The 113,035-nt window shown below is 71.6% G+C and carries 95 protein-coding genes, 4 tRNA genes and 1 pseudogene (1 of these 100 running past the window's edge); 39 read left to right on the top strand and 61 right to left on the bottom strand.

What is annotated here, in order from left to right; translation table 11 throughout:
- From HMPREF0063_RS14185 to HMPREF0063_RS14175, 3 genes are all read left to right on the top strand, one after another.
- Positions 1-1,124: S1C family serine protease (locus tag HMPREF0063_RS14185; RefSeq protein ID WP_007079390.1), on the top strand; the 1,124-nt coding region annotated here is incomplete at its 5' end.
- A gap of 32 nt (positions 1,125-1,156) precedes the next feature.
- A complete protein-coding gene (locus HMPREF0063_RS14180; protein WP_007079389.1) occupies positions 1,157-1,936 on the top strand; it encodes a DsbA family protein in 780 nt (259 codons plus the stop codon).
- Positions 1,937-1,956: 20 nt separating this feature from the next.
- Positions 1,957-2,580 (top strand): hypothetical protein, encoded by a 624-nt coding sequence (locus tag HMPREF0063_RS14175; protein WP_040320313.1) that lies wholly within the window; start codon positions 1,957-1,959, stop codon positions 2,578-2,580.
- A 6-nt stretch (positions 2,581-2,586) separates the two neighbouring features.
- Here the strand turns inward: HMPREF0063_RS14175 and HMPREF0063_RS14170 are convergent, their stop codons facing one another.
- The 3 genes from HMPREF0063_RS14170 to HMPREF0063_RS15980 all read right to left on the bottom strand — a co-directional run bounded on the left by HMPREF0063_RS14170 (position 2,587) and on the right by HMPREF0063_RS15980 (position 7,792).
- Complete coding sequence (locus HMPREF0063_RS14170) at positions 2,587-4,086, bottom strand: dynamin family protein (protein ID WP_007079388.1); 1,500 nt, start codon at positions 4,084-4,086, stop codon at positions 2,587-2,589.
- Positions 4,083-5,930 (bottom strand): dynamin family protein, encoded by a 1,848-nt coding sequence (locus HMPREF0063_RS14165; protein ID WP_007079387.1) that lies wholly within the window; start codon positions 5,928-5,930, stop codon positions 4,083-4,085. The genes HMPREF0063_RS14170 and HMPREF0063_RS14165 overlap by 4 nt, the downstream gene beginning before the upstream one ends.
- A 131-nt stretch (positions 5,931-6,061) precedes the next feature.
- On the bottom strand, positions 6,062-7,792 hold the full coding sequence (locus HMPREF0063_RS15980; protein ID WP_050760972.1) for an IniB N-terminal domain-containing protein: 1,731 nt from the start codon (positions 7,790-7,792) through the stop codon (positions 6,062-6,064).
- A gap of 280 nt (positions 7,793-8,072) precedes the next feature.
- On the opposite strand from HMPREF0063_RS15980, the gene HMPREF0063_RS14155 reads away from it, so the two are divergent.
- Positions 8,073-12,395 (top strand): Hsp70 family protein, encoded by a 4,323-nt coding sequence (locus HMPREF0063_RS14155; RefSeq protein WP_007079383.1) that lies wholly within the window; start codon positions 8,073-8,075, stop codon positions 12,393-12,395.
- A gap of 1 nt (position 12,396) precedes the next feature.
- On the top strand, positions 12,397-14,334 hold the full coding sequence (locus HMPREF0063_RS14150; protein ID WP_007079382.1) for a LuxR C-terminal-related transcriptional regulator: 1,938 nt from the start codon (positions 12,397-12,399) through the stop codon (positions 14,332-14,334).
- 7 nt (positions 14,335-14,341) lie between these two features.
- On the opposite strand, the gene HMPREF0063_RS14145 is transcribed toward HMPREF0063_RS14150, so the two are convergent.
- Entirely contained in the window at positions 14,342-16,231 is a 1,890-nt protein-coding gene (locus tag HMPREF0063_RS14145; RefSeq protein WP_007079381.1) for a phenazine-specific anthranilate synthase component I, read from the bottom strand.
- A gap of 208 nt (positions 16,232-16,439) precedes the next feature.
- Here HMPREF0063_RS14145 and HMPREF0063_RS14140 point away from each other — a divergent pair, with 208 nt between their 5' ends.
- Positions 16,440-17,648 (top strand): ArgE/DapE family deacylase, encoded by a 1,209-nt coding sequence (locus HMPREF0063_RS14140; protein WP_245527722.1) that lies wholly within the window; start codon positions 16,440-16,442, stop codon positions 17,646-17,648.
- 1 nt (position 17,649) lies between these two features.
- Here HMPREF0063_RS14140 and HMPREF0063_RS14135 read toward each other — a convergent pair whose 3' ends face one another.
- The 6 genes from HMPREF0063_RS14135 to HMPREF0063_RS14110 form a co-directional block, all read right to left on the bottom strand.
- Positions 17,650-19,257, bottom strand: coding sequence for a metallophosphoesterase family protein (locus HMPREF0063_RS14135; RefSeq protein ID WP_169309996.1), 1,608 nt, complete (start codon positions 19,255-19,257; stop codon positions 17,650-17,652).
- The gene (locus HMPREF0063_RS14130; RefSeq protein ID WP_007079378.1) at positions 19,254-21,377 is read right to left on the bottom strand and encodes a HelD family protein; all 2,124 of its coding nucleotides are present in this window, start codon (positions 21,375-21,377) and stop codon (positions 19,254-19,256) included. The genes HMPREF0063_RS14135 and HMPREF0063_RS14130 overlap by 4 nt, the downstream gene beginning before the upstream one ends.
- Before the next feature lie 112 nt (positions 21,378-21,489).
- Positions 21,490-21,909, bottom strand: a complete 420-nt coding sequence (locus tag HMPREF0063_RS16380; protein WP_169309995.1) for a hypothetical protein — start codon at positions 21,907-21,909, stop codon at positions 21,490-21,492.
- 16 nt (positions 21,910-21,925) lie between these two features.
- Positions 21,926-22,015: transfer RNA gene (locus tag HMPREF0063_RS14120), tRNA-Ser, on the bottom strand.
- A 48-nt stretch (positions 22,016-22,063) separates the two neighbouring features.
- A complete protein-coding gene (locus HMPREF0063_RS14115; protein ID WP_007079376.1) occupies positions 22,064-23,119 on the bottom strand; it encodes a hypothetical protein in 1,056 nt (351 codons plus the stop codon).
- On the bottom strand, positions 23,116-23,901 hold the full coding sequence (locus HMPREF0063_RS14110; RefSeq protein WP_007079375.1) for a carbon-nitrogen hydrolase family protein: 786 nt from the start codon (positions 23,899-23,901) through the stop codon (positions 23,116-23,118). The genes HMPREF0063_RS14115 and HMPREF0063_RS14110 overlap by 4 nt, the downstream gene beginning before the upstream one ends.
- A 79-nt stretch (positions 23,902-23,980) precedes the next feature.
- On the opposite strand from HMPREF0063_RS14110, the gene HMPREF0063_RS14105 reads away from it, so the two are divergent.
- From HMPREF0063_RS14105 to HMPREF0063_RS14095, 3 genes are read left to right on the top strand one after another with little or no spacing between them, the layout of a single operon-like run.
- Positions 23,981-24,964 (top strand): NAD(P)H-quinone oxidoreductase, encoded by a 984-nt coding sequence (locus tag HMPREF0063_RS14105; RefSeq protein WP_007079374.1) that lies wholly within the window; start codon positions 23,981-23,983, stop codon positions 24,962-24,964.
- A gap of 20 nt (positions 24,965-24,984) precedes the next feature.
- Entirely contained in the window at positions 24,985-25,485 is a 501-nt protein-coding gene (locus tag HMPREF0063_RS14100; protein WP_007079373.1) for a bacterial proteasome activator family protein, read from the top strand.
- A gap of 58 nt (positions 25,486-25,543) precedes the next feature.
- A complete protein-coding gene (locus HMPREF0063_RS14095; protein WP_050760971.1) occupies positions 25,544-26,104 on the top strand; it encodes a WhiB family transcriptional regulator in 561 nt (186 codons plus the stop codon).
- A gap of 12 nt (positions 26,105-26,116) precedes the next feature.
- Here the strand turns inward: HMPREF0063_RS14095 and HMPREF0063_RS14090 are convergent, their stop codons facing one another.
- Both HMPREF0063_RS14090 and serS read right to left on the bottom strand, forming a co-directional pair.
- Entirely contained in the window at positions 26,117-26,914 is a 798-nt protein-coding gene (locus tag HMPREF0063_RS14090; protein WP_007079371.1) for an HAD family hydrolase, read from the bottom strand.
- Positions 26,911-28,191: a serine--tRNA ligase gene (gene serS, locus HMPREF0063_RS14085; RefSeq protein ID WP_007079370.1), complete on the bottom strand. Its 1,281-nt coding sequence runs from the start codon at positions 28,189-28,191 to the stop codon at positions 26,911-26,913. The genes HMPREF0063_RS14090 and serS overlap by 4 nt, the downstream gene beginning before the upstream one ends.
- Before the next feature lie 85 nt (positions 28,192-28,276).
- Between serS and HMPREF0063_RS14080 the strand changes: the two genes are divergently transcribed.
- Positions 28,277-29,884 (top strand): bifunctional phosphatase PAP2/diacylglycerol kinase family protein, encoded by a 1,608-nt coding sequence (locus tag HMPREF0063_RS14080; RefSeq protein ID WP_007079369.1) that lies wholly within the window; start codon positions 28,277-28,279, stop codon positions 29,882-29,884.
- Positions 29,885-30,071: 187 nt separating this feature from the next.
- Here the strand turns inward: HMPREF0063_RS14080 and HMPREF0063_RS14075 are convergent, their stop codons facing one another.
- Genes HMPREF0063_RS14075 through HMPREF0063_RS14065 form a run of 3 tightly spaced genes read right to left on the bottom strand, consistent with a single transcriptional unit; the run spans position 30,072 to position 34,304 of the window.
- Positions 30,072-31,082 (bottom strand): adenosine deaminase, encoded by a 1,011-nt coding sequence (locus HMPREF0063_RS14075; RefSeq protein ID WP_007079368.1) that lies wholly within the window; start codon positions 31,080-31,082, stop codon positions 30,072-30,074.
- A 16-nt stretch (positions 31,083-31,098) separates the two neighbouring features.
- Positions 31,099-33,594, bottom strand: a complete 2,496-nt coding sequence (locus HMPREF0063_RS14070; RefSeq protein WP_007079367.1) for a glycoside hydrolase family 65 protein — start codon at positions 33,592-33,594, stop codon at positions 31,099-31,101.
- Positions 33,591-34,304 carry a beta-phosphoglucomutase family hydrolase gene (locus tag HMPREF0063_RS14065; RefSeq protein ID WP_007079366.1) on the bottom strand — a complete coding sequence of 238 codons (714 nt, stop codon included), beginning with the start codon at positions 34,302-34,304 and terminating at the stop codon, positions 33,591-33,593. Before HMPREF0063_RS14065 ends, HMPREF0063_RS14070 begins: the two co-directional genes overlap by 4 nt.
- Positions 34,305-34,422: 118 nt before the next feature.
- Between HMPREF0063_RS14065 and HMPREF0063_RS15975 the strand changes: the two genes are divergently transcribed.
- Positions 34,423-36,120, top strand: coding sequence for an S-layer homology domain-containing protein (locus HMPREF0063_RS15975; protein WP_007079365.1), 1,698 nt, complete (start codon positions 34,423-34,425; stop codon positions 36,118-36,120).
- Positions 36,121-36,187: 67 nt separating this feature from the next.
- Here the strand turns inward: HMPREF0063_RS15975 and HMPREF0063_RS17140 are convergent.
- From HMPREF0063_RS17140 to HMPREF0063_RS14025, 8 genes and pseudogenes are all read right to left on the bottom strand, one after another.
- Positions 36,188-36,301: pseudogene (locus HMPREF0063_RS17140) on the bottom strand (haloacid dehalogenase); the annotation flags it as partial.
- Between the two features lie 39 nt (positions 36,302-36,340).
- The gene (locus HMPREF0063_RS15970; protein ID WP_007079364.1) at positions 36,341-37,399 is read right to left on the bottom strand and encodes an S-layer homology domain-containing protein; all 1,059 of its coding nucleotides are present in this window, start codon (positions 37,397-37,399) and stop codon (positions 36,341-36,343) included.
- Positions 37,400-37,517: 118 nt separating this feature from the next.
- The gene (locus HMPREF0063_RS15965; RefSeq protein ID WP_050760970.1) at positions 37,518-38,588 is read right to left on the bottom strand and encodes an S-layer homology domain-containing protein; all 1,071 of its coding nucleotides are present in this window, start codon (positions 38,586-38,588) and stop codon (positions 37,518-37,520) included.
- 119 nt (positions 38,589-38,707) lie between these two features.
- Entirely contained in the window at positions 38,708-39,793 is a 1,086-nt protein-coding gene (locus HMPREF0063_RS15960; RefSeq protein WP_007079362.1) for an S-layer homology domain-containing protein, read from the bottom strand.
- Between the two features lie 71 nt (positions 39,794-39,864).
- Entirely contained in the window at positions 39,865-40,956 is a 1,092-nt protein-coding gene (locus tag HMPREF0063_RS15955; RefSeq protein WP_007079361.1) for an S-layer homology domain-containing protein, read from the bottom strand.
- A 110-nt stretch (positions 40,957-41,066) separates the two neighbouring features.
- Positions 41,067-42,893 carry a glycosyltransferase gene (locus HMPREF0063_RS14035; protein ID WP_007079360.1) on the bottom strand — a complete coding sequence of 609 codons (1,827 nt, stop codon included), beginning with the start codon at positions 42,891-42,893 and terminating at the stop codon, positions 41,067-41,069.
- A gap of 69 nt (positions 42,894-42,962) precedes the next feature.
- The gene (locus HMPREF0063_RS14030; RefSeq protein WP_007079359.1) at positions 42,963-44,105 is read right to left on the bottom strand and encodes a polysaccharide pyruvyl transferase family protein; all 1,143 of its coding nucleotides are present in this window, start codon (positions 44,103-44,105) and stop codon (positions 42,963-42,965) included.
- Positions 44,106-44,157: 52 nt separating this feature from the next.
- A complete protein-coding gene (locus HMPREF0063_RS14025; protein WP_050760969.1) occupies positions 44,158-46,077 on the bottom strand; it encodes an S-layer homology domain-containing protein in 1,920 nt (639 codons plus the stop codon).
- 207 nt (positions 46,078-46,284) lie between these two features.
- Here HMPREF0063_RS14025 and HMPREF0063_RS14020 point away from each other — a divergent pair, with 207 nt between their 5' ends.
- Positions 46,285-47,985: a tetratricopeptide repeat protein gene (locus tag HMPREF0063_RS14020; protein WP_007079357.1), complete on the top strand. Its 1,701-nt coding sequence runs from the start codon at positions 46,285-46,287 to the stop codon at positions 47,983-47,985.
- A 25-nt stretch (positions 47,986-48,010) separates the two neighbouring features.
- Here the strand turns inward: HMPREF0063_RS14020 and HMPREF0063_RS15950 are convergent, their stop codons facing one another.
- From HMPREF0063_RS15950 to HMPREF0063_RS15945, 3 genes are all read right to left on the bottom strand, one after another.
- Entirely contained in the window at positions 48,011-49,672 is a 1,662-nt protein-coding gene (locus HMPREF0063_RS15950) for a carboxypeptidase regulatory-like domain-containing protein (RefSeq protein WP_007079356.1), read from the bottom strand.
- A gap of 161 nt (positions 49,673-49,833) precedes the next feature.
- Positions 49,834-51,303: an S-layer homology domain-containing protein gene (locus tag HMPREF0063_RS17135; RefSeq protein WP_007079355.1), complete on the bottom strand. Its 1,470-nt coding sequence runs from the start codon at positions 51,301-51,303 to the stop codon at positions 49,834-49,836.
- A 152-nt stretch (positions 51,304-51,455) separates the two neighbouring features.
- Entirely contained in the window at positions 51,456-53,027 is a 1,572-nt protein-coding gene (locus HMPREF0063_RS15945) for an S-layer homology domain-containing protein (RefSeq protein WP_169309994.1), read from the bottom strand.
- 214 nt (positions 53,028-53,241) lie between these two features.
- On the opposite strand from HMPREF0063_RS15945, the gene HMPREF0063_RS14000 reads away from it, so the two are divergent.
- Complete coding sequence (locus HMPREF0063_RS14000) at positions 53,242-54,426, top strand: arginine deiminase (protein ID WP_007079352.1); 1,185 nt, start codon at positions 53,242-53,244, stop codon at positions 54,424-54,426.
- 118 nt (positions 54,427-54,544) lie between these two features.
- Here the strand turns inward: HMPREF0063_RS14000 and HMPREF0063_RS13995 are convergent, their stop codons facing one another.
- Both HMPREF0063_RS13995 and HMPREF0063_RS15940 read right to left on the bottom strand, forming a co-directional pair.
- On the bottom strand, positions 54,545-55,387 hold the full coding sequence (locus HMPREF0063_RS13995; protein WP_007079351.1) for a DUF5926 family protein: 843 nt from the start codon (positions 55,385-55,387) through the stop codon (positions 54,545-54,547).
- 36 nt (positions 55,388-55,423) lie between these two features.
- On the bottom strand, positions 55,424-55,819 hold the full coding sequence (locus HMPREF0063_RS15940; protein WP_007079350.1) for an ATP-binding protein: 396 nt from the start codon (positions 55,817-55,819) through the stop codon (positions 55,424-55,426).
- Between the two features lie 172 nt (positions 55,820-55,991).
- Here HMPREF0063_RS15940 and HMPREF0063_RS13985 point away from each other — a divergent pair, with 172 nt between their 5' ends.
- The gene (locus HMPREF0063_RS13985; protein ID WP_156794141.1) at positions 55,992-56,306 is read left to right on the top strand and encodes a rhodanese-like domain-containing protein; all 315 of its coding nucleotides are present in this window, start codon (positions 55,992-55,994) and stop codon (positions 56,304-56,306) included.
- 24 nt (positions 56,307-56,330) lie between these two features.
- On the opposite strand, the gene HMPREF0063_RS13980 is transcribed toward HMPREF0063_RS13985, so the two are convergent.
- From HMPREF0063_RS13980 to HMPREF0063_RS13965, 4 genes are all read right to left on the bottom strand, one after another.
- Positions 56,331-57,440: a CPBP family intramembrane glutamic endopeptidase gene (locus HMPREF0063_RS13980; RefSeq protein WP_007079348.1), complete on the bottom strand. Its 1,110-nt coding sequence runs from the start codon at positions 57,438-57,440 to the stop codon at positions 56,331-56,333.
- A gap of 100 nt (positions 57,441-57,540) precedes the next feature.
- Positions 57,541-57,819 (bottom strand): HU family DNA-binding protein, encoded by a 279-nt coding sequence (locus tag HMPREF0063_RS13975; protein ID WP_007079347.1) that lies wholly within the window; start codon positions 57,817-57,819, stop codon positions 57,541-57,543.
- A 105-nt stretch (positions 57,820-57,924) separates the two neighbouring features.
- Complete coding sequence (gene aat, locus HMPREF0063_RS13970) at positions 57,925-58,551, bottom strand: leucyl/phenylalanyl-tRNA--protein transferase (RefSeq protein WP_245527721.1); 627 nt, start codon at positions 58,549-58,551, stop codon at positions 57,925-57,927.
- Positions 58,552-58,567: 16 nt separating this feature from the next.
- Positions 58,568-59,560: a phosphotransferase gene (locus HMPREF0063_RS13965; RefSeq protein WP_007079345.1), complete on the bottom strand. Its 993-nt coding sequence runs from the start codon at positions 59,558-59,560 to the stop codon at positions 58,568-58,570.
- A gap of 82 nt (positions 59,561-59,642) precedes the next feature.
- Here HMPREF0063_RS13965 and HMPREF0063_RS13960 point away from each other — a divergent pair, with 82 nt between their 5' ends.
- Positions 59,643-60,314, top strand: coding sequence for an EcsC family protein (locus HMPREF0063_RS13960; protein WP_007079344.1), 672 nt, complete (start codon positions 59,643-59,645; stop codon positions 60,312-60,314).
- Between the two features lie 22 nt (positions 60,315-60,336).
- On the opposite strand, the gene HMPREF0063_RS13955 is transcribed toward HMPREF0063_RS13960, so the two are convergent.
- The 3 genes from HMPREF0063_RS13955 to HMPREF0063_RS13945 are packed head-to-tail and all read right to left on the bottom strand — an operon-like array spanning position 60,337 to position 64,723.
- Positions 60,337-61,278 (bottom strand): hydroxymethylglutaryl-CoA lyase, encoded by a 942-nt coding sequence (locus tag HMPREF0063_RS13955; RefSeq protein ID WP_007079343.1) that lies wholly within the window; start codon positions 61,276-61,278, stop codon positions 60,337-60,339.
- Positions 61,271-63,109 carry an acetyl/propionyl/methylcrotonyl-CoA carboxylase subunit alpha gene (locus HMPREF0063_RS13950; RefSeq protein WP_007079342.1) on the bottom strand — a complete coding sequence of 613 codons (1,839 nt, stop codon included), beginning with the start codon at positions 63,107-63,109 and terminating at the stop codon, positions 61,271-61,273. Before HMPREF0063_RS13950 ends, HMPREF0063_RS13955 begins: the two co-directional genes overlap by 8 nt.
- Before the next feature lie 30 nt (positions 63,110-63,139).
- Entirely contained in the window at positions 63,140-64,723 is a 1,584-nt protein-coding gene (locus HMPREF0063_RS13945; protein WP_007079341.1) for a carboxyl transferase domain-containing protein, read from the bottom strand.
- Positions 64,724-64,769: 46 nt separating this feature from the next.
- Here HMPREF0063_RS13945 and HMPREF0063_RS13940 point away from each other — a divergent pair, with 46 nt between their 5' ends.
- On the top strand, positions 64,770-65,297 hold the full coding sequence (locus tag HMPREF0063_RS13940; protein WP_007079340.1) for a TetR/AcrR family transcriptional regulator: 528 nt from the start codon (positions 64,770-64,772) through the stop codon (positions 65,295-65,297).
- Positions 65,298-65,337: 40 nt separating this feature from the next.
- Here HMPREF0063_RS13940 and HMPREF0063_RS13935 read toward each other — a convergent pair whose 3' ends face one another.
- On the bottom strand, positions 65,338-66,849 hold the full coding sequence (locus HMPREF0063_RS13935) for an MFS transporter (RefSeq protein ID WP_007079339.1): 1,512 nt from the start codon (positions 66,847-66,849) through the stop codon (positions 65,338-65,340).
- Between the two features lie 128 nt (positions 66,850-66,977).
- On the opposite strand from HMPREF0063_RS13935, the gene HMPREF0063_RS13930 reads away from it, so the two are divergent.
- Positions 66,978-67,502 carry a TetR/AcrR family transcriptional regulator gene (locus tag HMPREF0063_RS13930; RefSeq protein WP_007079338.1) on the top strand — a complete coding sequence of 175 codons (525 nt, stop codon included), beginning with the start codon at positions 66,978-66,980 and terminating at the stop codon, positions 67,500-67,502.
- Positions 67,503-67,588: 86 nt separating this feature from the next.
- Entirely contained in the window at positions 67,589-68,668 is a 1,080-nt protein-coding gene (locus HMPREF0063_RS13925; protein ID WP_007079337.1) for a glycerophosphodiester phosphodiesterase, read from the top strand.
- Positions 68,669-68,680: 12 nt separating this feature from the next.
- Here the strand turns inward: HMPREF0063_RS13925 and HMPREF0063_RS13920 are convergent, their stop codons facing one another.
- Together HMPREF0063_RS13920 and HMPREF0063_RS13915 are read right to left on the bottom strand one after the other, a co-directional pair.
- Positions 68,681-69,445 (bottom strand): class I SAM-dependent methyltransferase, encoded by a 765-nt coding sequence (locus HMPREF0063_RS13920; RefSeq protein WP_040320311.1) that lies wholly within the window; start codon positions 69,443-69,445, stop codon positions 68,681-68,683.
- A 21-nt stretch (positions 69,446-69,466) separates the two neighbouring features.
- The gene (locus HMPREF0063_RS13915; RefSeq protein ID WP_007079335.1) at positions 69,467-70,270 is read right to left on the bottom strand and encodes a crotonase/enoyl-CoA hydratase family protein; all 804 of its coding nucleotides are present in this window, start codon (positions 70,268-70,270) and stop codon (positions 69,467-69,469) included.
- A gap of 52 nt (positions 70,271-70,322) precedes the next feature.
- On the opposite strand from HMPREF0063_RS13915, the gene HMPREF0063_RS13910 reads away from it, so the two are divergent.
- Positions 70,323-70,985 carry a M15 family metallopeptidase gene (locus HMPREF0063_RS13910; RefSeq protein WP_007079334.1) on the top strand — a complete coding sequence of 221 codons (663 nt, stop codon included), beginning with the start codon at positions 70,323-70,325 and terminating at the stop codon, positions 70,983-70,985.
- A gap of 3 nt (positions 70,986-70,988) precedes the next feature.
- On the opposite strand, the gene HMPREF0063_RS13905 is transcribed toward HMPREF0063_RS13910, so the two are convergent.
- Positions 70,989-71,867: a MerR family transcriptional regulator gene (locus tag HMPREF0063_RS13905; protein ID WP_169309993.1), complete on the bottom strand. Its 879-nt coding sequence runs from the start codon at positions 71,865-71,867 to the stop codon at positions 70,989-70,991.
- A 202-nt stretch (positions 71,868-72,069) separates the two neighbouring features.
- Here HMPREF0063_RS13905 and HMPREF0063_RS13900 point away from each other — a divergent pair, with 202 nt between their 5' ends.
- The 3 genes from HMPREF0063_RS13900 to HMPREF0063_RS13890 are packed head-to-tail and all read left to right on the top strand — an operon-like array spanning position 72,070 to position 75,445.
- Entirely contained in the window at positions 72,070-72,798 is a 729-nt protein-coding gene (locus HMPREF0063_RS13900; protein ID WP_007079332.1) for a hypothetical protein, read from the top strand.
- Positions 72,795-74,432 carry an acyl-CoA dehydrogenase family protein gene (locus tag HMPREF0063_RS13895; RefSeq protein WP_007079331.1) on the top strand — a complete coding sequence of 546 codons (1,638 nt, stop codon included), beginning with the start codon at positions 72,795-72,797 and terminating at the stop codon, positions 74,430-74,432. The genes HMPREF0063_RS13900 and HMPREF0063_RS13895 overlap by 4 nt, the downstream gene beginning before the upstream one ends.
- Entirely contained in the window at positions 74,429-75,445 is a 1,017-nt protein-coding gene (locus tag HMPREF0063_RS13890) for a crotonase/enoyl-CoA hydratase family protein (protein ID WP_007079330.1), read from the top strand. The genes HMPREF0063_RS13895 and HMPREF0063_RS13890 overlap by 4 nt, the downstream gene beginning before the upstream one ends.
- Positions 75,446-75,499: 54 nt before the next feature.
- Here the strand turns inward: HMPREF0063_RS13890 and HMPREF0063_RS13885 are convergent.
- Positions 75,500-75,582 (bottom strand) — tRNA-Leu (locus HMPREF0063_RS13885).
- Between the two features lie 120 nt (positions 75,583-75,702).
- Between HMPREF0063_RS13885 and HMPREF0063_RS16860 the strand changes: the two genes are divergently transcribed.
- From HMPREF0063_RS16860 to pknB, 6 genes are all read left to right on the top strand, one after another.
- The gene (locus HMPREF0063_RS16860; protein WP_007079329.1) at positions 75,703-76,425 is read left to right on the top strand and encodes an FHA domain-containing protein; all 723 of its coding nucleotides are present in this window, start codon (positions 75,703-75,705) and stop codon (positions 76,423-76,425) included.
- Complete coding sequence (locus HMPREF0063_RS13875; protein WP_007079328.1) at positions 76,426-76,908, top strand: FHA domain-containing protein FhaB/FipA; 483 nt, start codon at positions 76,426-76,428, stop codon at positions 76,906-76,908.
- A gap of 3 nt (positions 76,909-76,911) precedes the next feature.
- Positions 76,912-78,183 (top strand): PP2C family protein-serine/threonine phosphatase, encoded by a 1,272-nt coding sequence (locus HMPREF0063_RS13870; RefSeq protein ID WP_007079327.1) that lies wholly within the window; start codon positions 76,912-76,914, stop codon positions 78,181-78,183.
- Positions 78,180-79,553: an FtsW/RodA/SpoVE family cell cycle protein gene (locus HMPREF0063_RS13865; RefSeq protein WP_007079326.1), complete on the top strand. Its 1,374-nt coding sequence runs from the start codon at positions 78,180-78,182 to the stop codon at positions 79,551-79,553. Before HMPREF0063_RS13870 ends, HMPREF0063_RS13865 begins: the two co-directional genes overlap by 4 nt.
- On the top strand, positions 79,550-81,019 hold the full coding sequence (locus tag HMPREF0063_RS13860; protein ID WP_007079325.1) for a penicillin-binding transpeptidase domain-containing protein: 1,470 nt from the start codon (positions 79,550-79,552) through the stop codon (positions 81,017-81,019). The genes HMPREF0063_RS13865 and HMPREF0063_RS13860 overlap by 4 nt, the downstream gene beginning before the upstream one ends.
- Positions 81,020-81,089: 70 nt before the next feature.
- Complete coding sequence (pknB, locus tag HMPREF0063_RS13855; protein ID WP_007079324.1) at positions 81,090-82,805, top strand: Stk1 family PASTA domain-containing Ser/Thr kinase; 1,716 nt, start codon at positions 81,090-81,092, stop codon at positions 82,803-82,805.
- Between the two features lie 3 nt (positions 82,806-82,808).
- Here the strand turns inward: pknB and HMPREF0063_RS13850 are convergent, their stop codons facing one another.
- Complete coding sequence (locus HMPREF0063_RS13850; protein ID WP_040320310.1) at positions 82,809-83,558, bottom strand: DUF881 domain-containing protein; 750 nt, start codon at positions 83,556-83,558, stop codon at positions 82,809-82,811.
- Between the two features lie 92 nt (positions 83,559-83,650).
- Between HMPREF0063_RS13850 and HMPREF0063_RS15935 the strand changes: the two genes are divergently transcribed.
- A complete protein-coding gene (locus tag HMPREF0063_RS15935) occupies positions 83,651-84,097 on the top strand; it encodes a cell division protein CrgA (protein ID WP_007079322.1) in 447 nt (148 codons plus the stop codon).
- Positions 84,098-84,155: 58 nt separating this feature from the next.
- Here the strand turns inward: HMPREF0063_RS15935 and HMPREF0063_RS13840 are convergent, their stop codons facing one another.
- Together HMPREF0063_RS13840 and HMPREF0063_RS13835 are read right to left on the bottom strand one after the other, a co-directional pair.
- Positions 84,156-85,007, bottom strand: a complete 852-nt coding sequence (locus HMPREF0063_RS13840; protein ID WP_007079321.1) for a rhomboid family intramembrane serine protease — start codon at positions 85,005-85,007, stop codon at positions 84,156-84,158.
- A gap of 13 nt (positions 85,008-85,020) precedes the next feature.
- Entirely contained in the window at positions 85,021-85,545 is a 525-nt protein-coding gene (locus HMPREF0063_RS13835) for a peptidylprolyl isomerase (RefSeq protein ID WP_040320309.1), read from the bottom strand.
- A gap of 119 nt (positions 85,546-85,664) precedes the next feature.
- Between HMPREF0063_RS13835 and HMPREF0063_RS17240 the strand changes: the two genes are divergently transcribed.
- Both HMPREF0063_RS17240 and HMPREF0063_RS13830 read left to right on the top strand, forming a co-directional pair.
- A complete protein-coding gene (locus HMPREF0063_RS17240; protein WP_007079319.1) occupies positions 85,665-85,793 on the top strand; it encodes a hypothetical protein in 129 nt (42 codons plus the stop codon).
- On the top strand, positions 85,790-86,581 hold the full coding sequence (locus HMPREF0063_RS13830; protein WP_007079318.1) for an enoyl-CoA hydratase/isomerase family protein: 792 nt from the start codon (positions 85,790-85,792) through the stop codon (positions 86,579-86,581). The genes HMPREF0063_RS17240 and HMPREF0063_RS13830 overlap by 4 nt, the downstream gene beginning before the upstream one ends.
- 71 nt (positions 86,582-86,652) lie before the next feature.
- Here the strand turns inward: HMPREF0063_RS13830 and HMPREF0063_RS13825 are convergent, their stop codons facing one another.
- The 4 genes from HMPREF0063_RS13825 to HMPREF0063_RS13810 all read right to left on the bottom strand — a co-directional run bounded on the left by HMPREF0063_RS13825 (position 86,653) and on the right by HMPREF0063_RS13810 (position 89,756).
- The gene (locus HMPREF0063_RS13825) at positions 86,653-87,015 is read right to left on the bottom strand and encodes a DUF3817 domain-containing protein (RefSeq protein WP_007079317.1); all 363 of its coding nucleotides are present in this window, start codon (positions 87,013-87,015) and stop codon (positions 86,653-86,655) included.
- Positions 87,012-87,776: an SURF1 family protein gene (locus HMPREF0063_RS13820; RefSeq protein ID WP_040320308.1), complete on the bottom strand. Its 765-nt coding sequence runs from the start codon at positions 87,774-87,776 to the stop codon at positions 87,012-87,014. The genes HMPREF0063_RS13825 and HMPREF0063_RS13820 overlap by 4 nt, the downstream gene beginning before the upstream one ends.
- Positions 87,773-89,047: a serine hydroxymethyltransferase gene (glyA, locus tag HMPREF0063_RS13815; protein WP_007079316.1), complete on the bottom strand. Its 1,275-nt coding sequence runs from the start codon at positions 89,045-89,047 to the stop codon at positions 87,773-87,775. Before glyA ends, HMPREF0063_RS13820 begins: the two co-directional genes overlap by 4 nt.
- A gap of 70 nt (positions 89,048-89,117) precedes the next feature.
- Entirely contained in the window at positions 89,118-89,756 is a 639-nt protein-coding gene (locus tag HMPREF0063_RS13810; protein ID WP_040320307.1) for a response regulator, read from the bottom strand.
- 290 nt (positions 89,757-90,046) lie between these two features.
- On the opposite strand from HMPREF0063_RS13810, the gene rfbA reads away from it, so the two are divergent.
- Genes rfbA through HMPREF0063_RS13795 form a run of 3 tightly spaced genes read left to right on the top strand, consistent with a single transcriptional unit; the run spans position 90,047 to position 93,325 of the window.
- Positions 90,047-90,916 (top strand): glucose-1-phosphate thymidylyltransferase RfbA, encoded by an 870-nt coding sequence (rfbA, locus tag HMPREF0063_RS13805; RefSeq protein WP_007079314.1) that lies wholly within the window; start codon positions 90,047-90,049, stop codon positions 90,914-90,916.
- A 2-nt stretch (positions 90,917-90,918) separates the two neighbouring features.
- Positions 90,919-91,917 carry a dTDP-glucose 4,6-dehydratase gene (gene rfbB / locus HMPREF0063_RS13800; protein ID WP_040320938.1) on the top strand — a complete coding sequence of 333 codons (999 nt, stop codon included), beginning with the start codon at positions 90,919-90,921 and terminating at the stop codon, positions 91,915-91,917.
- Position 91,918: 1 nt separating this feature from the next.
- Positions 91,919-93,325 carry a sugar nucleotide-binding protein gene (locus tag HMPREF0063_RS13795; RefSeq protein WP_007079312.1) on the top strand — a complete coding sequence of 469 codons (1,407 nt, stop codon included), beginning with the start codon at positions 91,919-91,921 and terminating at the stop codon, positions 93,323-93,325.
- A 15-nt stretch (positions 93,326-93,340) separates the two neighbouring features.
- On the opposite strand, the gene HMPREF0063_RS13790 is transcribed toward HMPREF0063_RS13795, so the two are convergent.
- The gene (locus tag HMPREF0063_RS13790; RefSeq protein ID WP_007079311.1) at positions 93,341-96,040 is read right to left on the bottom strand and encodes an ATP-binding protein; all 2,700 of its coding nucleotides are present in this window, start codon (positions 96,038-96,040) and stop codon (positions 93,341-93,343) included.
- Positions 96,041-96,141: 101 nt separating this feature from the next.
- On the opposite strand from HMPREF0063_RS13790, the gene HMPREF0063_RS13785 reads away from it, so the two are divergent.
- The 3 genes from HMPREF0063_RS13785 to HMPREF0063_RS13775 are packed head-to-tail and all read left to right on the top strand — an operon-like array spanning position 96,142 to position 99,058.
- On the top strand, positions 96,142-96,750 hold the full coding sequence (locus HMPREF0063_RS13785; RefSeq protein WP_040320306.1) for a hypothetical protein: 609 nt from the start codon (positions 96,142-96,144) through the stop codon (positions 96,748-96,750).
- Positions 96,747-97,271, top strand: a complete 525-nt coding sequence (locus tag HMPREF0063_RS13780) for a hypothetical protein (protein WP_007079309.1) — start codon at positions 96,747-96,749, stop codon at positions 97,269-97,271. Before HMPREF0063_RS13785 ends, HMPREF0063_RS13780 begins: the two co-directional genes overlap by 4 nt.
- Complete coding sequence (locus tag HMPREF0063_RS13775) at positions 97,271-99,058, top strand: hypothetical protein (protein ID WP_007079308.1); 1,788 nt, start codon at positions 97,271-97,273, stop codon at positions 99,056-99,058. The genes HMPREF0063_RS13780 and HMPREF0063_RS13775 overlap by 1 nt, the downstream gene beginning before the upstream one ends.
- Before the next feature lie 52 nt (positions 99,059-99,110).
- Here the strand turns inward: HMPREF0063_RS13775 and HMPREF0063_RS16680 are convergent, their stop codons facing one another.
- Both HMPREF0063_RS16680 and HMPREF0063_RS13770 read right to left on the bottom strand, forming a co-directional pair.
- The gene (locus HMPREF0063_RS16680; RefSeq protein ID WP_007079307.1) at positions 99,111-99,278 is read right to left on the bottom strand and encodes a hypothetical protein; all 168 of its coding nucleotides are present in this window, start codon (positions 99,276-99,278) and stop codon (positions 99,111-99,113) included.
- A gap of 951 nt (positions 99,279-100,229) precedes the next feature.
- A complete protein-coding gene (locus HMPREF0063_RS13770) occupies positions 100,230-100,541 on the bottom strand; it encodes a putative quinol monooxygenase (RefSeq protein WP_006247389.1) in 312 nt (103 codons plus the stop codon).
- Between the two features lie 107 nt (positions 100,542-100,648).
- On the opposite strand from HMPREF0063_RS13770, the gene HMPREF0063_RS13765 reads away from it, so the two are divergent.
- A complete protein-coding gene (locus HMPREF0063_RS13765; RefSeq protein ID WP_007079305.1) occupies positions 100,649-101,590 on the top strand; it encodes a GlxA family transcriptional regulator in 942 nt (313 codons plus the stop codon).
- Positions 101,591-101,791: 201 nt separating this feature from the next.
- Here HMPREF0063_RS13765 and HMPREF0063_RS16675 read toward each other — a convergent pair whose 3' ends face one another.
- The 6 genes from HMPREF0063_RS16675 to gyrB form a co-directional block, all read right to left on the bottom strand.
- Positions 101,792-102,031 (bottom strand): hypothetical protein, encoded by a 240-nt coding sequence (locus tag HMPREF0063_RS16675; protein ID WP_156794139.1) that lies wholly within the window; start codon positions 102,029-102,031, stop codon positions 101,792-101,794.
- 259 nt (positions 102,032-102,290) lie between these two features.
- Positions 102,291-102,366: transfer RNA gene (locus HMPREF0063_RS13755), tRNA-Ala, on the bottom strand.
- 170 nt (positions 102,367-102,536) lie between these two features.
- Positions 102,537-102,611, bottom strand: a tRNA-Ile gene (locus HMPREF0063_RS13750).
- 63 nt (positions 102,612-102,674) lie between these two features.
- Positions 102,675-103,169 (bottom strand): DUF3566 domain-containing protein, encoded by a 495-nt coding sequence (locus HMPREF0063_RS13745; protein ID WP_007079303.1) that lies wholly within the window; start codon positions 103,167-103,169, stop codon positions 102,675-102,677.
- A complete protein-coding gene (gene gyrA / locus HMPREF0063_RS13740; protein WP_007079302.1) occupies positions 103,166-105,733 on the bottom strand; it encodes a DNA gyrase subunit A in 2,568 nt (855 codons plus the stop codon). The genes HMPREF0063_RS13745 and gyrA overlap by 4 nt, the downstream gene beginning before the upstream one ends.
- Before the next feature lie 32 nt (positions 105,734-105,765).
- Entirely contained in the window at positions 105,766-107,766 is a 2,001-nt protein-coding gene (gene gyrB / locus HMPREF0063_RS13735) for a DNA topoisomerase (ATP-hydrolyzing) subunit B (RefSeq protein ID WP_007079301.1), read from the bottom strand.
- 192 nt (positions 107,767-107,958) lie between these two features.
- Between gyrB and HMPREF0063_RS13730 the strand changes: the two genes are divergently transcribed.
- Positions 107,959-108,771: a phosphatase PAP2 family protein gene (locus HMPREF0063_RS13730; protein ID WP_007079300.1), complete on the top strand. Its 813-nt coding sequence runs from the start codon at positions 107,959-107,961 to the stop codon at positions 108,769-108,771.
- On the opposite strand, the gene HMPREF0063_RS13725 is transcribed toward HMPREF0063_RS13730, so the two are convergent.
- From HMPREF0063_RS13725 to dnaA, 5 genes are all read right to left on the bottom strand, one after another.
- On the bottom strand, positions 108,772-109,299 hold the full coding sequence (locus HMPREF0063_RS13725) for a DciA family protein (RefSeq protein WP_007079299.1): 528 nt from the start codon (positions 109,297-109,299) through the stop codon (positions 108,772-108,774).
- Positions 109,292-110,413 carry a DNA replication/repair protein RecF gene (gene recF / locus HMPREF0063_RS13720; RefSeq protein WP_007079298.1) on the bottom strand — a complete coding sequence of 374 codons (1,122 nt, stop codon included), beginning with the start codon at positions 110,411-110,413 and terminating at the stop codon, positions 109,292-109,294. Before recF ends, HMPREF0063_RS13725 begins: the two co-directional genes overlap by 8 nt.
- Before the next feature lie 2 nt (positions 110,414-110,415).
- The gene (gnd, locus tag HMPREF0063_RS13715; protein WP_007079297.1) at positions 110,416-111,324 is read right to left on the bottom strand and encodes a phosphogluconate dehydrogenase (NAD(+)-dependent, decarboxylating); all 909 of its coding nucleotides are present in this window, start codon (positions 111,322-111,324) and stop codon (positions 110,416-110,418) included.
- Between the two features lie 55 nt (positions 111,325-111,379).
- A complete protein-coding gene (gene dnaN / locus HMPREF0063_RS13710) occupies positions 111,380-112,522 on the bottom strand; it encodes a DNA polymerase III subunit beta (protein ID WP_007079296.1) in 1,143 nt (380 codons plus the stop codon).
- A 445-nt stretch (positions 112,523-112,967) separates the two neighbouring features.
- Positions 112,968-113,035: the end of a chromosomal replication initiator protein DnaA gene (gene dnaA / locus HMPREF0063_RS13705; protein ID WP_007079295.1), read on the bottom strand. It continues 1,408 nt past the right edge of the window; only the last 68 of its 1,476 coding nucleotides appear in the window; the start codon falls outside the window, past its right edge — the gene reads right to left on this strand; the stop codon is at positions 112,968-112,970.

Here is a 113,035-nt window from a genome sequence, read left to right as displayed (position 1 = left end):
CGGGTCCGCCGCCGCGCGACTCCCGCCGCGGTCGCCGGGCCGTCGCGATCGTGGCCGTGGCCGCCCTGGCCGGTGGCGCCGGATTCGGTGGCGCCTGGTTGTACGACGAGACCTCCGGCGGTCCGGGTTCGTCGGACACCAGCTTCAGCTCGCTGGACGTCCCCGCCTCCACCGACGTGGCTCCGACCGGGGCCGTCGAGGCGGTCGCGCAGAAGCTGCTGCCGTCCGTCGTGCAGATCAACGTCCGCGGCGCCTCCGAGGGCGGATCCGGCACCGGCATCATCATCAGTGACGACGGCGAGATCCTGACCAACAACCACGTGATCGAGTCGGCCGCCGACGGCGGACAGATCACGGTCGCCTTCAGCGACGGCACCAACGTGTCGGCCGAGATCGTCGGCCGCGACCCCCTCACCGACCTCGCGGTCGTGAAGGCCGAGGGCCTCACCGGGCTGACGCCCGCCGAGCTCGGCTCCTCCGGCGACCTGCAGGTCGGTCAGCAGGTCGTGGCCATCGGGTCGCCGTTCGGCCTCGAGAGCACCGTGACGCAGGGCATCATCAGCGCCCTCAACCGGCCCGTGGAGTCCTCCGACGGGCAGGGCGGCGACGCGACGGTGTTCCCCGCCGTGCAGACCGACGCGGCCATCAACCCCGGCAACTCCGGCGGGCCGCTCGTCGACCTGCAGGGCCGCGTGATCGGCATCAACTCCGCGATCCGTTCCGGCGTCTCGCCGGCCGGCACCGCTGGCTCGATCGGCCTGGGCTTCGCGATCCCGGTCGACCTCGCCAAGAACGTGGCCCGGCAGATCCTCGCGGGCGACCCGGTCGAGCACGCCCGGATCGGCGTGACGGTGGCCCCCGCGACCTCCTCGGACCAGATCACCGGCATCGGTGCGGAGGTCCGCGAGGTGACCAGCGGCGGCGCCGGCGACAACGCCGGCATCGAGGTGGGCGACGTCATCACCGGCCTCAACGGCAACGCGATCTCCAGCTCCAGCGCCCTGGTGGCCTCGATCCGGGGGTACCAGCCGGGCGAGACCGTCGAGATCACGCTGCAGCGCGACGGGTCCAGCCAGACCGTCGACGTGGTGCTGGACTCGGACGGCGGGCAGCTGACCGAGTAGGGTTTCTGACCGAGGGAGCCTGAAGGGACGGTATGACCGACGACAACCGCGCAGCCGATCGCGCCGCGCGCCTCCTGCAGGGGCAGCAGGCGACCACCCACCAGCGGCGGCTCAAGGTCTCCCTCATCACCATCGTGCTGGTGATCGCGGCCGTCGCCGTCGCGGGCTACGTGCTCAGCGGCCGCGAGGACGCAGCAGAAGCCGACGCGGCCACTCCGGCCAACTCCACCGAGTCGTTCGGGTTCCGGCTCACGCCGGCGCTGGCGACCGGCACGGAGGTCCCTGACCCTCCCGTGACCGTGGCCCTGTACGAGGACTTCCTGTGCCCGTCGTGCCGCATCTTCGAGGAGCGCAGCGGCGCCTACCTGCGGGACGCCGTCACCCAGGGCCGGATCGTGCTGGAGTACCGGCCGTTCACCTTCCTGATCGGTGCCAGCACCAACCGGTACACCGAGCGCGCCGCCAACGCGGCGGCCTGTGTCGCCGACAGTGCCGGCGTCGTGCCGTACGCGAACTTCCACGACCTGCTGTACGCCAACCAGCCGGCCGAGGGCGTGGCCGGTCACGAGGACCCGGTGCTCGTGGACTTCGCCGCTCAGGCGGGCGCCCCTGACATCGCCGCCTGCGTCGAGGAGGAGCGCTTCGCCGACTGGGTCAAGGCCGCGCTTGCCGAGGGTCGTGAGATCGGTGTCAGCCAGACCCCGACGGTGGTGGTCAACGACGTCAAGGTCGAGGTCATCGGTCAGTCCGGCGGTGTCGTGATGCCCGGTACCGACGAGCTGGAGCAGGCGATCAGTCAGGCCGGCGGCTGACGCAGTCGTATCATCGGAGCATGACAGGCGACCGCGAGGACCGGGCCGACGGTGAGGAGCCCGACGCGGCACCGCCCCCGCCGCGGCGTCCGGGCTTCTCGTCGGGCCTTCCCGAGCGCGAGGAGGTGCCGGCCCCCCGGTCCGTCGCGATGACGGCCTGGCTCGTGCGGCTCAGCCTCGTGGCCTTCGCCGTCCCCACGGCGCTGGCGGCGCAGCGCTACCCCGAGATCCGTCGCAGCCTGCGGGACCGGCTCATGGAGGAGGCGCCCGACTACTCGTCCTCCGACATCGGCCAGGCGGTCACCGTCGGCCTGGCGGTCGTGGCGGTCCTCGGTCTGCTGATGGTGCTGGCCGAGCTGCGGGCGGTCGCCGCCCTGCGCCGGCGACAGGCCGGGGGTCGCACCGCGCTGCTCGTGCTGACGCTGGTGCACGTGCCGGTCCTGCTGGTCGTCTCGGCCTTCCGGGGTGGCGGCCAGCTCGACCTCGTGCTGAGCGCCGTCCAGCTGCTCCTGCTGCTGCTCGCGTGCCTGCTCGCGACCCGGAGCGCGGTCAAGGAGTGGCTGGTCGCCAAGCCTCCGCTCGTCGCGCCGCCGCTGCTGATGGGCACGGCCAAGGAGTACCGGCGCCCCGATCCCGAGGACTGAGCGCGCTCAGGCGTGCTGGGGCACGGCGAGATCGGCGATGACGCCCTCGCAGCTGCGCACCACGACCCGGCACGCAGCGGCCGTGTCACGATCGGTGAGCGGGTTGTCGGCCAGGTCGGCCCACTTCCACAGCGCCTCGTGCGCCAGGGCATCGAGCTGCTCGAGACCCGAGTCGGGGTCGGCACCGAGTCGCTGGTGGGCCGCGGTGCCGTCTCCACCGATCAACCGGGTCAGCTCCTCGAGGTCGTCGGCGGCCATCGCGAACTTGACCGAGCGCACCCGGCTGATGAGCCGCATCTCGCGGAACGCGTGCGAGTTGGCCAGGTACTCCTCGGCCGTCTCGAGCAGCGGCCGGGCGTCCTCGCGCGGGTGTGCCGACAGCAGCCGGTAGACCGCCAGGATCGCCGAGTGCGCCTTGAGCTCGGGGTTGCGTTGCCGGAAGTGGATGTCGATCACGCGGCGCAGCTCGTCGAGCCCGCTGCGACGCACCAGCTCGGCCGACAACGTCGGGGCGTCGACGATGCCGGTGCGCAGCGTCGCGATCGCCAGGCGGATGCCGTAGAGCCCGAAGCGCTCGACCAGCTGGGCGCGGATCTTCGCGCTCGGCAGGTCGTCCTCCTCCGCGGCGATGAACCGGTCGGCCGACACCAGCAGCTGCTGCAGCCGCTCGCGGGTCAGCTTCTCCAAGGTCACGAACGCCGAGAACTCCGACTGCCGCAACGTCGAGCTGGCCACCGCCAGCAGGCCGGCCACCGGCACGACCGACTCCACGAGCCCGTCGAGCGACGGGTCGGCGCGCAGCCGCTGCACGGCCCGGTTGACCGAGACCATCGCGTCGAGACGCCCGCCGCCGAGCTCGTCGGCCCGGGACAGCACCGCGATCGACCCCAGCGCCGAGGCACCGTGACCGGTGCGGTCGTGCAGCTCGTGCAGGAACTCCACGTCGGAGGTGTGCAGCGACCGCAGCATGTACACCACGGCGTCGACGCCCGAGACGCCGTCACGAGGGGCCAGGAACTCCTGGGTGCGACCGGACACGTCGGTCGAGATCGAGGCCGTACCGGGGGTGTCGATGAGGATGAGGTCGCTCAGCTGCTCGGCCGGCCAGGTGACCTCGAGCCGTTCGAGGTCCTCGGCCCGCAGGTCCCCGAGCTCCAGCTCGAGGCGGTCGGCCTGACGCAGCAGCGGCAGCTTGGTCACCCCGCCGTCGAGCGGGTAGGCCCTCACCTTCGGGGTGTTGCCGTGCCGGTACCAGGTGACGACACGGGTGCACTCCCGCGCGTCCGTGGGCGCCAGGTGCTCGCCCAGGAGGGCGTTGAGCAGGGTCGACTTGCCGGCCTTGACCGAGCCGACGAGCGCGATGCGCAGCGGCTCGTCGAGACGGCGGCTGTAGGTCTGCAGCTCCGCGGTGATCGCGGGGTCGCGGCGGTACAGCCGCATCGTCGAGGCCAGGAGGGCTCGGGCGGTGTCCATCGGCACACTGCTGCGGTTGGCGTCGATCGTCATGAGCTCACCTTCTCGGTGCGGGAGTCCACGGCACCGAGCGCCGTCGCCCGGGCCACGAGGTCGCGCAAACGCGCCTCACGTTCCTCCAGCTGCTGGATCCGCTGGGACCGCTCGTCGGTGGCGCCGGCGCCGGACTTGGCCGCCTCGATCGCCTCGTTGAGCGAACGCTTCATGTTGGCGGCGACATCGGTGAAGTGGTCGCGCAGGGTGCGGCGGGCCACGTTCAGCCGGTCGCGGGCCTCCTTGCTGACCTGGAAGATCGCCTCCTCGATCAGCCGTCGGACGGCGACCTTGGCCAGGCTGCGACGGCGGTCGAGCCTCTGCTCGGCCTCCTGCTTGTAGGCGTAGCTGCCGATGATGACGCCGGCCGCGATCGAGATGGGGTTGATCAGGGCCATGCCGGCCAGGCTGGTCATCACACCGAACATCAGGATGCCGCCGTAGGAGCTGCGCATGCCGATGAGCACCTTCTGCGGGATCGACAGCTCGCCGGTCTCGATCCGCTCCAGACCCGCGATCGGGTTGAGCACGCCCTCGGTGTCGGACAGACGGAACTGGGGCAGGTCGACCGCACCCTCGACCGCGAAGTGGTCGGCCACGACCGCGGCGAGGTGCTCGGACCGTTGGTGCGCCCACACGAAGTTGTCGCCCACCGCCTGCGCGATCGAGTCGGCCAGCCAGGCGCCGATCTCGTCCCACGACTCACCCGGGTCGCAGTCCTCGATCAGCACCTCGGCCTCCCGGCCGACGCTGCGGAGGCGGTCGCGCAGGTCGTAGTCGATGTCGTTGTTGAAGTCGGCGACCCCGTCGGTGAGGGTCTGCTGCCACTTCGCCGACCGCTGGCCCAGGGCGTTGGCCGCGGCCTGCGCCTCCTGCAGCGACTTGACGACCTTGGCGCCCTGGCGCGGATCGCGCAGGATCTGCAGCTCGGACTCCAACGACAACGACAGGTGGTCGACGACCGACAGCACCTGGTGTCCGACCGCCTCGGCGGTCTGGTCGAGCACCCGCTCGACCACGTCGGTCTGCAGCCGTTGCACCAGCTCGGGGATGCCGGACTCCACGTCGAGCTCAGCGTCACCCATCGAGGTCGCCTGCTGGTGCAAGGACGCCGACACCGGCACGAGCGGCACGTCGAGCCCGGCATTGGTGAGGTGACGGCGGTCGGCCTCGGCGATGTCGCGCCAGTGCGGGTGGGGGTCGATCTTGCTGAGCACGCAGGTGACCGTGGGGCACAGCGACATGGCCTGCTTCAGGAAGCTCAGCTCGGGGTCGGTGTACTCCTGGCTGGCGTCCGACAGCATCAGGACCGCGTCGGCGCTGGGCAGCATGGTGAGGGTGCTCGCGGCGTGCGAGCTGGTGGTGCCGCCGACGCCGGGGGTGTCGACCAGCACCAGGCCCCCTGCGAGCACCGTGCTCGGCAGGGTCACGTCGACGCGCACGGGCCGCACCCCATCGGACCGTTTGGCGGCCTCGGTGACGTGGTCGCGCAGCCGGTCGGGACGGATGGCCTTGGCCTGCAGCTCGGTGACCCCGTCGAGCTCGGTGTAGAGGGTGGCCGTGATGGTCTCGCCGTGGCTGACCACGGTCGGCACCGCCGTGCCCACGACGTCGTCGACCGGGCACACCGGCGCGTCGACGAGCGCGTTGACCAGCGCGCTCTTGCCCTGTTTGAACTGACCGACCACGACCACCCGCATCGTGGGGTCCTTCACCCGCTCGGCCAGGGTCGTGAGGCGCCCGACGAGGTCGTCCCGCTCGGTCTCGGCAGCCAGCGCCGCGGCGTCGGACAGCAACGACGCCATCTGTGCGGCGCGAGGCGGTACGGCGGTGACGGGACTCATGGGCGTGGCTCAACTCCTTCGCGGCCATGGTGCCACACGGGGGGAACGACGAACCCCCGGAACCAGATGCTGGTTCCGGGGGTTCGTCCACCTCATGGTGACGACGTCACCGTGGGGCGGGGTTCAGCTCATCACGGGAAGACGATGCCGCCTGCGCCAGCCTCGCTGACGTCGTCGACGATCGTGCCCTGGTCGGAGACGTAGTCGCCCTCGACCACGTTGCCGGTGTCCTGCGCGTTGTTCTGCTGGTTGCTGTCACCGGAGAACACGTCGCCGCCGCCCGACTCGAAGTTGTCGCCGCCGACGTTGTCACCCGTGAAGGTGTCGCCCGCCGTGGTGCTCGAGTCAGTCGTGTTGCCCTGGTTCGAGTTGTTCGAGTTGTCGGTGGTCGTGGTGGCGTCGCCCGACGTGTTGCCGACCGTGCCACCGTTCTCCAGGTCCGTGCCGTCGTTGTCCTCGATCGAGTTGTCGACATCGCCCGACGTGGTCGAGTTGTCGGTCGTGTTGTTCGAGTCCAGCGTCAGCGTGCCCAGCGAGATCGAGTCGTCGTCGACGACCGAGGTGCTCAGGGCACCGCCGGCGGCGTTGGCGTTGTTCGTCTCGATGTCCAGACCGTCGTTGTCCTCGGTCGAGTTGTCGACGTCACCCGACGTGGTCGAGTTGTCCTGGCCGGCGTTGTTCGGGCCGTTCTCCAGGTCGACACCGTCGTTGTCCTCGATCGAGTTGTCGACGTCACCCGAGGTGGTCGAGTTGTCGACGTCGCCCGAGGTGGTCGAGTCGTCCGAATCGCCGACCTGGCCACCGTTCTCGAAGTCGTTGCCGTCGTTGTCCTCGGTGTACGCACCCTCGGTGTCGACACCGTCGTTGTCCTCGGTGGAGTTGTCCGAGTTGTCCGAGTTGTCGGAGTTGTCGGAGTTGTCCTGACCGGCGTTGTTGTCGCCCGCCTCGAGGTCGACGCCGTCGTTGTCCTCGGTCACCGAGCTGTCCGAGTTGTCCTGGCCGGCGTTGTTGTCACCGTTCTCCAGGTCGACACCGTCGTTGTCCTCGGTCACCGAGTTGTCGGAGTTGTCCGAGTTGTCCGAGTTGTCGGAGTTGTCGGAGTTGTCCTGACCGGCGTTGTTGTCGCCCGCCTCGAGGTCGACACCATCGTTGTCCTCGGTGGAGTTGTCCTGACCGGCGTTGTTGTCGCCCGCCTCGAGGTCGACACCGTCGTTGTCCTCGGTGGAGTTGTCCGAGTTGTCCGAGTTGTCGGAGTTGTCGGAGTTGTCGGTGTCGCCGATCTGGGCGCCGTCCTCGGCAGCGTCGCCACCGGAAGCGATGGCGTCGTCCTCGGCAGCGTTGCCACCGGCGATCTGGGCGTCGTCCTCAGCGGCGTTGCCACCGGCGACGATCGCGTCGTCCTCGGCAGCGTTGCCACCGGCGACGATCGCGTCGTCGTGGGCCACGGTCGCGTCGCCGCCGGCGATGACGCCGTCGTCCTGCGCGTTGTAGGCGTCGCGACCGGCGGTCACGTTGTCCTCGCCCGCGACGGTCACGCCGGAGCCGAAGCCGAAGGCCTGGGTGACGTCACCGTCGGCCCAGATGTTCTGCGCGATGTTGGTGACGGTTCCGGGGGGGTAGACGCTGACGAGGGCCTTGAGCTGCGAGGCGACGTCGGAGTGGCCGTGCAGCGAGCCGTAGCCGCCGGCGGCGATGGGCAGGTAGTCGGCGACGACGGGCAGGACCGCGTCGACGTCGGCGCAGCTGATGCCGCCGAGGCCTGCTGCGGCGAGAGCGCCGTCCGGATCCTCGGCGAAGGCCTCGGCCTGCGCGCTGCTACCCAGTAGCCCGAGAATGAAGTTCAAAAGGGTGGTGGTGTCCATGGGATTCTCCTGAAGGTGTCGTCTGCCCCAGATCGGGGCACGAACCTGCTCGACACTACGCAGGCGTGCCGTACCACGAATCGGGGTCAATCCCCCCACTTCCCTGACGGGTGCGACGGGACTCCGGGCTAGGGGAACCGACGGGGACTAGGGGATGTCGATTAGGGGTTCGTCTGCGCGATCGCCCCACTTCGGTCTAGGCTGAGCCGTTGATCCGGTCCGTCGCCGTGCGTGCTGACCGGACTGCACCCATCTCGGAGACAGAACAGGACGACCACGCGTGGCGATCGGGATTGACGTCGGTGCCGGAGGCACCACGGTCGTGTTCGACGACGGCCGATGGATCCGCTTGCCGGTCGACGCGTCACGCCGACGGGTCATGAGCGACCTGACCGCCCGGGTCGGCGATCCCGTCCCGCTGGTGCACCGCGACGACGACGGCCGGATCCGTCACGAGCACGCGCACGACCTGTACGCCGCCGAGGTCGTGCGGGCGATGGTCGAGTGCGGCGTCACCCCCCGACCCACCGCGGGCCGAGGGGTCGTCGTGGCGATCCCCGCCTGGTGGACCACCCGGGCCACCGAGGTCGCCCGCGAGGCGATCCACGCACGGGCCGGCCGGCGCGTCACCGTCATCACCGACGCCGAGGCTGCCGTCCGCGGACACCTGGCAGGCGGGGGTCGCCTCGACGACTCCGTCGCGGTGCTCGACCTCGGCGCCCAGACGTCGGGCGCCTCCGTGGTCCAGGGCTGCCGGACGCCGCGGCCCACCGTGGCCGGCCATCCGGCGATGCAGGCCCACGCCGCCGGTGACGAGCTCGACGCCCGGATCCTGCACCACCTGGTGGAGAGTCTCGGTGAACGCGGCGACGTCATCGACCCGACCGATCCCGACACCGTCGCGGCTGCCCGCGAGTTCCTCCTGCAGTGCCGGGAGGCGAAGGAGTCGCTGTCGATCCGGTCGGCCGTCACCCTGACCACGCAGATCGGCGGGCCGGACGCGAAGCTCCGCCTCGTGCGGGCCGAGCTCGAGGAGATCGCCCGGCCCTGGGCGCTGTCCGTCGTCACGCTGCTGCGCACCGCCATCGACTCCAGCGGCCAGCGGGTCACCACGGTGCTGACGGTGGGCGGCGCAGCCCGCATCCCGCTGCTGGCGCAGGCGGTGTCCGGCGAGCTCGACCTGGACATCGTCTCGGACGCCGACCCGGCGCGGACCGTCGCGGCCGGCGCGATGATCGCGGCGGGCGGCCTGGACCATCGCACCACCGGCGGACGCGCCGAGCGGTGGCGGTCCGTGGCGATCCCGGCATGGACCTCCGTGGCGGCCGGCGCCGCCGACCCGCGAACGACTGAGGCGGCGGACCACACCGACGCACCGGCCCCCCTCTCACCCCCACCCCCGCCCCCGCCGCCCGTGGACGCCACCGACGAGCCGCCGGCCCCGCCCGCACCGCCGGTCGAGGACGAGACGCAGGTCGAGGACGAGCCGTCGGTGCTCGCAGCACCGGAGCCAGCCGAGGTCATCGTCGACGCCGCTGACGAGGCGGCAGCCGAAGATGCCGATGTGGCCGTCGAGGCGGCAGCGGAGGACCAGGCGGTCGGGGCCGGCGCGGTCCAGGAGCCGCCGGTCGACGTCACGCCCCACGACGACCCGGCCGATGACGCCGCGGCGCCGGTGCCCCACCCGGACGAGGTCGCCGCCGCGCCCGCGCCGGAGCAGGAGCCCGCGCCCGCCGAGGACCTCACCCTCGACGCGGTCGAGGACGTGGCCGTCGGGCCCGAGGACACCGCCGAGGTGGTGGACGACGAGGCCGAGCCCGTCGCGGACCCGCCGCCCGCCGTGGTCCAAGAGACTGAGCCCGTCGACGAGCATCTTCCGGCCGTCCGGCTCGACGCCTCGCTCAGCGCACCGGACGAGACCGAGGTCGTCGTCCACGAACCGCAGGACCGGGCTGGGGCCGAGGACGATGCCGCTGCCGAGGAGCCCGTCGCGACGCCCGCCGACCCGCTCTCCGCACCCGAGTCCCTGCCGCGGCCGGTCTACTACACCGTCCCGGTCGCCTTCCCCGAGGAACCGGTCGACCAGGCTCCGGTGCCCGTGGAGGACCAGGGCGATCACGCCGAGGTCACGGCTGACGACGAGGAGGAGCCGGAGGACGTCTGGCCCTTCGACACTGCGCCGGCCGAGCCTGCTCCGGCGGATGACGTGGACCGCGACGCCGACGCACCCGGCACGGCTCCGCGTCGCCGCTGGTGGCGTCGCCGGGACGCGATGACCGGAGAGACGGTCGAGAACACCGAGCACGAGTCGACCGGTGCGTGGCCGGCCGAGCACGACGTGGCCGAGGGGAACGCGCCCGAGGATGCTGCGTCCGAAGATGCCGGACCTGACCCGATCGAGGCGCTCGACCTGGGTGACGAGCTGCTCGGACGTCGCCGCCAGACACGGCGCGGAGTGTTCCGGCCGGCACCGGTGGACGACTCCGCCGAGGAGCTGGCGGACGACACCGCGTCGCCCGTCGTCGACGAGCTCGGCGACGACGCGGGGGACGACGCGGCCGAGGTGACGTCGCCCGGGCGTCGACGCCGCCTCCTGCCGCCCGACGACACCGATGTCGAGGGTCTGGACGCCACCGTCCTCGACGCCACCGTGCTCGACGAGGCAGCCTCGGCGGGACTCCCGTCGGACGACCTCGACATGCCGTGGCCGGCCCGCTCGCGCCGTGCCACCGGGCGACGCCGTGCCGCCGACGTCCCGGACTCGACCGACGACATCGGGCCAGAGACACCCGCGGTGGCTGACCACCACGTTCAGGACGACGACGCTCCCGTCCCGGGGCGCCGGCGTCGCACCACTCCGACCGACCCCCTGGACGAGGCACGCGAGTCGTTGGAGGAGGAGCCACCGCCGACCGCGCGCGCCCGCCGGCTCGGCCGTCGCCGACGCGTCGAGGACGGCCGGGACGCGACCGACGAGGCACCCCTCGACGCCACACCGGCACCGGAGGCACTGGCCGATAACACTGCGGTCGAGAGCACTGTGACCGAGGACAGCGCGGTCGAGGACGGTGCGGCCGACCCGGACACCGTCGACCCGGACTCCTTCGACACCGCCGCCGACCGGTTCGACACCGGACGAGCGGCCGGACGCCGCGCGCGCTCCCGTCGCTCTCGCCGACCCACGACACCGGTCGACGACCTCGCGGGCGCTGCGACCGACACCGAGGGCACTGAGGACGCGGAGCAGACCCCGGACCTGGTCCCGGACACCGTCGTCGATCCCGTCGAGGCGACCGCCGAGGAGCCGACCGGCCGACGGGGCCGCTCGGCCCGTCGGCGTCGCCGGCACGACCCGGCGCCGACCACGATCCACGAGGACAGCGCGACCGAGGACGCGCAGCACCCCGCCGACGACGTGGTGGAGACGGTGGTCGACACCACCGACCCGGCCGCCGACCCGGACCCGGAGCCCACCGACGACACGGCTGACGCCGGGACCGTGGCCGGCCGTCGAGCCCGCCCGGCCCGTCGGCGACGTCGGCACGACCCGGCGCCGGCCGCGACCCCCGAGGACGCCGGGACCGAGGACGCGCAGCCCCCCGTCGACGAGGTCGGCGACGCCGTGGTCGAGCCGGACCCGACGGTCGAGGGCCACGAGGCCCTGGCGCCGCCACCGCCCCCTCCGCCCCCGCCTCCGCACGGCGCGTCACTGACACCCCCGCCCGGTGTCCCCCTCCCGGTGCCGGTGGCGCCGGCTCCCGTCGTCGCCGATCCGTCCATGGCGTGGATGAGCTCGAGCGCCCCCGACCGCCGGTCCCGGCGCCGCCGCCGCGGGCGCCGGTCCAGGACCGCCCCGCCCGCGGAGATCACGGCGACGCCGTGGCAGCAGCGGCTGGTGCACGACCCGTTCGCCCCCGCCCCCGTGGCCGAGTCCGCGGACCCCGAGGACGTCGTGCTCGAGGACGCGCTCGAGGACGTCGGTGCGAACGACGAGACCACCCCGATCAACGACGACGTCGTGGACGCGGAGATCGTCGACGAGGACGTCGACGACGACTCCCCCGGCGGTGACGCCGCAGCAGGTGCGGACGACGCGGGCCCCACAGACGTCGATCCGACCGAGGAGCCCGGAGACGGGCGCGGCGACGAGCCCGGGCGACGTCGGCGGCGGGGCCGGTACTCCCGTGCCGGCGGCGCGCTGCTCCTCCTGCTGGTCATCGGTGGTGCGCAAATGGCCTGGGCCGAACGGTCCGACTCCGATGCGGCTCCGCCGGAGACGACACCCCGGTCCGCCACCGCCACGGAGCCGCCGGCCGACGCGCCGGACGACACCCCTGCACCGACGTCGGCGCCGACGGCGGAGGTCACGCCACCGGGCTCGGACACGGCCACACCCGGCACGAACCCGCGCCGGTCGGTGCCGGTCGCCCCGCGACGGACCACTCCGGCGCCGACCACCGCGCCAGTGCCGGTGCCGGTGGAGCCGTCCCCCACCGCGACGAGCACCCCGCCGCCGTCCGAGCCGCCGCCCACCGAACCCACCCCCTCGCCGACCCCGAGCGACCCGCCGGAGGAGCCCGCCGACCCGGAGACCGGCGACTGACATGAGCAGCTCGCAGCCGGTGCTGAACCACCCCGACGGATCGGCCGTCGAGGCCACGCACCTCCGCCAGGTGCTGACGGTCGTGGCCGTGACCGACCTGGTGGACGCGGCGCTGATCGCCACCGTCACCGATCTGTCGCCCCACGACGTGCGCCGGTGCCTGGACGCGGCGATGGCAGCCGGGCAGCTGGCAGGAGCGTCGCCGCACCTCACGGTCACGGCACGCGGCACCCTGCTGGGCTCCACCACGGGATCGGCCCTCGGCGCGCTCCACTCGGCCGTCCTCGACGCGCTGAGCACCCGCGGTCCCCTGCCGGTCCAGACCGCCGGCGCCCTCGTGACGTCCGGGTGTCGTGACCCCCGGCTCGCCGAGCACCTGGTCTCGTCGGCGTCCCACGCCGATGCGGCGGACGCCGACCTGATCACCGCCTGGGCCGAGACCGCGGGGGCCGACCCCCTGCGGCTCGCCGCGCAGGCCGCGGAGCGTGCGGTCAGGTCCGGCGACTTCGACGCGGCCCTGCGGGCCGGCGAGCGGGTGCTCGCCGATCCCGACCACGCGTCCGTCCCGGTCGCGGTGCGCGCCGTAGCGATCGCTCACGCGCACCGCGGCATGGTGCACCACAGCGCCGCCCTGTTCGGCTTCCTGGGCGAGGCGCGCATCGGCAACGACGCCGCCCTGGCCGTCTGGGCGATGCTCGGTGACGGTGACGCCGAGCAGGCCCGACGCATGGCGGCGCTCGCGCGCAACGCCCCGCCCACGAGCGTCGGTCGAGGCCTGGCGCTGATGTCACGCGGGCTGGAGCTCTCCCTCGACGGCGGCGGCGAGGCGGCGCTGCCCGTGCTCGTGCAGTCCGCGGCTGCCCTGCGCCCGCTGGGCGACGAGCTGGTCGTCCCGGAGTCGCCCGCCGCCCTGGCAGCCCTGGTGGCGATCAGCACCGGCGAGGTCGACACGGCCGCCAGGGTGCTGACCGCGGCGATCGACGCCGGCTTCGGAGGCAGCCTCCAGCAGTCGCGCCACCACCTGCTGCTGGCGTGGTCACGCATGCTCCAGGGCGACCTGCCGGGCGCCACCACGATCGCCGACCGGGTGGCCGACTCCGGTCCACTCGCCCTGCGGGACCAGATGTTCCTGCACGGGTTGCGGCTGGGCATCGCCCGGCGCGCCGGCGACCTGGTCGCGCTCGACAGGGCGTGGAACGAGGTCCGGGTGAGCCTCGCGGAGTTCTCCGTCGACCTCTACTCGCTGCTGCCGCTCGGCGAGCTGGCGGTCGCGGCCGCCCGCCTGCGCGAGTCGCACCGCCTGCAGACCCACCTGCTCGACGCCGGCGAGCTGCTCGACAGCCTCGGGCGGCCGCCGCTCTGGGCGGCGATGTTCCACTGGTACGGCGTGCACGCGGCGATCCTCGCCGAGGAACCGTCCCAGCTGTTGCCGCACGCGGACGCCCTCGTCCACGGGGCGCAGGACAGCCGGGTGGCGGCGATCCTCGCCCGGGCCGGCCAGACGTGGCTGCGGGTGCTCCAGGGGGACGTCGACGCTGCCGCCGTCACGTGTGCGACCGGTGACCTCGAGCTGATCGGCCTGAGCTGGGACGCCACCCGGCTGGCCGCGCAGGCAGCGGGCCGCACCACCGACCGTCAGGTCATGCTCGAGCTGATGCAGCTGGCGAGGGCCGCCCACCGCACCCCGGTGGCCGACGTCCGCGAGGACGGCGAGACGGCGCCCCTGCGGGCCCAGCTGACGGACCGTGAGTGGGAGGTGGCGATGCTGGTGCTGACCGGCGTCGGCTACCGCGAGATCGGCGAGCGGCTGTTCATCTCGCCCAAGACCGTCGAGCACCACGTGGCGCGGATCCGCCGCCGCCTCGGCGCCGACACCCGCCGCGAGATGCTCACGATGCTGCGCGGACTCGCGGTCTCCGAGCAGCCCGCCGCGGACTGAGTCGCGGCTAGATCCCGAGCGCGAGCACCAGGTCGCGCAGGATGCCGAAGCCGTTCTGGGTCAGCACCGACTCGGCGTGGAACTGCACCCCCCGGTAGTGCGGACCCGCGACCAGGTGGACGTCACCGGTGGCGTCGTCGACCTCGACCGTGACCCCGTCGGGCAGACCGCCGGCGGGCACCCGGCCGACGAAGGTGTTGTAGAAGCCCACCGTCTCCGGCCGCCCCAGCACCTCGACCCGGCTCTGGGTGCCCTGGAACACGATGTCCTTGAACTCCAGGTCGAGCCCGAGCCGGTGGCACAGGGCCTGGTGCCCCAGACAGACCGCGAGGAACGGCCGACCGGTCGCCAGCAGCGCGTCGACGACACCGTGGATCGTGGCGATCTTCGGATCGGCGGTGTCGCGGGGGTCGCCCGGCCCCGGCCCGACCACCACCAGGTCGTAGCCGTCCAGGACGGCCGGCCCCTGCTCGACCAGCTCGGGTGCGTCGTGCCGGATGACGTCGGTGGTCATGCCGAGCACTCCGAAGACGTGCCCCAGCATGTTGACGAAGTCGTCCTCGCCGTCCACGACCACGACCCGCTTGCCCACCAGGGTCGGCTCGGGCACCGCACCGGACTGGTCGGTCAACCAGAACTGGCTCAGCCGCTGGTTGCGGGCTCCGAGCGCCACGAGCACGTCGTCCTCGCGGGTGAACGCGTCGAACCCCTCGGTGGCCTCCGGTGCGGCGTCGACGAGGCCGAAGGCGCTGAGGATGCCCGAGGCCTTGGCCCAGGTCTCGCTCGTCTCGTGGTCGGCGTCGGAGTCCCGCACCAGCGTCGCGCCCGCGGTCACGGTGAGCCGCCCCTCGGTGTCGACGTCGGCGGTGCGGATGAGGATCGGCGCGTCGCAGACCGCCCCGCCGGCGGCATCGCGGCCGACCAGCGCGGCGACGGACGCGTAGTAGCCCCGACCGTGCTCCTCGTAGCGGCGGATCAACCGGCAGGCATTCTCGACCGGGCTGCCGGTCACGGTGGCCGCGAACATCGAGTCGCGCAGCACCTCCCGGACGTCACGGTCGGTGCGGCCCGACAACAGGTACTCGGTGTGCACCAGGTGGGTCATCGGCTTGAGGAACGGCCCCAGGACGAGGCCGCCCTCGTGGCAGATGTCGCACATCTGCTTGAGCTCCTCGTCGACCACCATGAAGAGCTCGTAGATCTCCTTCTCGTCCCGCAGGAACTCCAGCAGCGCCGCCTTGCGGTCCGCATGGGTCTCCAGGCCCCGCATGCGGAAGGTGCCGCTGATGGGGTTCATCCGCACCTCGCCGTGCTCGACGCTGACGTGCCGCTCGGGGCTCGCGCCGATCAGGTGCCGGTCGCCGGTGAAGATGCAGAAGGTCCAGAACGCGCCGCGTTCCCGCTCCAGCAGCCGGCGGAAGACCGTGAGCGCACGCTCGTGGCCCCAGTCGGCGACCTGCGCCCGGTAGTGCCGGCCGATCACCAGGTTCGCACCCTCGCCCTGACCGATCTCCTCGCTGATGATGTCGCGGACGATGCCGGCGTAGTCGTCGTCGGAGGTCTCGAAGCCGCCGCGGTCGACGAAGTCGAGCGGCACGTCGGGCAGGAGGGTGAGCAGCTCGTCGAGCGGCACCTCGTGGACCACGTCGGCCCGGATGACGCTGAGCGGGGTGCCGTCCTGGTGCGCCTCGAAGCCCCGCTCGCGGACCTGGGCGAACGGCACCAGCACGAGGTGGTCCCACACCCGGTCGCCGCCGACCGGACCGGTCGCCTCGGGGATGTCGGCCAACCGCTCGATGTCGGTGCGCGGGCCGGCCACCAGCGTCACGGTGTCGGACTCGCGCACGCGGATCAGCGCGAACGCCGGCTGGGCCAGCAGGTCGTCGAGGAGGGTCATGGGCACTTTCCGTGGTCTCGGCGGCTCAGCCTAGACGGTCCGACGACACCGTGATTCAGCCAGGGGCCCCGACCGACGACGGGGGTGACCGGCGGTCACCGTGGTCCTCCGCCCGGGCGGACGCGACGTCCGTGCGGCCCCGGGTGAGGCGTACGATTTCGTGACGGCTGTCGCCACCGGCGACATGCCCCCTTGCCGAGAAAGCCTCGTGGATCGGACGGTGGCCATGATCGACGTCGACCTGGTCCGCCGGGACCTCGCCCAGCTGGTCAGCATCCCCAGCACGGGCGGTTCGGAGGGCGAGTCCCTCGTCCAACGCTGGTGCGCGGCCACCCTCACCGGCATCGGTCTCGACGTCGACCTGTGGCCGCTCGACCTCGACGCCCTGCGGGCCGACCCCGACCACCCGGGCGAGGAGGTCGAGCGCACCGAGGCGTGGGGATGCGTCGGCACCTCCGGCGAGGGCCGCCCGGCACTGATCCTCAACGGGCACGTCGACGTCGTGCCGCCGGGCGACACCGAGGCCTGGACCGGCGGCGACCCCTGGCACCTGAGGGAGACCGACGGTCGCTGGTACGGCCGCGGCGTGGCCGACATGAAGGGCGGGGTGGTGGCCATCATCGCCGCGGCCCGAGCCGTCTCCGGCCTGCACCTGCGCCGGCCCTTCGCCGTCCACACCGTCATCGGTGAGGAGGACGGCGGTCTCGGCACCTTCGCCACGTTGCGTCGCGGGCACACCGGTGACGCCTGCGTCATCGCCGAGCCCACCGACCACGCGATCGTGGCGGCCAACGGCGGGTCGCTGACGTTCCGGCTGGAGATCCCGGGTGTCTCGACCCACGGGTCGATGCGGTCGTCCGGCGTCAGCGCCGTCGAGGTGTTCATCGCCGTCCATGCCGCCCTGCGCGAGCTGGAGGCCCGGCGCAACGACTCACCGCCGGCACCGTTCGGCCCGCTGCCGTGGCCCATCAGTGTGGGCATCGTCCACGGCGGGGACTGGGCGAGCACGGTGCCCGACCGGCTCGTGGTCGAGGGTCGTCACGGCGTCATGCCCGGTGAGTCGTTCGCCGAGGCCGAGGCCGCCTTCGAGGCCGCCGTGGCCGGCGCCGACCATCCGTTCCTGCGCGAGCAGCCGGCCGTCGTGACCTGGCCCGGCGGGCGGTTCGCCGCCGGCGCCCTGAGCCCCGACCACCCGTTCGTCGCGGAGGTGGCCGATGCCGTCGGCACCAGCGCCCCCATGGTCGGCGCACCCTACGGCTCGGACCTGCGGCTGTACGCGGGCGCCGGGGTGCCCACGGTGCAGTACGGTCCGGGCGACGTGCGGGGCGCCCACGCGCTCGACGAGAACGTGGCCGTCGACGACGTCGTGGAGTGCGCCGAGGTCTACACCCGCCTGATCCTCGCGCGCTGCACCTGAGTCAGCCGGTCGGCTCCGGTTCGGGCTCCGGCTCCGGCGGCAGGGGCACGTCGGGGTCGAGCTCGGGGTCCCCGGCCACCGCGGCCTCGATCAGGTCGGCCAGCGTGACGTACTCCTGCACCGAGATCGTCCCGCCCGGTTGCACGTCGATGATCTGCAGCCCGACCGGCCGGCCGTCCTCGAACGTCACGAGGGTCATCTGCGCCTCGCGCCGCAGGCCCGTGCCCAGGGCGAAGGCGTACACGGCACCACCGGTGGTGCCCGTGGTGAGGCTCACCGTGGCCTCGCCGTCGTCGGTGATGGTGACGTCGGGGCCGACCTGTCGGTGCAGGTGCCCCGACAGCACCAGGTCGACGCAACCGGACTCGCGGAGCTGGCGGGCCTGGGCCGAGCTGTGCACCGCGACGACGGCGACGTCGCCGTCGTCGCAGGCGGTCCGCGTCAGCTCGGCGTCCTGGTCGCGGATCGCCGCGATGTTGTCGCTCTCGTCGCCGGTGTAGCCCTGGGTCAGGCCCGAGCTGCGGGGGTCGCTGGCCCCGAGGAACCGGATGCCGGCGACGTCCTTCGGCTCTCCCGCCAGCAGCTCGAAGCCACGTCGCTGCATCAGGTCGGGGATGATCGGTCCCTGGTCATGGTTGCCGGCCACCGCGACCACGTCGAACCCCTCGAACTCCCGCGCCAGCGAGTTGATGCTGAACTGCTCCCACGAGGCACCGTTGGAGGTGTCGTCACCGAGGTCGATCAGCAACTCGGCCTCGGCGTTCTCGGCGAGCTGTCGCGCCACCGGGTCCATGGCGACGTTGGAGTGGCGGTCGGTGACGACCAGCGCCGTCGTCTGGCCCTCCTCGGGCGTGCGGACCTCGACGTCCTCGGCGGTCTCGACCAGCCGGTCGTAGAAGGCGTTGGACTCACGGTAGGTCCGCAGGGCGCCCTCGATGAGGCTGCGCCCGCTGCGAGTCGCGGCTCCGTCGGAGAGCTCGAGACGGTCGAGGATCGGGTCGTCGGGCAGCGTGGTGAAGACGTCGGTGACCGGGATCCACGACACGTCCTGGTCGGGGATCGCCGGTGACGACACCGCCACGAGCACCCCACCGGCGAGCACCGTGGCCAGGACACCCGCCCCGGCCGCGCCCTGGCCGCGGCTCGGCCGGCGCCACGAGCGCGCCAGCGCCGCCCGACGGTCGGCACCCACGGCTCGCCAGGCGACGACCAGGGCGGCGGACACCAGCAGGGCCACCCCGACGCCACGGAGGACGGCCTGCCGGGCCATCTGCCCGATGGCCTCGGTGACCGCGGCAATCTCGCCCTCGGGCTGGCTGGCGATGACCGCGTCGTTGGTGATGACCTCGTCGAGCGACCTCGCCTCGGACCCGCCGAGCTCGATCCGGGCGCCGATGCCCAGTGGTGTGTCGTCCAACGGCAGCCGCAGCTGCGGCAGCAGCGGGCCGGCCTCCAGCACGGCGGCGGAGGTGAAGTTCGGCCGCACCGTCGCGTCGTGGGCACCGATCGAGACCGACTGCTCGGAGGCCAGGAAGGATGCCCGCGCGACGCCGAGCCCGGTGGGGACGGCCACCGCCAGCAGCACGGCGGCGGCGACCAGCCGCCTCACGGTCGCGGCCCGCCCCTCGACACCTCGCGCCAACGCTCGGTCGGGCCCACCGTGCTGAGCAGCTGGGTGGCCCGGGTGAGGACCACGTAGAAGGTCCGCCATCCGGCCTCGGACTCCGCGACGATCGCGTCGGGGTCGACCACCACGACGGCGTCGAACTCCAGCCCCTTGGTGTCGAGACCGTCCAGCACCCTCAGTCGCTCGTGGTGACGCAGCGTCTCGGACAGCTCGGCGGTGAGCTCGGCCACCCGAGCCCGGGGGGCGACCACGGCGACCGTGCCGTCGACCCGGCCGAGCAGCTTCTCGGCGCGCTCGCGGGCCACGCCCACCAGCTGCCCCGGAGCCACCACGAGGTGCTCGGGCTCCTCACCGGTGCGGCGCACCGCGGCAGCGAGGTCGGCGCCGGGGATGGCGTGGCGGGCCACCTGGGCCGCGACGTCGTAGATCTCCGCGGAGTTGCGGTAGTTGGTCGACAACCGGAAGACGTGCTCGGGCTTGCCGTCGAGGGCGGCGGCCCGGGCGGCGGCCGCCTCCTCGGGCCACGGCCAGGACGACTGGGCCGGGTCGCCCACGATCGTCCAGCTGGCGTGGCGGCCCCGGCGGCCGAGCATCCGCCACTGCATCGGCGACAGGTCCTGCGCCTCGTCGACCAGCACGTGGGCGAAGCCGTCGTCGTCGATGCTGCGGGTCGACCGGAGCCGGTCGCCGGCATCCTCCCGCTCGCGCCGCTCGAAGCTCATGAGCTGCTTGGGGGTGTCGTCGTCCTCGTCGTGCTCGGGCGGCACCTCGCCGATCAGGTAGCGGAGCTCGTCGATGAGGGGGACGTCCTCGATGCTGGGGACGCCGCCGGCCCACGAGGCACGCAGCGCGTCCATCTGCTCGCGGGGGAACTCGCCCTGCGCGAACTCGGCGAGCCGGTCGGGCAGGCTGCGCCAGATCTCGACGGCGTCGACGGCCGGCCACCACGCCTCGACGAAGTCCACGAACCGCGGGTCGTCGACGATCGCGTCGGTGAAGCCCTCCCGGCCCTTCTCGAGCGCCCGCTCACCGGCCACCTGCTGCCACAGGGCGTCGACGAGCACGGCCGGCACCCGCGGATGGGCCCGGTTGCGGGAGCTCTGGTGCAGCAGGTGACGTCGCAGTCCGTCGAGCCTGGCGGCGTCGAGCCGCAGCACGTCGTCCTTGTAGAAGTAGCGGAACTCCGTCGGGGCCCCGGCCAAGGGCGCTGCGGCCGCCCGGGCCAGCACCCTGACCATCCGTGCCGAACCCTTCGCGGCCGCCGCCACCGGCTCGTCGTGGTGGGCGCTGGTGATGCCGTCGACCACCTGACCGAGAGACCGCAGCGTCACGCTGGTCTCCCCGAGGCTGGGCAGCACCCGCTCGATGTAGTTCATGAACACCGACGACGGACCGACCACCAGCACTCCGCCGGACTCGAAACGGCGGCGGTCGGTGTACAGCAGGAAGGCGGCGCGGTGCAGCGCCACGACGGTCTTGCCGGTGCCCGGTCCGCCGCCGATGATCGTGGCGCCCCGGCTCGGGGCGCGGATCGCCTCGTCCTGCTCCTTCTGGATCGTGGCCACGACCGAGTGCATCGTGCTGTCGCGGGCCCGCGACAGGCTGGCCAGCAGCGCACCCTCACCGACGACGACCATGTCGTCGGGCGCGCTGTCGGCGTCGAGCAGGTCGTCCTCGATGCCCACCACCTGGGCGCCGGAACAGCGCAGGACGCGGCGGCGGACGACACCGGACGGGTCCTGCGCGGTCGCCTGGTAGAACACCGCGGCCGCCGGCGCCCGCCAGTCGATCAGCAGGATCTCGCGCTCGGCGTCACGGACGCCGATGCGGCCGATGTAGCGGGACTCGCCGGTGGTCAGGTTGAGCCGGCCGAACACCAGGCCGTCGTGCGCGGCGTTCAGGGCGGTGAGCCGGCGGGTCGCCTGGAACACCATCGCGTCGCGCTCGACCAGACCGCCCTCGTGGCCGATGTGCCCGCGGGCGAACCCCTCGGCGACCAGCGAGCGGGCGACGTCGGCCGACGCGTCGAGCCGTTCGTAGACGGTGTCGACGTACGCCTGCTCCGTCTCGATCTCGCGCCGCTCGGCGGGGGTGGACGTCACCGGACTCCTTCGGGGCAGGGCAGTCAGCAGGGGGCGGTCCAGTCTAGGCCGTCGGGAGCCCGGCCGCGCCACCTGCTCCCTCGGGGCCGGGACGCCGGGGTCCCGCACCGGGTCAGCGGAAGCGCGTGTAGCCGTTCGCGGTGTTGAGCCGGTCGTAGACCTCCCGGACCAGCGGCTGCACCTGGTCGGGTTCGATCAGGCGCAGGTCGAGACCGGCGGCCACGTTCTCGCCCGTGAGGCCGAGCCGGCCGGCCTCGAGGACCACGTCCTCGACGTCCTCCCACCGACCGCGGCACCGCGGACGTCCGATGACGAAGCCCTGGTCGGTCAAGGTCATGACCACCGGCGACCTCAGGGCGAAGCGCGCCGACTGGGCCAGGGCGAGCACCGCCAGGACACCTGCGACCACGCCCATCCACCCGGCGGCACCGTCACGCGGCACCAGCACGAACGCCAGGAACACCGCCACCGCACTGGCGATCAGGAACGAGCCCGCGCCGAGCAGCGCCGGGCCGCGGGACAAGCGGTACACCGAGGGCTTCATCACGCAGAGGGGGCGGGATTCGAACCCGCGGCTGACCTGTAGAGCCAGCGACCGCTTTCAAGGCGGTTCCGATCGGCCACTCCGGCACCCCTCCTGGGACGACCCGGGCGGACCCACGACGTCACCGCTGTCGATTCTGTCATCACTTGAGGCCGGACAGGCGCGGAGGCTCCACCCGGTGGGGTTCCTGCACGGCGCGGGCCGAACGGATCGCGCTCTGGGAGCCCAGCACCCGGCGCGCCGCCAGGCCCAGCCCCAGCCCGAGGACGGCGGAGTACAGCGTCGACAGGGTGATGTAGGTGGGATAGGCGCCGGGCGACACCAGCGAGGTCGTGACGACCGCGGTGCCGATCACGGCGAACACCAGCACCCACCAGCCCTCGCGGCGCACCGACCGCATCGAGACCCCCACGACGAGAGCCGGGAACCCGATGAACACCTCGACGGGTCGAGGGACGCCGCCGATCGTGGTCCGCATCGTGTAGACGACGTCGTCGATGAGGGCCAGCAGGCCCGGCGATCCGTAGGCCCGCACGATGCTGCCGTAGGCGATCACCGCCACCACGGCCACCGCGACGCCCACCAGCACCGCCAGGTGCAGTCGGCCGAGCCCGTGCAGGCCGGCCCCGAGGGCCCACACCATCGAGATCGCCAGGGTGATGGCCGCCGCGACCACGACGAAGCTGAAGGTCTCGACGTCGACGGGTGCGTTCCAGGCGGCGACCCCCACCGCGCCGGATGCCGCCACCGTCAGCGCCACGACGAACTCCCGCAGGATCTCGACGAGACCGTCCGCGGGCCGGGTGACCATGACGGCCCAGACCGCTCCCACCACGCCGGTCAGTGCCGCGGCGGCGACGAGCAGTCCGTTGGTCTGCAACGCCACGGCCAGCAGGCAGAGGACCCCCGCGAGGGCCGGCCAGATCCGCAGGTGGCCGCCCGCACGATGGGTCAGACCCACCGTCAGCGCCACCGTCAGCAGGGCCGCGGCCGGGCGGAAGATCCACCCCGGCAGATCGACGTCGACGATCACCAGCGCCGAGACGAGGGTGCCGAGCGCCCACGCGGCCGCGACGACGTTGCGCACGAGGACGGCCGTGGCCGGCGAGTCGAGGCGCGGCTGGCGGACCGGCAGCTCGTACTCCGCCGGCACCGACGCATCGAGGCGCCGGCGGCCCTGCGCGCGGGTGGTGGTCATGACGACGATCGGATCCTTCGGTTGTCCAACGACGGATTCACGCGGCGGGCGGCACCCACGGCTGCGGGGTCGAGATCGGCGACGAGGGTCGCATCGGCCGTGTGGGCCGCCTCCTCCACGATAGAACCCCACGGATCGACCACCAAGGAGTGCCCCGAGTAGCGCGGCCCGCCCTGGGCCGCCGCCACCACGTGCACGGTGTTCTCGATCGCCCGGGCCGCGAGCAGGGTGCGCCAGTGGTGCACCTTGCCGTCGCCGGCGACCCAGGCGGCAGGCACGAGCAGCAGCTCGGCCCCGCGGTCGACCAGCGCCCGGGCCAGCTCGGGGAACCGCAGGTCGTAGCAGGTCATGAGGCCCACGGTGACGCCGCCGACGTCCACCACGACGGGCTCGACCGGTCCGGGGCTGAGCCGGTCGGACTCGCGGTAGCCGAAGGAGTCGTAGAGGTGAATCTTGCGGTACGTCGCACGCAGCCCGCCGTCGGGTCCCACCACGACGAGGGTGTTGTAGGGCAGGTCGGCCTCGCGCCGCTCGAAGGTGCCGGCGACGATCGTGGCGCCGGACCGGCGGGCCTCCTGCGCCAGCAGGTCGTGGAACGGGCCGTCGAGCGGCTCCGCCACGGCGGCCAGGTCGGTGTCGGTCGGGCCGAAGTCCACCATGGTCGCCTCGGGCAGCACCACGAGGTCGACGTCGGTGCCGACGGCTCGCAACCGGGCCCGGACCTCCGCCCGGTTGACGGCCGCGTCGGAACCGGCCGACAGCTGGATCACGGCGGTACGCATGGCTCCACGCTAGCGACCCCGCACCACCGGCACGGCGGTTCCGACGTGCTGCCGCCCGCCCACCCGTAGCGTGGGTCGGGTGAGAGCCGTCATCGTGAACCAGCCCGGCGGGCCCGAGACCCTCGAGATCACCCAGCTGCCCGAGCCCGAGCCTGCCGCCGGAGAGGTGCTCGTGCGGGTCGCCGCCGCGGGCGTCAACCGGGCCGACCTGCTGCAGCGGCGGGGGTTCTACGACCCGCCGGCCGGAGCCACGCCCGTCCTGGGGCTGGAGTGCAGCGGCGAGGTGGTCGGCGTCGGCGCGGACGTCGACCCGTCGGTCGTCGGCCAGCGCGTCGCCGCGCTGCTGACCGGCGGCGGCTACGCCGAGTACGTGGCGGTCCCCCTCGGCCAGGTCGCGCCCGTGCCCGGCGACCTCGACGACGTCGCGGCGGGCGGACTGATGGAGACCGCGGCCACCGTGTGGTCCAACGTGTTCGAGACCGCCGGCCTGACCGCCGGGGAGGTCCTGCTGGTCCACGGTGGCGCCAGCGGGATCGGCACGACCGCGATCCAGATGGCGGTCGCGGCCGGTGCCCGCGTGGTCGTGACCGTCGGGAGTCCGGAGAAGGCGCAGGTGTGCCGCGATCTCGGGGCCGAACGGGCGATCGAGTACCGCACCACCGACTTCCTCGACGAGCTGAAGGGCGCGGACCTGCGCCCCGACGTCATCCTCGACATCATGGGCGCGGCCTACCTCGAGCGGAACGTCCGCGCGCTCGCCACCGGCGGCCGTCTGGTGGTCATCGGGCTGCAGGGCGGGATCAAGGGCGAGCTCGACCTCAACCGGCTGCTGATGAAGCGGGCCTCGGTCACCGCCACGTCGCTGCGGGCCAGGCCGGCGCACGAGAAGGCGTCGATCGTCGCCGGGCTCGTCACGGCGGTGTGGCCGTGGGTCGCCGAGGGTCTCGTCCGGCCCGTCGTGCACTCCACGTTCCCGCTGGAGCGGGTGCAGGAGGCCCACCAGGTCCTCGAGGACTCCAGTCACACCGGCAAGGTGGTGCTCACCCTCGGCACCGCCGACTGACCGCGTCTAGGCTGGAACGCATGACGGACGAGCACCAGACGATCGGACCGGACGGGACGCCCGTCGAGGTCGAGGCCCGGCAGACCGCCCTGTCCGACCTCGTGGAACAACCGGCCAAGGTCATGCGCATCGGCGGCATGATCCGCCAGCTGCTGGAGGAGGTCAAGGCCGCCCCGCTCGACGAGGCCAGTCGGATCCGCCTGCGCCAGATCCACGAGCAGTCGATCGACGAGCTGCGCGACGGTCTGGCCCCGGAGCTGGTCGAGGAGCTGTCGCGGCTCAGCAGCCCGTTCGACGCCGACGCGCCCACCGAGGGTGAGCTCCGGATCGCCCAGGCACAGCTCGTGGGCTGGCTGGAAGGGCTGTTCCACGGCATCCAGGCGGCGCTGTACGCCCAGCAGGTCCAGGCCCAGTCGCAGCTGCAGAACATGAGACTGGCCCTCCCGTCGTCCAACGACACCACGGGTGACGATTCGACTACGTCTGGTCAAAACGGGGCACAAGGGGGCATGTACCTGTAGCGTCGTCCCACAGGCCGATTGAGGGATCGGCCTGCGAACGATGAGGGAGAGGGAGCCCATGACCATCGTGATCGATACGGTGCTGCCACCGTGCGCTGACGACCCGACGACGTTTCTGGACGAGTACCTGCAGGCGCCTCCGCCCCGCAGTGCCCTGACGGCCGCCGACCGGCGCCTCGTGGAGGCCAAGCGCGCCACCGCCCACCGGCAGTGTGCGGGGTGCCCCGTGTTCGTCGACTGCCTGTACCGCGCGGTCGTCGAGGTCGACGTGGCCGGCTACGTCGCCTGCACGACCGAGGCCGAGCGACGCTCGATCCGGCGCGACCTCGGCATCCGGGTGCACGACGCCGACGACACGGCCTACGGCGCGCGCCGCGTCGGCGGTGGTCCCGTCAGCCACGAGGTGGTGCTGACGGTGCGGCACGCCTACCCCAAGGACACCTGCCAGCAGCTCGCCGAGCGGCTCGGCTGCTCGACCTCCACCGTCAAGCGGCACCTGCGCAAGGCACGCGAGGACGTGCTCGTCGGCGGGTCGGAGCCCGACGAGCACAGCGACCGGCCCACCATCGACGCCGTGCTGGACGCGTTCGACGAGCTCTCCAGCTCACGCGTCGCCTGACGGCGCCGAGGGTCAGAGGTAGCGCTGCAGGATCGCCGCGAGGCCGTCCTCGTCGATGCTGCCGGTGACCTCGTCGGCCACCTCGAGCAGGGCGGGAGGCGCCTGACCCATCGCCACACCGTGACCGGCCCAGGCGAGCATCTCGACGTCGTTGTTGCCGTCGCCGACCGCCAGCACGTCGTCGCTCGTCAGACCGAGGTGGCCGCACAGGTAGGCCAGGCCGGAGGCCTTCGAGACGCCCTTCGGAGCGATGTCGAGCCACGACGTGTAGCCGATGTAGTAGTTGGTGTCGGCCAGACCCAGCTTCGCGACGATCGCGTGGAACTCCTCGGTGCTGTGGTCGGGCGCCCGGATCACGACCCGGGTGACGGGTTCGGCGATGAGCTCGTCGATCGACTGCAGCGTCATCGAGCCGTTGATCTCCGACTCCGGGAAGGGCCGGTTGAGGCGGAACCCGCGCCCGAGGTCCTCGACCGCGACCAGCGCGTCGGGCACGTGCTCGAGGACCTCCCGCACGGCCGTGCTGGCGTCGAAGGTGACCGCCTGCATGACCTCGACCGGCGCGTACGAGAACACCACCGACCCGTTGCTGGCGACGGCGTAGCCGTGCTCGAGGCCCAGCTGGTCCGTCGTGTCGATGACCCCGGGAATGGCGCGGCCGGTCGAGATGACGGTCTCGATGCCCGCGTCACGGACGGCCCGGACGGCCTCACGGACCGCAGGGGCCAACGTGTTGGTGCCGTCGACGATCGTGCCGTCGACGTCGAGCGCCACCAGGCGGGGCCGCCAGACGTCCACGGGCCCGCTCATCGGACGGGACCGTCGATCGGCACCAGGACCTCACCCAGCCACGGGTGCAGCGCCGCGGGCAGACGCACGGTGCCGTCGGCCTGCTGGCCGTTCTCCAGCAGCGCCACGATGGTGCGGGTCATCGCGCAGAGCGTGCCGTTGAGGGTCGCAGCCGGGACCGTGCCGGACTCCGTGCGGATGCGGGTGTCGAGCCGGCGGGCCTGGAACTCCGTGCAGTTGGAGGTGGAGCTGACCTCGCGGTACTTGCCCTGGGTGGGCACCCACGCCTCGCAGTCGAACTTGCGCACCGCGGACGCGCCGAGGTCGCCCGTGGCCACGTCGATGACGCGGTACGGCAGCTCGAGCAGGTCGAGCCACTCCCGCTCCCAGCCGAGCAGTCGCTGGTGCTCGTCCCAGGAGTCCTCGAGGGTCGTGTAGGTGAACATCTCCACCTTGTCGAACCAGTGCACCCGGAAGATCCCGCGGGTGTCACGACCGTGCGAGCCGGCCTCGCGGCGGAAGCAGGGGCTGAAGGCGGCGTAGCGGCGCGGGAGGATCGTGGGGTCGAGGATCTCGTCGGAGTGGTACGCCGCCAGCGGCACCTCGGAGGTTCCGACGAGGTACAGGTCGTCCTTCTCCAGGTGGTAGACGTCGTCGGCGGCCTGGCCGAGGAAGCCGGTGCCCTCCATGGCGCGCGGCTTCACCAGCGCGGGCGGGATCATCGGGATGAATCCCCATCGCATCGCCGCATCCATGGCCAGCTGGACGAGCGCGATCTCGAGTCGCGCACCGACGCCGGTGAGGTAGTAGAAGCGGGAGCCCGACACCTTGGCGCCGCGCTCGACGTCGATGGCGCCGAGCAGCTCGCCCAGCTCGAGGTGGTCGCGGGGGGTGAACCCCTCCGCCTCGAAGTCGCGCGGGGTGCCGACCACGTCGAGCACCACGAAGTCGTCCTCGCCGCCCTCGGGGGCCTCGGGGGCGACCAGGTTGGGCAGGCTCCGCAGCAGGTCGTCGAAGCGGGTGACGGCGGCACCCTGCTCGGCGTCGGCCTCCTTGACCCGCGCGCTGAGCTCCTTGGTGCGGGCCAGCAGGGCGGTCTTCTCGTCGCCGGTGGCGCGGGCGACCTGCTTGCCGATCTGCTTCTGCTCGGAGCGGACGGCCTCGAAGGCTGCGATGGAGCCACGCCGGTCGGCGTCTGCGGCGATGAGGGCGTCGACCACGTCGCTCGACTCCCCGCGTCGTCGCAGCGCCTCCCGGACGGCATCGGGGTCGTCACGGACGAGGCGGGGGTCGATCACCCGGCCAGCGTATCGGCCGGACGAACGGCCTCCACTACGCTGGTGCCCCGCGGCTGCCGTCCTCCGGCGGCCGGGGAGGGAATCTGTGTCCATCGACCTGCGTCGTGCCGTGCCGAGCCGCACCGGCGTGCTGACCGCCGTGCTCGCGGCCCAGGCCGTCGTGTTCGTGGCCATCGCGCTGACCGTCGCGCTCGGCGACGGGTTCGGCGAGGTCGACGACGACCTCGGCGCCCGGGCCTTCGACCTGGCCTCGTCGTCGTCGGTCGTGCGCGCTGCCGCGGACCTGGCGGCCGCGGTGTTCGGCTACCCGGGCCTCATGGTGGTCGTCGTGGTGATGGCGGGCATCGCCTGGCTCAGCTCGGAGCGGCGCATCGCCGGGTGGCTGGTGGCCGGGGTGGCCGTCGTCGTCCCCGGCAACCACCTGCTCAAGGAGGCGTTCGACCGGCCCCGCCCCGAGTGGGACGAGCCCCTGACCACGATCGGTGGCCTCGCCTTCCCGTCCGGCCACGCGGCCGGCGCCGGCCTGCTGTTCACGTCCCTGATCCTGCTGACCATCATCCTCACGGGCCGCGGGCTGCGTCGTCGCCTGCTGATCACCCTGTGGGTGGTCGTCGGTCTGTTCGTCGCGGCCAGCCGGGTGCTGCTCGGCGTGCACCACGTGTCCGACGTCGTGGCGGGCCTCGCGTTCGGGTCCTTCGTGGCGCTCGGGCTGTGGCTGCTGATCGCGATCGACGAGAGCCGGGTGCCGTCGGCGCTGGCCACGCTGACCGGTACCGGACAGCGCCGGGCCGCGGTGGTGCTCAACCCGGCCAAGGTCGGTGACGTCGACGAGTTCAAGGCGCGCGTGCGGGTGGCTGCCACGCTGCACGGGTGGCCGGAGCCCGCGTGGTTCGAGACCACGGTCGAGGACCCGGGACACGGTCAGGCGCGCGCGGCCCTGGAGGCCGGGGCTGACCTGATCGTCGCCGCCGGAGGTGACGGCACCGTGCGAGCGGTGTGCGAGGAGGCCGCGCGCACCGGGGTCGCGATCGGCATCATCCCCCACGGCACCGGCAACCTGCTGGCCCGCAACCTCGGCATCCCGCTCAACGCGCGCGACGCGCTGGACGTGGCGTTCGGCGGCCAGGACAAGGCGATCGACCTGGCCCGGTTCACCACCGACTCCGGCGTGCAGACGTCGTTCCTGGTGATGGCGGGGCTCGGCATGGACGCGATGATCATGACGGGGGTCGACGACAACCTGAAGAGCCGGGTCGGGTGGCTGGCGTACTTCGTGTCGGGGGTCAAGGCGCTGCGCTACCCCGGCATGAAGGTCGAGATCAGTGTCGACGACGGCGAGGTGCGCAAGTTCCGTGCCCGCACCGTGGTGATCGGCAACGTCGGGTTCCTGCAGGGCGGCATCCCGCTGCTGCCGGCCGCCCGCATCGACGACGGGATGCTCGACGTCGTGGTGCTCGCCCCGCGCCGGTTCCTCGGGTGGATCCCGATCGTCTGGCGGGTCGTCACCCGCCAGAAGCGCACCAACGACCGGCTCGACCGGCTCACCGGCTCCAAGGTGCACATCAAGGCCGGGTCGGACACCCCCATGCAGCTCGACGGTGATCCCGTGGGCGACGGGCTGGAGATCACCGCCGAGGTGCGCCCCGGTGTGCTGCTCGTGCGGGTGCCGGCCGTCCCCATCAGCGGGAACTGACCACGCCGGTCCCCTTCCCCGCCCGCGGCGGTAGGTGAGCAACCCTTCCCCGACGTCGGCGGTGGGTGAGCAACCCTTCCCCGACGTCGGCGGTGGGTGAGCAACCCTTCCCCGACGTCGGCGGTGGGTGAGCAACCCTTCAGCTGGCCTGATCGGTTGCCCACCTACCGCCGAGACGGGCGACCGGTCAGCCCGCGTGGGTGTCGATCTCGGCGAGGATCCGCGCCTTCGTGTCGTCCGGCGCGAAGGACTCGCGGACCGCGGTGCGGGCGAGCTCGGCGACGCCCGCGGCGTCGAGGCCCAGCAGGTCGGCCGCCACGGCGTACTCCTCGTTCAGCGTGGTGGCGAACATGGGCGGGTCGTCGGAGTTGATCGTCACGGTCACCCCGGCCTCGACCAGCGCGGGCAGCGGGTGGTCGGCCATGGACTCGACCGAGCGGGTGCAGACGTTCGAGGTCGGGCAGACCTCGAGGCTGATGCCGTGCTCGACGAGGTGGGCCATCAGGGCCGGGTCGTCGGCCGCGGCGATCCCGTGGCCGATCCGCTCGGCGCCGAGGTGCCGGACGGCGTCCCACACCGTCTCGGCGCCGGTGGACTCGCCCGCGTGCGGGACGCTGCGCAGGCCGGCCGCACGGGCGGCGTCGAAGTGCGGGGCGAACTGCGGCCGGGGCACCCCGATCTCGGGGCCGCCGAGCCCGAAGCTGACGAGGCCGGCCGGCTGGAGCCGCAGCGCGGTGTCGAGCGTGACGTCGGCGGCGGGGACCCCCGACTCGCCGGGGATGTCGAAGCACCACCGCAGCTCGATGCCGAAGTCGGCCTCGGCGCGCAGCCGGGCGTCCTCGACGGCCTCGCAGTACGCCTCGGCGGCGATGCCGCGCACGATCGACGTGTACGGGGTGAGGGTCAGCTCGGCGTACCGGACCTGCTGGGCGGAGAGCTCACGGGCGACCTCGTGGGTCAGCGTCCAGAGGTCCTCGGGCGTGCGCAGCAGGTCGACGACCGACAGGTACACCTCGATGAAGTGTCCGAAGTCGGTGAACCGGTAGTACTCGGCCAGCCGGGCCGGATCGGCCGGCACGGGGGTCTCGCCGGCGTGGCGTTCGGCCAGCTCGGACACGATGCGCGGCGACGCGGAGCCCACGTGGTGCACGTGCAGCTCGGCCTTGGGCAGGGCGGCGATGAAGGCGGGATCGACCATCGCGCCAGTCTGCCAGTCAGGTTCCGGGGACGATGGCGGTGATGACCGTGCCGTCGGAGCGGCGGCGACCCGCCACCGGCTCCGGCACACCCTCGAGGCGCGGACCCTGCCCGTCCAGCGCCACGTCGACCGGCTCGCCGGCGGACACCAGGACGGGTTCACCCCGCACGACCAGCTCGGCGCGCTCACCGACCTCGACCTGCAGCTGCACCGCGTCGGGGGTCACCGTCACGCGCACCCGCGTGCCGGCCAGGGTGATCCGGTAGGTGAGCGACGTCCACGACTCCGGCAGGCGGGGGTCGATGGAGAACTCGCCCCCGTGGTCGCGGAACCCGCCGAACCCGTTGACCAGCGCGCTCCACACGCCACCGGTCGAGGCCACGTGCACCCCGTCGGTGGTGTTGTGGTGCCGGTCGGCGAGGTCGACGAACAGCGCCGACGAGAAGTACCGGTACGCCAGGTCGGCGTACCCGACCTCGGCGGCGATGATCGACTGCACGACGGCCGAGAGCGTCGAGTCGCCCGTGGTGATCGGGTCGTAGTACTCGAAGTCGGCCCGCTTCTGCTCGGGCGTGAACATGTCGCCCTGCAGGAACAGCGCCAGCACGACGTCGGCCTGCTTGAGCACCTGGAACCGGTAGATCACCAACGGGTGGTAGTGCAGCAGCAGGGGCCGCTTGTCCAGCGGTGTGTTCTGCAGGTCCCAGACCTCCCGCTCGAGGAAGTGCAGGTCCTGCGGGTGCACCCCGAGGTGCTCGTCGAACGGGATCGCCATGCCGTCGGCGGCCCGTTCCCACTCGGCCACCTCGTCGGCGCCGAGGCGCAACCGCCGGACCACCCGGTCGTACTCGACCCCGTCGCGCTCGGCGAGCTGGCGGACCGACTCGGCCGCCCGGCGGAGGTTGGCCCGCGCCATGACGTTGGTGAACAGGTTGTCGTTGACGACCGTCGTGTACTCGTCCGGTCCGGTGACGCCGTGGATGTGGAAGGTGCCGCCCTCGTCGGTGCGCCAGAAGCCCAGGTCGGCCCACATGCGGGCGGTCTCGACCAGGACGTCGATGCCCTCGCGGGAGAGGAAGTCGACGTCGCCGGTGGCCCGCACGTACTGGCTCAGCGCGTACGAGATGTCGGCGTCGATGTGGTACTGCGCCGTCCCGGCGGCGTAGTAGGCCGACGCCTCCTCGCCGTTGATGGTGCGCCACGCGAACAGCGCGCCGCTCTGCGCCAGCTCCGTGGCCCGGCGGCGGGCCGACTCCAGCAGCGTGTAGCGGAACCGCAGGGCGGAGCGGGCCACGGCAGGAGCGGTGTAGGTGAGGAAGGGCAGCACGTAGATCTCGCTGTCCCAGAAGTAGTGGCCGCTGTAGCCCGAGCCGGTGACCCCCTTGGCGGGGAACCCGTTGCCCTCCGCCCGTGCCGTGGCCTGGGCGATCTGGAAGAGGTTCCACCGAGTCGCCTGCTGGACCTCCGGGTGGCCCTCGATCTCGACGTCGGACCGGGCCCAGAAGTCGTCCAACCACGCGCGCTGGTCCTCGTACTGCTGCTCCAGGCCCTCGGCGTGCACCCGGTCGAGGGTGCGACGGCACCGGTCGACGAGCTCGCGGACCGGCACCCCGCGGGAGGTGTGGTACGCCACCGTCTTGGTGAGCGTGATGGGTTGGCCGGGCTCGGCGTCGACCCGGTAGGTCAGCTTGGCGAGGTCGTCCTCGACCTGGACCCGCTCGGTGAAGGAGTTCGCCGTCTCGAGCACGTGGTCGGCGGTGACCGCCAAGGTCATGCCGCTGTCGGCCGCCTGGTACCCGAGGGCGACGCGACCGCTGGCGGCGTCCCCCATGCTGTGGCGGGGGACCAGCACCCGCCGGTTGAGCTGCTCGGCCCGGCGAGGGTCGAAACCGTCCCCCATCGCCTTGTCGCGCACGTGGTACTCGTCCTCGCCGTCCTGGCGGTTGAGGATCTGCGAGCTGATCGCCACCGGTGCATGGTCGTCGAGCATCGTGACCTCGAAGGTCAGCACGACGAGGTGTCGCTGGTGGAACGACACCATCCGGCTGGAGCGGATCCGCACCCGCTTGCCGGCCGGCGTGCGCCACAGCACCTCGCGCCGCAGGACCCCCTCGCGGAAGTCGATCGACCGGCGGTAGTCGATCAGGTCGGCGATCGGCAGCAGCAATGGCTCGTCGTCGACGTACAGCCGGATGACCTTCGCGTCGGGCGCGTTGACCATGGTCTGCCCCACGCGGGCGAACCCGTAGGCCTCCTCGGCGTGGTGGATGGGCCAGGTCTCGTGGAAGCCGTTGACGAAGGTGCCGTGGGTGTGGGAGTCGCGGCCCTCCTCGACGTTGCCGCGCAGACCCAGGTAGCCGTTGCCGACGGCGAACAGCGTCTCGGTGACTCCCAGGTCGTCGGAGCTGGGGCGCAGCTCGACCAGGGCCCACTCGTCGACGGGGAACCGGGTGCGGTCCAGCGGGTCGGTGGAGTCGGTGGCGGTCGTGTCGCGCTGCTCGGTGGCGGTCACGGCAGGAGCTCCGCCAGGTCGGTGACCACGACGTCGGCCCCGGCGTCCGTCAGTGCCTCGGCGCCGACCCCCCGGTCGACACCGATGACCAACCCGAACGATCCGGCGGCCCCGGCCTGCACGCCCGAGACGGCGTCCTCGAGCACCGCCGCGCGATCGGCCGCCACCCCCAGCTCGGCGGCCGCGGCCAGGAAGGTGTCGGGAGCGGGCTTGCCCGGCAGGCCGCGCTCCTCGGCCAGACCGCCGTGCATGACGAAGGGGAACCGGTCGGCCAGCCCGGCCGCCGCCAGCACGGCGGGGGCGTTGCGCGAGCTCGACACCACGGCCAACTGCGTGCCGCGGGCGACCAGGGCGTCGATCAACGCGACCGAGCCGGGATACGCGACCACACCGTCGGTCTCCAGCACCTGGGCGAACACGTCGTTCTTGCGGTTGCCGAGGCCGGCGACCGTCTCGGCCGACGGGTCGTCGTCGGGCGAACCGTCGGGCAGGGTGATCCCTCGCGAGGCGAGGAACGACCGGACCCCGTCGTACCGCGGCTTGCCGTCGACGTAGGTGAAGTAGTCGGCGTCGGTGTAGGGCTCGACGATCCCGCGCCCGGTCAGGAACGCCGAGAACATCGCGGCCCACGCGTGCATGTGCACCTCCGCCGTGGGCGTGACGACACCGTCGAGGTCGAACAGAGCTGCGTCGTACCGGTTCCAGTCCACCCCACGAGGGTAGTTCGCCGGTGTATCGGCCGGGTGAACGAGGGCACGAGGCTTCGAATCCGCTGCGGTGAGAACCCCCTGAGTAGTACCGTCATCCAGCCTGACTCGAAGGGGATCCATGAAGCGCCGCCTCACCGCTGTCGCGAGCATCGCCCTCGCCACCGGCGTCCTCGTGGTCCCGGCCGCCGAGGCCGACACCGGCTTCACGGACGTCCCCGACTCCCACGTCTTCGCCGAGGAGATCGCGTGGTTGGGCGGCACCGGCATCAGTACCGGCTACGACAATGGTGACGACACCTGGCGGTTCGATCCGTCCGCGCCGGTGCTGCGCGAACAGATGGCGGCCTTCCTCTACCGCTACGCCGACGAGGACTTCGTCGGCGATGGTGAGCAAGTGTTTCGCGACGTCCCCTCGGCCCACGTGTTCGCCGACGAGATCGCGTGGCTGGCAAGCACCTCCATCACCACGGGGTACGCGGTCGCGGGCGGGGTCGAGTTCCGCGGTTCCCAGCCCGTCCTGCGTGAGCAGATGGCGGCCTTCCTCTACCGCTACGCCGGCGAGCCCGACGATGTCCAAGACTGCTCCTTCATCGATCTTCCGGCCAATCACCCGTTCCGCACCGAGATCTGTTGGTTGGCCTCGACGGGCATCACCACCGGGTATCGCGAGGCAGGCGGACGCGTCTCGTTCCGCCCGTCGGCGCCGGTGCTCCGTGAACAGATGGCGGCCTTCCTCTACCGTCTCGACGAGATCGACCTCGGCCCACTCGGTTGGGTGGCCGCCGAGATGGTAGCTGGCTCTGGAGCCACCTCCGGAGATGGTCGGTTCATTGTGTTCGAGTCCTACCTGCGCTTCACCGACGATGCGCTCGACGGCCGCAACATCTACCTTCTCGACCGTCAGGAGGGAACCCTCGACCTGCTCAACCCGGGGGTGAACGGGGTGGGTCCGGACCACAACTTCGGCACCACACCAGTCATCTCCGACGATGGCGGCATCGTGGCGTGGACATCCGCTGCATCGAACCTCGTCGTCGGCGACACGAACAGTCGGGTCGATGCCTTTGTGTGGGAGCGGAGCACACGCACCGTCCGGATCATCGGTCGCGGGCCGGGGCAGGCCGAACCACGGAGCCGAGCGGAGAATGTCTACCTGTCCGGAGACGGGACCACCGTCCTCATCCGGTCACAAGCGGAGCGACCGTCCGGGAACTCCTTCGACGAGACCCTCTCCGTCGACGTGACCACCGGGGAGACCTTCCGGCTTCCGATCGTCCCGAGCGCGTTCTACGGAGTCCGACCCACCGCTGTATCGCACGACGCCGGTGTGGTCGTCCTCGACGGACGGCACCTCTGGATCCGAGGATCGGAGGGCCTCTCGGTCGTCCCCGGTGAACACCGGTGCTCCTTCGCCGTCTCCTCCGACGCCACAGCCTGCTCGACGGGACCAGCCATCCTCGACCTGACCACCGGCGAGGTCGACGACGTGGCCACCTGGGACGGGGCCGAGGCGGTGACCGACCTGTACGTCACCGACTTCTCGGCGGACGGCACGCGTGCGGCCGGATCGGGACGCGTCGCGGACGAGGCGGGAATCGACGGATACGTGCCCCTCGACATCGACCTCGTCGCCCGGACGGTCAGCATCGTGGCGACCGGGATGGGTGGCGCTCCCCCTGACGTCGACTGGAGCATCCAGGTCGACATGTCAGCCGACGGCTCGACCGTCGTGTTCAGCAGCGCGGCCCGCAACCTGCTGCCGATGTTCCTGCCCCGGGGGAGCGGCTACACGCTGTTCGTCTGGGACCGACCCTGAGACCACGGTCAGGCCTCACCGGTCGTTCTGTCCGGTGCACCACCGGCCGCGAAGGCCGGGTGCCGTCGGGCGATCCCTTGGGCAGCGTGATGCCGCGCGAGGCGAGGAACGACCGGACTCCGTCGTACCGCGGCTTGCCGTCGACGTAGGTGAAGTAGTCGGCATCGGTGTAGGGCTCGTCGATCCCCCGCCCGGTCAGGAAGGCCGAGAACATCGCGGCCTACCGGATGTTCGGGCTGGCGTATCGCGTCAGGAAGGCCGCCATCTGCTCGCGCAGCACCGGCTGGGAAGGCCTGAAGGTGCGGGTGCCGTTGCCCTCGTCGTAGCCGGTGGTGATGGCCTCGTCCTCCATCCACTCGATCTCGTCGAAGAAGACGTTGTTCTGGTCGGTGACGTCGGTGAACTCCGGCCCGTCCTCGTCGACGAACTCGCTGCCGTCGAACCGGTAGATGAACGCCGCCATCTGCTCGCGCAGCACCGGCTGCGACGGCCGGAAGGTGCCGTCGAAGTAGCCCCGGGTGATGCCGCGCTGCTCCAGCCACAGGATCTCGCGGTAGAACACGTGGGTCGGCGCGACGTCGCTGAACGGCGACACCTCCGGCACGTCGACCTCCGGTTCGTCGCCCTCGATGAACGTCTCGAGCCGGTACAGGAACGCGGCCATCTGCTCGCGCAGCACGGGCTGGGACGGCCGGAAGGTCTTGCTGCCGTCGGCCTCGTCGTAGCCGGTGGTGACCCCGTAGAGGGCCAGGTTGGTGATCTCGAGCCAGAACGGGTGCCCGCCGACCAGGTCCTTGCCGTCACGGCCGGTGGGGAGCGCCACGTCGGTGAACCCGGGAGGCAGCAGCACGTCGACGTCAGTCGTGGTCTCGCCCTCGAGGACCTCGACCGCCTCGGCGTCCACGATGAACAGCGCCTCCTCGTGGCACAGCGCCACGTGGACCAGTCCGACGAGCTGTCCGGGTGTGCCGATGCACACCGTGTAGACGCCGGGCTCGAGGCCGTCGATCGTGTACTGGCCGTCGGAGTCGGTGATGTCGGTGGCGCCCGGGACGGCCACGGGCTCCTCCATGTCCTTGCTGAACCGGTAGGCCGTCGCCGTCACGCCGGAGATCGTGTCTCCACCGTCGAGGAACGACAGCTCGGTCACCCGGCCGGACACGGCCCCCGTCTCCTCGACGGCGGCGTGCGCCGCGGGGCCCGCGGCGAGCAGGCCGCCGGTCAGGGCGACGGCGAGGGCCGCCGCACTGGTGCGACGACGGACGACGGATCGGATCACGGGGACTCCTCGGTGTGGGGCACGGACGCGGACCACGCTAGGTCCGCGTCCGTGCCTGCGAGGGCCGGTCGGTCGAAGATGGGTAGAACTACGTAGACCGGCCGGCGCGCGGGGCGACCTACATCTCGTCGCCCTCGAGGTTCTGGAAGCGGAAGATGAAGGCGGCCATCTGCTCGCGCAGCACCGGCTGCGAGGGCCGGTAGGTGCGGGTGCCGTTGCCCTCGTCGTAGCCGGTGGTGATCTCCTCGAGCTCCATCCACTCGATCTCGTCGAAGAAGACGTTGTTCTGCGCGGTCACGTCGATGAACTCCGGCCCGTCCTCGTCGACGAAGTCGGTGCCGTCGTACCGGTACAGGAACGCGGCCATCTGCTCGCGCAGCACCGGCTGCGCCGGCCGGAAGGTGCGCGTGCCGCCGGGCTCGTCGTAGCCCGTGGTGATGCCGCTCTGCTCCAGCCACAGGATCTCGCGGTAGAACACGTGGGTGGGTGCGACGTCGGTGAACGGCGACTCCGCCGGGATGTCGACCTCGGGCTCGAGTCCCTCGTTGTCGATCCTCGCCATCCGGTACAGGAACGCGGCCATCTGCTCACGAAGCACCGGCTGCGAGGGCCGGAAGGTCAGGGAGCCGTCGGCCTCGTCGTACCCGGTGGTGATGCCGAAGACGGCCAGCGTGGTGATCTCGAGCCAGAACGGGTGCCCGCCGACCGGCTCCAACTCGCTGGCAGCCTCGGGGAGCGCCACGTCGGTGAAGGCCGGGACCAGGGCGGCGTCGATGTCCGACGTCACCCCGCCGTGCACCTCGACGTCGTCGCCGAGCTCGACGCCGTAACCGTTCCGGAAGCACTGGGACACGTACTTCAGCGCGACGATCTGGCCGGTCACGCCGAAGCAGACCCGGTAGGTGCCCGCGCCCAGGCCCGTGATCTCGTACGCACCGTTCTCGTCGGTCACGTCGACGGCTCCGGACACCTGGACGAAGCTCTCGCCGACCGGCGCGAACACCGACACCGGGACGCCGGCGACCGGCCCGCCCGGGGCGACGAACGACAGCTCAGTCACCTCGCCGGAGATGCCGCTGGACGGGTCGTCGGCCTGCGCCGGGGTGCCGGCGACGAGCACGCCTCCCGCCAGCGCGACGGCGAGGGTGGAGGCCGCGAGGCGGCGGCGGAAGACGGTGGATCGGGTCACGGGGACTCCTCGGATCGCAGGGCTGACGAGCATCAAGGTAGGGCCGAACGGCCCGGCCCCGCCCGGGTTTCGCCGAAGATGGGTCGAACTGCGTAGACCGGCCCGGTCGCCCCGTCGCCTCAGCCCTGGTCGCCCCCGCCCTGGTCGAGCTCGGTGTAGCGGATGATGAACGCGGCCATCTGCTCCCGGAGCACCGGCTCGGCCGGCCGATAGGTCCGAGTCCCGTTGCCCTCGTCGTAGCCGGTGGTGATCTCCTCGAACTCCATCCACTCGATCTCGTCGAAGAACACGTTGTTCTGCGCGGTCACGTCGGTGAACTCCGGTCCGTCGTCGTCGACGAACTCGCTGCGGTCGAACCGGTACAGGAACGCCGCCATCTGCTCGCGCAGCACCGGCTGCGACGGCCGGAACGTGCGCGTGCCGCCGGGCTCGTCGTAGCCGGTGGTGATGCCGCTCTGCTCCAGCCACAGGATCTCGCGGTAGAACACGTCGGTGGGCGCGACGTCGGTGAACGGCGACGAGGCCGGGATGTCGACCTCCGGCTCCGACCCGTCGCCGTACAGCTTCTCCAGCCGGTACAGGAACGCTGCCATCTGCTCGCGCAGCACCGGCTGACCCGGACGGAAGGTCTTGCTGCCGTCGACCTCGTCGTACCCGGTGGTGATGCCGTAGAGCCCCATGAAGGTGATCTCGAGCCAGAACGGGTGCCCGCCGACCGGCTCCCCCTCGACCACCCCGTCGGGCAGAGCCACGTCGGTGAACGCCGGGAGCAGCGAGTCGTCGATCCCCTCGGTGACCTCACCGGCCTCGACCACGACGTTCTGCGCGTCCTCGACCAGGTAGTCCTGCTGGTAGCACTGCGACACGTACTTGAGGGCGGTGATCTGGCGGGGGGCGCCGAAGCAGATCCGGTAGGTACCGGGGTCGAGCTCCTCGATCAGGTACTCGCCGTTTGCCACCGTCACGGTGGCCGAGCCCGGCACCGGCTCGAAGGTGTCGGTCGAGTCGTCGAACTGGTACGCGACGACCGGGACACCCACGATCGGGTCGCCCTCGCCCGTGAGGTTCGTGTCGGTGACCCGGCCGCTGATCCACCCGGTGGAGTCGTCGACGGCCTGGGCAGGAGAACCGGCGACCACCAGTCCTGCGGAGACGATGAGCGCTGCGAAGGTGACGGATGCCCGTCGGTGGAGCGTGGTCAGCACGGTGTTCTCCTGGTTCGGGGGGCTGGCGCCGACGTGGACGGCACCGTTCGGTGGACCGGGTGGTTCGTGGGTCAGTTGATCAGCGGCTCGGCGAAGCGGATGAGGAACGCGGCCATCTGCTCGCGCAGCACCGGCTGGGCCGGTCGGAAGGTCCGCGTGCCGTTGCCCTCGTCGTAGCCGGTGGTGATGCCCTCCAGGGCCATCCACTCGATCTCGTCGAAGAACACGTTGTTCGCGCTGTTCACGTCGGTGAACTCCGGGCCCACGTCGTCGGCGCCGTCGCCGTCCTCGAACTCCGAGCCGTCGAACCGGTAGAGGAAGGCAGCCATCTGCTCGCGCAGCACCGGCTGACCCGGGCGGAACGTGCCGTCGAAGTACCCCGTGGTGATGCGGCGGTCGGCGAGCCACACGATCTCGCGGTAGAACACGTGCGTCGTCGGCACGTCGGTGAACGGCGACACCTCGGGCAGGTCGACCTCGGGCTCCATGCCGGTCTCGAGCTTCTCGGTGCGGTACAGGAAGGCCGCCATCTGCTCACGCAGCACCGGCTGACCCGGGCGGAACGTCCTGCTGCCATCGGCCTCGTCGTAGCCCGTGGTGACACCGAACAGCGCCAGGTCGGTGATCTCGGACCAGAACGGGTGCCCGCCGACGGCCGCCCTCCCGTCCAGCGACTCCTGCTCGACCGACAGCGGCAGGGCCACGTCGGTGAACGCGGGCAGCAGGGACTCACTCAGTTGGAGGCTGTTGACCTCACCGGGCCCGACCTCGATGTCCCTGGCCTGGTCGACGCTGTAGGCGTTGCGGTAGCAGGACGAGATCCACCGGGATGCGACGATCTGCCCCGGGGAACCGAAGCACAGGCGGTAGTCCCCCTCCGGCAGCCCGTCGATCAGGTAGTCGCCGTCGCCGTCGGTCACGTCCGTGGCGCCCGGCACCGGCTCGAAGGTGCCGGAGTCCTCGTCGAGCTGCAGCACGGTGACCGGGACACCGGGGACGGTCTCGGCGGTCGAACCGATGGCTCGCCCGAAGACCGTGCCGCTGACCGCGCCGGTGTCGTTCACCTCGGCCTGGACCGGCGCGGCGACCCAGCCGGTGACGACGAGCGCCGCCGCGACCGCTGCGACGGAGAGGCGGCGGGTACGGGTGCGGTTGCGCTTCACGGGACTCCTCGACGGCAGGACGGTGGAGCACCGAAAGTAGGGCACGTCGCTTCCCGTTGTCCCGACTTCTGCCGAAGATGGGTCGAATGACGTAGCCGGCCCGCTACGACTCAGTCGAGGTCGAGCAGCCGGTCCCAGGTCTCGCGGCTGGTGAGCTGGGGTGCGGCGGCGCGCCACTGCTCCGCCGCCTCGGCACCGTGACGGCGCAACCGGCGGAGCGCGCGGCGCGACTCGCGGGCCAGCTGCACCGTGGTGCGGCGCGAGAGTCGGCGGACCCGGAACGACGTCTGCGCCCGGTCGGTGGTGACCACCGTGTAGTACGGGCTGGCGTGCCACCACGGGGCGGTCGCCGGCAGCGTGACCTCGGGCATCACGCGCCCTCGCAGCTGGTCGCGGAAGCGCCGGATGCCGGCCCGGCGCGCGTCCTCGGGCTCGTCACCCTCGAACCGCAGCACCGAGCGGGCCAGACCGGCCTCGGCGACCTCCGCGGCCGTGAGCAGGCGGGTGTCGTCGTGCCGGGCGCGGATCTCCCGCACCCGGGCGAGCGCATCCACGCCTCCGTCGTCGAGGATCGACGGTCCGGCGAGGAACTGGTCGATCGCCTCGATGATCGTGGCCGTCAGCCCGTAGCGGTACTCGACCAGCCAGTTGCGGAAGTGTCGCTCCAGCTCGGGCACGACCGCACCGGGCACGGCGCCGGAGTGCAGGGCCGCGGTGATCAGCGCGTTGCGACGCCGGAAGAAGAACGGCCAGTCGTCCCACTCCTTCAGGTCGAAGTCGGCGTGCCACACCGCCGCGCCCGGCAGGGTGACCGTCGGGATGCCCTGCTCACGGGCGCGGATGCCGAACTCGATGTCGTCGAACTGGAAGAACAGCGGCAGCGGCAGCCCCACCCGGTCGAAGACCTCGGCCGGGACCAGGCAGGCCCACCAGGCCGTGTACTCGGCGTCGGCCCGCCGGTACGGCAGCTGCTCGAGCACGTCGACGTGATGGGCGAGGGGATCCGCCGGGAAACCGGCCTCCAGGACCGACAGGTCCGACCGTTCGGCATGGCTGTGCAGCCGGGACGGGTGGTGCAGGTTGAGCATCTGCCCACCCACGATCAGCGGAGCAGCGCGATGCCGCCCGAACGCGGCCAGCCGCAGCACCGTCTCGGTCTCGAGCCGGATGTCGTCGTCCATGAGGATCACCTGGGCGTCCGGCCACGCTCCGGTGGCCTCGACGATCCCGCGGGTGAATCCTCCCGACCCACCCAGGTTGCGCTGCTCGACGACGCGCAGCCGGTCGCCGAGCCGTTGGGCCGTCGCGGCGAACCCCGGGTGGTCCGCGACCCGGCGGTCACCCTGGTCGACCACCACGACCTGCTCGAGGAGTCGGACGACCTCGCCGTCGGCCGCCAGGGTGTCGAGGGTGCGGATGCAGTCGTCGGGCCGGTTGTGGGTGCAGATGGCCACGACGGTCGGCACGGGCGGGGCGGCCTCGATGCCGCTGACCCGCACGTCGTCGACGTGCAGCACCCCCGTGGTGGTCTCGGCCTCCAGCCACAGGTGGCCGGCGTCGAGGAACGCGTCCAGCGCCACCCGCATCACCACCCGGATGGGCGTGTGCACGTCGACGGTCTCCGAGGCGACCACCCGGCTGCCCGGCAGGAAGTCGTCGGCGTGCACGCGGACCTCGCCGGCACCCGTGACGCTCAGGCTCACGTCGACGTGGGTGACGCTCGTCCAGCGCTGCAGGTAGGCCGCCTGGACCCGACCGAAGTACGTGCGGGTGGTGACGCGGGTCCAGGGTTGCAGAGCGGCGGAGGTCCGGGTGAACGCGGCGTGGCCGGTGGCGGCCGTCGCGTACAGGCCCTGCGGAACGGCGTGGACCGGGCCGAGCAGGACGCGCTGGACGAGGGTGCCGGCGTCGTCTCGCGGGGGGTGGACCGGGCTCACGCCTGCCTCTCGTCGGGACGGGGACGTCGTCCGTGCGGGGCAGAATCTACCGCAGGTGGGGGCCGTGGGTCAGCGGTACAGCCGCTGCGCCAAGGCCTCGAGGGCACGGGTGTGGGTGACGGCGCGGGTCACCAGCTCGCCCGCCGGGCCGGGCTGCACCGCCTGCCCCCCGGGTGCTGCGACGGTCCAGCCGGACCCTGCCGCCACGACGGCCTCGTGCTTCACCCCGTAGTAGTCCTCGCTCACGCTGATCGCCGCGCCGGCGGCGCCGGCGGACGCCGCGATGAGGTGCGGGTGGTACCGCGTGGTGATCCACGTCTGGTGGGCCGCAGCCGGCAGGCCCTCACGCAGCACCTCGGGAAAGGCGTAGAACGGGGCGTCCGGGTACTGCCCGCGCAGGGCCTCGACGATGCCGAAGTCGACCGGCGGGTTGCACTCGGCGAACCCGACGTCCGCCGGGTCCACCTGCCAGCCGTCGAGGGTCGCCCGCACGGTGGCGACGACGTCGTCGAACCGGTCGTGGGTGTCGCGCTGGGCCAGCACCATCACCCGCGGGAGCCGGTCGCCGTCACGCCGGGTGTGCTGGCCGACGCCGCCGAGGAAGATGTCGTCGGGCGACTGCTCGGCCACGCCTCCCGTGACGGCCACGGATGCGTGGTCACGGACCGCGAGCACGTCGAACGAGGGTGCAGCCGCCGCCCACACCTCCCGCAGCGCGGCATCGGCGGGGAGGAGGCCGAGGCCGGTGCCCCCCGTCCGGGCGCCTCGTGGGGCCGCCCACGCCGCGGCCGCGACCAGTCCGGCGGACCACCGAGCACCGGAGTTGACGTACCCGCCGCCGAGCAGGTGGACGACGTCGGCGGACCGGAACGCCTCGACCCCGGCGGTCCAGCGCGGCGAGACCCACGGGCGGTCGAGCACCTCGGTGACGTGGGCGCCGACCCCACGCGGGTCGTCACCCGGCGCTTCCCACGCCAGGCGGTGCAGGGTGTCGACGCACCGCAGGCCGGGGTGCAGCCCGTGGTGGAGGGCCGTCGCGTTGCCGGGGTTCGGGACGTCGAGCCAGACCTCGGCGTCGGGCTCGCGCTTCGCCAGCCACCGCAACCACCCGCGGGTGATCGCCTCGTCACCGAAGTTCGGGTGGCCGGCGACACCGATCAGGTAGAGGCGTCGGGGCGGTCGACGTCGCCTCGAACGGCCGGCTCCACGCATACGGTCATCCTAGGGTCGGGGTCCCGGGCGGACGACCGCGCGGCGGACGGGGTCAGGAGTTTGCCCCCCGCTGGGCCTCCCGGTCCCACACGAACACGTCGCGGCGCATGTTGGTGTCGCCCGACACCAGGTTCGAGGCAGCCGACGTGTACGCGATGATGCGGCCGTCCGCGGAGATGGCCGGACCGGTCGAGGCACCGTTGCCCCGGAGCCCGGAGACGCTGGTCGACACGACGGTGATCGTCCCTTCCTGCAGGTCCCGCAGGAAGACGTCGCCCTGCACGCCGCCGGTCGATGCGACGAGATTCGACGTGAGAGAGTCGAAGGCGACGTAGCGGCCGTCGGCGGAGACCGACGGTGCGGAGGAGTCGGCGTCGCCCTGCAGGCCGCCGGCGCCCACCGACACCAGCGCGGTGGTGCCCGTCTGCCGGTCCCACACGAACACGTCCTTGGAGTCGTTGGCGTCGCCGGCCACCAGGTTCGTCGCGTGCGACTCGTACGCCACGTACCGGCCGTCAGCCGAGATCGCCGGGAGACCTGACTCGCCGTCACCGTCGGCCCCACCGGAACCCTCGGAGATTCGCGTGGTGGTGTCGGTCTGGCGGTCACGCTCGAACACGTCGAGGGCCGCGTTCGTGTCACCCTCCACGAGGTTGGTCGCGCGCGCCTCGAACGTGACGTGGCGTCCGTCGGCCGAGATCGCGGGGTGTTCGGAGCTCAGGTCGGACTGCGCTCCCTCGGTGCTGACCGAGACCAGCTCGGTCAGGCCCGACTCGGCGTCCCACACGAAGATGTCGGCCTGGCCGTTCGTGTCGTCCGGCACCAGGTTCGACGCGTCGGAGCCGAAGGCGACGAATCGGCCGTCGGCGGAGATCGCCGGCTGGTAGGCGTCGTTGTCGAGCTGGCTGCCGTCGAAGGTGTCGGACACCCGCATGGTCTCGCGGGTCGATCGGTCCCAGAGGAAGACGTCGCCGCGATCGTTGGTGTCGTTCGGCACCAGGTTCGACGCGGACGAGCTGAAGGCGACGAACCGTCCGTCGGCCGAGATCGCCGGCTGGCGCGACGATCCGTCGGCCTCGGTGCCGTCCGCGGCGACAGAGATGCGGGACGTCGACCCGCTCACCCGGTCCGACAGGTAGATGTCCACGTCCTCACTGGTGTCGCCCGGCCCCAAGGTCGTCGCTCGCGACTCGTACACGACGTACCGGCCGTCGGCCGAGACGGCAGGGTTCTCCGACCGCTCGTCGCCCTGGGTGCCGTCGGAGGTCACCGACACCCGGGCGGTCGCCTCGTCGGGCTCGATCGGCAGGTCGTCGTAGCGGAACAGGAACGCCGCCATCTGCTCGCGCAGCACCGGCTGCGCACCACGGAACGTCTTGCTCCCGCCCGGCTCGTCGAACCCCGTGGTCACCCCGGTCGACGCCAACCACTCGATCTGGTCGAAGAACACGAACGCCGGCGCGACGTCGGTGAAGGTCGGCTCCTCCTCGAACTCCGGACCGTCGGCGTCGGAACCGAACTCGAAGCGGTAGAGGAACGCCGCCATCTGCTCCCGCAGCACCGGCGCCGACGGCTCGAACCGCTTCGTGCCGTTGCCGTTGTCGTAGCCCGTGGTGATCTCCTGCTGGCCCAGCCACACCATCTGCTCGTAGAACACGTGGGTGGTGGGCACGTCGGTGAACGGCGAGGACGGCGGCAGGTCGACCACGGGCTCGGCGCCGGTCCGGTACGCCTCGTACCGGTAGAGGAACGCCGCCATCTGCTCCCGCAGCACCGGCGCCGAGGGACGGAAGGTGCCGTCGTCGTAGCCGTTGGTCACCCCGGTCGACGCCAACCAGGCGATCTCGTCGGCGAACGTGAGGCTCGGCGGGACGTCGCTGAACTCCAGCGCCGCACTGGCCGGAGCGAGCAGACCCAGGGCGAGCAACGCACCCACCACGACCGACACAGGACCATTCGAGAAGATCTTCACGCGCCACAGCGTGGCAGCACGGTGCCACCTCTGGAGGGCGTTTCGGCCTGCATCCGCAGTCAATACGCAGAAGTGCGTAGACGGTCACGGGACGAAGCCGTCGAGCGTGCGGAGCGTCTGCAAAACTGCACTGTGCCCGCGACCACTGTGACGGCAACCGGTGCCCCATCGGCGAGCGACCGCTCCGCGACGGCCGCGGTATGGCTCATGGCCCTGGCCCCCCTGGCCCTCGTCCCCGGCGGGTTCGCACGCTTCGTCGTCGCGCCGCTGCTGGTGGTGTCGGTCGCGATCGCCGTCGGCGCCCGGGCGCGCGCCACGGGCCGGCTGCCGGCAGCGGTCGTCGGTGTGGTCGGCGCCGGCTCACTCGTCCTGCTCGTCGCGGCGCTCGCCTCGGTCTCGCCGGCTGCTGCGCTGCTGGGCCGATGGCCCCGCTACGAGGGCGTGGTCGTCCTCGGCCTCTACGTCGCGTCGGCATGGCTCGGGGCTCGCCTGCTCGGCGGCGAGCGCCACCCGGCCACCGCGACCACGCTGCTGCGGGCCACCGCGGTGGGAGCCCTGGTGCTCGCGGCGTTCTCGGTGCTCGACGCCCTTGGCGCCTCGCCCCTGGGCGGGACGGACGCGACCCGGCCGGGTGCCCTGCTCGGCAACGCCACCGACCAGGGCATCGTCGCGATGATCGCGATGGCCGTGCTGCTGCGACCGGCCCTGACCGACCGGCAGGCGCTGCACGTGGCCGGGCTGGTCGCATCGGTGCTGACGATCGGCCTCGCCGGGTCGCGGGCCGTCATCGGTGCGGCGGCCGTGGTGGTGGTCGTGCACCTGGCGGCCGGAGTGCGAGGCGGCCGCCGGCCGCTGCTGCTCGTCCTGGGTGGCTTGGTCGCCGTGGTGGCGATCCTGCCGCAGGCCCGCGAGAGGCTCCTCGGCTTCCACACCGTGACCGGGCGGTCGGTGCTGTGGACCGAGTCGCTCGAGCTGGGCCTCGACCACCCGTGGCTCGGCGTCGGACCCAGCGGGTTCGTCGATGCCATCCCTCGCTACCACGACGACGATTGGGTGGAGCGGGTCGGCGTCGCAGCTCCTCCGGACTCGCCCCACCTGTGGTTGCTGCAGGCCTGGTCGGCCGGAGGTCTGCTCCTGGTGCTGTTGGCCGTCGCGCTGGCCGGCCTCATCGCCGCCCTCGGGTGGCGCGGTGTGCGGCGTCGACCCGACGACCCCCTGGTGCTGGGTCTGTTCGCCGCGACGGTCGGCTACGGACTCGTGCTGAGCACCCACTTCACGATCGCCGGCACCACCCCGTGGGCGGCCTTCCTCGCCGGCGGCCTGATCGCCGCAGCCGCCAGGGAGTCCCGCTCGCCGTTGCCGCTGGCGACGTCCGTGGCAGCCGGTACTGCTGCCGTCGTGCTGCTCGCGGCCTGCGTGGGTGAGGTCGTGATCCGCGACGGTGTCGACGCCGCTGCGGCAGGTCGCGGGGCCGCCGCCGACCGGTCGTTCGAGATCGCGGCCGGCTGGCGGCCGTGGGACGTCGACCTGCCACTGATCGCGGCCCAGGCCCTCGCCGGTGCGACCTCGGGCGGGGACGAGTCGGCCGTCGACCCGACCGTCAGGTGGGCGGCACGCAGCCTGGAGCTCACCCCCGACAGCTCGACCGCCGGCCTCGCCCTCGCGGTGGCCCTGCTGCGTCGCGGCGAGCTCGCCGAAGCGCTTCAGGTCCTCGACGGCGTCGTCGCGCTGGCGCCCACCGATCCGCAGGCACACGTCCAGCGCGCCCTGGCTCGCTTCGGTCTGCAGGACGGGGCCGGAGCCGTGGACGACCTGGAGCGCGCCGTCGAGCTGGACCCCGAGGATCCGACGGCGGCCGACCTGCTCGAGCAGATCGAGCAGCGGCTCGCCGGTCCGCCGGGCGACTGAGCCCCCGGCGGACCGGCCTGCTCAGCTACCGCGGAAGGCGGTCGTAGCGGAACAGGAACGCCGCCATCTGCTCCCGCAGCACCGGCTGACCACCGCGGTACGTCTTGGTGCCGTTCGCCTCGTCGTACCCGGTGGTGACCCCGGTCTCGGCCAACCACTCGATCTGGTCGAAGAAGACGAACCCCGGCGCCACGTCCGTGAAGGTCGGGCCACCCTCGTGCTCCGGACCCTCGGCATCGGAGCCGAACTCGAACCGGTACAGGAATGCCGCCATCTGCTCCCGCAGCACCGGCGCCGACGGCTCAAACCGCGTGGTCCCGTCGCCATTGTCATAGCCCGTGGTGATCTGCTGCTGGCTCAACCAGACCATCTCGGTGTAGAAGACGTGAGTGGTGGAAACGTCAGTGAACGGTGAACCCTGGACGGGCAGGGTGACCTCGGGCGCCTCACCACCGTTGCGCATCGTCTCGAACCGGTAGAGGAACGCTGCCATCTGCTCCCGCAGCACCGGCGCCGACGGCTCGAACCGCGTGGTCCCGTCGCCGTTGTCGTACCCCTTGCTGATCCCCTGGGTCGCGAGCCACTGCATCTCGTCGGCGAACACGTGCGCCGGGTCGACGTCGGTGAACGAGGGTCCGGCCAGCCTCATGGTGCCCAGAGCCGTGTCGGCCCCGAACACGGCTGTCGCCGTCGGGCCAGCGTCGACCGACATTGTCGTGGCGCTGGCACGGAATTGCTCGCCACCGGGGCAGTCGGGCACTTCCCCACCATCGACCGTCGGGAATCCGAAGCCGTTGGAGGCGACCAGGTAGTTTCCTGAACTCAGGCCGGTGATGGTGAACTCGCCGTCCTCGTTGGTGAACGCCGTGCGGGTGGCCAGCGAGCCGTCCTCGGTGAAGGCCGTGACGCGGCAACCGGCTGCCAAGGGCTGGCCGTTGGACTTCAGGATGGTCCCGGTGAAGGTTCCGCCCTCCTCGAGTGAAGCGTCGGCCTGGACCGTGCCACCGGCCGTGACCGTGACGAGGTTCGCTGCCCCGGCGCCCAGACTTTCACGCTTGTCCTCGAAGAACTCGCCCGCGCCGATGGACTGGCCACTCGCCCGCTGGAAGTCCACACGGTAGGTTCCCGGAGCCAGGCCCTCGATCGAGTACTCGCCGGATTCATCCGCCACCGTCCCGGACACCAGCTCAGCGCCTTGGTAGACGTCAATCGTCGGGAAGAGCTCGTACGAGATGTCCGACGCGCTTCCCGCGTCGTAGGACTTGTCAATCGTCCCGGTGATCGTCCCCGGGACGGACAGCTCGGCGTCGATGCCGGTGATGTCACTCGCGGCGACCTCGACCACCGTCGCGTCGGCGAAGGTCGGACTGTCGTCGTAGTACTCGAACGCGTAGCCGTCCGCATTGAAGGCGATCGTGTACGCGCCCGGTGCCACGTCGGTGAGAGTGAAGTTGCCCGACTCGTCGGTGGTCGCAAAGCTGAAGTCATCGTCGGAGAAGGCGTCGACGAAGACGTCGTCGATCCCCTCTCCAGTGACGTCGTCGGTGACGGTCCCTGAAATCGTGACACCCGCCGCGGCGGCTGGGGTCGACGTCGTCACCAAAGCTGTGGCGACGACCAACAGGGACAACAGCGCGGACAAGACGGTGCGGGGGGTGCGCCGGGGCGGCGCGACAGACCCGAACATGAGTACCTTCGCTTCCGTGGGGGATCTGGTCGCACACGACTCTAGAAGACTCTTGGGCGGGTGTCCCGACTTTTGACACAGCGCCTCCAGGAAGTCGCCGAGGTCGCCAGCCGCCGTGGAGACACCTTCGAGCTGCGCCGCTCAGCGGATCCGGTCGAACCTCAGTTGCGCGCGGCCCGGTACCCCGCTGCCACGGCGTCGACCTCGCTCCGGAAGCACTGCTCGGGGTTGGTCACGTTGTACGACCCTCCGCCCGGGACGTGGTAGATCATCGAGCTGGCGTTGCCCTTGATCGGCGCGAAGGCCGGGCAGTTGTTGGTGCCCGGGATCTTCGGGACGGGGTTGCCCGGCGGTGGCGGTGGGGGCGGCTGACAGGCGCTGCCGTCGAGCAGCGGGGTGGTCCCACCGTTCTCGAGCCGGAACAGGAAGGCCGCCATCTGCTCGCGCAGCACCGCCGCCGACGGGCGGTACTCGCGGCACCCGAAGCCGGTGTCGTAGCCGGTGGTGATTCCTTCACGCGCCAGCCAGACGATGTCGAGGTGGAACACGTGCGAGGTCGCGACGTCGGTGAAGGGGCGCGAGCTCGGCTGGGCGACAGGCGGGTTCGCCTCGAGTCGGCGGAGGAAGGCCGCCATCTGCTCCCGCAGCACCGGCTGGCCCGGACGGAACGAGATGGTGCCGTTGCCGTTGTCGTAGCCCGTCGTGATGTTCTGGCTCTTCAGCCAGACCATCTGCCGGTAGAACACGTGGGTCGTCGGCACGTCGGTGAACGGTGAGGTCGGCGGCAGCTGCACCGCAGGCTCGCCCCTCAGGCGGTACAGGAAGGCCGCCATCTGCTCCCGCAGGACCGGCTGACCCGGGCGGAACGTGCCGTCCGTGTAGCCCGTGGTGACCCGCTGACCGGCCAGCCAGGTGATCTCGTCGCGGAAGACGTGCGAGCCGGACACGTCGACGAAGCTCGTCGGTCCGTCCTGGGTCGGCGACCCGTCGGGCGGGGCGCCCACGACGCGGGCGCCGCACGAACCGGACAGCGTGTCGGCGAGCGCGGCCTGCTCGGCCGGGTCGACGCTGAGCCGCCACCGGGTCTTGACGGTCACCCACTGCACCGCGTAGTCGCACCGCGCCGAGGTGAGGGGCGGCATCCAGTCGGCCGGGTCGCCGTCGCTCTTGGACTGGTTGACCGAGTCGGTGACCGCGATGAGCGAGTCGGGGATGGCCAGGTCGTTCGCGAACGCGCGACGGGTCGGCTCGCTCCACGTCCGCGCCCCGGAGTCCCAGGCCTCGGCGAGGGGGACGAGGTGGTCGATGTCGACGTCGGCCGGGTCCGTCCAGGTCGCCCCGTCGAAGGCCGAGTACCACTGCCCGGAGACGATCGTGCAGGTCCCGGTGACGACCACCGGTGTCAGCGACTCGGCCTGCAGGACCTCACGCCGGGTGTCACACCCGTTGCCGTCGGCGTCGATCCAGTGGGTGAACAGGTCACGGTCGTAGCCGGTGCGGACCTCGGCCGCCACCGGCAGCCCGGCCAGCAGGTCGGCCGCCGTCGCGTTCACCGAGGCCGCGGCACCGGTCGGTGCACCCAGCACGGTGGCGACCACAGCAGCTCCCAGAGCTGCGCGCAAGAACGTCATGAGTCTCCCTCTCCCGGACCAGCGTGCGCGATCCGATGTCCGGGTGTGGCTGCATCGGGCGGAGATGGTTCGAACGAGTCATGCCCGGGGACGCCGCGGGCCCCGGCCCTGCCGTGGCAGGGGCCGGGGCCCGGGCGTGCTGGTCGAGGTGACTACCGAAGCATTTGCTCCTCGAACGGCAGCAGGTTGTAGCGGTAGAGGAACGCCGCCATCTGCTCGCGCAGCACCGGCTGGCCGCCGCGGAACGTGCCGTCGTCGTACCCGGTGGTGATGCCGGTGAGGGCCAACCACTCGATCTCGTCGAAGAACACGAAGCCCGGGGCGACGTCGTTGAACGTCGGCTCGCCCTCGGAGGTGAAGTCCTGGAAGTCGAACCGGTACAGGAACGCCGCCATCTGCTCACGCAGAACCGGCTCCGACGGACGGAACGAGATCGTCTCGTCGCCGTTGTCGTAGCCCGTGGTGATGCCCTCCTGCTCGAGCCACACCATCTCCCTGTAGAACTCGTGCGTCTCCGGCACGTCGGTGAAGGGCGACTCCTCCGGCATGTCGACCCACGGCTCCTCGCCGAGGCGGAGGGTCTCCAGGCGGTAGAGGAACGCGGCCATCTGCTCACGCAGAACCGGCTGGCCAGGACGGAAGGTCCCGTCGTCGTAGCCCGTGGTGATGCCCGTCGAGGCCAACCAGTCGATCTCGTAGGCGAACGTGTTCAGCACGGTGTCGCTGAAGTCCGGGAACTCACCCTCGGCCAGGGTGGACACGCGGATCTCGTTCGACGGCCCCGACACGTCGTCGGCGGCCCCGACCGCCTGAACGGTGAGCGTGTAGCTGACATTCGCTTCCAGGCCGTCCCCGCCGTCGTCCACCACGAGGGACGTCTCATCGCCGTCGACGTACTGGACTCCGTTGATGCGGCTGTCGTCGTCGGCGTAGTACACGGCGTACTGCGACACCTCGTCGTCGGACGGGTCCCACTCGACGGCGATGGCGTCCGAGGCCGGCGCGACGGTGCGGTCAAGGCGCAGGTTGCTCGGCGGGTCGACGAGCCCGACCGGCACGTCCTCGGTGGTCACCGTCAGGGGCGCGGACTGGACCGACTCCTGTCCGCTCGGCAGCAGGGCAGCGACGGTCAGCTTGTACTCCGTGCCCGGCTCGAGTCCGTCGACCACCAGCTCGGTCTCCGTGCTCTCGGTGTACTGGATGTCGATCGGTTCGCCGTCGACACTGACGGCCACCCCGTAGGCGAACAGTCCGTAGGCCGCGGCGTCCCAGGTGGCACCGACCGACGTGGTGGAGACCGGTTCCTGGTCGTCGAGGGCCAGGCCCGTCGGTGCCACGGTGGGTTCCGCCGCCTCGGGGTCCACCGTGAGCACGGCATCGAGGCCGGTGAGCATCTCGTCGGCGGCGAGCACGAACTCGTCCGTACAGGTCGGGGTGTGGGCCCGACTGTAGAAGCACACCGTGTACTGGCCGGGCTCGGTGGGACGCGTGTAGGCGCCGTCCGCCCTGGTCCGGATCCCGCCCTCGAGCACCGGCCCACCGTCGATCTGCCGGTTGAACCTCACCACCACGTCCTCGACCGGATCACCCGTACCGGCCTCGGTCACCGTGCCGGCGACGGACGAGCTGGGAGCGGCCGAGGCGGCGAACGGAAGCACCGTGGCGATGACGCCGACGACCATCCCGACCACCACAGCAGGACGACGACCACGGACACGCATCATGTTCAGACCCATCGGACGGATCGACCGGACCGGCGGATGCGGGCCCGTGCCGCGCGGCGCGGTGCACGGAACGTACCGCCCCCGGACCCGACGCGACAGGGTCTCGCCGGAAACCGTCCGGCGGGACTCCCCCGGATGGCCCGATCGGCCTACTCGGACGTGTCGAGGGCGGTCGGCCGGCCCGTGTGGCTCCCGGCGCCCCTAGGCTCGGGTCATGGGACTGGGCGCGGACAGTGAGGTCGGACGGCTCCGCACGGTGATGCTGCACCGGCCGGGGCCGGAGATCTCCCGGCTCACCCCACGCAACAACGACTCGTTGCTGTTCGACGGCATCCCGTGGCTGGGCCGCGCGCAGGAGGAGCACGATGCCTTCGCACAGGCGCTCCGCGACCACGACGTCGAGGTGCTGCTGCTGGTCGACCTGCTGGTGGAGGCCCTCGCGTCACCGGCCGCCCGCGACTCGATCATCGCGTCGACCACCGACGCGCTGCACCTCGGGGACGCCCTGCGTGACCACGTGGCGCGGGAGCTGGCGGACCTGCATCCGGACGACCTCGCGCTGACCCTCACCGGAGGACTCCGCAACGACGAGGTGACCGGCGTGCGGAGCCTGGTCACCAGCCTGCTGCGGCCCGACGACTTCGTGATCGACCCGCTGCCGAACCTGCTGTTCACCCGGGACTCCTCGGTGTGGCTGCCCGACCGGGTCGCCGTCACCAGCCTGGCGATGCCGGCGCGGGTGCGCGAGACGCAGCTGACCGGCCTCGTCTACACCCACCACCCGAGGTTCGCCGAGGTGGAGCAGGTGCACGGCCCGCACCTGGAGCACCTCGAGGGCGGCGACGTGCTGCTGCTGGCGCCCGGGGCCGTCGCCGTCGGTGTCGGCGAACGCACGACCCCGGCCGGCGTGGAACGGTTCGCGCACCAGGTGCTCTCGGCGGGACTGGCGCACTCGGTGCTGGCCGTGCCGATCGCCCAGGAGCGCGCCACCATGCACCTCGACACGATCGTCACGATGGTCGATGTCGACACCGTGGTCATCTATCCCAACATGGCGGCCGACCTGCGAGCGCACCTCGTGACGCTGGGTGACGACGGCGAGCTCGTCGTCGGGCCCGATCGGTCGTTCTTCGCCGTGGCGGCCGACGCCATGGGCATCGACGAGCTGCGCCGCATCGACACGGGGCTCGACCCGGTGACGGCCGAGCGGGAGCAGTGGGACGACGGCAACAACACCTTGGCCATCGCACCGCGGCTCGCCGTGGCCTACGAGCGCAACGAGCGGACGAACGCGCGGATGGCCGAGCAGGGCATCGAGGTCGTGCAGATCAGTGGGTCCGAGCTGGGCTCGGGACGCGGCGGCCCACGGTGCATGTCGTGCCCCATCGACCGTGACTGACCCATTCAGGTTCGCCTCGCTGCGCTCACGCCCTCGTTCCTCGGGCTGGCGAACGGACTCGTAGGTGCCCGCCAGGGAGCGCAGCGACCGTGAGGGCGAAGCCCGAGGCGGGGGGAGGTCAGCGGATGGTGATCTGGCGGTTGGCCAGGCCGTTACGCGCGGAGCGCTGCTCGGTGGTCAGCGGGGCGTCGTCGGCCAGGGCCTCCTCGAGGCGGGCCGCGAGGGCCGCGGCGGGCTCCTCCAGCGCCTCGGCGCCGGTGGGGGTCTCCCACACCGGGACGAGCAGACCGTGGGCGCGGAACATCCCGATCAGCCGGATGTCGTCACCCAGGGCGTCGTGGCCACCCACGTGCAGCCGCGCGAACGCGTCGAGCACCCGGTCCTCCTGCTGCGGCTGCACCCACCGCAGGTACCGGCGCTCGCCCATCTGGGTCCAGTACGCGCCGGGCACCGCGTCCAGCTTCGTGGTGGGGACGGCCGAACCGTTCGCCGCCTCGAGCAGCGCCTGGGTGCGGTCCGAGGTGTCGGCACCCTCGAGCCAGTAGTCGAAGCCCTCGTGCACCTCGACGTCGAACGTCGAGGAGGGGTCGACCAGGTCCTGCAGCCGCTCCCCCACCCCGGGGTCGGACATCGTGACCGGGGTCCCGGGCTCCAGCTCGAGAGCCAGCTGCACCACGTGCGCCAGGTCGCGGCTGATGTCCCCGAAGTTGTGGATCACCTGCAGGCCGAGCCAGATCTCGCCGTCCGGCCGCACCAGACCCGGACCGTTGCCGGGCAGCAGCGAGCAGACCCGGACCACCCGATCCGAACCGGTCAGCGTGACCGTGGCGGTGGCCGACGGGACGAACTCCCGCAGGGCGACCCAGTCGATCTCACCGGGGAGTCCCTCGAAGGTGCGCACCACGTACGGCATGCGCTGCTTGGCGACCTTGGCGCCCTGACGGCGCGACTTCTTGCCCACGGGCCACCACCCTACGCGGGAGCCGGCGTCGTCAGGTCAGCGGACCGACAGCGGCAGCTCGGCGTTGACGCGGGTGCCCTGCGACATGTCGACCCACCAGCGGTCGGCGATGCGGTTGATGATCGACAGGCCGCGACCACTGAGCGAGTCGGTGTCGAAGTCGATCGGGTCGAGGGCCGCTCCACGCCCGGCGTCGTAGACGCTCAGCTCGAGCAGGTGGCCCGAGATCGACCAGGAGATCTCGATCGTGCCGTCCTGGGCGGGGACGCCGTGACTGACGGCGTTGGCGATCATCTCGCTGATGACGATGAGCGCGTCGTCGATGACCGAGGACGAGGCGCGGTTGATCGTGAGGAACCCGGCCAGCTTGGTGCGGGCGATGCTGGGCGTCGACGGGTCGAAGGGCAGGCGGACCACCTCATGGGTCTTCACCCGGCCACCTCCGATACTGCGGAAGACATGGAAAAACGGACGTCATCACTGCAACGACCGCCGTCATCTAGTCCAAAGTAACCATGCGAGGGTGTCTCGCGCCAGTCTTGCCCCGTCCGGAGGGGCCACTCCGGTGCCCCGGGCTCGCCGTGCGGGAGGCACGATGGGAGCCATGAACGCACCCGACATCGCGTCGACCGACGTCGACTCCCTGCCCTCGCCCCTGCCCTCGGACCTGGTCGTCCTGGACGTCCGCGAGCCGCACGAGTGGCAGGCCGGCCACATCGACGGAGCCGTGCACATCCCCTTGGGCGAGCTGACGTCGCGCGTCGGTGATCTCGACCCCGCCGCCCGCACCCTGGTGGTGTGCCACGTCGGTGGCCGGTCGGCACGAGCGACGGCGTGGCTGCAGTCGCAGGGCCACGACGTCGTCAACCTCGACGGTGGGATGGACGCGTGGGAGGCCGCCGGTCGGCCGGTGGCCTGACCCGGACACCCCGGTGCGGCCCTGTCAGCGCACGCCCCAGTCGTCGGCGATCTCGCCGGGGTACGCCGGGGCGCCGGCCGGGATCCGCGGAGGCGACGGGGGCGGCGGTGCGGCAGGAGGCGCGGGCGGCCACTGCGTCGGCCACGGTGCGGGCGACTGGCCGGACCACTGAGTCCCCGCCGCAGGCCACGCCGCCGCCCAGTGACCCGAGGGGCGCGGTGGCGGAGGCGGCGGGAGGGGCGGCCTGGTCCGCTGCACCCCCTGCCGCGTCGCCATCAGTTCCACCAGGCCGATGAACACCACCGAGGACACCACGGTGGGCAGCAGGTCCACCGGCCCGTAGTCGCCGGTCATCTCCTCGGTCGACAGGACCCCGATCGCCTCGAGCGCGAACAGGATGACGTTGTTCGCCACGTGCAGGGAGATCGCCGCCTCGAGGCCGCCCGTGCGCAGCACCAGGATCGCCGCGGTGACGGCGAAGATCCCCACGTCGACCTGTCCCCAGAGGTCGTAGGCGTGGGCCAGCACGAACAGCACCGACGACACCACCACCCCGACCGCGGCGAACCTGGTCCAGGACCCGATCAGCTGCATCAGGTAGCCACGGAACACGTACTCCTCGGCCGTCGCCTGGATCGGGGTGAACGTGATGACGACGAACAGCGTCACGAGCATGCCGGTGTCGACCGGATCCGGTGCCCGGACGAAGCCGTCCTCTCCGGTCCCGGTGGCCAGGGCCCACGCACCGATGGCAAGTCCGAGCACGACGAACGCGAGCAGCATCGTGCTGCCGAGCCACCGCCACCGCAGCCGGCCCGTGACCGAGCTGAGGTACCCGACGGGGCGCGGGCCCGTGGCCAGCACGGCGGCCAGCACGGCGGGCAGCGCGATGCCGATCAGCGCCAGGTCGAGGGCCAGCAGGGCGGGATCGTCGATGCCGACCACGTCGACCGAGGAGAACCAGCGGTCGAGGTCGTCCAGACGTCCGGCGGCCGCGAACCCGGCGGCCGCGACGAGCAGCACGACGGTCGAACCCACCAGGTAGGCGCCCACGAGGACCAGCCCGGCGACCGGCAGCTTCCACCCGGCGTACTGGGGCGTCTCCCGCGCCTGGCGGTCGTAACGAGTGGCCACACCCGATCCTCACACAGGCCCGGTGCGCCCACCGCGCCGCCGCGGACAGCACGACGCCGCCCGGCCTGGGGCCGGGCGGCGTCGGGATGGTGCAGGGGTACTACTTGGCGGCAGCCTTGAGCTTCGAGCCGGCGCTGACCTTCACGCCGAAGCCCGCGGGGATCTCGATGGTCTCGCCGGTGGACGGGTTACGACCCGTACGCGCGGCGCGCGAGACACGCTCGACGGAGAGGATGCCCGGGATGGAGACCTTCTCGCCCTTGCCGACCGAGTCGAGCAGGACGTCGCTCAGGGCGGACAGGACCGCGTCGGCTTCGGTCTTCGTGGTGCCGGCCTTCTCGGCGAGGGCCGAGACGAGGTCGCTTCGGGAAATGGCCACAACAACTCCTTGAGTGGTGAATCTGGATCGACCTCAGTCTAGGGAGGCGGTCCGTCACGGCTGACACCAGACCCGGCGTGTTGCCCATGTTTTCAGGGAGTACGCTCACGCCCACGCGGTCGGGCCGGGGTCGTCGACGAGGCTCGGCAGCAGGTCGAGGTAGTCCGCCCGGCCGATCTCGACGACCCCCATCGAGGCCAGGTGCGGTGTGCTCCACTGCACGTCCACGAGTCCGTCGCCCACCACCTCCGCGAGGTGGACCATCGCAGCCTTCGACGCATCGGTCCGACGGTGGAACATCGACTCGCCGGCGAACAGCCGGCCGACCGACAGGCCGTACAGACCGCCCACCAGTGCACCGTCGTCGGCGTCGCGGACCTCGATCGAGTGCGCCCACCCGAGCGAGTGCAGCCGGACGTAGGCGTCGCGGACGCGGCGGTCGATCCACGCTCCGGGCCGGCTCGGGTCGGCACACGCGTCGATGACCTCGGTGAACGCGGTGTCGACCGTGGTCGTGAACCGTCGCATGGAGCGCCGCAGGGACCGCGACTCGTGCACGTCGTCGGGACGCAGGATCCCGCGCCGCATCGGCGACCACCACAGCAGGTCGCGCCCGTCCGGCATCGGGAAGGCCCCGGCACGGTAGGCGGCGACGATCGTGGACGGGGCGAGATCGGCGCCGACGGCGACGCAGTCGTCGTCGGGCCAGCGCGACGCGTCGAAGTCCCACACCGAGGGCCCCAACGGTTCAGGCGGCACCCTCGATCACCCCGCAGAGGTGGTAGAGCGGCGCCTCGCCCCACTGCTGCCACTCCTCGGCCGTCGCGTCGAGCAGACAGTTCCACCACGTGAGCGCCCGGTGGACCGGGTGGGTCAGCGCCGCAGCGGCGAGGTCGTCGGCCAGGTCGGCCGGCGTCAGGTCCCACGCCGCGCAATAGGCGGCCTCGACCGGTGCCCACTCGACGTCGTCGCGCTCGGTGATCCAGCCCCGCGGCACCCCGAGGATCTCAGCGGCATGGGCCCACTGGCCGTCGCCGAAGTCGAACAGCCGCAGGTCGCCGCCCGCCTCGAGGACGTTCCACGGGTGCAGGTCGCCGTGCTGCCAGGTGACCGGCAGCACCGACGCCTCGAGCGTTTCGACCGCACGCGCCAGACGCGGCCGTGCCGCCGTGAGGTCGCCGACCACGGCGGCCGAGGCGTGACTGGGGTGATCGGTGGGGAGCCCGCTGAGCACCTCGACCAACCGGTCGAAACGGCCCAGCACCCGCTGGGGTCGGCAGTCGGGCAGGCCGGCGGCCAGCAGCTCGGGACCGTGACGGGTGAAGGTCTGCTGCAGCGCCGCAGCCGACCGGACCACCCGGCACCACTGCTCGGTGTCCGGCTCGGCTCCGTCGCCCAGCGTCGCCCCCCGGTCGGTCGTGAGGATCCAGCCGCGGGCCGCGTCCACCGCGACCGGCATGTCGACCCGGTCCGGTGCGAGCCCGGCCAGCACCGCGTGGAGCCCGGCCTCGAAGGCCATCGACGGGCAGGTCGCCTTGAACCACCAGCGCCCTCGGTCGGTGTCGACCACCAGCTGGGTCGACCACGGTCGGATCCGCGGCTGGGTGATCGGACCGGTCAGCGTGCGTCCGTGGGAGTGGAGGCTCAGCTCGATCCACTGCTCGGCCTCGGCCCGCCAGGCAGCCCCTCCGACGACGCGGGAGAAGGCCGACCCTCGTGCCGGCACCCGTCCGATCTCCACGTCGCCTCCCGTCGGTCGCTGCCGAGGCTACCCGCCGGCGGACGCCCGTGCCCTGCGTGCGGCCGCTCCCTAGACTTCGATCATGGGACTCAGGAAGAGCGCTGCCGTGACCGCCGGGTCGAAGGTCGCCCCGCAGGTGGGCTGGAGCTTCGTCAGGTCGGTGCTCGACATGGCGATCGACGGCGTCGGACCGCTACGGTCGGCTGCCGACTCCGCCACCAGCCGCCTGGTGGACGCCGGCGGCGACGTGGAGGAGGCCGTGGCCTCCCTGACGCGGGTGCACACCGGCCTCGCCGGGGCGCAGGGATTCGTGACGAACCTCGGCGGTCTCGCCACCACGGCGGTCGCGGTGCCGGCCAACGTGGCCGGCGTGATGCTGGTGCAGTGCCACCTGGTGGCCGGCATCGCCCACCTGCGCGGCTACGACCTCGAGGAGCCGCGGGTCCGCAACGCGATCCTGGCCTGCATGCTGGGCCGCGACACCGTCGACGTCCTGGTCAAGCAGCAGAAGCTGCCGACCGGTCCGATGGCGCTGGCGACCTCGCCGGTCCACGACCCGGAGCTGGACAAGAGGATCGCGACCGAGGTCACCTCCGAGCTGATCTCGCGGACCATCGGACGCCGGGCGATCACCCTCGTGGCCCGTCGGGTGCCGCTGGTCGGTGGCGCCGTCGCCGGAGGTTCCGACGGGTGGGCCACCTGGCAGGTCGGCCGGTACGCCGCCGACGAGCTGCGCGACCGCCGCCTGGGCTGACCCGGCCCGTCAGCCCAGCCCGTCAACCCAGTGCGCGCACCACGGCGCTCGGGCTCGTGCGGCCGAGTCGCGCCGCCATCCACGTGCTGGTGGCGACCAGCCGGCCGAGGTCGACGCCGTGGTCGATGCCCAGGCCGGTCAGCATCCACACCAGGTCCTCGGTGGCCAGGTTGCCGGTGGCGCTCTGCGCGTAGGGGCAGCCACCGAGACCGCCCGCCGAGGCGTCGAACGTGGTCACGCCGGCCCGGAGCCCGGCCAGGGCGTTGGCGAGGGCCTGCCCGTAGGTGTCGTGGAAGTGCAGCGCCAGCCGGTCGACCGGTGTGCCGGCGGCGGTGAAACGGCCGACGAGGTCCGTCACGGCGCCCGGGGTCCCCACGCCGATGGTGTCCCCGATCGACAGCTGCGACGCACCGAGGTCGAGCAGGCGGCGACCGACGGCCACGACCTGGTCGGGATCGACCCGGCCCTCCCACGGGTCGCCGAAGCACATCGAGACGTAGGCCCGCACGTCGAGACCGGCCTCGCGGGCGCGTCGCGCCACCGGCTCGATCATCGCCATCTGCCCGTCGAGGTCGGTGTTGAGGTTGCGGTGCGCGAACGTCTCGGTGGCGCTCGCGAACACCGCCACGTGGGTGCAGCCCGCCTCGATCGCCCGGTCGAGGCCACGGTCGTTCGGCACGAGCACCGGCAGGGGAACGGGTCCGGCGAGTGGCAGCCGCGCCACCAGCTCGGCGGCGTCCGCCAGCTGCGGTACCCACCGGGGGTGGACGAAGCTCGTGGCCTCGACGACCGGCAGCCCGGCCGCGACGAGCCGTTCGACGAACTCGACCTTGACCTCGAGCGGGACGATCGACGACTCGTTCTGCAGGCCGTCGCGGGGGCCGACCTCGTACACGGTCACGGCCGCGGGCAGGTCGGGCGCCGGGACGACCGCGGGCAGGTCGTCGCCCGCCGCCTCACTCATCGGGATCGACCGTCACGAGCACGTGCCCGAGCGGGACCTGCCGGCCGGGCTCGGACCCCACGTGGGAAACGACGCCGTCGTAGGGGGCGGTCAGCGCGATCTCCATCTTCATCGCCTCCACCACGGCGACCCGTGCACCGCCGGTCACCCGGTCGCCGACCTCGACGTCGATCGCCAGCACCGTGCCGGGCATCGGCGCGGTGACGTCGGCGACGGCGGCAGCGGCTCGCCGGTCGCCCCGCATCGGGTCCGGTCGCGCGAAGCGCCAGGTCTGCGCCTCGTGGCTGACCACGACGTCGGTCCCGACGAAGGTCCGCAGACCGGTGCCCGATCCCGAGGGCACCTCGACGCGGTGCGCGTCGCCCGCGGCATCGACCAGGTCGACCCGAGCCGCCGTCGGCGGTCCGCCGACCCGCCAGCCGTCGGCGGTGCCCAGCGGACCACCGCCACGTGCCTGCCCGGCCGACCAGGCGATGGCGGCGGCACGCACGACCTCGTCCGGCGCCTCGGGCCGCGTCAGCAGCTCGGCCGCATCGGAACGATCCAGCCAGCCGGTGTCGACCGGTCCGGCGGTGAACTCGGCACCGGCGACGAAGCGGCGCAGGAAACCGGTGTTGGTGACCACGCCCGTCAGTACCAGGTCGTCGAGCGCCCGGACCATCTGCCGTCGGGCCTGCTCGCGGTCGGGGCCGCTCACGATCAGCTTGGCGAGCATCGGGTCGTACGCGGTGCCGACCTCGCGCCCCGGCACCAGGTCCGCCTCGACCCGGGCGCCCAACGGCCAGCGGAGCTGCTCGACCCGGCCGGTCTGGGGGAGGAACCCGGCGTACGGGTCCTCCGCGTAGATCCGCACCTCCACGGCGTGACCCCGCACGGTGATCTCGTCCTGGGTCAGCGCCAGCGGGTACCCGGCGGCGACATCGAGCTGCCAGCGCACCAGGTCGACGCCGGTGACCGCCTCGGTGACCGGGTGCTCGACCTGCAGGCGCGTGTTCATCTCCAGGAAGTAGGCCCGGGACGTACCGTCGGCGGCCGGGGCGACGAGGAACTCCACGGTGCCCGCGCCCACGTAGCCGACCTCCCGGCACAGGGCCACCGACGACTCGTGCAGCTGCCGCCGGAGCTCGGGGTCGAGGTCCGGCGCCGGTGCCTCCTCCACCACCTTCTGGTGGCGGCGCTGGGCGGAGCAGTCCCGGTCGAACAGGTGGACCACCTGGCCGCGGCTGTCACCGAACACCTGGACCTCGACATGCCGTCCGTGCTCGACGTACGCCTCCACCAGCAGCGTGTCGTCACCGAACGCCGACGCCGCCTCGCGGCCGGCCGCCTCGATCGCAGCCGGCAGCTCGTCGGCCGAGCGGACGATCCGCATGCCCTTGCCGCCGCCGCCGGCCGCGGCCTTGACCAGCACCGGGTAGGCGTAGGCCGGTACGGCACCGGCGTCGTGATGGGGCATGACCGGCACCCCGGCCCGTTCGGCGATGGCTCGGGCGTGGTCCTTGCGGCCCAGGGCCTCGATGACGTCGGCAGAAGGTCCGACGAACACCAGTCCGGCGTCCGTGACCGCCCGGGCGAAGGCCGCCCGCTCGGCGAGGAAGCCGTACCCGGGGTTCACCGCGTCGGCGCCGTGCCGGACCGCGGCGGCGACGATCGCGTCGATGTCGAGGTAGGAGTCGACCTCGACCGCGACGTCGGCCTCGGTCACGAAGGTGGCAGAAGCATCGGCGGGGGTGAACACCGCCACCGTGCCGATCCGCTCCTCGCGGCACGCACGCAGCACCCGGCGGGCGATCTCGCCGCGATTGGCGACCAGCACTCGGGAGAGGGTCATCTATTCACTCGCTCGCGCTCGCTCATGCCGTCACATCCTGAACAGGCCGAAGCGGCCATCGGGGGTGGGGGTCCGGGCCGCGACCTGCAGGCCCGTGCCGAGCACCCGTCGGGTGTCGGCGGGGTCGATCACACCGTCGTCCCAGAGCCGGGCGGTGGAGTAGTACGGCGAGCTCTGCTCGGTGAACTGCTCGAGCACCGGCGCCTTGAACGCCGCCTCCTCCTCGGCCGACCACGTGCCGCCCCGCGACTCGATGCCGTCGCGACGGACGGTCGCGAGCACGGCGGCGGCTTGCTCGGGTCCCATGACCGAGATGCGGGCGTTGGGCCACATCCACAGGAACCGGGGGTCGTACGCCCGGCCGCACATGCCGTAGTTGCCGGCGCCGTGGGACCCACCGATCACGACGGTGAACTTCGGCACCCGGCAGGTGGCGACGGCCGTCACCATCTTCGCCCCGTCCTTGGCGATGCCGGCGTTCTCGGCGTCGCGACCGACCATGAATCCGGCGATGTTCTGCAGGAACACGAGCGGGATGCCGCGCTGGTCGGCCAGCTGCACGAAGTGCGCCCCCTTGACGGCGGACTCCCCGAACAGGATGCCGTTGTTGGCCACGATCGCGACCGGGAAGCCCCAGATGTGCGCGAACCCGGTCACCAGGGTGTCTCCGTAGAGCGGCTTGAACTCGTGCAGCCGGGAGTCGTCGACGATGCGCCGGATCACCTCGCGGACGTCGTACGGCGTGCGGTTGTCCGGGGGCACCACGTCCACGAGGCCCGACCCGTCCAGTCGCGGCGGGACCGGCTCCTCGGGCGGCTCGACCTCGAGCCGCGGCAGGGTGGCCACGATCGAGCGCACGATGTCCAGCGCCTCCACGTCGTCCTCGGCCAGGTGGTCGACGACCCCCGAGCGGCGGGCGTGCACCTCACCACCGCCGAGGTCCTCGGCACTCACGACCTCGCCGGTCGCGGCCTTCACCAGCGGAGGTCCAGCCAGGAAGATGGTGCCCTGCTCGCGGACGATGACCGTCTCGTCACTCATCGCGGGGACGTAGGCCCCACCGGCGGTGCAGGACCCCATGACCGCGGCGATCTGCGGGATGCCCTCCGACGACATGGTGGCCTGGTTGTAGAAGATCCGGCCGAAGTGGTGCTGGTCGGGGAACACGTCGTCCTGCTCGGGCAGGAACGCGCCGCCGGAGTCGACCAGGTAGATGCACGGCAGCCGGTTCTCGCGGGCCACCGTCTGCGCCCTCAGGTGCTTCTTGACCGTGATGCCGTAGTACGTGCCGCCCTTGACGGTCGCGTCGTTGGCGACGACGACGCAGTCGCGGCCCTCCACCCGACCGATGCCGGTGACGATGCCCGCGCTCGGGACCGTGTCGCGACCGTCGTCGTCGGTGTACATGCCGGTGGCGGCGAGCGCGCCGATCTCCAGGAAGGGCGAGCCCGGGTCGAGCAGGCGGTCGATCCGGTCGCGGGCCAGCAGCTTGCCGCGGCCGACGTGCCGCTCACGGGACGCCTCGGGCCCACCGAGGCGGGCACGGGCGAGGCGCTCGTGCAGGTCACCGACGAGCGCGTGCAGGTCGGCCGTCGTGGAGGGGGGAGTCGTCACCCGGTGAGGTTAACAGTCATTAACCAGATCTGGGTATGCTCCCGGGATGACACCCCGCCGGCAGCAGATCCTCGACGTCGCGGCCGAGCTGTTCGCGGCCCGTGGATCGCGCGGGGTGTCGATGCACGACATCGGGACGGCGTGCGGCATCTCGGGCCCGGCGATCTACAAGCACTTCGCCGGCAAGGACGAGCTGCTGACCCACACCCTGCTCGACATCAGCCAGCACCTGCTGACCGGGGGGCGGGAGCGGGCGGGTGACCTGGACGCGCTGATCGGGTTCCACATCGAGTTCGCGTTGACGCACCCCGCGCTGATCGTGGTGCAGGAGCGGGAGTGGTCGCAGCTGGCCCCCGAGGGGCGTGCCGCCGTGCGGCGGCTGCAGCTGGACTACATCGACGTGTGGGTCGACGCGCTCCGGGCCCGGCGGCCCGAGCTGGACCGGGCCACCGCGCGATCGGCGGTGCAGGCGACGTTCGGGCTGCTCAACTCCACGCCGCACTCGGCACGCATCGGCGACTCGGCCATGCGCGAGCTGCTCGGTCGCATGGCCCGGTCCGGTCTGCTCGACTGACCCCACCCCGCGCCCCTCTCCCCGGCCCCGCGGGGCTGGGTCACCGGGGGGCGTTCGCGAGGGTCCGCCACGAGACGGCGGCGGCCAGCAGCGCCACCACGATCGCGACGCCCGAGGCTCGTTGCACCCCGAGGTCGAACGCCTCCCGCGCGGACTCCGCGAGCGGCCCGCCCAGGTGGGCCGAGAGGCGCGACGCCTGCTCGAGGGTGCTGCCGAGCGTCTCGTAGGCGGCGCTGTCGGTGGCGAACATCGGCGGCACCTGCAGGTGGCCGCGGTAGGTGGCGGTGAGCACGCTGCCGAGCACGGCCGTGCCCAGCACGGCCCCGACCTCGTACGCGGTCTCGGAGATCGCCGACGCGGCACCGGCCTTGTGGGGCGGCACGCTGCTGAGGACGAGGTCGTTCGTGAGCGTCTCGGCGATCCCGATGCCGAGTCCCATCACGGCGAAGGCCACGAGCACGCTGGTGACCGTGGGCTGCCCGGTGAACGCGGCGATCGCGTACCCGATCGAGGAGGCCACGAAGCTGAGGCTGACCAGCACCCGCACCGGGACGACCCGCACCAGCCGGACCGCCATGAAGCCGCCTGCCACCGTGACGACCAGACCGGGCAGCAGGACCAGGGCCGACGCCAGCGGCGACAGACCGAGGACGAGCTGCAGCAGCTGTGCGCCGAAGAACAGGAACCCGGCCAGACCCATCAGGCTCAGAAGGTTCGCCACGATCGCCCCGCTGAAGACCGGGTCGGTGAACAGCGTGACGTCGACCATCGGCGACGCGAGCCGCTGCTGACGGCGCACGAACAGCACCGCACATCCCAGGCCGACGCCGAAGGAGAGCAGCGTGACGTCGTCGACACCGGCCTTGGCGAGGTGCTTGATGCCGTACACGACCGGCAGCATCGCCAACAGCGACAGCACGATCGACGGCAGGTCGACCGGTCCGGGGCGCGGGTCGCGCGACTCCGGGAGCAGCACCACGGCGAGCGGCACGAACACGAGCACCACCGGTGCGTTGATGAGGAAGACCGAGCCCCACCAGAAGTGCTCGAGCAGCACGCCGCCCAGGATCGGACCGAGGGCGGCGCCGCCGGAGAACATCGCAGCCCACGTCGCGATCGCGAGCCGGCGGTCGTGGGGGTGCAGGAACACGTTGCGGATCAGCGAGAGCGTCGACGGCATGAGCATCGCGCCGAAGAAGCCGAGCATCGCCCGGGCGACCAGCAGGGCCTCGGCGCTCGGGCTGAACGCGGCCACCACCGACGCGGCACCGAAGCCGGCAGCGCCCACGAGCAGCAGCCGGCGGCGACCGATCCGGTCGCCGAGACTGCCCATCGCGATCAGCAGACCGGCGAGCATGAGCGCGTAGACGTCCACGATCCACAGCAGCTGCGAGCCGGTCGGTCGCAGCTCGGTGCTGATCTCGGGGAGCGCGAAGCTCAGGACGGTGTTGTCGACCGACACCAGCAGCACGGGCAGCATCAGGACGGCGAGGGCCAGCCAGTCGCGGGCCGTGGCGCGGGTCGGGGTGAGGTCGCGGGTGGTGGTGGTCATGGCGGGCCCCCTTTCGGAGCGTCGGCTACGGGTGCGTCGAGATCACTGTACCGTCTGGACGGTACAGTAGCGAACGAGGACGGGGTGCGTCTCGCCACACCCGCCGCAGCGCGACCTACACTCGGCGCATGACCGGCGATCGATCGACGCGAGACCGGTTGCTCGACGCGTTCGAGACGCTCGTGGTCGGCGCCGGCAGTCGCAGTGCGACGCTCGACGCCGTGGCGGCGGAGGCCGGTGTCTCCAAGGGCGGCCTGCTCTACCACTTCCACAGCAAGGACGACCTGGTCGAGGGCATGCTCGATCGGCTGCGCGCCCAGGGCGAGGACGACACCGTCCGCATGCGTCAGGCCCCGAACGGGCCCGTCGACTTCTACCTCGAGACGTCCGTCGACTCCGGCAGCGACTTCGACCGGGCCCTCATCGCCACGGCACGCATCGCGCAGGAGAGCGACCCCCGCGCCTCGGCCGCCCTGGCGGACCTGCGGGAGGCGTGGTTCGGCGTGCTGCAGGAGCACCTCGGTGACGATTCGTTGGCGCGGACCATCCAGCTGATCGGGGACGGGCTGTACTTCGACGACACCACCGGTCTGGCCGACGCCCGCGCGCTCGACCACGTGCGGGCCGTGCTCCGCCGGCTCGACGTGCTCTGACCTGCGGCACCGCCCGACGGACACTGTTCACCTGAGGGCCGGCCCGGCCACACCTGCCTGACACCCCGCGGGCGTGCAGTCGGAGCATGTCGCTCGTGCATCCCGGCCCGGTGCGGGCCCTGCCGTCCCGCGGTCCCGTGCTGCCCACGGCCGCCGCGCCCCGCACGGTCGAGCTCTTCGCGCACCGGGGGGCCTCCGGGCACCGGCCCGAGCACACCCTGGCCGCCTACCGGCTGGCGATCCGCCTGGGGGCCGACCACATCGAGCCCGACCTCGTGTCCACGCGGGACGGCGTCCTGGTGGCACGCCACGAGAACGAGATCAGCGGCACGACCGACGTGGGGGACCATCCCGAGTTCGCGGACCGCCGCACGACCCGGGCGATCGACGGCCGGACCGTGGAGGGCTGGTTCACGGAGGACTTCACCCTCGCCGAGCTGCGGACCCTGCGCGCGATCGAGCGCCTGCCCGCGGTACGTCCCGACAACACGCGCTTCGACGGCCGGTACCCGGTCCCCACCTTCGACGAGATCCTCCGGCTCGCCGAGTCCGAGGGCCGCCGCCTCGGCCGCCGGATCGGCGTGACGCCCGAGACCAAGCACCCGACGTACTTCGCCTCGATCGGGCTTCCGTTGGAGGAGCCGCTGCTGCGGTCGCTGCGCACCGCGGGCCTCGACCACCGACACGCGAGGATCGCGGTGCAGTCGTTCGAGACGGCCGGGCTGCGATGGCTGGCCGCCCGGTCCGAGGTCGAGCTGGTGCAGCTGACGTCCGCCACCGGCGCGCCCTTCGACCTCGCCGCAGCCGGAGACCCCCGCACCTACGCCGACCTGATGTCGCCGGCGGGGCTCCGCGAGATCTCGACATACGCCCAGTGGTTGGGCCCGGAGAAGGACAGCGTGGTCCCGCGCGACGCCCTCGGTCACCTGACCGCGCCGTCCCCGATCACCGACGAGGCGCACCGTGCGGGACTGAAGGTCGTCGTCTACACGGTGCGCGCCGAGAACCGCTTCCTGCCCGCGGACCTCCGGATCGGCGCCGACCCCGCGGCCCGGGGCGACGTGGCCGGCGAGGTCAGGGCGCTGGTGGAGGCCGGCGTCGACGGGATCTTTGCCGACCACCCCGGCACCGTGCGGGCCGTGCTGGACGGCCTGACCGACGGCTGACCGGGCGTCCGCTCAGGCCTTGCGCAGCTCCAGGAAGATGCTGGGGCCGAAGTCGTTCTTCGCCAGCCGGCGCTGGAGACGCTTCTCGACCGCGACCATCGCGCCGTGCGGGAGCACCTTCTTGAGCTTCTGGCTGCGCAGGTTCGACACGCTCAGCTTGTCGTGCAGGCTCAGCCCCGCGGCCGACAGCTGACCGACCACGGTGTCGATGTTGTGGTTGACGAAGGCGATCGCGTCGGGCTCGTCGGCCGGCGCCGTGCGGATGCTGACCGGCTCGGTGGGCAGCGACGTGCCCGCCTTGCGGTGCGCCCGACGGTTCTTGAAGTGACCGTAGTTGGCGACCTCGATGATCGCGGTGCCCCCCGGCGCCAGCACCCGGGCGATCTCGGCGAACTCGGTCGTGGGTTCGGGGATGTGGTGCATGACCCGCACCATCGTGACGAGATCCAGCTCGCCGTCGGCGAACTGCAGGTCGTCGGCCTGCATGCGGACCTGGGCGACGTCGGTGTTCGCCAGCACCTTCACGGCCGCGTCGAGCTGGGTCTGGCTGGGCTCGGCGAGCGTGACGTGGTCGGCGTACTCGCGCAGCAGCAGGCACAGGCGACCGAAGCCACCCCCGATGTCGGCCGCGCGGGCGAAGTGGCGCCCCTCGAGCAGGGTGCGCAGGGCGGCCTCCTCGGCCGCGTGCTCGTAGTCGCGGTGGTCCCAGTAGGACGTGTAGTCGTATCCGCGGTCGTACTGGTCCGCGACCTTCTTGCCCGGCTTCTCGTCAGTCACCCGGTCCACCCTACCGGCGGCTCAACCGAAGGTGCGCGGGCCGAACTCCGGGTCCTGCCGCCTCGCGCCTGCAGCGCGCGCGACCTTGGTGTTGGGGGAGCGGAACATCTTCAGCTGCAGGCGCCGCTCCAGCGCGAACTGGGCCCGGACGCTGCGGCGCGACGCCTCGTTGAGCAGGCGCTTGGTGGCCGCCACGGAGTCCGGCGACCGCGCGATCAGCTGGTGGACGAGCTCGAGGGCCGGCTTCTCGGGGTCGAGGTCGCTCCCCGTGGCGAGCCCCCAGTCGGCGGCCTGCTGACCGGTGAAGACCTCGCCGGTCATCGACAACCGCTTGGCGAGGTCGAGCGGCAGCTGCTCCACGAGCGGGACGGTGCCGCTCATGTCGGGGACGAGGCCCCACTTGGCCTCCAGCACCGACCACTGGGCGTCGGGGGTCGTGAACCGGAAGTCCGCCGCGAGGGCGAGCTGGATACCGGCTCCGAACACGTGCCCGCGGGTGACCGCGACCACCGGGACCGGCAGGCGGCGCCAGGCCCACAGCGACTGCTGGAACCCGTTGGTGCCTCGCAACGGGTTCGGGACGAAGTGCGAGAAGACCTTGCGCGGCGTCTTGTTGACGGTGGCGAAGTCGAGCCCGGCGCAGAACGAGTCGCCGCGGCCCGACAGGACCACGGCGCGGACGTCGCGGTCCTTCTCGATCCGTCCGGCGGCGGCCACGAGTCCGTCGAGGATCCCGAAGTCCACCCCGTTGAGCTTGTCGGGTCGGTTCAGCCACACCCGGGCAATGGGTCCGTCGATCTCGGTGATCACGCGCTCGTCGGTCATGCCCCGATGCTACTCGTCGGTAGGGCGGCGACGGGAGCGCTACCGTGACGCCGTGACCGACCTCGTGCTGCTCGCCGATCCGCAGATCACCGAGATCGGCGTCGAGGAGGTCGGCGAGCCGCTGGTCGACCTGCGCGAGCTGGGCGGGTTCGCGTTCAGTCACCTCAAGGTCAACGAGGGCCCGGCCTGGTCGTCGGTCCGGCGCGGCGTCGCCGACCGGCTGCTGCACGCCACCGAGCTGGTGCCGGCGGGTGTCCGGCTCATGATCGTCGAGGGCCACCGGGAGCCGGCGGTCCAGCGACGGCACTTCGACGCCTACTGCGCCGAGCTGCGCACGGCCGACCCCGACCTGACCGACCTGCAGCTGCGCCGGCTCGCGAGCCGCTACATCTCCCCGCCCGAGGTCGCGCCGCACGTGGCGGGCGCGGCGATCGACCTCACCCTGGCGGACGTGGCGGGGCGGCCGCTCGACCTGGGCACGGCGGTCAACGCGACGCCGGAGGAGTCCGAGGGCGCCTGCTACTTCGATGCGGCGAACATCTCGTCGCAGGCCCGCGAGCACCGGGCGACGCTCGCCGACGCCCTGGGCGCGGCGGGGTTGGTCAACTACCCGACCGAGTGGTGGCACTGGTCGTTCGGCGACCGGTACTGGGCGTGGTCCACCCGGGCGCGCTGCGCCCTGTACGGCCCGGTCGACGCCGACCGGCCCGCCTGACCCTCACGCCAGCAGGCCGGTCACCCGGTCGACCGCGTCCGCCAGGTCTCTCGTGCGCGTCGGCTCCCGGTCGCCGGGGTCGACGAGCGGGTCCGCGGGCCAGCCGGGACCACCGATGAGCACGGTCGACGACGGCGGCGTGGCGGTGACGACCTTCCAGAGCTGGTCGACCGACGGGCGCGGCAACGAGGCCCACAGGAAGACGACCCGCGGATCGAGCGTCGCGATGACCTTGGCCAGCGAGGAGGCGGGCAGCCGGGCGCCCAGCGAGTGGCAGGCGATGCCGCGGTCGGCGAGTGCCGCCTGCAGGGCCACGACCGGCAGCGAGTGCTGGTCGTCCTCGGCGCTGGCGAGCAGCACGGTGCCGCGCTCGTGGTCGAGATCGGGCTTGCGGTGCACGAAGGCGCGCAGCTCCACCGACAGCCGCTCGCTGACCAGGTGCTCGGCGGCGATGTCGACGTTGCCCGCCGACCACTCCTCGCCGATCCGCACCAGGGCCGGCGCGAAGTAGTCGGTCCAGGCCGTGACGACGTCGTGGGTGTCCACCGCGGCGCCGAGGATGCTGCTGATGCGCTCACCGTTGTGCGTGGCCGCGGCCTCGAGGACGGCGTGGATCATCGCGTCCGGCTCGTGCACCAGGGCCGTCACGTCGGATCCGTCCGGGGGGCGGGGAGCGTCCCTGCCGTCGTAGGTGGACGCGACCTGGGCCGCCTCGCGAGCCGAGACCCCGCGGGCGATCAGCCGGTTCAACAGCTCGACCCGGGCGATGTCCAGCTCCGTGTACCGGCGGTGCCCCCCACTGGTCCGCTCGGTGGGTCCGATGCCGTAGCGACGCTCCCAGGTGCGCAGGGTGGAGGCGGGCAGTCCGGTGCGCGAGGCCACGGACCCGACCGTCCACGTGAGACCGGACGCCGCGGAACGGTCCGAGGATGCACTCCCCAACCGTTCGCTCATCGCCATCTCAGGATTCTCACGATCCCCCGACGGTATCGAGGTATGCCTTGCTCGGCATGTCGGGTCCGCGCCTCTCCCGGCCCAGTGTTACATCTTGTCAACAGATGACGCGAGAGCGTAAGGTCGGCTCATGGACGCGCCCCTCGCCCCGGTGACCACCGGCAGCCTGACCGCCCGGTCGGTCGTGCTGAGCCTGCTGCTCGGTGCCCATCCGGCACGGCTGCCCGTCCGGCACCTGCTGGCGCTCGGCGAGGAGTTCGGCATCTCTCCCTCGACGCTGCGGGTCGCCCTGTCCCGCATGGTGGCCGCCGGGGACCTCACCAACGAGGGCGCCGTCTACGCGCTCACCCCTCGACACCTGGCCCGCCAGGCCGCCCAGGACGCCGACCTCGACCCGGTCGAGCTGCCGTACGACGGCACGTGGGACCTCGTGGTGGTCACCGGGACGGGTCGCGACGCCGCCACCCGCGCCGACCACCGGGCCGTGATGCGGGCCCGGCGGATGGCCGAGCTCCGTGAGGGCGTCTGGACCCGGCCGGCCACGCTCGACGTCGTCGCACCCATCGGCCCCGACGTCGAGGTGTTCGCCGCCCGTCCCGCCTCCGACGTCGACCTGGCCGGCCGGCTCTGGGACCTCCCGGCCTGGGCAGCCGTCGCTGACACGCTGCTCGCGACCGCCCACGGCGGCGCCACGCTCGCCACCCGCTTCGTCAACGCCGCCGCCATCGTGCGGCACCTGCGCACCGACCCGGTGCTGCCGCCGTCGCTGCGACCCCGGCACTGGCCGGCCGCCGAGCTGAGACGCGCCTACGAGACCTTCCGCACCGAGCTGACCGACCTGCACGAGGAGATCGCATGACCACCACCCACGACGTGACCAACCAGGTGCCGCCCCTCGTCGACTACGACGCCGCCGACTACGCGCCGTACACCGAGGCCTTCACCCGCGTCGGCGCGACCGGCGCGCTCGACGAGCTCTCCGCCATCGGGCGTGACGCCGGCTCCGCCGCGTCCCAGGAGCTCGGCGACCTGGCCGAACGCCACGAGCCGGTCCTGCACACCCACGACCGCTACGGCCACCGCATCGACCGGGTCGTCTACGACCCCAGCTACCACCAGCTGATGACCCGGGCCACCGGGTACGGGCTGCACGGCACCCCGTGGGTGACCGGCGACCCGCACGCCCACCTGCGCCGCGCCGCCGGGCTGAGCGTGTGGGGCCAGGTCGACGCGGGTCACCAGTGCCCCATCTCCATGACCTACGCGGCGGTGCCGGCCCTGCGGGTCGACCCCGAGCTCGCCGCCCGGTTCGAGCCCCTGCTGGCCACCACGGTGTACGACCCGTCGTTCGCGGCACCGGAGACCAAGGCCGGGCTCACCGCCGGCATGTCGATGACCGAGAAGCAGGGCGGCTCGGACGTGCGGGCCAACACGACGCACGCCACCGAACAGGCCGACGGCACCTACCGGCTCACCGGCCACAAGTGGTTCACCTCGGCGCCGATGTCCGACATCCTGCTGACGCTCGCCCAGGCTCCCGGCGGCCTGACCTGCTTCGTGGTGCCGCGGGTCCTGCCCGACGGCACGACCAACCGGGTCGCGCTGCAGCGGCTCAAGGACAAGCTCGGCAACCGCTCCAACGCGAGCAGCGAGGTGGAGTACGACCAGGCCTTCGGCTGGCGGCTCGGCGACGAGGGCCGAGGGGTGCGGACCATCATCGAGATGGTCAACATGACCCGGCTCGACTGCACGATCGGCTCGGCCAGCGGGATGCGGGTCGGGGTGCAGGCCGCGGTGCACCACGCCACCCACCGGTCGGCGTTCGGCGCGGCTCTCGTCGACCAGCCGTTGATGCGCAACGTGCTGGCGGACCTCGCGGTCGAGGCCGAGGCGTCCAGCACCGTGGCGATGTGGCTGGCGGACCTGACCGACCGCGCTCTCGCCGGCGACGAACGAGCCGCCGACCTGCGCCGCATCTCGCTCGCGGTGTCGAAGTACTACGTGTGCAAGCGCGGCCCCGTCCACGCCGCCGAGGCGCTGGAGTGTCTCGGGGGCAACGGCTACATCGAGGACTCACGGATGCCGCGCCTGTACCGCGAGGCGCCGCTGATGAGCGTGTGGGAGGGCTCGGGCAACGTGGCGGCGCTCGACACCCTGCGAGCCGTGGCCAAGCAGCCGGCCACGCTCACGGCACTGTTCGACGAGCTCGACTCCGTGGCGGGCGCCGAGCCGCGCCTCGACGCGTTCGCCCGTCGGCTCAAGGACCAGTTCACCGATCCGGCCTCCGCCGAGCTGCGGGCCCGGCGGATCGTCGGCGACCTCGCGATCGCCCTGCAGGCCTCCCTGCTGGTGCGGTTCGGGCACCCCGCGGTCAGCGACGCGTTCGCGGCGAGCCGGCTGGACCGCGACTGGGGCACCGTCTTCGGCACCCTGCCCGCGGGCCTGGACCTCGCCCCGATCATCGAGCGCGCCACCGTCAAGGTCGGGGCATGAGCGAGGGCGCAGCCGGTCCGGCGGACCGTCCGGCGGCGTGGCGTGACGGCTGGACCGAGGGCGAGGGCTCGCCGTTCGCCGGGCGCCACCGGGGCGAGCAGACCGAGCCGACCTACGCGACGCTCACCTACGAGGTCACCGGGCGGATCGCCCGCATCACCTTCGACCGGCCCGAACGCGGCAACGCCATCACGGTCGACACCCCGCTGGACCTCGCGGCCGCGGTCGAGCGTGCCGACCTCGACCCGCGCGTGCACGTGATCGTGGTGTCGGGCCGCGGGTCGGGGTTCTGCGGCGGCTACGACCTCTCGATCTTCGCCGAGAACGGCGGCCGGCCCGAGGCCGCCGTGGACGACCTCACGGGCACCACGGTCGACCCGGTCGTGCAGGCGGTCAACCACGACCCGGCCGGCACCTGGGACCCGATGCTCGACTACGCCATGATGAGCCGCTTCAACCGCGGCTTCTCCTCGCTGCTGCACGCTGACAAGCCGACCGTGGCGAAGCTGCACGGCTTCTGCGTCGCCGGCGGCACCGACATCGCGCTGTACGCCGACCAGATCATCTGCGCCGACGACACCAAGATCGGCTACCCGCCCACGCGGGTCTGGGGCGTGCCCGCGGCCGGCATGTGGGCGCACCGGCTGGGCGACCAGCGGGCCAAGCGCCTGCTGCTGACGGGCGACTGCCTCACCGGCGCGCAGGCGGCCGAGTGGGGACTGGCGGTGGAGTCGTGTCCCGCCGACGAGCTCGACGACCGCACCGAGGCCCTGCTCGAACGGATCGCGATGATGCCGGTCAACCAGCTGATGATGATCAAGCTGGCGCTCAACAGTGCCCTGCTGGCCCAGGGCACCGCGACCTCCCAGATGATCAGCACGGTCTTCGACGGGGTCTCACGCCACACGCGCGAGGGCTACGCCTTCCAGCAGCGAGCCGCCGCCGCGGGGTTCCGCGAGGCCGTGCGCGAACGCGACGAACCGTTCGGCGACCACGGCCTCCGGCGAGGCTGACCCCGGAACGACGACAGGGTGCCTCCCGGAGGAGACACCCTGTGCGTTCGTGTGTGCGCGAGGGGGGATTCGAACCCCCACGCCCTTGCGGACACTGGCACCTGAAGCCAGCGCGTCTACCATTCCGCCACCCGCGCGCATCCGGACCGGCTCGAGCCGGACCGAGGCACGAGTCTAGCACCGGGACTCCGGCGATCTGCGTGGGAGTCGTTACGATCAGACAGAGCCGAACCCGTACCGACGACGAAGGAGGCACCGTGGCCGGAGTGTTGCAACGCTTCGAGCAGCGCCTCGAGGGCGCCGTGTCGGGCGCGTTCGCGCGCGCGTTCCGCAGCGCGGTGCAGCCGGTCGAGATCGCCGCAGCCCTGCAGCGCGAGATCGACAACGCCGCGCAGGTCCTGTCGCGTCAACGGATGCTGGCTCCCAACGACTTCACCGTCGAGCTGTCCCCGTCGGACTTCGACCGTCTGAACCCCTTCGGCGACACCCTGTCCGGCGAGCTGGCGACCCTGGTCCGCGAGCATGTCAAGGAGCAGCGCTACACCCTCGCCGGTGGCCTGGCCATCTCGTTCGTGGAGTCCCCCGAGCTCGGAACCGGCCGGTTCCGGGTCCGCAGCCGCACCAACGCCACGGTCAAGTCGTCCTCCGGCGCGGGCCTCACCGACTCCGGCGTGCTGCGCTACGAGGCGGTGCTGGAGGTCAACGGCATGCGGCACCCGTTGGTGCCGCCGGGCCTCGTGATCGGGCGCGGCAGCGAGGCCGACCTGCGCATCGACGACCCCGGCATCTCCCGCCGCCACGCCGAGTTCGACGTGCACGACACCGGCGACGGCCTGTCGGTCACCATCACCGACCTCGGCTCCACCAACGGCGTGGTCCTCAACGGTCACCGCGTGACCACCGCCACCGTCCAGCACGGCGCCGAGATCCGCCTCGGCAACACGACCCTGGTCGTCCGCATCGGCGAGCAGGAGGCCTGAATGTCCGAACTGACGCTCACCCTGATCAAGATCGGGTTCCTCGTCGTGCTGTGGATGTTCGTCCTGTCGGCCGTCTCGGTCATCCGGTCCGACATCTTCGGCACGAAGGTGCCGGCCACCAAGGCCGCCCGCCCGGCGCGCCAACCCGCCGCACCGGCCAAGGTCTCCAAGCCACGCAAGCCGCAACGCGGCACGCCCACCAAGCTGCAGATCGTCGACGGTCCCAACGCCGGGCAGAGCGTGCCCCTGGGTGACCAGCCGATCCTGCTGGGCCGGGGCACCGACGCGGCGATCCGGCTCGACGACGACTACGTGTCGACCCGGCACGCGCGGTTCGCCACCAACGGCGAGCAGTGGTTCGTCGAGGACCTGGGGTCCACCAACGGCACCTACCTCGGCAACCAGCGCATCACCACGCCCACCCCCATCGGCCTCGGTCTGCAGGTCCGGCTCGGCAAGACCATCGTCGAGCTGCGGAAGTAGCCGATGACCTCGCTCGCGCTGCGCTACACGGCGCTCTCCGACGTCGGCCTGCGACGCAACAACAACCAGGACTCCGGCTACGCCAGCGCCCGCCTGCTCGTGGTCGCCGACGGCATGGGCGGCGCCGCGGCCGGCGACCTCGCGTCGTCGGAGGCCGTCGGCATCGTGCGGCAGCTGGACCGCGACCTCGGGGTCGACGCCATGGACGCGCTCGAGCACGCCGTGGCCCGCGCCAACGAGCGCCTCGGGGACCTCATCACCGACGACCCCGCGGTCGAGGGCATGGGGACGACGCTCGAGGCGATGCTGTGGGACGGCGACAAGTTCGCCACGGCGCACCTGGGCGACTCCCGCACCTACCGGCTGCGGGGCGGCGAGCTGACCCAGCTCAACACCGACCACACCTTCGTGCAGAGCCTGGTCGACGAGGGCCGGATCACCCGCGAGGAGGCCCGGCACCACCCGCACAAGTCCCTGCTCCTGCGCGCGATGCTCGGCCGCGACGACAACCGGGCCGACTTCGCCTGGGTCCAGCCGCAGCTCGGCGACCGCTACCTGTTGTGCAGCGACGGACTGACCGACATGGTCGACGACGAGACCATCGCGCAGACGCTGGGCGCCGAGACGATCGACCAGGCCGCCACCTCCCTGGTGCAGCTGGCGCTCGAGGGCGGCGGCGTCGACAACGTGACCGTGGTCATCGGTGAGTTCGTCGACGCGTCGGACGACCCCGACGAGCACCTGGCGTCCAGCGACGGGCAGCCGCACCTCGTGGGGGCGGCCGCCTCCTCCCCCCGGCCGCGCACCGGCCACGGGTCGGCCGGGTCGTCGCGGGGGAACACCCTCGACCTCGACCCCGAGGAGATCCGCTACGCCCCGCGGCCCCCGTCCCGGTGGCGGTGGGTCCGCTGGATCGGAGCCCTCGTCGTCGTCGCGGCACTGTTCGCCGGGGGCGGGGTGCTGGCCTACAACTGGACGCAGACCCAGTACTACGTCGCCGAGAGCGACGGCCGGGTCGCGATCTTCCAGGGGGTCCAGGCCGACCTTCCCGGCATCTCCCTGAGCCAGGTCGACGAGGTCAGCGACGTCGAGCTCGACGACCTCACGAACTTCCAGCGCAGCCAGGTGACGGACGGCATCGAGGCCACCGACCGGGCCGACGCGGCGCAGATCGTGGAGGACCTGCGGCGCGAGGTCGCCCCCGCGCCGGTGCCCACCCCGACGCCGACGCCCACCCCGGGCGTCATCCTCCCCGACCAGGTGGTCACACCGTGAGCGATCAGGGAACGTGGGTGCCGCGCAAGCGACGCGGCGCCGAGCTGATCCTCACGGTGATGGCGGTCGTCATCGGCGTCAGCGCGTACTGCGCCGTCGGTCTGGGCGTCGAGGGCCGCGTGCCCGCGGGGGTGCTCCCGCTCGCCGCGACCCTCACGGCGGTCGCCGTGGCCGCCAACCTGGTGATCCGCCGCGTGGCGCCGTACGCCGACCCGGTGCTGCTGCCGCTGGTCATCTGCCTCAACGGGCTGGGACTGGCCATGATCTACCGGATCGACCTGGGCTACGAGCAGGTCGACCCGGACTGGAACGCGCTGGCCACCTCCCAGCTGATGTGGACCGGGCTCGGGCTGGCGGCCTTCGCCGTCGTGCTGTTCGTGGTGCGCGACCATCGCCGGTTGCAGACCTACACCTACAGCTTCGGCCTCGCCGCGATCATCCTGCTGGTGCTCCCGCTGCTGCCGTACATCGGTCAGAACATCCGGGGCGCGCGCATCTGGATCGCCCTCGGTCCGTTCAGCTTCCAGCCCGGCGAGGCCGCCAAGATCTGCCTGGCGATCTTCTTCGCGGGCTACCTCGTCGTCAAGCGCGACGCCCTGGCGCTCGCCGGGCGGCGGGTCCTGGGCATCGACCTGCCGCGAGGACGCGATCTCGGTCCGATCCTGGGCGGCTGGTTGATCAGCGTGGGGATCCTGGTCTTCCAGCGTGATCTCGGCTCGTCCCTGCTGTTCTTCGGCCTGTTCGTCGTGATGCTCTACATCGCCACCGAACGACCCGGCTGGCTCGTGGTCGGCGCCGCGCTGTTCGGGGTCGGCGCCTGGTTCGGCTACACCGCCTTCGGCCACGTGCAGCGCCGCTTCGAGGCGTGGTCGGACCCGTTCGGCGACCCCGACGCCAACTTCCAGGTCATCAACGGTCTGTTCGGGCTCGCGCACGGTGGCATGATCGGCCAGGGGTGGGGGCAGGGCAGCCCGCAGCTGACGCCGTTCGGCTTCTCCGACTTCATCGCCGCCTCCCTCGGAGAGGAGCTCGGGCTCACTGGCCTGATGGCGATCATCCTGATCTACGGCCTGATCGTCGAGCGCGGCCTGCGCATCTCGCTGACCTGCCGCGACGCGTTCGGCAAGATGCTCGCCGCGGGTCTGGCCGTCTCCATGGCGCTGCAGGTCTTCGTCGTCATCGGTGGGGTCACCCGGCTGATCCCGCTGACCGGCCTCACCACCCCGTTCCTCGCGCAGGGCGGGTCCTCGATCGTCATGAACTGGGCGATCATCGCCCTGCTGCTGCGGATCAGTGACCAGACCCGCCGGCCGGCGCCCCCCGTGGCCGTCATCGAGCAGGACGAGGCCACCCAGGTGGTGCGCCGGTGAACGCACCGATCCGGAACCTCGCCATCGCCTGCCTGGCGCTCTTCGTGGCCCTGCTGGTCAACATCACGGTCGTGCAGTTCGTCCAGGCCGGCGACCTCAACGACCGCAACGGCAACCGGCGGGTGATCGACGAGGAGTTCTCCCGGGAGCGGGGACCGATCCTGGTGGGCGGCGAGCCGATCGCGCAGAGCGTCCCGAGCGACGACCGCTTCCGGTTCCAGCGCCAGTACCCCGAGGGCCCGCTGTACGCCCCCATCACCGGGTACTTCTCGTACGTCCACGGCAACACCGCCGTCGAGCGGGCCCAGAACGGTGTGCTCTCGGGCAGCGACAACCGTCTGTTCGTGAACCGTGTGGTCGACCTGCTGGCCAACAACCAGCCGCAGGGCGGCAGCGTCGAGCTGACCATCAACGCCCTGGCGCAACGCACCGCCGCAGCCGGTCTGGAGGCGCTCGGGGCCGGGACCAAGGGGGCCGTGGCGGCCATCGATCCCGAGACCGGGGCGATCCTCGCGATGGTCACGCAGCCGTCCTACGACCCCAACGCGCTGGCGTCGCACGATCTCGGGTTCGTCGACGACACCATGCAGGCGCTGCTCGCCGACGAGAACGACCCGTTGATCAACCGGGCCGCCGACCAGATCCTGCCGCCGGGCTCGACCTTCAAGCTCGTGACGGCGGCCGCCGCGATCGACCAGCTCGGCCTCACCCCCGACTCCGAGGTCCGCGGCGGAGCCCTCCTGCCGTTCCCGGGGATCACCTACCAGCTGCCCAACGAGGGTGGCGGCGACTGCGGTGGCGACCCGATCACCTTCCAGCGCGCCCTGAGCGTGTCCTGCAACGTCAGCTTCGGCGACCTTGCCGGACAGATCGGCCAGGAGGCCCTCGCCGAGCAAGCCGCCAAGTTCGGGTTCGGCGACGACATCCTCGACGGCCTCGCCTCGACGGCAAGCCGGTTCACCCCGCCCGACACCACGCTCGAGGCCCCCCAGCTGGCCCAGTCCGGCATCGGCCAGTTCGAGGTGGCCGCCACCCCGCTGCAGATGGCCATGGTCGCGGCCGGCATCGCCAACGACGGCGTCGTCATGGAGCCGTACCTGGTCGACACCGTCCGGGCCCCCAACCTGCGGGTGCTGGAGGAGGCCGAGCCCACGGAGTACGCCGAGGCCCTCACGCCCGACCAGGCCCGGGTGCTGCAGGCGATGATGGTCGACGTCGTCGAGAACGGCACCGGCGCCTCCGCCCGCATCGGCGGGGTGCAGGTGGGCGGCAAGACCGGCACCGCGCAGTCCACGCCCGACCGACCGCCGTACGCCTGGTTCGTCTCCTACGCCAAGGCCGGCGACCAGCAGGTCGCCGTCGCCGTGGTCGTGGAGTCCAGCAGCACCGGTCGCGACGAGATCGCCGGCGGACGGCTCGCCGGGCCGATCGCCCGCTCCGTCATGCAGGCGGTGCTGGGACTGTGACGACCGCCCGCCTCCACCGCCTTCCGATGCTTCCACCACCGTGCCCCCGCCCCTCTGGGAGAGTGACACCATGACCGATTCCGACGACTCCACCACGCTGCTCGGCGGACGCTACGAGCTCGAGGGCCTGCTGGGCCGCGGGGGCATGGCCGACGTGCGGATCGGCCGCGACCTGCGCCTCGGGCGCACCGTGGCGGTCAAGCAGCTGAAGTCCGAGCTGGCGGCCGATCCCACCTTCCAGGAGAGGTTCCGCCGCGAGGCCCAGTCGTCGGCCGCGCTGAACCACCCGTCGATCGTGGCGGTCTACGACACCGGTGAGGCGCCCGACGCCGCCGGGACGTCGATCCCGTACATCGTCATGGAGCTCGTCGAGGGCCAGACCCTGCGCGAGGTGCTGCGTGACGGTCGCAAGATCCTGCCCGAACGCGCCCTGTCGATCACCGCCGACGTGCTGAGCGCCCTGGACTACAGCCACCGCGCCGGCATCATCCACCGCGACATCAAGCCGGCCAACGTCATGCTGACGCCCGAGGGCAAGGTCAAGGTGATGGACTTCGGCATCGCCCGGGCGATCGCCGACGCCTCGTCGGCCATGACGCAGACGGCCGCGGTCATCGGCACGGCGCAGTACCTGTCGCCCGAGCAGGCCCGTGGTGAGACCGTCGACGCCCGCAGCGACATCTACTCCGCCGGCTGCCTGCTGTACGAGCTGCTCGCCGGCCGGCCGCCGTTCGTGGGCGAGAGCCCGGTGTCGGTGGCCTACCAGCACGTGCGCGAGGAGGCCAGGCCGCCGTCGCAGTACAACCCCGACGTGACCGCCTCGATCGACCACATCGTGGCGAAGTCGCTCGCCAAGCGCACCGAGGACCGCTACCAGTCGGCCGGGGACATGCGCCGCGACATCGAGCGGGTCATCGGCGGTCAGCACGTCGACGCCCCGACCACGGCCGTCGCCGCGGTCGGCGCCACCGCCGTGGCGCCCGCCGTCGCACCGGTGGCCGGAGGGGCCCGCCGGGCGGTGCCCGAGCCCGGCGAGACCGACCGCCGCAAGTGGTGGGCGCTCGGCGCCGTCGTGCTGCTGGCCCTGCTCGGCATCGGCATCGCGGTGTGGCAGCTGACCGGCAACGACGAGCCGCCGGTCGCCCAGGTCGAGGTACCCAGCGTGTCCGAGCTGGACGTCGCCGCCGCGACCCGCGCCCTGGAGGCGGAGGGATTCGCGGTGGCCCCCGAGACCGAGACCCAGGCCAGTGCCGACGTCCCCGTCGACCTGGTCATCGGCACCGACCCGCCGGCCGGTGACACGGTCGACGAGGGCAGCGAGATCACGCTGATCGTCAGCGAAGGACCCGAGCCGGTGGTGCTGCCCGACCTCGAGGACCTCACCTACGACCAGGCGGCCGCCCAGCTCGACAGCCGGGGTCTGCTGCCGGTCCGGGTCGAACGCGACTCCGAGAAGGAGCGCGACACCGTCATCAACACCAACCCGCCGGCCGGGACCCGCGTTCCGCCGGGCACCGAGGTCGAGGTGCTCGTGTCGCGGGGCCAGGTCGAGATGCCCAACGTCGAGAACCAGCAGCTGAACGATGCACGGGCGACGCTGGAGGGTCTGGGCCTCACGGTCCAGGTGCAGCCCGACGCCGGGTCCGACCAGCCGCCCAACACCGTCACCGGGCAGTCGATCCCGTCGGGCCAGCGGATCCCGCCGGGCACCACCGTGGTGCTCAACGTGGCCACCGAGCCCACCCCGACCCCGACCCCGACACCGACGCCGCCCGAGGAGCCGTAGCGGCTAGGGGGTGACGGCGCTGGCGAACTGCACGGAGAGCGCTCCGTCGTACGCCGGTGCCTGCACGGTGCGCACCGTCTCGACCTGCAGGCCGAGCTTGTACCGACTGACGTAGGTCTCGTACAGCCCCACCTCGGGCGAGGCGTCGAGGGCGGCCCGCAGCCGGGTGTCGCCCCCGACCGCCTCGATGACGTACGGCGGTGAGTACGGCACCCCGTCGAGCACCACGGTGCTGCCGACACACTTGATGCCGGTCGTGGAGATCAGCCGCTGTCCCTGCAGGGTGACAGCCTGCGCGCCGCCGGCCCACAGCGCGTTGACGAATCCCTGGATGTCCTGCTGGTGCACGACGAGGACGTTCGGGTCGAGCCCTTCGGCCACCTCGACGCTGCGCGGGGTGTCGGTGAGGGTGACCCGCAGGCCCGGTCCCTCCACCGCGGTGAAGCCGGCCGGAGCCTCGGCGGCGCGCGCGGCCGCGACGACCTCGTCGAGTCCCGGCACGTCGGCCGCCTCGGAGAGCTCGTCGATCTGCTGCTGCAGCGTGCTGGCCTGGGTGCGGCGGGCCTCGACCTGCCGGGCCCGGTCTTCCACCACCGAGGTGATGTCACCGCCGAGGGGACGGATGTCGGTGCCCCGGGACGTGACCGCCCCCGAGACGAACACGAACCCCGAGATGCCGGTGACGACGAGGGCGGCCACCGACCAGGCCGGACGGGTCCGTCGTGCGCGCGTCGTGCGCTGCCGTGCACCCATGCCGATCTCCCTGGTCCTCGCTGTCCCGACTACGCTAGCCGAGGCATCTGCAGATGCACGGAGGACCGTCGAGCTCGTGAGGTGACCGGATCGTGGCACAGAACAAGAAGACCCGTACCCGACGGGGTGGCTGGTTCCACCCTGCGGCGATCGTCCTGCTCCTGGTGGGGGTCGTCTGGGGCGTCGGTTACCTGTTCTTCGTCCGCGCGTGGGACTTCCCGGGGATCGGTCGCATCGACCCGATCGCCGACCTGGGCCACTGGAACTGGGCCATCGCCGCGGTACTGGTCGTGGCCGCCTCGTTGGTCGCGGGTTCGACCGCACCGGAGCCCGAGCCCGGCCAGAGTGTGGGCTGGCGGTACGCCGCCCCCCTCATGATCGGCTCGGCCGCGATCGGTCTGGTGTGGATCGTGACCTTCTACACGCTGGCCAACACCGACATCGACATCCCGTTGTACTCCGACCTCGGCAACTGGAACCTGGTCATCGGGATGGGCTTCATCGTCGGGGCCTTCGGCTTCGCGATGAAGTGGGAGTAGCGAATCACACGCGTGTAGTTCTCCACACTGTGGACAACTGCTGTGGAAAACCTCCGGGTCAGCCCGTCAGGCTCCGCGCGACGACGATCACCGCCGACAGCGCGAGCAGCCCGCCGACCGACACGACCTGCAGGAGCGTGCGACGCTCGCGGGGGGCGTACGCCACGGCGGCGCCCAGGGTGAGACCAGCGATGAACCCACCCAGGTGTCCCTGCCAGCTGATGTTCGGGGCCAGGCTGATGACACCGTTGACCGCCAGCAGCACCAGCAGGGTGCGGACGTCCTGCTTGGCCCGCACCAGCAGCACCAGCGCATAGCCGAAGAGGCCGAACACCGCGCCGGACGCGCCCACGGTGAAGGTGCGCGGGTCCGTGAGCAGGTACACCACGGCGCCGGAGAACACGGCCATCGTCAGGTACGCCGCGACGTACCGCGCGCTGCCGAGGGCGCGTTCGACGAACGGACCGAACAGGTACAGCGCGTACATGTTGAACAGCAGGTGCAGCACGCCGGCGTGCAGGAACGCCGAGGTCAGCAGCCGCCAGTACCCGCCGTCGTCCATCCCGGGCCAGAGCCGGCCCTGGGTGTCGATGACGTCGGCGCCGACCATCCGCCCGGCAGCCGTGATCGCGTCCGTGCCCACGATGTCGGTGAGGGCGAACACCACCACGTTGACCGCGATGATCGCCATGGTGACGACACCCTCGCGGGCCTGCACCCGGCCGCCCGCCAGCGTGCGCGGTTGGCGGACCGCCTGGCGACCCGCCGCCACGCAGGTGGGGCACTGGAACCCGACGGCCGCATCACGCATGCAGTCGGGGCAGATCGGCCGGCCGCACCGCTGGCACGAGATGTACGCCTCGCGTTCGGGGTGCAGGTGACAGCGGGCCGCCTCCACGGAGTCGTTCACCGTGCCGGATCGGTCACCGTCGTTCGACGGTGACCTTCTCGATCACGACCGGCACCTCGGGACGGTCGAGGCGGTCCGTCGCGGTCGCACCGATGGCGTCGACGACGGCCCGGCCGGCCGCGTCGGCGACCTCACCGAAGATGGTGTGCTTGCGGTTGAGCCACGGCGTGGCCGCGACCGTGATGAAGAACTGCGAGCCGTTCGTGCCCGGGCCGGCGTTCGCCATGGCCAGCAGGTACGGACGGTCGAACTGCAGCTCGGGGTGGAACTCGTCGGCGAACTCGAACCCCGGTCCGCCGGTGCCGGTGCCCAGCGGGCAACCGCCCTGCAGCATGAACCCGGAGATGACGCGGTGGAAGGTGAGCCCGTCGTAGAACGGACGCTCGGCGACCTGACGGGTGGCGGGGTCGAGCCATTCCTTGGTGCCCTCGGCGAGGCCGACGAAGTTCTCGACGGTGATCGGGGCATGGTTGGGGAACAGGTCGATGGCGATGTCGCCCTGCGACGTGTGCAGGGTGACGGCGAGTTGCGAGGCCACGTCGGTCCTTTCGGGGAAGAAGATGCAGCCTGATTCTCCCATGCCGCACCAACTCACGCCGTGCGCGACAGGCCGGACACCGGCACCAATGGGCCACCACGACTCGGTAGGTTGGGAGCATGTCCGCACCCTCCCGCCGCCCGGTACGCCTCCTGCTGCTGCTCGGTCTCGTCGCCGCCGTCGTCGTGGCCGCTCGCAACGCCACCGCCGACCGTGGCGGCTTCTACGACCCCGAGGCGGGAGCATGAGCGCCACCGACGCCGGCCGGGTGACCGTGGAGCGTCAGGGCGACGTCGCCGTGCTGATCTTCGCCGCGCCCCCGGTCAACCTGTACTCCCTGGAGCTGCACGAGCAGTTCGACGTGGCCCTGGACGCCGTCGAGGCCGACCTGCCGCGAGCGCTGGTGATCCGGGCCGAGGGACGGGTCGTGTCCGGCGGCGTCGACGTCTCGCAGTTCCACGCCCGCACCACCAAGGCCGACACGCTGGCCCTCTACGACCGGATGCTGGAGCTGCCCGAGCGGATCGCCCCGTTGCCGATCCCGACGATCTTCGCCGCGCACGCCCTGACCCTCACATGGGCCCTCGAGGTCGCGCTGGCCTGCGACCTCGTCGTCGCCGCGCCGCGGGCGAAGTTCGGTCTGGTCGAGCGGGTCATCGGGCTGACCCCGACCATGGGCGGCACCCAGCGACTCGCCGCGCGGGCGGGGGTCGGCCGGGCCAAGGAGGTCGTGCTCACCGGCGACCTGTTCGACGCCGCCACGTTCGAGCGGTGGAACGTCGTCAACCGAGTGATCGACGACGAGGACTTCGACGGCGCCGTGCTGTCGCTGGCCGCCCACCTGGCCGCGGGTCCGACGCGGGCCTTCGACGCGGCGAAGCAGATCCTGCGGCACTACGAGGCCGGCGGGGTCCCTGAGGCGATCGCCCGCACGACCGCGATCGCGTCGGACCTGTTCGACACCGAGGACCTGCAGCACGGCATGGCGTCGTTCCTCGCCGACGGCCCCGGCCACGCCACCTTCACCGGCCGCTGACCCCCGGGGGCAGTTTCCCAGGAGATCCCCGAAAACTGTCACCTCACCCCTGTTGCAACCTGTGATCAGTGTCAGTTACCGGGGATTTCCTGGGAAACCTCACCGGAGGTGAGCCGGCGTGAGGCGCGGCGCTCGCCCCAGAAGCTCAGCACCGGGACGGTCGCGAGCAGCATGGTGGAGATCGTCATCGACGGCCGCCAGTGGTACCGGCTCGCCAGCACCGCGATGATCACGAGCAGGGCCATGAACAGCAGGCCGTGCACCTGGTCGATCGTGAAGATCAGGTCCTCGTTGCGGTTCCACCACGACGTCGGGTCGGTGGCGCGTTGGGCGACCGCCGCGTAGATGACGAAGATGAGGTTGAACCCCAGGACGGTCGCCAGGACCTGGTAGCTGCGGACGAGCCCGCCGACCGGCGGGGTGGACTGGCTCATACGAGTTCCTTCTCCTGATCGTTGGCCGCGGCCCGGGCCCGGGCGGCGGCGACGTTCTCACTGCACATGCGCCACCACATGAAGGCGGCGAACAGACCGAAGACCCACCACTGCAGCGAGTAGGCGAGGTTGCGCAGCCCCACGGTCCAGGCCACGTCGGGAGCCGGCGGGTCGGCCACGCTCAGGTCGCCGGCCACGGCGACGTCGGTGCTGATGCCGAACCCGGGGAACAGGCGGTACGGCACCTCGTTGACCAGGGTCGGCACCCGGACCGAGCCGATCACGCCGCGGTCGTCCAGCGGAGCCGCCGAGCCCTCGCCCGGCTCGAGGACGACCTCGAACTCCTGCGGACCGGCAGGTGCGGTCGGCACGTCGGTGGCCTCGGGCGAGAAGCCGCGCACGACCAGCAGCGCGTCGCCGTCGGCGATCTCCAGCGGCGCCAGCAACCAGAAGCCGTCACGGCCGTCCTGCACCCGCCCCGACACCCAGACCTGCTCGTCGACCGGTCCGAACGTGCCGCGGACGGTCACGGGACGGTGGTTGAGGCCGGGGCCGAACGGGTCGCCGGGCGACCACACCTGCTCGATCGGCACGGTCGGCACCTCTTGCCGGTCGGCGCGCTCGTCGGCCTGCCGCGTGTCGTAGGCGCCGAACTGCCAGAGGCCTCCGGCGATGCAGACGACCACGGCGACGATCGCCAACAGGTGCAGCGCGAGCAGCTCCGGCCGCAGCCAGAGTCGTGCCGCGCCGGACCGGGTCACGCCGTGAACGGCGTGATGTCGGGATACAGCGGGAAGCGCTCGGCCAGCACCGCGACGCGCTTGCGCAGGCCCTGGATGTCGACGTCGCCGGGCTTGAGCGCCTCGGCGATGACGTCCGCGACCTCACCGAACTCCTCGGCCGCGAAGCCACGGGTGGCGAGGGCCGGCGTGCCGATGCGCAGCCCCGAGGTGACCATCGGTGGACGGGGGTCGTTGGGCACGGCGTTGCGGTTGACGGTGATGCCGACCTCGTGCAGCCGGTCCTCGGCCTGCTGACCGTCGAGCTCGGACTCGCGCAGGTCGACCAGGACCAGGTGCACGTCGGTACCGCCGCTGAGGACCTGGACGCCGGCGTCCCGGGCGTCGGCGGCCATCAGGCGGTCGGCCACGATCCTGGCGCCCTCGATGGTGCGCTCCTGACGCTCACGGAAGCCGGGCTCGAGCGCCATCTTGAACGCGACCGCCTTGGCGGCGATGACGTGCTCGAGCGGTCCGCCCTGCTGACCCGGGAACACCGCGGAGCGGATCTTCTTGGCCACGGCCTCGTCGTTGGTGAGGATGACACCGCCGCGCGGTCCGCCGAGGGTCTTGTGGGTCGTGGTGGTGACGATGTGGGCGTGCGGCAGCGGGCTGGGGTGCAGGCCCGCGGCCACGAGACCCGCGAAGTGCGCCATGTCGACCCACAGGACCGCGTCGACCTCGTCGGCGATCGCCCGGAAGGCGGCGAAGTCGAGCTGGCGGGGGTACGCCGACCAGCCCGCGATGATGACCCGCGGGCGGTGCTCGAGGGCCAGGGCCCGCACCTCGTCCATGTCGACCAGGCCGTCGGCGTCGACGTGGTACGCGACCGGGTTGTACAGCCGCCCCGAGAAGTTGAGCTTCATGCCGTGGGTGAGGTGACCGCCGTTGGCGAGGTCGAGACCCAGGATCGTGTCGCCCACCGTCGCGACGGCGTGCAGGGCGGCGGCGTTGGCCGAGGCGCCCGAGTGCGGCTGGACGTTGGCGTAGGTCGCGTCGAACAGCTGCTTGAGCCGGTCGATCGCGATCGTCTCGACCTGGTCGACGAACTCGCAGCCGCCGTAGTAGCGCTTGCCGGGGTATCCCTCGGCGTACTTGTTGGTGAGGACGCTGCCCTGGGCCTCGAGCGCCGCGACGGGGGCGAAGTTCTCCGAGGCGATCATCTCCAGCGTGGTCTGCTGACGGTCCAGCTCGGCATCGAGCAGGGCGGCGATCTGCGGGTCGGCAGCGGCCAGGTGCGCGTTGTGGTCCATGCGTACCAGCGTATCGCCCGCTGTCAGGGGCGGCTGCCGGTGGAGCGTGTGAGGTGTGCTGCCCGGCCGGTCAGGCGCGACGGTTCTTGGTGGCCAGCACCGCGGCCTGCGTCCGCCGCTCCAGGCCGAGCTTGTTGAGCAGGTGCGACACGTAGTTCTTGACGGTCTTCTCGGCGAGGTCGATCTCCTCGGCGATCTGCCGGTTGGTCAGGCCGTCGCCGATCAGGTGCAGGATCCGCCGCTCGGTGGGCGTCAGCCGGGCGAGCGGGTCGGTGACGGGTCCGGTGCGGATCCGCTCGAGGACCTGCAAGGTCACGGCGGGGTCCAGCAGCGACTGACCCTCCGCGACCCGGCGGACCGCGTCGACGAGGTCGTTGCCACGGATCTGCTTGAGGACGTAGCCGGAGGCCCCGGCCATGATCGCGGTGAACAGGGCCTCGTCGTCGTCGTAGGAGGTGAGGATGACGACCTTGATCTCGGGCCTGGCCGACCGCACCTCGCGACAGACCTCGATGCCCGAGCCGTCGGGGAGCCGGGCGTCCAGCACGGCCACGTCGGGACCGAGGTCGATGATCTGGTCAGGGGCGTCGGCCGCGCGACCGGACTCACCGACCACCACGATGTCCGACTCGCTCTCCAGCAACCCACGCAAGCCGTGACGGACGATCTCGTGGTCGTCCAGCAGGAACACGCGGATCGGGTCGGCCATGACCCCATGGTGCCCGTCCACGGGGTCATGACGTCAAGGGGACCTTGGTCCCGAAGGATTCGGGTCGGTGTCCTCTGGGCGCCGGACGGCCGGCGCGGGACGATGGGACCAGTTCCGGGCGATCTCTCCCAGACAGGACCCGCTCTCCCCGTGGTCCGTGCCCGGACAGCTGGCGCATCTCTCCCGATGTCCTCAGGCCGAACCCCCGCCGACGGTGGGGGTTTTCGGCGTTCCGGCGGGCGAAGCCGGGTGGCGGGGCCGGGGCGACCAGCGTGGCAGGATGGTCGACCATGAAGGGCATCATTCTCGCGGGCGGCGCCGGGACCCGGCTGCACCCCATCACCCTGGGCGTCTCCAAGCAGCTCATCCCCGTCTACGACAAGCCGATGGTGTACTACCCGCTGTCGACCCTGATGCTGGCCGGGATCCGCGAGATCCTCATGATCACCACCCCGCACGACGCCGAGCAGTTCCGGCGGTTGCTCGGTGACGGTTCGCAGTTCGGCATCGACCTGACCTTCGCCGAACAGCCGGCACCGGACGGCCTGGCCCAGGCGTTCACGATCGGGGCGGACTTCATCGGCGACGACAAGGTGGCGCTCGCCCTCGGCGACAACCTGCTGTACGGCCCGGGCCTGGGCACCCAGCTGAAGCGTTTCACCGAGGTCGACGGCGCGGCGGTGTTCGCGTACTGGGTCAGCGAACCGAGTGCCTACGGTGTGGTCGACTTCGACGACAGCGGCCGCGCGATCTCGCTGGAGGAGAAGCCCGCCCAGCCGCGCAGCAACTACGCGGTGCCCGGCCTCTACTTCTACGACAACGACGTGGTGCAGTTCGCCCGCGACCTGGCTCCCTCGGCCCGCGGCGAGTACGAGATCACCGACATCAACCGGCTCTACCTCGAGCAGGACCGCCTCCAGGTCGAGGTCCTCCCCCGGGGGACGGCCTGGCTCGACACCGGCACCTTCGACCAGATGACCGACGCCGCCGAGTACGTCCGCACGGTCGAGCGCCGCACCGGCATGCGCATCGGCGTGCCCGAGGAGATCGCGTGGCGGGTGGGCTTCCTCGACGACGACGGTCTGCGCGACCGCGCGTCGACGTTGATCAAGTCCGGCTACGGCAGCTACCTGCTCGACATCATGGAACGAGGCAAGTGACCGTGACCCGACTGCTCGTCACCGGAGGGGCCGGCTTCATCGGCTCGAACTTCGTCCACCACGTCCTCGGACACACCGACCACGACGTCGTGGTCCTCGACGCCCTCACCTACGCCGGCAACCGCGCCTCCCTCGAGGGACTGCCGCAGGATCGCCTGCAGTTCGTGCACGGCGACATCACCGACGCCGACCTCGTCGACCGGCTCGTCGGTGAGTGTGACGCCGTGGTGCACTACGCCGCGGAGTCGCACAACGACAACTCCCTGGACAACCCGAGGCCCTTCCTCGACACCAACATCATCGGCACCTACACCCTGCTGGAGGCGGCGCGGAGGCACGGGACGCGTTTCCACCACATCTCGACCGACGAGGTCTACGGCGACCTCGAGCTGGACGACCCCGAGCGCTTCACCGAGCAGACCCCGTACAACCCGTCCTCGCCCTACTCCTCGACCAAGGCCGGCAGCGACCTGCTGGTGCGCGCGTGGGTGCGGTCGTTCGGGGTGCGGGCCACGATCAGCAACTGCTCGAACAACTACGGGCCGTACCAGCACGTCGAGAAGTTCATCCCCCGCCAGGTCACCAACGTGCTGCGCGGCATCCGGCCCAAGCTGTACGGGGCGGGCGAGAACGTGCGCGACTGGATCCACGCCGACGACCACTCCTCGGCGGTGCTCGCCGTGCTCGACCGCGGGGTGATCGGCGAGACCTACCTGATCGGCGCCGACGGCGAGCGCAACAACAAGGACGTGGTCGAGCTGATCCTGACCACGATGGGCCGGCCCGCCGACGCCTACGACCACGTGACCGATCGCGCGGGTCACGACCTGCGCTACGCGATCGACTCGACCCGGCTGCGCACCGAGCTCGGCTGGACCCCGCAGTTCCAGGACTTCGAGGCCGGTCTCGCCGCGACCGTCGACTGGTACCGCGAGCACGAGGCCTGGTGGGCGCCCGCCAAGGACGCCACCGAGGCCTTCTACGCCAGCAAGGGGCAGTGACGTGGTCGAGTTCAGCAAGTCCCTGGCGTCCGAGCAGACCCCGATCCCCGGGATGATGCTGATCGACCTGCCCGTCCACGGCGACAACCGGGGCTGGTTCAAGGAGAACTGGCACCTGCGCAAGATGCGGTCGCTCGGGCTCACCGAGTTCGGTCCGATCCAGAGCAACGTGTCGTTCAACCACGCCGTCGGCACCACCCGCGGCATCCACGCCGAACCGTGGGACAAGTTCATCTCCGTGGCCACCGGCCGGGTGTTCGCGGCCTGGGTCGACCTGCGCGAGGGCGACAGCTTCGGCCAGGTCTTCACCACCGAGCTCGACCCCTCGACCGCGGTGTTCGTGCCACGCGGCGTGGGCAACTCCTACCAGTCGTTGGAGCAGGACACCGCCTACATCTACCTGGTCAACGACCACTGGTCGCCCGACGCCTCGTACACCTTCCTCAACCTGGCCGACGAGACGGTGGCCATCGACTGGCCGATCCCGTTGGACCAGGCCGAGCTGTCGGACCGGGACCGCACCCATCCGCGACTCGCCGACGTCGAGCCGTTCAAGCGTCGCCGCACGCTGGTGACGGGGGCCGACGGCCAGCTCGGTCAGGCGCTGAGGCGGGCCCTCGCCGGCGCCGACCACGTGGAGTTCACCGACGTCGGCGACCTCGACCTGACGCAGGACCTCACCGAGGCGCGCCCGTGGAGGCAGTACGACACGATCATCAACGCCGCGGCGTACACCGCGGTCGACACCGCCGAGACCCTCGAGGGCCGTCGCGACGCGTGGCGGGTCAACGTCGACTCCGTGTCGAACCTGGCCGCCGTCGCGGCCCGCAACCAGATCACGGTGGTGCACGTCTCCAGCGACTACGTGTTCGACGGCACGGTCGAGGAGCATCCCGAGGACGAGCCGTTCTCCCCGCTGGGCGTCTACGGGCAGACCAAGGCCGCGGCCGACGCCGTGATCGCCACGGTGCCGCGGCACTACGTCGTGCGGACCAGCTGGGTGATCGGTGACGGAGCGAACTTCGTGCGCACCATGGCCTCGCTCGCCGACCGGGGCATCGATCCCGCGGTCGTCGACGACCAGTTCGGACGGCTGACCTTCACCGACGACCTGGCCGCCGGCATCCTGCACCTGGTCGACTCAGGCGCCGAGTACGGCACCTACAACCTCAGCAACACCGGCCCGGTGTCGTCGTGGGCCGCCGTCGCGAAGCGGGTGTTCGAGCTGGCCGGACACGACCCCGCCCGGGTCTCGCCGGTCTCGACCGAGGAGTACTTCGCCGGCAAGGACGCTCTCGTGTCGCCCCGTCCACGCCACAGCGCGCTGTCGCTCGACAAGCTGACCGCGACGGGGTTCCACGCCCGCGACGCCGACGAGGCGCTGCAGGAGTACCTGGCCCGGGACTGACCGGCCGACCCGCCGCTACGCCGACGCGCCTCGAGCGGCCCGGACGGCCGCCTCGGTGCGTGACCCGACCCCCAGCTTGCGCAGCAGGTTCGACACGTGCACGGAGACCGTGCCCTCACTGATGCCGAGGGTGCGCGCGATCTGTCGGTTGCTCGCGCCCGTCGACACCCACCGCAGAACCTCGGACTCCCGCGGAGTGAGGTGCGGGTCGGGGTCGTCGAGATCGATCTGCAGGTCGACACCGGCCGACGCGGCAGCAGCGACGGCGAGGGACTCCAACGGTGGGCTGCTGAGCCGACGCGCGATCGCGAACGCTGCGGCCGCCAGGTCGTGTGCTCGCGGGGCGCTCGTCCTCATCGCCAGCCGTGCCGAACAGATGGCGACCATGTGCGGCCACCCGTCCGACTGCTGCCACGAGTCCAGCGCCTCGCTCCACGACGCCTCGTCGTCCCGCGCCGCGGCACGGGCGCTGACAGCCCAGTGTCCCGCCACCACCGTCGTGGCCCCGGATGCCTCCTCGGGCAGCACCGGTGGCCCGTCGCCGGGTCCTGCACAGAACGCGGCCAGGAAGCACAGCTCGTTCGCCACGGCGGCGGGGAGTCCTTCACCTCGCGACGCGGCACGCGCCACCTGGTGGGCCCGGGCCAGGTCTCCGGCGCACCAGGCCGCCCACGCCGCAGAAGCCGCATGGTGCGGATCGACCGAGACACCACGCTCGACCGACGTCTCCAGGATGGTCGCGGCCGTCGCCGCCTTGCCCTCGAACGCGGCCAGCCGAGCCGTCGTCAGCGGCAGGAGTGCGGCGTAGATGCCGTCGGCCTCGGCCTCCACGGTCAGGTCGGACGCCTCGGCCCACCGCCCCGACGAGAACAACGAGTACGCCGCCCACCCGGCGAGGGCTGCTCGCAGCGTCGCGGAGTCGGTCGCCGCGTCGCAACGCCGCAGACCGGCGAGCGCCTCGTCCGCGCCGTGCGACGGTCGCCCGGCGAACGTGTGCATGGCGGCGATGGGCACGCACGAGGTCAGTGCCCCGACCTCGAACCCGGACTCCGTGGCCACCTCACGCCCTCGACGCGCCAGGGCGATCCCCTCATCCACCTCACCGAGCAGGGTCATCGCACCGCCCGTCTGGACCAGCGCCTGCGCCAGGAACGGAGGGGCCGCCATCGCCTCGGCCTGCTCGATGGCCCGGTGCCCGTGGATGACGGCGGCGCGTGGGTCGCGGTCCCAGTGCCAGCACCCGGCCAGGGCCAGCTGCACCCCGGCCGGACCACGGTCGTCGCCGATCAGCTCGGCGGCTCGCTCCACGGCCGCGTCCGCCTCGAAGGGTGGGTGGTGCCCTCGCCGGAGGAGCTCGGCCAGCAGCAGGTGCCGCTGGCCCAGCGCGGGCCCCGATGCCTCGCCGGCGGACACCGCCTGTCGGGCGAGCTGCACCGCGTCCCGGTTGCGCCCGACGACCTCGGCGGCGTAGGCGGCCCGCATGAGCAGCATGCCCCGCGGAGCCCGTGGCACACGGGAACAGAGGTCGAGCGCCTTCTGCAGGTGTGCGAGGACCGAACCCGGGGCATGCAGGCTCTCCGCCTCGTCGGCAGCAGCCAGGAGCGCATCCAGCGCCGCCGCGTCGTCGCCCGCGCGACAGCGATGGTGAGCGATCTCGGCGGCGGGTGACGACACCGCCAGGCCCGGTTCGGCCGCCAGGGCGTCGGCCAGGGCGGCGTGGACCCGCCGTGCACGGTCGGCCGGCACCGCGGCCACGGCCACGTCGGTCAGCAACGGATGCCGGCACGCGTAGGCCGCCAGCTCCGGCCGTCGCACGAGAACGCCGTGGCGGACGGCGTCCTCCACCCCTCTCGGGACGTCGATCGCCGTGGCTGCCTCGACCCGGCGCAGCAGCTCGTGGCGGATCGTGCCCCCGGCCAGGGCACACACGGTCAGCACGTCCCGGGCCACGGCATCAAGACTCCGCACGACGTCGCCGAACAGCTTGTCGATCAACGGCGTGAGATCTGGTTCTCCTCGCGCCTGGGCACGGGCGAGCTCCTCCACCAACAGCGGGTTGCCCCTGCACCGGTCGTGCATGGACGACACGGCCTCGGTGTCGAAGGCGCTCCCGTGGTGGTGTCCGACGAAGTCGCCCACCTCGTCGACGGTGAACCCGGAGAGGTCCACCTGGATCACACCGGGGATCTGACGCAACGCCTCCACGTCTGACGTCGGGCCGGTGGGCAGCGACGGCGAGCGAGCCGTGAGGACCCACAGGATCGGTGCATCGCGCAGCCGGCGTGCCAGCCACTCCACGACGGTGATCGCGGGGTCACCGGCCCAGTGCACGTCCTCCACGACGATCATCAGCGGCGCGTCACTGCTGAGTCGGCGCAGGGCGGCCACGGCACCACCCGGCGACGGATCGACCGGGTGGTCGTGGTCGTCATGGCCCTGGAGGACGGTCAGGACGTCCGCGATCGGGTCCTGCACGTGACCGTCGATGGGTGCGCAGTACGCGCGTGCGGTCGCGAACCGGCGCGCTCGACCCCGCCGCAACGCCTCGTCCGCCAGAGCCGACTTGCCGATGCCCGGCTCACCGGCGATGACGAGCGAGCACCCGAGTCCGGACTCCACCTCGTCGAGGCACTGGTCGATCACCGAGACCTCATGCGCTCGCCCGATGAACGGCCTCAGGCCTCGTCCGGTGTCACTCTCGTCGCCGATCGTCACGCTCCGACCCTATGGGAACTGCATATGGCCGGTGGGTCGATCGCCACCAAGACTTGGCCGAAGTGCTCCAGCGCTCCCGCCGTGCGACCGAAGGATCCGCGATGCTTCCCACCTCCAGGCCGGCACCGATCGGCACCGACGACGATCCCGCCGCACGGCGACCGGAACGGTCCCGAGGCACCGCGGTCGTGGCCGCGCTGCTCGCGATCGCCGTGACCACCACCGCCTGCGGATCGTCCAACGAGGCCGACACCGACCGCCAGGACGGGCCGACCGCAGCGGCCGATGAGACGTCGTCGGGCGGTGAGACGTCGGGCGGGACCGACGACGCGGCCGGCGGTGACGGATCGGCTGAGGCGGTCGTGACGCTCGACGGGGTCACCTACGAATTCGCGGCGGGACCGAGCAGCTGTGGTGACGTCTCGGGAGGACTGATCGCCGCCCTGCCGCTCACCCGGATCGACCAGTCCCCGGCGCCGGAGGACGCGGGCCTCCTCTCGCTGACCCTGTACCCCGAGGGACTGGAGGACCAGAGCCAGATCACGATCGACCTGCCCGACGACCGGTTCGGCGCCGGCTACAACGAGATCGGGAGGGAGTGGCCGGCGGTCACCGTCGAGCGCGACGGCCTGGCGGTCACCGGCGACCAACGACTGGTGACCCTCAGTGGCCAGGAGAGCCTCGCGACGGTCCAGGTCGAGTGCCGATGACGGCGAGCGAGGTGCCCGGCGACGCAGGCAGTGTGTCGCCCCGCCGCCTGACGGCTGCGGTCGGCGCGGTGGTCCTGCTCGCGTCACTGACCGCGTGCGGCGGGGAGACAGCAGGCGGGACGTCCACGACCACGGTCGACCAGCCCGGACCGGGGGTGACCGTCTCGGCCGGCGACGACTCCGTGACCAGTGGCGGGACCCTGCCCGAGGACTTCCCCGAGGACGCGGTCAGCTTCCCCCTGGGGTTCGACGTGACCATGGCGCAGGAGCGGAACGTCGGCGGGAGCACCGCGTGGCTGGTGCTCGGTCTCGTCCGCGATCCGATCAGTCCCGTGCGCGAGAGCCTGGCGACCCTCTACGGCGAGCCGGACACCGAGACCGGTGATGCGTCGTTCCCCGACGGCGTCCCCGTGGTCATGACATGGAACGACCACGAAGGCTACGAGCTCACCTTCACCCTGACCAGCAACGACGACGGTGACACCGCCGTCACCGCCCTCGTGAAACCAAGGACCCCCTGATGCACCGACTCCTCGTCCTGCCGCTGTTCGTCGCCCTGCTGCTGACGGCGTCACCGACCGCCACCGCCGACCACGCGGGCGACCGCATCCGTCCGCCGGCACCGGAGTGGATCGAGGCGCTCGAGTTCACCCCAGGCATCATCGACGCCAGCTTCGACACGTCCGAGCCCATCGAGGTCGGATTCGCGCTCAAGGTCGCCACCACCTGTGCCGACTTCCACTTCGAGGCCGAGTGCGACAGCTGGACGTTCGGCATCCGCAGCATCGAGCTGTACTCACCGTCGGAACGGCAGGTCGCTCGCGGTTCGTTCAAGTTCACCTCGGGGGGGCATGCCAGCTCGTCGGTGACCTTCCCGGCCGACCCCGAACCCGGCGCCTGGCGTGTCGTGCTCCTCGACATGGGCGCCGGCCCCTCGAGCACGGGCGGCTTCGCGTACACCGACGTCGTCCCGGCGGGCACACCCGGGGGTCCGTGGGAGATCGTCAACTTCCCGGACACCGAGGCGGTCCAGACCGCGGTCGTGGTGCTCGTCGCCTGCGACGGCTGCGGACAGGACGACCTCGTGGCACAGACCCGGCCGACCGTGACCGGAGAACCCCTGGTCGGGGCGACCCTCACCGGTGTCCCCGCCACGTTCAACGACGGCACCGTCACCAACCAGTGGCTGGCGGACGGGGCGCCGATCGCCGGCGCGACGGGTACGGAGCTCTCCCTCGGCGAGGACCTCGAGGGCGCGGTCATCACCTTCAGGTCGACCGCGACCCGCGGCGACGAGACGCTCGACAGCCTGTCCGAGGCGGTGGGTCCGGTCCAACCCGCGGACGAGCCCGACGAGCCCGGCGCACCGGACGAGAGCGACCTCACCGAGGCGACCGAGAACCTCATCACGGTGCTGCCCGCGCCGACGATCACTCTCGGTGACCGGTTCCGGATCGAGGTCGGTGTGGAACGGGCCGGCCGGCCGGTCCGGGTGGTGCTGTTCTCCGACCCGATCGGTCTGGGCACGCCCACCGTCGACGATGCCGGGCAGGTCGCCGTCACCCTGCCGTCGGACGTGCCGGCCGGCGAGCACCGTCTGGCGGTGTACGACGACGACGGTGAGCTGATCGGTTGGCAGTCGGTGACCGTCCGGGCCGCGAGCACGAGCACCGGCACGCCGGCCGACACGAGTGGGCAGGCCGGCCCGGGCGGGCAGGCCGGCGCGGGCCACCCCGTGCTCCCGGCGGTCGGCGCTGCAGTCCCCGCACCCCTCGCCGTCGCAGGTCTGCTGATGCTCGTCGCGGGCGCGGCACTGCTGCTGGCGCCCCGGCGTGGTCGCCGGCCGCTGAGCAGCGCGCTGGTCGCCGCCGTGCTGCTCGCTGCGTCGGCCGCCTGTGGGGGGCCGGCCGCCGAGGACATCTCGGGATCGGCGGACACGGCGGCGGCCGACGGTGCGACGCCTGCCGGTGCGACGCCTGGCAGCGCTCTGCCGGAAGGCTTCCCGGCGGGCCGTGTCACGTTGCCGTCAGGGCTCGAGATCGACCAGGCCCTGCAGGAGGACGTGGGTGCCCAGGGCGGCTGGGTGGTCACGGGCACCGTCGACCGACCTCGCGCCGCGGTCCGCGACGAGCTGGTCACCGCCCACGGTGAGCCCGACCGGACGTCCGGCGACGTGTCCGCCGCGAGCACCCAACCGGTGTTCCTCGCCTGGACCGACCGCGGCGGGCACTCGGTGGCCTACACCCTGAGTCAGGCCGTGGACGGCCGCACCGTGGTGAACGTCGTGGTCCAGGAGTTCGCCGGGTGAGTGACCCGGCCTCCGGCCCTCCCGGTGTGTGGTGGAACTAACAGGACAACTATCAAATCTTTGTCCCTCCGCCGAGCGGATGCTCGTAAAGAAGAAGTCGCAGGTCAGCCGCACTTCGGCTACGTAACGTCCGACGGCACAGCGCCAGAAGCATGTCCGCCTGTCGGACGATCAGCGGGCTGAGCTTGTCCAGCGCCACCTCGACGGTGCGGGCGATCATCCGACGGGCCAAGAGAGCGACTGGATGATGGCGCGCGGTATGCAGAGATGCTCAGCCGCCTTGGGCTACCCAGAAACGTCTTTGACGACGACGGGACCGGCGAGGAGGAAGGCGCGGTGACCTAAAAGAATGGAGCTTGTTCGGCTTCGACGCCGTCGCGAGCTCCGGTGAAACGGTCGGTACTGGTCGGTCGTCGTCGGTCACCACCGGATGGCGGCGTCCCCCACGCTCGGCGTTTGCGCAGGTCAGCGGCTCGTTCGCCCAGTGGGCGCATCAAGCGATAGATGCACAGCCGACGTGATTAGGTCGTCGGTTCGATTCCGACAGGCGGCTCCGGCGAACAGCCCCTGACCTGCGGAAACGCAGGGCAGGGGCGGTTCGGCTCTGGTGGTCGCGCGATGCGCTGGCCTCACGGCTCTGCCCGACACCGAGGTCGCTCTCCTCCGTGACGGGCCCCTCGCCGGCTGAGCGCTCGCGGCCGGCATCCTGTCCGTGTGCCGATAGGCCTCGCTCCGCTCGGCAACGCAGCGTGGCGTTGTGTCGCGACCTGGACGTGCGAGGTGTCAACGGTGCGTCGGCGCAGCAATCGTTGTGTGCGCAGCGAGATGCTCCATCCCGCACGTGCGGCGCGCACGAACACAACGCCCCGGAACGCCAACGACCCGTCATCGCTGCGACGCGCAACGCGTCTCCCGCCACGGCAACGGATCGCAACCAAGACCCGCCCACGGCGCCTAGCGGGACGGAGGGCAAGTTGACACAGTTGCGCCACCATGGAGCCGCGCTGGCCCTCTCGATGACCACCGGTGAACCAGTGCCGCTCCAGGCTTGCGCCTGGTGTTGCCTGGCCTCCTCGTGATTGGCCCGTCGGGGATCGACAACGTGGTGCGGGTGTCGAGGCGGTCGGGTCCGACGGCTCGGCGGGGCGCGATCGTCTCGTGCGTTGGCGGACTACGGGAGCTTGGACGCGAGGACGTCGGCCGCCAGGATCTCGGGTGCTGCGCCGAGGAGGTGCTGGTTGGCCATCAGGGCTGCGACGATGGCGCCGTTGGCGTGGGCATCGCGAGCGGCCTCGTCGGGGAATGCATCGAAGATCCAAAAGGTGTCGGCGTGGGTTCTAGCCGCGAACCAGACAATCGTTCCCACTTCTTCGTTGGCGAGTGCGACAGCGCCGGCGAGCAGATCGGCGAGCGCGTCGTGCTGTCCATCGGCCGCGACGATCTTGGCGACGAAGGCATACGGAAGTGATGCGGGTGTGGACATGAGGGGTTCTCCTTGAAGTCGAGGTTCTTCGTGGGGCGAGTTCAGCGTATGACGAGCGAGGACCGATGGGAAGTGGCGTATACGACAGTATTGCTATTGTTCACGCCATGCGTATCGGACTGATCGCGATCGACGGCTGCTTCGGTTCGGCTGTCGCGTCGGTCATCGACATCGTGCGGGTGGCCGACGGAGCCCGCGGCGATATCGACCCGCGGATCGACCCGATCGAACTCGCCATCCTCGGACCGAAACGGCGAGTGACCACGACGGCATCGATGACCCTGTCGGTTGACCACCCGCTGTCGGAGTCCGGAGAGTTCGACGTGGTCGTCGTCCCTGCGCTTGGAACCCTCACGGCCGCCGCTACCAACGACGCCCTCCAGAGCCGAGATGCTCGTTCGGTCATCGCCTCGCTCGGGCGCCTCGACGACGCGACCACCCGGATCGCCGCGGCGTGCACCGGCGTGTTCGCCGTCGCCGAGACCGGACGGATGCATCATCGGCGGGCGACGACCAGCTGGTTCCTGGGGCCGGAGTTCCTGAAGCGCTATCCGACCGTCGCCCTCGATCTCGACACCATGGTCGTCGTGGACGGGAACCTCGTCACCGCCGGCGCCGCGTTCGCCCACATCGACCTCGCGCTCTCACTCGTGCGATCGATCAGCCCCGACCTGGCCCAACATGTCGCCAAGCTCCTCATCATCGACGAGCGTCCGTCGCAGGCGGCCTTCGTCGCCTACGAACATCTCCGGCACGAGGACCCGATCGTCGTCGAGTTCGAACGCTTCGTGCGCGCCCGCCTGGACGAACCGTTCAACGTCGCCTTCGTCGCGCAGTCGCTCGGCACCAGCCGGCGCACCCTCGAACGACGAGTCCGTGCGGCGCTCAACCTCACTCCGCTCGGCTTCGTCCAACGGCTTCGCATCGAACGAGCTCGGCACCTCTCAGCAACCACGGACCTCACCTCCGCCGAGATCGCGCTACGGGTCGGCTACGCGAACGCCGAGACTCTGCGCTCCCTCCTGCGCAGGGAGCGACGCCGTTCCTGACCTATCGCCATGCCTGTAGCCGGTGTCCTAGCGCCCGGTTGGAACCACCTCTCAGCACGTCCCGTCGACGCTCCTGCGTCGCCCCTGGACGACCCACTCGACACTCCCCCCTGGGAGGCCGAACACGCCGCCTGGAGAACCAGTGCCTTGCCCGCCATCCGGGAGCGGCTCGTCGAACACCTCCGCTCGATCCGTGACGCGTCAACTCGCAACACCACCGCGCTGCAACGACGCATCGACAAGGTCCAGCGAGACCGCTACAAGTGGGCCGAGAACGCGATGGAAGGAATCGTCCCCGCCGACATCGCCCGCGAGAAGCAAGCCGCGCTCGCCAGACAGCTCCCCAACCTCGAATCCGAACTCAAAGCCCTCGAAGCGGCCGGGGTCGACACCGAGACGACGCTGGAACGCGTCATCGACCTGATCAGCAACCCCGCCCACGCATATAGCGGGCTGGAGCCAGGGCTCCGCCGCACCTACAACCAAGCCTGGTTCACCACGATCTACATCGACGCGGTCCCGGACGACCCCGAGACACCAATGCGAGCCGTCCCCGAGCGCAGTGACCTCGCCGACGCGCTGGAGGCCGGCCGCCTGGTCATCGCCGCAGAGCTGGAGAACGAAACAGCGGGCCCCGAAGGGCCCGCTGCTCTCTGTCTGCCATCCATTCCCCGTGTCAGGAGTTTGAATAAGCATCCTTTGGTGGAGCTGAGGGGACTCGAACCCCTAACCCCCTGCTTGCAAAGCAGGTGCGCTACCAATTGCGCCACAGCCCCCGGTGTCGGCCGCGCCGACGATCCAGGCTCACCCTCAGAGCCGGTCGGTGGCCTCCGACCACGTCGTGGCCGGTGCCGGGCGGCGGCGGGCGACCGCCCAGGCGACCCCTGCGAGTCCCAGGGCGAACGTCAGAAGCTTCGACATGGGGCCTCCGGCTGCGGGTGAGGGGTGGGCGTACGAGGACTTGAACCTCGGACCTCTTCCTTATCAGGGAAGCGCTCTAACCAAGCTGAGCTATACGCCCTCAACAGCGATGAACGATACCTCACCGCCGGCCACGCGGACGCACCGGGGACGGGGGGCCGGTTCACCGGTCGGAGAAGGTCACCTCGACGCCACCGAGCAGCTGGGCCGCCGCGTTGTACAGGTGCGCGCCGACCGCGGCGAGCGCGGTCAGGAAGACCACGTTGACCGCCGACAGCACCAGGGAGAGCCCCACCAGCCGGCCGAGGCCCAGGTAGCTGCTGATGTCGAAGGACGAGTCGTCGTTGCTGAGCACGGTGTTGACCGCGTCGTTGACCTGGCCCCACACGCCCGTGGCCTGCAGCACGGTCCAGAAGATCGTGACGGCCACGACCGACACGATCATCAGGGCGACGGAGATGACGAACGCCAGCCGGGTGACCGACCACGGCTCGACCCGGGCCAGACGCAGACGCGCCTCACGGCGCTCCGCGGACGTCGGGGCGGACCCGTCGTCCTTGACCGCCGGGATGACCGACGTGCTCTCGGGCGAGTCGTCGGTGGTCGCGGCGTACTCGGCCTGGGTCAGGCCGTTGCCGCGGGTGGTGTCGTCGGTCACTGGGGTCCCTCATCGGTGGGCGCGGCGGGGACCGGGTCCCCCTCCTCGATCTCCGCCACGTCGGCGGCGACCTCTGCGTTGCGGGCGATGGTGACCACGCGGTCGTCACCCTTGAACTTCACGAAGCTCACCCCCATGGTGCCACGCCCGGTGGGATTGACCCCCGACACGAGGCTGCGGGTGACCTGCCCGCCGGAGGTCACGCTGATGACGTCGTCGGTGTCCTTGAGCACCAGACCGCCGACCAGCTCGCCCCGGGCGCCCGTGATCTGCATGGCCTTGATGCCGAGTCCGCCGCGACCCTGCAGGCGGTACTCGCCGACCGGGGTCTTCTTGGCGAAACCGCCGTCGGTGACGGTGAAGACGTACAGCTTGTCCTCGTCGGCCACCTCCTCGGCGTCGAGGGCCGCGTGCTCGCGCCGGATGACCGTCATCGACAGCAGGTCGTCCTCGCCGCGGAACTTCATGCCGGTGACGCCGGAGGTGGCCCGGCCCATGGGCCGCAGCTGCTCGTCGTCGGCCCGGAACCGGATGGCCTGGGCCTTGCGCGAGATGAGCAGCAGGTCGTCGTCGGGTCCGACCAGCTCGGCACCGATCAGCTCGTCGTCGTCGTCGCGGAAGTTGATCGCGATGACGCCGGCCTGGCGCGGGCTGTTGTAGTCGGTCAGTCGGGTCTTCTTGACCAGGCCCTTGCGGGTCGCGAGCACCAGGTAGGGCGCCTGCTCGTAGTCACGGACCGCGAGCACCTGGGCGATCTGCTCGTCGGGCTGGAACGACAACAGTCCTGCGACGTGCCCGCCCTTGGCGTCGCGGCCGGCCTCGGGCAGGTGGTACGCCTTGGCCCGGTAGACCCGACCGGCGGTGGTGAAGAACAGGATCCAGTGGTGGGCCGTGGTGGGGAACAGGTGCTCCACGAAGTCGCCGTCGCGCAGCTGAGCGCCCCGGACCCCCTTGCCCCCGCGGTGCTGCACCCGGTACAGGTCGGTCTTGGTGCGCTTGGCGTAACCGCCGGAGGTGATCGTGACGACCACCTCCTCGTCGGGGATGAGGTCCTCGTCGGACAGGTCGCCGTCGGCGGGGATGATCCGTGACCGCCGGTCGTCGCCGTACTTGTCGACGATCTCGGCCAGCTCGGTCGAGACGATCTCGCGCTGACGCTCCGGCCGCTCGAGGATGTCGGTGAAGTCGGCGATCATCCGCTCGAGCTCGGCGAGCTCGTCGAGGATCTTCTGCCGCTCCAGCGCCGCCAGACGGCGCAGCTGCATCTCGAGGATCGCGTTGGCCTGGATCTCGTCGATCTCCAGCAGCTCGATGAGTCCGGTGCGGGCCTCGTCGACCGTGGGACTGCGCCGGATGAGCGCGATGACGTCGTCGAGCCGGTCCAGGGCCTTGCCCAGACCCCGGAAGATGTGGGCGCGCTCCTCGGCCTTGCGCAGCCGGTACTCGGTGCGGCGCCGGATCACGTCGATCTGGTGGTGGATCCAGTTGGTGATGAAGCCGTCGAGCGTCAGGGTGCGGGGCACGTCGTCGACCAGGGCGAGCATGTTGGCGCTGAAGTTCGACTGCAGGTCGGTGTGCTTGTAGAGGTTGTTCAGCACCACGCGGGCCACGGCGTCACGACGGATCTCGATGACGATCCGGCGGCCGACCCGCGAGCTGGACTCGTCGCGCAGGTCCGAGACCCCCTGCAGCCGACCGGTGTTGACCAGGTCGGCGATCTTGCGCATGAGGGAGTCGGGGTTGACCTGGTACGGCAGCTCGGTGACGACCAGCTGGATGCGGCCCTTGGTGTCCTCCTCGATGCCGACGATCGCGCGCATCGTCACCGAGCCGCGACCGGTGCGGTACATGTCCTCGATGCCGGACGTGCCGACGATCAGGCCGTGCGTCGGGAAGTCGGGTCCCTTGATGCGCTCGAGCAGGGCGTCGAGCAGCTCGGTGCGGGTGGCCTCCGGGTGGGCGAGGGCCCACTGGGCGCCCTCGGCGACCTCGCGCAGGTTGTGCGGGGGGATGTTGGTGGCCATGCCCACCGCGATGCCGGCCGACCCGTTGACCAGCAGGTTGGGGATGCGCGACGGCAGGACCGTGGGTTCGGACGACCGGCCGTCGTAGTTGGGCTTGAAGTCGACGGTCTCCTCGTCGATGTCGCGCACCATCTCCATGGCGACCGGCGCGAGCTTGCACTCGGTGTACCGCATCGCGGCCGCGGGATCGTCTCCCGGCGAGCCGAAGTTGCCCTGCCCGGAGATCATCGGCGCCCGCATGACCCACGGCTGGGCCAGTCGAACCAGGGTGTCGTAGATCGCGGTGTCGCCGTGCGGGTGGTACTGACCCATGACGTCACCGATGATGCGGCTGCACTTGGAGAAGCCGCGGTCGGGGCGGTAGCCGCCGTCGTACATCGCGTAGAGCACGCGCCGGTGCACCGGCTTGAGCCCGTCGCGGACGTCGGGCAGCGCCCGGGCCACGATGACGCTCATCGCGTAGTCGATGTACGAACGCTGCATCTCGTCCTGCAGCTCGACCGGTTCGATCCGGTCCCGTTCGATCGGGGTGTCGGTCACGTGTCTGTCCTACCTGTCGCGGTGGTCGGAGCTCAGATGTCGAGGAAGCGGACGTCTTTGGCGTTCCGCTGGATGAAGGAGCGGCGCTGCTCGACGTCCTCGCCCATGAGGATGGTGAAGATCTCGTCGGCCATCGCGGCGTCGTCGAGGGTGACCTGACGCAGGACCCGGGCGTCGGGATCCATCGTGGTGTCCCACAGCTCGCTGTCGTTCATCTCGCCCAGGCCCTTGTAGCGCTGGATCGCCTGGCCGGCCTCCTTGGGCAGTCGCTTGCCGGACTCCGCACCCGCGGCCAGCAGCGCGTCGCGCTCCCGGTCGGTGTAGGCCAGGTCGGCGGTGGCGTTGCTCCACTTGATCTTGTAGAGCGGCGGCTGGGCCAGGTACACGTGGCCGGCGTCGATCAGCGGCTTCATGAACCGGAACAGCAGGGTGAGCAGCAGCGTCGAGATGTGCTGGCCGTCGACGTCGGCGTCGGCCATCAGCACGATCTTGTGGTACCTCAGCTTGGCGATGTCGAAGTCCTCGTGGACGCCCGTGCCGAGCGCGGAGATGATCGCCTGCACCTCGGCGTTCTGCAGGATCTTGTCGATCCGGGCCTTCTCGACGTTGAGGATCTTGCCGCGCAGCGGGAGGATCGCCTGCGTGCGCGGGTCGCGCCCACCCTTGGCCGAGCCGCCGGCGGAGTTGCCCTCGACGATGAAGACCTCGCACTCCTCGGGGTTGCGGCTGGAGCAGTCGGCCAGCTTGCCCGGCAGGCCGCCACTGCCCAGGAACCCCTTGCGGTTGCGGGCGAGGTCGCGCGCCTTGCGGGCCGCCATGCGGGCCGACGCGGCGTCGATGGACTTGCGCACGATGGTCTTGCCCTCGGCCGGGTTCGCCTCGAGCCATGCGCCCAGCTGCTCGTTGAGCACCTGTTGCACGAATCCCTTGGCCTCGGTGTTGCCGAGCTTGGTCTTGGTCTGCCCCTCGAACTGCGGCTCGGCCAGCTTGACCGAGATGATCGCGGTCAGGCCCTCCCGGATGTCGTCACCGGTGAGCCGGTCCTCCTTCTTCTTGATGAGGTTGTTGGCCTCGGCGAAGCGGTTGACCGTGGTGGTGAGCGCCGCGCGGAAGCCCTCCTCGTGGGTGCCGCCCTCGTGGGTGTTGATGGTGTTGGCGAAGGTGTGCACCGACTCGCTGAACGAGGCGTTCCACTGCATCGCGAGCTCCAACGACATGCCGCCGGTGTCGTCGTCGCGCTCGATGCTGATGATGTCGCGGTGGATCGCGGCCTTGGCGCCGGTGTTGATGTGCTGCACGTAGTCGACGAGGCCGCCGTCGTAGCGGAACCGGACCTGGCGCTCGACCTCGTCGGCGGTGTCGTCGGCGTCCTCGGCGTGCTCACGCTCGTCGATCAGCACCAGCTCGAGGCCCTTGTTGAGGAACGCCATCTCGCGGAACCGGGTCTTGAGTGTCTCGTAGGAGTACTCGGTGGTCTCGAAGATGTCCTCGCTGGCGTAGAACGTGGTCGTCGTGCCCGTCTCGGTGGTGGCCTCGTGCTGCTCCAGCGGCTGGTCCGGGACGCCGTAGGTGAAGCTCTGCGTCCAGCGGTGGCCGTCGCGCCGGACCTCGACGAACAACCGGGTGCTGAGGGCGTTCACCACCGAGACACCCACACCGTGCAGGCCGCCGGACACCTTGTAGCCGCCGCCACCGAACTTGCCGCCGGCGTGCAGCGAGGTCAGCACGAGGGTCACCGCGGGGATCTTCTCGATCGGGTGCTCGTCGACCGGGATGCCGCGGCCGTCGTCGACCACCTTGACGCCGCCGTCGGCGAGCAGGGTGACCTCGATGTGGGAGGCGTGACCGGCCAGCGCCTCGTCGACGGAGTTGTCGACGACCTCGTAGACCAGGTGGTGCAGTCCTCGCTCGCCGGTGGAACCGATGTACATGCCGGGTCGCTTGCGGACCGCGTCGAGCCCCTCGAGGACCTGGATGTTGCTGGCGTCGTAGGTCGACTCGATCGGCGCAGCGGGATCTGGAGTTGAGGTCACCGGATCAGTATACGGGTCGTTTCTGTCCGTCTGAGCGATCCACGCCCGTCCGAGGGGACTGATTCGGCCTCGTCAGGTGCCGTTCAGAGCGACGAGAAGCCGCCTGTCGTGGCTGGGGAGGGGCGCGGCTCGCCCCGAGTACGTTCGACGTGTCGTCGGGCCGTTCTATGGGCGATCAGGCATCGTGGAGGGGTGAGCATCGACGAGCGGACCGACACCGAGCCGCAGCAGCGGGCCGCGACCGGACCTCTCCAGGCCGGCGCGACGGCGATGTTCGCGGCCGCGGTGCTGGCCGCGCTGGTGGTCCTGGCGGTCGGCACCGAGGTGGGTCAGGAGATCGACGACTCGGCGATGCGCACGGTCGGCGCGGGCCGCGACGCCCAGCTGTCGGTTCTCAGCGTGCTGGGCTACGTCTCCATCGGCGCGGTGGCCCTGATCGTCGTGGGCTGCCTGGTCGTGGCCGCCCTGCGCGGGTCGCTGCGGCTGGCCGTGGCGGCCGTCGTCGTCATCGCCGGCGCGAACGTCACGACGCAGCTCCTGAAGCGGGTGCTGATCGATCGTCCGGACTTCGAGCTCGGTGTCCTCAACAGCCTGCCCAGCGGCCACACGACACTGGTCGCCGCCTCGGTGGCGGCGCTCGCGCTGGTGACCCCCCGCGCCCTGCAGCCGGTCATGGCGGCCGGCGGCGCCTTCGCCGTCACGATGGTCGGCGCCTCGACGGTGGTCGCGGGCTGGCACCGCCCCTCCGACGTCGTGGCGGCGTGCGCCGTCACGCTGGCCTGGACCGGTGCGGCGACCCTCGTCCTGCGCCACCGCTCGGTGCCGGGTCGGGGACTCGCGGTGGCCTCGCTGGCCGGTGCGGCCGCATCCGGTCTGGCCCTCGTGGCGATCGGTGTCCGGCCGCTCGCGGGATGGGCCGGCTTCGGTGAGGCCGCCGTGGTCCTCGGTGTGCTCGGGCTGGTCGTGGCGATCTGGATGTGGCTCACCTCGCGCCTGGCCGGCTGATCAGCCGTAGGTGTCGCGGGGCCCCCGGGCCCCGCGGATGCTGCGTGGCCCGGACTTCCAGCTGGGGGCCTGCGGTCCCCGGACCTCGATCCGCAGCACCGACCCGTCGCCCAGCTCGGCGTTGAGCCGGGCGACGATCGTCGGGGCGAGCAGCTGCAGCTCCTTGCGCCAGGCGCTGGAGTCGGCGGCGATGTGGACGACCTGGTCGGCGTAGCCCTCCACCACGCAGTGCCGGGCGACCTCCGGACCCACGATGCCCGCCCAGTCGGTGAACACCCGTTGGGCCGCGAGCTGGTCGGTCCATCCCTGCTGCTGGACCAGCTCGGACATCACGTCGGCCAGGGGGGTGGCGTCCTCGCGTCCGGGTCGCCGCGACCGTGCCCGACGCCGGGGTCGGCGTGGCTGCTGGTCGGGCGTGGCGTTGCCCCGGTAGGCGTCGGCGATCTCGCGGGCCAGCCGCAACGGGTCGTCCGCCGGGGTGTCCCCCGGACCGTCCGCGGGACCGTCCGCGGGGGTGCCGTCACTCATCGTGGACCGTCCCGTCGGCGACCCGGAACCGCCGCCCGGTCAGACCGGCCGGCACGTCGGCGGCCACGGCAGCGGTGACCAGCACCTGCTCGGCCGAACCGACGAGCGCCGCCAGGTGGTCGCGGCGGCCGGCGTCGAGCTCGGCGAACACGTCGTCGAGGATCAGCACCGGATCGTCGTCCTCGCTGCGCAACAGCTCGAACGAGGCCAGTCGCAGCGCGAGCGCCAGCGACCACGACTCGCCATGGCTCGCGTACCCCTTGGCCGGCAGGTCCCCGACGGCCAGCACCACCTCGTCACGGTGCGGCCCGACCAGGCTGATGCCTCGGTCCAGCTCGTCGCGTCGTCGTTCGGCGACCGCACGGAGCAACGCCTCGCGGATCTCCGCGACGTCACGGGTGCCGGTCACACCGTCGGTGGCCGAGCGGTAGACGGCGGTGACGTCGCGCCGGTCCGCCGCGGCGAGCGTCGCCACCTCGCGATAGGCCTGCGCCAGGTGCGGACCGAGGTCGTCCAGCAGGGTCAGGCGGTGCACGAGGAGCTCGGCGCCGAGCGTCGCGAGCTTGTCGTCCCAGATGTCAAGAGTAGATATGTCGACTTGTCGGTTCCGTCCGCTCTTCAGCAGCGCGTTGCGTTGCTTCAGGACCCGGTCGTAGTCGGCCTTGACGCCGGCCAGTCGGGGAAGCCTCATCACCAGGAGGGCGTCCAGGAACCGCCGGCGGTCCGACGGATCTCCCTTCACCAGGGCGAGGTCCTCCGGGGAGAAGATCACCGTGCGCAGGATCCCGACGATGTCGCGGGCCCGGGGCAGGTCACCCCGGTTCACCCGCGCCCGGTTGCTGCGGCCGGGAGTGATCTCGACCTCCAGCAGCGCTCGGCGGTCCTCACGGACCACCTCGGCCCTCACCACGGCCCGCTCTGCGCCCGCCCTCACCAGGGGGGCATCGGCAGCGACGCGGTGCGAGTCCAGTCGCGCCAGGTAGTCGACCGCCTCCACCAGGTTGGTCTTGCCCTGCCCGTTCGCGCCGACGAACGCCACCGGTCCGGCGGAGAGCTCGAGGTCGAGCTCGGTGTAGGACCGGAAGTCGTGCAGGGCCAGACGTGCGACGTGCATCCCTAGACGGGGTCGGCCGGGTCGACGCCGGCCTCCTCGGCGGCCCGCACGGCGTGACCTCCGAACTGCTGACGCATCGCGGCCACCGCCTGCATCGCCGGCGACTCGTCCTGCCGGGAGGTGAAGCGGGCGAACAACGAGGATGCGATCACGTGCATCGGCACGGAGTGTTCGATCGCTGCCTCGACCGTCCAGCGGCCCTCACCGGAGTCCTCGGCGTACCCGCGGATGCCGTCGAGGTCGGGTGCCTCCTGCAGGGCCTTGACCAGCAGGTCGAGCAGCCACGACCGGACCACCGTGCCCTCGCGCCACGAGTCGAGCACGTCGGTGACGTTCTCTACCGCGTCGGCCTTCTGCAGCAGCTCGTACCCCTCGGCGTAGGCCTGCATCATGGCGTACTCGATGCCGTTGTGGACCATCTTGGAGAAGTGCCCGGCCCCCACCGCGCCGGCGTGGACGAACCCGGAGTCACCGGGCGGGCGCAGCGCGTCGAAGATCGGCTGCACCACGGCGATGTCGTCCGCGGATCCGCCGGCCATCAGGGCATAGCCGTTGTCCAGACCCCACACGCCGCCGCTGACGCCGCAGTCGACGTAGCCGATCCCGTCGGCGGCGAGCTGCTCGGCGTGGGCGATGTCGTCGGTCCAGCGCGAGTTGCCGCCCTCGACGATGACGTCGCCGGCGTCGAGCAGGCCGGCCAGCTCGGTGATGGTCGCCCGGGTGGGTTCGCCCGACGGCACCATCACCCACACAACCCGCGGACTCGGGAGCGCCTCGACCAGGGCGGCGAGGTCGGCGACGTCGCTGACCTCCGGATCATGGTCGAATCCGGTGACGGTGTGTCCGGCGCGGCGGATCCGCAGGGCCATGTTGCCGCCCATCTTGCCCAGGCCGACGAGTCCGAGATGCATGAGCGCTCCTTCGTGGGTGGGTCGTGCCCCGCGTGCGAGGTCGGTCGCGCCGTCGTCAGCTCTGCAGTCGGACGGGCATGATCAGGTACCGGAACGCGCCGTCGGGCTCGGCTCCGGTCTCGCCGACGCCGGAGATGGCGGCCGGCTTGGTGTGCTGGGTGAACGACAGGTGCACCACCGGGTCGGACATGACCCCGAGGCCCTCGAGCAGGTACCCGGGGTTGAAGCCGATCGAGATGTCGTTGCCCTCGATCGTGGCCTCCAGCGACTCCGACGCCTGTGCCTCGTCGCCGCTGCCGGCCTCGAGCAGCAGCACGCCGTCCGCGAAGGTCAGCCGGACCGGGGTGTTGCGCTCGGCGACCAGCGACACGCGCTTGACGGACTCGACGAACTCCTGGGTGTTCACGTACGCGACCGTCTCGGCCTGCGCCTGGAACAGCTGACGCACCCGGGGGAAGTCACCCTCGAGCAGCCGGGTGGTCGTGCGGCGGGTGCCGTTGCCCACGACGCCTTCGAAGCCGATGAGGCCGTCACCGGTCTGGCCCGAGGACACCGCGACCGTGATGTCGCCGCCGGACTGCAGCGAACGCGCGGTCTCGTTGAGGACCTTCGCGGGCACGAGGGCCTGGGCCGACAGGTCGGAGGCCTCGGGGTACCAGTCGAGGTCACGCAGGCTGGCGCGGAACCGGTCGGTGGCCATCAGCGAGATGGTGGAACCCTCCAGCTCCAGCCGGATGCCGGTCAGCAGCGGCAGCATCTCGTCGCGACCGGCTGCGGCACCGGCCTGCTGCACCGCGGTCGCGAAGAGATCGGCCTTGACGGTGCCGGTGGCCGTGGGCATCTGTGGCAGGCGCGGGTACTCCTCGACGGGCATGGTCTGCAGGGCGAACCGGGCGCTGCCGCACGTCAGGTTGACCTTGGTGCCGTCGAGCGCGACGTCGATGGGCTTGTTGGGCAGCGACTTGACGATCTCGCTGAGCAGCCGTCCGCTCACCAGGGCCCGGCCCTCGTCGGAGACCTCGGCGGGCAGCGTCGCCCGGGTCGACGTCTCGTAGTCGAATCCCGACAGGGTCAGGCCCTCGGCGGACGCCTCGACCAGAAGGCCGGCGAGCACCGGCACGCTGGGGCGCAGGGGCAGGCTGCGGGCCGTCCACGCGACGGCGTCCGCGAACGTGTCGCGATCGATGCGGAATTTCACGGCAGAGGCCTTTCGGACGGGATGCGCCGGGCACGCGGCACTCACGGGTGACTTCCCGGTGCAAGCATCCTGCCACGAGTGCGGTGTCCGGCCTAGGCGAGGTGGGAATCGGTGACGGCCGTCCACAGCATCGCCGATCCGCTGCTTCAACCGTGTTCTGGGCGTATATCTCTGTAGTTGTAGTAGTAGCCTCTGTGGACTCTGTGGGTAACCGGTGTCGGTGCAGGTCAGAGGCCTGACAGGCGGTGGACAACCTGGGCGCGGAGCGGTGCGGTGTCCCGCGTCGGGTGTGGACGGTCGCCATCCGTTCACACGGGGTTCACACGACGAGGGGCGATGTCCACCGACCCGGCGGTGTTACGCACACCGTCGTCCCCAGGTGGGGACGACGGTCCGGCGCCCTCGGAGGGGCGGCGGACGAACATGCAGGGGTCGTCGCCGTCGGTCAGGACTGGCGCGCGCGCTGCTTGATGCGGCTGGTGAGCTCGGTGACCTGGTTGTACACCGCGTGCT

This window comes from Aeromicrobium marinum DSM 15272 (assembly GCF_000160775.2).
GTDB classification, from domain to species: Bacteria; Actinomycetota; Actinomycetes; order Propionibacteriales; family Nocardioidaceae; genus Aeromicrobium; species Aeromicrobium marinum.
This window is presented reverse-complemented; position numbering and strand designations above follow the sequence as displayed.

Excerpts from the sequence above, each read along its gene's own strand:
- HMPREF0063_RS14180 (WP_007079389.1), top strand. The coding sequence starts at position 1,157 with ATGACCGACGACAACCGCGCAGCCGATCGCGCCGCGCGCCTCCTGCAG.
- HMPREF0063_RS14175 (WP_040320313.1), top strand. The coding sequence starts at position 1,957 with ATGACAGGCGACCGCGAGGACCGGGCCGACGGTGAGGAGCCCGACGCG.
- HMPREF0063_RS14170 (WP_007079388.1), bottom strand. The coding sequence starts at position 4,086 with ATGACGATCGACGCCAACCGCAGCAGTGTGCCGATGGACACCGCCCGA.
- HMPREF0063_RS14165 (WP_007079387.1), bottom strand. The coding sequence starts at position 5,930 with ATGAGTCCCGTCACCGCCGTACCGCCTCGCGCCGCACAGATGGCGTCG.
- HMPREF0063_RS15980 (WP_050760972.1), bottom strand. The coding sequence starts at position 7,792 with ATGGACACCACCACCCTTTTGAACTTCATTCTCGGGCTACTGGGTAGC.
- HMPREF0063_RS14150 (WP_007079382.1), top strand. The coding sequence starts at position 12,397 with ATGAGCAGCTCGCAGCCGGTGCTGAACCACCCCGACGGATCGGCCGTC.
- HMPREF0063_RS14145 (WP_007079381.1), bottom strand. The coding sequence starts at position 16,231 with ATGACCCTCCTCGACGACCTGCTGGCCCAGCCGGCGTTCGCGCTGATC.
- HMPREF0063_RS14115 (WP_007079376.1), bottom strand. The coding sequence starts at position 23,119 with ATGACCACCACCCGCGCGCAGGGCCGCCGGCGCCTCGATGCGTCGGTG.
- HMPREF0063_RS14110 (WP_007079375.1), bottom strand. The coding sequence starts at position 23,901 with ATGCGTACCGCCGTGATCCAGCTGTCGGCCGGTTCCGACGCGGCCGTC.
- HMPREF0063_RS14100 (WP_007079373.1), top strand. The coding sequence starts at position 24,985 with ATGACGGACGAGCACCAGACGATCGGACCGGACGGGACGCCCGTCGAG.
- HMPREF0063_RS14095 (WP_050760971.1), top strand. The coding sequence starts at position 25,544 with ATGACCATCGTGATCGATACGGTGCTGCCACCGTGCGCTGACGACCCG.
- HMPREF0063_RS14090 (WP_007079371.1), bottom strand. The coding sequence starts at position 26,914 with ATGAGCGGGCCCGTGGACGTCTGGCGGCCCCGCCTGGTGGCGCTCGAC.
- HMPREF0063_RS14075 (WP_007079368.1), bottom strand. The coding sequence starts at position 31,082 with ATGGTCGATCCCGCCTTCATCGCCGCCCTGCCCAAGGCCGAGCTGCAC.
- HMPREF0063_RS15975 (WP_007079365.1), top strand. The coding sequence starts at position 34,423 with ATGAAGCGCCGCCTCACCGCTGTCGCGAGCATCGCCCTCGCCACCGGC.
- HMPREF0063_RS14030 (WP_007079359.1), bottom strand. The coding sequence starts at position 44,105 with ATGCGTGGAGCCGGCCGTTCGAGGCGACGTCGACCGCCCCGACGCCTC.
- HMPREF0063_RS14020 (WP_007079357.1), top strand. The coding sequence starts at position 46,285 with ATGGCCCTGGCCCCCCTGGCCCTCGTCCCCGGCGGGTTCGCACGCTTC.
- HMPREF0063_RS15950 (WP_007079356.1), bottom strand. The coding sequence starts at position 49,672 with ATGTTCGGGTCTGTCGCGCCGCCCCGGCGCACCCCCCGCACCGTCTTG.
- HMPREF0063_RS17135 (WP_007079355.1), bottom strand. The coding sequence starts at position 51,303 with ATGACGTTCTTGCGCGCAGCTCTGGGAGCTGCTGTGGTCGCCACCGTG.
- HMPREF0063_RS15945 (WP_169309994.1), bottom strand. The coding sequence starts at position 53,027 with ATGATGCGTGTCCGTGGTCGTCGTCCTGCTGTGGTGGTCGGGATGGTC.
- HMPREF0063_RS14000 (WP_007079352.1), top strand. The coding sequence starts at position 53,242 with ATGGGACTGGGCGCGGACAGTGAGGTCGGACGGCTCCGCACGGTGATG.
- HMPREF0063_RS13985 (WP_156794141.1), top strand. The coding sequence starts at position 55,992 with ATGAACGCACCCGACATCGCGTCGACCGACGTCGACTCCCTGCCCTCG.
- HMPREF0063_RS13960 (WP_007079344.1), top strand. The coding sequence starts at position 59,643 with ATGGGACTCAGGAAGAGCGCTGCCGTGACCGCCGGGTCGAAGGTCGCC.
- HMPREF0063_RS13955 (WP_007079343.1), bottom strand. The coding sequence starts at position 61,278 with ATGAGTGAGGCGGCGGGCGACGACCTGCCCGCGGTCGTCCCGGCGCCC.
- HMPREF0063_RS13950 (WP_007079342.1), bottom strand. The coding sequence starts at position 63,109 with ATGACCCTCTCCCGAGTGCTGGTCGCCAATCGCGGCGAGATCGCCCGC.
- HMPREF0063_RS13940 (WP_007079340.1), top strand. The coding sequence starts at position 64,770 with ATGACACCCCGCCGGCAGCAGATCCTCGACGTCGCGGCCGAGCTGTTC.
- HMPREF0063_RS13935 (WP_007079339.1), bottom strand. The coding sequence starts at position 66,849 with ATGACCACCACCACCCGCGACCTCACCCCGACCCGCGCCACGGCCCGC.
- HMPREF0063_RS13930 (WP_007079338.1), top strand. The coding sequence starts at position 66,978 with ATGACCGGCGATCGATCGACGCGAGACCGGTTGCTCGACGCGTTCGAG.
- HMPREF0063_RS13925 (WP_007079337.1), top strand. The coding sequence starts at position 67,589 with ATGTCGCTCGTGCATCCCGGCCCGGTGCGGGCCCTGCCGTCCCGCGGT.
- HMPREF0063_RS13915 (WP_007079335.1), bottom strand. The coding sequence starts at position 70,270 with ATGACCGACGAGCGCGTGATCACCGAGATCGACGGACCCATTGCCCGG.
- HMPREF0063_RS13900 (WP_007079332.1), top strand. The coding sequence starts at position 72,070 with ATGGACGCGCCCCTCGCCCCGGTGACCACCGGCAGCCTGACCGCCCGG.
- HMPREF0063_RS13895 (WP_007079331.1), top strand. The coding sequence starts at position 72,795 with ATGACCACCACCCACGACGTGACCAACCAGGTGCCGCCCCTCGTCGAC.
- HMPREF0063_RS13890 (WP_007079330.1), top strand. The coding sequence starts at position 74,429 with ATGAGCGAGGGCGCAGCCGGTCCGGCGGACCGTCCGGCGGCGTGGCGT.
- HMPREF0063_RS13875 (WP_007079328.1), top strand. The coding sequence starts at position 76,426 with ATGTCCGAACTGACGCTCACCCTGATCAAGATCGGGTTCCTCGTCGTG.
- HMPREF0063_RS13870 (WP_007079327.1), top strand. The coding sequence starts at position 76,912 with ATGACCTCGCTCGCGCTGCGCTACACGGCGCTCTCCGACGTCGGCCTG.
- pknB (WP_007079324.1), top strand. The coding sequence starts at position 81,090 with ATGACCGATTCCGACGACTCCACCACGCTGCTCGGCGGACGCTACGAG.
- HMPREF0063_RS13850 (WP_040320310.1), bottom strand. The coding sequence starts at position 83,558 with ATGGGTGCACGGCAGCGCACGACGCGCGCACGACGGACCCGTCCGGCC.
- HMPREF0063_RS17240 (WP_007079319.1), top strand. The coding sequence starts at position 85,665 with ATGTCCGCACCCTCCCGCCGCCCGGTACGCCTCCTGCTGCTGCTCGGT.
- HMPREF0063_RS13830 (WP_007079318.1), top strand. The coding sequence starts at position 85,790 with ATGAGCGCCACCGACGCCGGCCGGGTGACCGTGGAGCGTCAGGGCGAC.
- HMPREF0063_RS13825 (WP_007079317.1), bottom strand. The coding sequence starts at position 87,015 with ATGAGCCAGTCCACCCCGCCGGTCGGCGGGCTCGTCCGCAGCTACCAG.
- glyA (WP_007079316.1), bottom strand. The coding sequence starts at position 89,047 with ATGGACCACAACGCGCACCTGGCCGCTGCCGACCCGCAGATCGCCGCC.
- HMPREF0063_RS13810 (WP_040320307.1), bottom strand. The coding sequence starts at position 89,756 with ATGGCCGACCCGATCCGCGTGTTCCTGCTGGACGACCACGAGATCGTC.
- rfbA (WP_007079314.1), top strand. The coding sequence starts at position 90,047 with ATGAAGGGCATCATTCTCGCGGGCGGCGCCGGGACCCGGCTGCACCCC.
- HMPREF0063_RS13785 (WP_040320306.1), top strand. The coding sequence starts at position 96,142 with ATGCTTCCCACCTCCAGGCCGGCACCGATCGGCACCGACGACGATCCC.
- HMPREF0063_RS13780 (WP_007079309.1), top strand. The coding sequence starts at position 96,747 with ATGACGGCGAGCGAGGTGCCCGGCGACGCAGGCAGTGTGTCGCCCCGC.
- HMPREF0063_RS13775 (WP_007079308.1), top strand. The coding sequence starts at position 97,271 with ATGCACCGACTCCTCGTCCTGCCGCTGTTCGTCGCCCTGCTGCTGACG.
- HMPREF0063_RS16680 (WP_007079307.1), bottom strand. The coding sequence starts at position 99,278 with ATGATCGCCCGCACCGTCGAGGTGGCGCTGGACAAGCTCAGCCCGCTG.
- HMPREF0063_RS13770 (WP_006247389.1), bottom strand. The coding sequence starts at position 100,541 with ATGTCCACACCCGCATCACTTCCGTATGCCTTCGTCGCCAAGATCGTC.
- HMPREF0063_RS13765 (WP_007079305.1), top strand. The coding sequence starts at position 100,649 with ATGCGTATCGGACTGATCGCGATCGACGGCTGCTTCGGTTCGGCTGTC.
- HMPREF0063_RS13725 (WP_007079299.1), bottom strand. The coding sequence starts at position 109,299 with ATGAGTGACGGCACCCCCGCGGACGGTCCCGCGGACGGTCCGGGGGAC.
- recF (WP_007079298.1), bottom strand. The coding sequence starts at position 110,413 with ATGCACGTCGCACGTCTGGCCCTGCACGACTTCCGGTCCTACACCGAG.
- gnd (WP_007079297.1), bottom strand. The coding sequence starts at position 111,324 with ATGCATCTCGGACTCGTCGGCCTGGGCAAGATGGGCGGCAACATGGCC.